The 111,353-nt window shown below is 67.5% G+C and carries 110 protein-coding genes and 3 pseudogenes (2 of these 113 running past the window's edge); 49 read left to right on the forward strand and 64 right to left on the reverse strand.

Features of this window, described 5'->3' with window-relative positions:
• On the reverse strand, window positions 1–165 hold the 5' end (the start) of the coding sequence (locus ACW18A_RS11715; protein ID WP_492021891.1) for a M3 family oligoendopeptidase. Its footprint begins 1,632 nt before the window's first position; 165 of the gene's 1,797 nt are visible here — the first part of the coding sequence; its start codon is at window positions 163–165; its stop codon lies beyond the left edge, outside the window.
• 106 nt (window positions 166–271) lie between these two features.
• Here ACW18A_RS11715 and ACW18A_RS11720 point away from each other — a divergent pair, with 106 nt between their 5' ends.
• From ACW18A_RS11720 to ACW18A_RS11745, 6 genes are all read left to right on the forward strand, one after another.
• Complete coding sequence (locus tag ACW18A_RS11720) at window positions 272–745, forward strand: DUF1203 domain-containing protein (RefSeq protein ID WP_492021893.1); 474 nt, start codon at window positions 272–274, stop codon at window positions 743–745.
• Window positions 746–797: 52 nt separating this feature from the next.
• Entirely contained in the window at window positions 798–2,606 is a 1,809-nt protein-coding gene (locus ACW18A_RS11725; protein ID WP_492021894.1) for a DUF4153 domain-containing protein, read from the forward strand.
• Window positions 2,607–2,728: 122 nt separating this feature from the next.
• On the forward strand, window positions 2,729–4,177 hold the full coding sequence (locus ACW18A_RS11730) for a sigma-54-dependent transcriptional regulator (protein ID WP_492021895.1): 1,449 nt from the start codon (window positions 2,729–2,731) through the stop codon (window positions 4,175–4,177).
• Between the two features lie 348 nt (window positions 4,178–4,525).
• Entirely contained in the window at window positions 4,526–7,201 is a 2,676-nt protein-coding gene (locus ACW18A_RS11735) for a TonB-dependent receptor (RefSeq protein WP_492021896.1), read from the forward strand.
• Between the two features lie 217 nt (window positions 7,202–7,418).
• Window positions 7,419–8,711, forward strand: a complete 1,293-nt coding sequence (locus ACW18A_RS11740; RefSeq protein WP_492021897.1) for a S41 family peptidase — start codon at window positions 7,419–7,421, stop codon at window positions 8,709–8,711.
• 15 nt (window positions 8,712–8,726) lie between these two features.
• On the forward strand, window positions 8,727–9,182 hold the full coding sequence (locus ACW18A_RS11745; protein WP_492021898.1) for a MarR family transcriptional regulator: 456 nt from the start codon (window positions 8,727–8,729) through the stop codon (window positions 9,180–9,182).
• Between the two features lie 284 nt (window positions 9,183–9,466).
• Here ACW18A_RS11745 and ACW18A_RS11750 read toward each other — a convergent pair whose 3' ends face one another.
• The 8 genes from ACW18A_RS11750 to ACW18A_RS11785 all read right to left on the reverse strand — a co-directional run bounded on the left by ACW18A_RS11750 (window position 9,467) and on the right by ACW18A_RS11785 (window position 15,224).
• The gene (locus tag ACW18A_RS11750) at window positions 9,467–9,727 is read right to left on the reverse strand and encodes a hypothetical protein (protein ID WP_492024388.1); all 261 of its coding nucleotides are present in this window, start codon (window positions 9,725–9,727) and stop codon (window positions 9,467–9,469) included.
• 170 nt (window positions 9,728–9,897) lie between these two features.
• Window positions 9,898–10,173 carry a nucleoid-associated protein GapR gene (gene gapR / locus ACW18A_RS11755; RefSeq protein WP_309628268.1) on the reverse strand — a complete coding sequence of 92 codons (276 nt, stop codon included), beginning with the start codon at window positions 10,171–10,173 and terminating at the stop codon, window positions 9,898–9,900.
• A gap of 213 nt (window positions 10,174–10,386) precedes the next feature.
• Window positions 10,387–10,512 (reverse strand): type B 50S ribosomal protein L36, encoded by a 126-nt coding sequence (gene ykgO, locus ACW18A_RS11760; RefSeq protein WP_008263184.1) that lies wholly within the window; start codon window positions 10,510–10,512, stop codon window positions 10,387–10,389.
• A gap of 160 nt (window positions 10,513–10,672) precedes the next feature.
• Window positions 10,673–11,329: an SMC-Scp complex subunit ScpB gene (gene scpB, locus ACW18A_RS11765; RefSeq protein WP_492021899.1), complete on the reverse strand. Its 657-nt coding sequence runs from the start codon at window positions 11,327–11,329 to the stop codon at window positions 10,673–10,675.
• The gene (locus ACW18A_RS11770) at window positions 11,326–12,144 is read right to left on the reverse strand and encodes a segregation and condensation protein A (protein ID WP_492021900.1); all 819 of its coding nucleotides are present in this window, start codon (window positions 12,142–12,144) and stop codon (window positions 11,326–11,328) included. Before ACW18A_RS11770 ends, scpB begins: the two co-directional genes overlap by 4 nt.
• A 9-nt stretch (window positions 12,145–12,153) precedes the next feature.
• Complete coding sequence (nagZ, locus tag ACW18A_RS11775) at window positions 12,154–13,227, reverse strand: beta-N-acetylhexosaminidase (protein WP_492021901.1); 1,074 nt, start codon at window positions 13,225–13,227, stop codon at window positions 12,154–12,156.
• Window positions 13,228–13,231: 4 nt separating this feature from the next.
• Window positions 13,232–13,963 carry an SPOR domain-containing protein gene (locus ACW18A_RS11780; protein ID WP_492021902.1) on the reverse strand — a complete coding sequence of 244 codons (732 nt, stop codon included), beginning with the start codon at window positions 13,961–13,963 and terminating at the stop codon, window positions 13,232–13,234.
• A 79-nt stretch (window positions 13,964–14,042) separates the two neighbouring features.
• Window positions 14,043–15,224: a deoxyguanosinetriphosphate triphosphohydrolase gene (locus tag ACW18A_RS11785; protein ID WP_492021903.1), complete on the reverse strand. Its 1,182-nt coding sequence runs from the start codon at window positions 15,222–15,224 to the stop codon at window positions 14,043–14,045.
• Between the two features lie 60 nt (window positions 15,225–15,284).
• Here ACW18A_RS11785 and erpA point away from each other — a divergent pair, with 60 nt between their 5' ends.
• Window positions 15,285–15,665 carry an iron-sulfur cluster insertion protein ErpA gene (gene erpA / locus ACW18A_RS11790; RefSeq protein WP_492021904.1) on the forward strand — a complete coding sequence of 127 codons (381 nt, stop codon included), beginning with the start codon at window positions 15,285–15,287 and terminating at the stop codon, window positions 15,663–15,665.
• Window positions 15,666–15,702: 37 nt separating this feature from the next.
• Here the strand turns inward: erpA and ACW18A_RS11795 are convergent, their stop codons facing one another.
• The gene (locus ACW18A_RS11795; RefSeq protein WP_492021905.1) at window positions 15,703–16,692 is read right to left on the reverse strand and encodes a glycosyltransferase family 9 protein; all 990 of its coding nucleotides are present in this window, start codon (window positions 16,690–16,692) and stop codon (window positions 15,703–15,705) included.
• A gap of 83 nt (window positions 16,693–16,775) precedes the next feature.
• On the opposite strand from ACW18A_RS11795, the gene ygfZ reads away from it, so the two are divergent.
• From ygfZ to ACW18A_RS11820, 5 genes and pseudogenes are all read left to right on the forward strand, one after another.
• On the forward strand, window positions 16,776–17,558 hold the full coding sequence (ygfZ, locus tag ACW18A_RS11800) for a CAF17-like 4Fe-4S cluster assembly/insertion protein YgfZ (protein WP_492021906.1): 783 nt from the start codon (window positions 16,776–16,778) through the stop codon (window positions 17,556–17,558).
• Between the two features lie 61 nt (window positions 17,559–17,619).
• Entirely contained in the window at window positions 17,620–18,270 is a 651-nt protein-coding gene (locus tag ACW18A_RS11805; RefSeq protein WP_492021907.1) for a cyclase family protein, read from the forward strand.
• On the forward strand, window positions 18,267–18,854 hold the full coding sequence (locus ACW18A_RS11810) for a DNA-3-methyladenine glycosylase I (RefSeq protein WP_492021909.1): 588 nt from the start codon (window positions 18,267–18,269) through the stop codon (window positions 18,852–18,854). The genes ACW18A_RS11805 and ACW18A_RS11810 overlap by 4 nt, the downstream gene beginning before the upstream one ends.
• A gap of 41 nt (window positions 18,855–18,895) precedes the next feature.
• Window positions 18,896–19,489 (forward strand): annotated as a pseudogene (gene rnhB / locus ACW18A_RS11815) (ribonuclease HII); the annotation flags it as partial.
• Window positions 19,462–19,652: pseudogene (locus ACW18A_RS11820) on the forward strand (hypothetical protein). The pseudogenes rnhB and ACW18A_RS11820, both read left to right, overlap by 28 nt.
• Window positions 19,653–19,716: 64 nt before the next feature.
• Here the strand turns inward: ACW18A_RS11820 and ACW18A_RS11825 are convergent.
• The 4 genes from ACW18A_RS11825 to ACW18A_RS11840 form a co-directional block, all read right to left on the reverse strand.
• The gene (locus ACW18A_RS11825; protein ID WP_492021910.1) at window positions 19,717–19,986 is read right to left on the reverse strand and encodes a hypothetical protein; all 270 of its coding nucleotides are present in this window, start codon (window positions 19,984–19,986) and stop codon (window positions 19,717–19,719) included.
• Window positions 19,987–20,042: 56 nt separating this feature from the next.
• The gene (locus tag ACW18A_RS11830) at window positions 20,043–21,083 is read right to left on the reverse strand and encodes a DNA adenine methylase (protein ID WP_492021911.1); all 1,041 of its coding nucleotides are present in this window, start codon (window positions 21,081–21,083) and stop codon (window positions 20,043–20,045) included.
• 186 nt (window positions 21,084–21,269) lie between these two features.
• A complete protein-coding gene (gene pyk / locus ACW18A_RS11835; protein ID WP_492021912.1) occupies window positions 21,270–22,703 on the reverse strand; it encodes a pyruvate kinase in 1,434 nt (477 codons plus the stop codon).
• Window positions 22,704–22,805: 102 nt separating this feature from the next.
• Entirely contained in the window at window positions 22,806–24,482 is a 1,677-nt protein-coding gene (locus ACW18A_RS11840; protein WP_492021913.1) for an alkaline phosphatase family protein, read from the reverse strand.
• A 127-nt stretch (window positions 24,483–24,609) separates the two neighbouring features.
• Between ACW18A_RS11840 and ACW18A_RS11845 the strand changes: the two genes are divergently transcribed.
• Window positions 24,610–25,041: a c-type cytochrome gene (locus ACW18A_RS11845; RefSeq protein ID WP_492021914.1), complete on the forward strand. Its 432-nt coding sequence runs from the start codon at window positions 24,610–24,612 to the stop codon at window positions 25,039–25,041.
• 150 nt (window positions 25,042–25,191) lie between these two features.
• Here ACW18A_RS11845 and ACW18A_RS11850 read toward each other — a convergent pair whose 3' ends face one another.
• From ACW18A_RS11850 to ACW18A_RS11860, 3 genes are all read right to left on the reverse strand, one after another.
• Window positions 25,192–26,382: a TMEM43 family protein gene (locus tag ACW18A_RS11850; RefSeq protein ID WP_492021915.1), complete on the reverse strand. Its 1,191-nt coding sequence runs from the start codon at window positions 26,380–26,382 to the stop codon at window positions 25,192–25,194.
• Window positions 26,383–26,515: 133 nt separating this feature from the next.
• Window positions 26,516–27,484: an NAD-dependent epimerase/dehydratase family protein gene (locus tag ACW18A_RS11855; RefSeq protein ID WP_492021916.1), complete on the reverse strand. Its 969-nt coding sequence runs from the start codon at window positions 27,482–27,484 to the stop codon at window positions 26,516–26,518.
• A gap of 5 nt (window positions 27,485–27,489) precedes the next feature.
• On the reverse strand, window positions 27,490–28,794 hold the full coding sequence (locus ACW18A_RS11860) for a UDP-glucose dehydrogenase family protein (protein ID WP_492021917.1): 1,305 nt from the start codon (window positions 28,792–28,794) through the stop codon (window positions 27,490–27,492).
• Window positions 28,795–28,922: 128 nt separating this feature from the next.
• Between ACW18A_RS11860 and ACW18A_RS11865 the strand changes: the two genes are divergently transcribed.
• Entirely contained in the window at window positions 28,923–29,795 is an 873-nt protein-coding gene (locus tag ACW18A_RS11865; RefSeq protein ID WP_492021918.1) for a WecB/TagA/CpsF family glycosyltransferase, read from the forward strand.
• Here the strand turns inward: ACW18A_RS11865 and ACW18A_RS11870 are convergent.
• The 4 genes from ACW18A_RS11870 to ACW18A_RS11885 all read right to left on the reverse strand — a co-directional run bounded on the left by ACW18A_RS11870 (window position 29,792) and on the right by ACW18A_RS11885 (window position 33,418).
• Window positions 29,792–30,598 (reverse strand): metallophosphoesterase family protein, encoded by an 807-nt coding sequence (locus ACW18A_RS11870; protein WP_492021919.1) that lies wholly within the window; start codon window positions 30,596–30,598, stop codon window positions 29,792–29,794. The two genes, ACW18A_RS11865 and ACW18A_RS11870, sit on opposite strands and share 4 nt — an antisense overlap.
• 46 nt (window positions 30,599–30,644) lie before the next feature.
• Window positions 30,645–31,805: a glutathionylspermidine synthase family protein gene (locus ACW18A_RS11875; RefSeq protein WP_492021920.1), complete on the reverse strand. Its 1,161-nt coding sequence runs from the start codon at window positions 31,803–31,805 to the stop codon at window positions 30,645–30,647.
• Between the two features lie 148 nt (window positions 31,806–31,953).
• Complete coding sequence (locus ACW18A_RS11880; protein ID WP_492021921.1) at window positions 31,954–32,700, reverse strand: PspA/IM30 family protein; 747 nt, start codon at window positions 32,698–32,700, stop codon at window positions 31,954–31,956.
• 19 nt (window positions 32,701–32,719) lie between these two features.
• A complete protein-coding gene (locus ACW18A_RS11885) occupies window positions 32,720–33,418 on the reverse strand; it encodes a YjfI family protein (RefSeq protein ID WP_492021922.1) in 699 nt (232 codons plus the stop codon).
• A gap of 74 nt (window positions 33,419–33,492) precedes the next feature.
• Here ACW18A_RS11885 and ACW18A_RS11890 point away from each other — a divergent pair, with 74 nt between their 5' ends.
• From ACW18A_RS11890 to ACW18A_RS11900, 3 genes are read left to right on the forward strand one after another with little or no spacing between them, the layout of a single operon-like run.
• Window positions 33,493–34,155 carry a YjfK family protein gene (locus ACW18A_RS11890; protein ID WP_492021923.1) on the forward strand — a complete coding sequence of 221 codons (663 nt, stop codon included), beginning with the start codon at window positions 33,493–33,495 and terminating at the stop codon, window positions 34,153–34,155.
• 30 nt (window positions 34,156–34,185) lie between these two features.
• On the forward strand, window positions 34,186–34,596 hold the full coding sequence (locus ACW18A_RS11895) for a DUF350 domain-containing protein (RefSeq protein ID WP_492021924.1): 411 nt from the start codon (window positions 34,186–34,188) through the stop codon (window positions 34,594–34,596).
• A 7-nt stretch (window positions 34,597–34,603) separates the two neighbouring features.
• On the forward strand, window positions 34,604–35,218 hold the full coding sequence (locus ACW18A_RS11900; protein ID WP_492021925.1) for a DUF1190 domain-containing protein: 615 nt from the start codon (window positions 34,604–34,606) through the stop codon (window positions 35,216–35,218).
• A 175-nt stretch (window positions 35,219–35,393) separates the two neighbouring features.
• Here ACW18A_RS11900 and ACW18A_RS11905 read toward each other — a convergent pair whose 3' ends face one another.
• Window positions 35,394–36,680 carry a sugar MFS transporter gene (locus ACW18A_RS11905; protein ID WP_492021926.1) on the reverse strand — a complete coding sequence of 429 codons (1,287 nt, stop codon included), beginning with the start codon at window positions 36,678–36,680 and terminating at the stop codon, window positions 35,394–35,396.
• Between the two features lie 165 nt (window positions 36,681–36,845).
• On the opposite strand from ACW18A_RS11905, the gene ACW18A_RS11910 reads away from it, so the two are divergent.
• Window positions 36,846–38,483 (forward strand): alpha-amylase family glycosyl hydrolase, encoded by a 1,638-nt coding sequence (locus ACW18A_RS11910; protein WP_492021927.1) that lies wholly within the window; start codon window positions 36,846–36,848, stop codon window positions 38,481–38,483.
• 60 nt (window positions 38,484–38,543) lie between these two features.
• On the opposite strand, the gene ACW18A_RS11915 is transcribed toward ACW18A_RS11910, so the two are convergent.
• The 14 genes from ACW18A_RS11915 to ACW18A_RS11980 all read right to left on the reverse strand — a co-directional run bounded on the left by ACW18A_RS11915 (window position 38,544) and on the right by ACW18A_RS11980 (window position 54,218).
• Window positions 38,544–39,230 (reverse strand): TorF family putative porin, encoded by a 687-nt coding sequence (locus ACW18A_RS11915; RefSeq protein WP_492021928.1) that lies wholly within the window; start codon window positions 39,228–39,230, stop codon window positions 38,544–38,546.
• A gap of 89 nt (window positions 39,231–39,319) precedes the next feature.
• Window positions 39,320–40,792 carry an ammonium transporter gene (locus ACW18A_RS11920; RefSeq protein WP_492021929.1) on the reverse strand — a complete coding sequence of 491 codons (1,473 nt, stop codon included), beginning with the start codon at window positions 40,790–40,792 and terminating at the stop codon, window positions 39,320–39,322.
• Window positions 40,793–40,985: 193 nt separating this feature from the next.
• Window positions 40,986–42,086 carry a 3-isopropylmalate dehydrogenase gene (leuB, locus tag ACW18A_RS11925; protein WP_492021930.1) on the reverse strand — a complete coding sequence of 367 codons (1,101 nt, stop codon included), beginning with the start codon at window positions 42,084–42,086 and terminating at the stop codon, window positions 40,986–40,988.
• Window positions 42,086–42,691, reverse strand: a complete 606-nt coding sequence (gene leuD, locus ACW18A_RS11930; RefSeq protein WP_492021931.1) for a 3-isopropylmalate dehydratase small subunit — start codon at window positions 42,689–42,691, stop codon at window positions 42,086–42,088. The genes leuB and leuD overlap by 1 nt, the downstream gene beginning before the upstream one ends.
• Complete coding sequence (leuC, locus tag ACW18A_RS11935; RefSeq protein WP_492021932.1) at window positions 42,684–44,099, reverse strand: 3-isopropylmalate dehydratase large subunit; 1,416 nt, start codon at window positions 44,097–44,099, stop codon at window positions 42,684–42,686. Before leuC ends, leuD begins: the two co-directional genes overlap by 8 nt.
• A 174-nt stretch (window positions 44,100–44,273) precedes the next feature.
• Window positions 44,274–45,494 carry a 2-isopropylmalate synthase gene (locus tag ACW18A_RS11940; RefSeq protein WP_492021933.1) on the reverse strand — a complete coding sequence of 407 codons (1,221 nt, stop codon included), beginning with the start codon at window positions 45,492–45,494 and terminating at the stop codon, window positions 44,274–44,276.
• Complete coding sequence (locus ACW18A_RS11945; RefSeq protein ID WP_492021934.1) at window positions 45,491–45,757, reverse strand: ACT domain-containing protein; 267 nt, start codon at window positions 45,755–45,757, stop codon at window positions 45,491–45,493. Before ACW18A_RS11945 ends, ACW18A_RS11940 begins: the two co-directional genes overlap by 4 nt.
• Entirely contained in the window at window positions 45,757–47,481 is a 1,725-nt protein-coding gene (gene ilvG / locus ACW18A_RS11950; RefSeq protein WP_492021935.1) for an acetolactate synthase 2 catalytic subunit, read from the reverse strand. Before ilvG ends, ACW18A_RS11945 begins: the two co-directional genes overlap by 1 nt.
• 33 nt (window positions 47,482–47,514) lie before the next feature.
• Window positions 47,515–48,525 carry a ketol-acid reductoisomerase gene (gene ilvC / locus ACW18A_RS11955; protein WP_492021936.1) on the reverse strand — a complete coding sequence of 337 codons (1,011 nt, stop codon included), beginning with the start codon at window positions 48,523–48,525 and terminating at the stop codon, window positions 47,515–47,517.
• A gap of 3 nt (window positions 48,526–48,528) precedes the next feature.
• Window positions 48,529–50,208, reverse strand: coding sequence for a dihydroxy-acid dehydratase (gene ilvD, locus ACW18A_RS11960; protein WP_492021937.1), 1,680 nt, complete (start codon window positions 50,206–50,208; stop codon window positions 48,529–48,531).
• 160 nt (window positions 50,209–50,368) lie between these two features.
• Entirely contained in the window at window positions 50,369–50,521 is a 153-nt protein-coding gene (locus ACW18A_RS11965) for a hypothetical protein (protein WP_492021938.1), read from the reverse strand.
• 130 nt (window positions 50,522–50,651) lie between these two features.
• A complete protein-coding gene (locus tag ACW18A_RS11970) occupies window positions 50,652–51,152 on the reverse strand; it encodes a DUF6702 family protein (protein ID WP_492021939.1) in 501 nt (166 codons plus the stop codon).
• Window positions 51,149–53,545: a M1 family metallopeptidase gene (locus ACW18A_RS11975; protein WP_492021940.1), complete on the reverse strand. Its 2,397-nt coding sequence runs from the start codon at window positions 53,543–53,545 to the stop codon at window positions 51,149–51,151. Before ACW18A_RS11975 ends, ACW18A_RS11970 begins: the two co-directional genes overlap by 4 nt.
• A gap of 103 nt (window positions 53,546–53,648) precedes the next feature.
• Complete coding sequence (locus tag ACW18A_RS11980; protein ID WP_492021941.1) at window positions 53,649–54,218, reverse strand: TetR/AcrR family transcriptional regulator; 570 nt, start codon at window positions 54,216–54,218, stop codon at window positions 53,649–53,651.
• Window positions 54,219–54,489: 271 nt separating this feature from the next.
• On the opposite strand from ACW18A_RS11980, the gene ACW18A_RS11985 reads away from it, so the two are divergent.
• The 3 genes from ACW18A_RS11985 to ACW18A_RS11995 are packed head-to-tail and all read left to right on the forward strand — an operon-like array spanning window position 54,490 to window position 61,678.
• The gene (locus ACW18A_RS11985) at window positions 54,490–55,920 is read left to right on the forward strand and encodes an NAD(P)-dependent oxidoreductase (RefSeq protein WP_492021942.1); all 1,431 of its coding nucleotides are present in this window, start codon (window positions 54,490–54,492) and stop codon (window positions 55,918–55,920) included.
• Complete coding sequence (gltB, locus tag ACW18A_RS11990) at window positions 55,917–60,428, forward strand: glutamate synthase large subunit (RefSeq protein ID WP_492021943.1); 4,512 nt, start codon at window positions 55,917–55,919, stop codon at window positions 60,426–60,428. The genes ACW18A_RS11985 and gltB overlap by 4 nt, the downstream gene beginning before the upstream one ends.
• Entirely contained in the window at window positions 60,425–61,678 is a 1,254-nt protein-coding gene (locus ACW18A_RS11995) for an ammonium transporter (protein WP_492021944.1), read from the forward strand. Before gltB ends, ACW18A_RS11995 begins: the two co-directional genes overlap by 4 nt.
• Window positions 61,679–61,717: 39 nt before the next feature.
• Here the strand turns inward: ACW18A_RS11995 and ACW18A_RS12000 are convergent, their stop codons facing one another.
• From ACW18A_RS12000 to ACW18A_RS12015, 4 genes are all read right to left on the reverse strand, one after another.
• Window positions 61,718–65,293, reverse strand: a complete 3,576-nt coding sequence (locus ACW18A_RS12000; protein WP_492021945.1) for an ABC transporter permease/M1 family aminopeptidase — start codon at window positions 65,291–65,293, stop codon at window positions 61,718–61,720.
• 4 nt (window positions 65,294–65,297) lie between these two features.
• Complete coding sequence (locus ACW18A_RS12005; protein WP_492021946.1) at window positions 65,298–66,179, reverse strand: ABC transporter ATP-binding protein; 882 nt, start codon at window positions 66,177–66,179, stop codon at window positions 65,298–65,300.
• A gap of 66 nt (window positions 66,180–66,245) precedes the next feature.
• Window positions 66,246–66,629 carry an AprI/Inh family metalloprotease inhibitor gene (locus ACW18A_RS12010; protein WP_492021947.1) on the reverse strand — a complete coding sequence of 128 codons (384 nt, stop codon included), beginning with the start codon at window positions 66,627–66,629 and terminating at the stop codon, window positions 66,246–66,248.
• Between the two features lie 263 nt (window positions 66,630–66,892).
• Window positions 66,893–69,040 carry a malate synthase G gene (locus ACW18A_RS12015; RefSeq protein WP_492021948.1) on the reverse strand — a complete coding sequence of 716 codons (2,148 nt, stop codon included), beginning with the start codon at window positions 69,038–69,040 and terminating at the stop codon, window positions 66,893–66,895.
• A 360-nt stretch (window positions 69,041–69,400) separates the two neighbouring features.
• Between ACW18A_RS12015 and ACW18A_RS12020 the strand changes: the two genes are divergently transcribed.
• Window positions 69,401–70,075: a DUF1345 domain-containing protein gene (locus ACW18A_RS12020; protein WP_492021949.1), complete on the forward strand. Its 675-nt coding sequence runs from the start codon at window positions 69,401–69,403 to the stop codon at window positions 70,073–70,075.
• Between the two features lie 9 nt (window positions 70,076–70,084).
• Here ACW18A_RS12020 and ACW18A_RS12025 read toward each other — a convergent pair whose 3' ends face one another.
• Entirely contained in the window at window positions 70,085–71,473 is a 1,389-nt protein-coding gene (locus tag ACW18A_RS12025; protein ID WP_492021950.1) for a M28 family metallopeptidase, read from the reverse strand.
• A 98-nt stretch (window positions 71,474–71,571) separates the two neighbouring features.
• On the opposite strand from ACW18A_RS12025, the gene ACW18A_RS12030 reads away from it, so the two are divergent.
• The 3 genes from ACW18A_RS12030 to ACW18A_RS12040 all read left to right on the forward strand — a co-directional run bounded on the left by ACW18A_RS12030 (window position 71,572) and on the right by ACW18A_RS12040 (window position 74,291).
• On the forward strand, window positions 71,572–72,246 hold the full coding sequence (locus ACW18A_RS12030) for a nitroreductase family protein (protein ID WP_492021951.1): 675 nt from the start codon (window positions 71,572–71,574) through the stop codon (window positions 72,244–72,246).
• A 39-nt stretch (window positions 72,247–72,285) separates the two neighbouring features.
• Window positions 72,286–73,332 carry a phospholipase C/P1 nuclease family protein gene (locus ACW18A_RS12035; RefSeq protein WP_492021952.1) on the forward strand — a complete coding sequence of 349 codons (1,047 nt, stop codon included), beginning with the start codon at window positions 72,286–72,288 and terminating at the stop codon, window positions 73,330–73,332.
• A gap of 191 nt (window positions 73,333–73,523) precedes the next feature.
• A complete protein-coding gene (locus ACW18A_RS12040) occupies window positions 73,524–74,291 on the forward strand; it encodes an RNA methyltransferase (protein WP_492021953.1) in 768 nt (255 codons plus the stop codon).
• On the opposite strand, the gene ACW18A_RS12045 is transcribed toward ACW18A_RS12040, so the two are convergent.
• Genes ACW18A_RS12045 through ACW18A_RS12055 form a run of 3 tightly spaced genes read right to left on the reverse strand, consistent with a single transcriptional unit; the run spans window position 74,218 to window position 76,008 of the window.
• Window positions 74,218–75,348, reverse strand: a complete 1,131-nt coding sequence (locus tag ACW18A_RS12045; RefSeq protein WP_492021954.1) for an alpha/beta fold hydrolase — start codon at window positions 75,346–75,348, stop codon at window positions 74,218–74,220. The two genes, ACW18A_RS12040 and ACW18A_RS12045, sit on opposite strands and share 74 nt — an antisense overlap.
• Window positions 75,349–75,365: 17 nt before the next feature.
• Window positions 75,366–75,575, reverse strand: coding sequence for a helix-turn-helix transcriptional regulator (locus ACW18A_RS12050; protein WP_492021955.1), 210 nt, complete (start codon window positions 75,573–75,575; stop codon window positions 75,366–75,368).
• A complete protein-coding gene (locus ACW18A_RS12055) occupies window positions 75,568–76,008 on the reverse strand; it encodes a hypothetical protein (protein ID WP_492024418.1) in 441 nt (146 codons plus the stop codon). Before ACW18A_RS12055 ends, ACW18A_RS12050 begins: the two co-directional genes overlap by 8 nt.
• A gap of 111 nt (window positions 76,009–76,119) precedes the next feature.
• Between ACW18A_RS12055 and ACW18A_RS12060 the strand changes: the two are divergent.
• Window positions 76,120–76,314, forward strand: a pseudogene (locus ACW18A_RS12060) (RNA methyltransferase); the annotation flags it as partial.
• Here the strand turns inward: ACW18A_RS12060 and ACW18A_RS12065 are convergent.
• Window positions 76,311–76,967, reverse strand: a complete 657-nt coding sequence (locus ACW18A_RS12065) for a DUF6498-containing protein (RefSeq protein WP_492021956.1) — start codon at window positions 76,965–76,967, stop codon at window positions 76,311–76,313. The pseudogene ACW18A_RS12060 and the gene ACW18A_RS12065 overlap by 4 nt on opposite strands.
• A 231-nt stretch (window positions 76,968–77,198) precedes the next feature.
• On the opposite strand from ACW18A_RS12065, the gene ACW18A_RS12070 reads away from it, so the two are divergent.
• The 6 genes from ACW18A_RS12070 to ACW18A_RS12095 all read left to right on the forward strand — a co-directional run bounded on the left by ACW18A_RS12070 (window position 77,199) and on the right by ACW18A_RS12095 (window position 81,772).
• Window positions 77,199–78,305, forward strand: a complete 1,107-nt coding sequence (locus ACW18A_RS12070) for an S-(hydroxymethyl)glutathione dehydrogenase/class III alcohol dehydrogenase (protein ID WP_492021957.1) — start codon at window positions 77,199–77,201, stop codon at window positions 78,303–78,305.
• Window positions 78,306–78,397: 92 nt separating this feature from the next.
• Window positions 78,398–78,781, forward strand: coding sequence for a VOC family protein (locus tag ACW18A_RS12075; RefSeq protein ID WP_492021958.1), 384 nt, complete (start codon window positions 78,398–78,400; stop codon window positions 78,779–78,781).
• 146 nt (window positions 78,782–78,927) lie between these two features.
• Entirely contained in the window at window positions 78,928–79,761 is an 834-nt protein-coding gene (gene fghA / locus ACW18A_RS12080) for an S-formylglutathione hydrolase (RefSeq protein WP_492021959.1), read from the forward strand.
• On the forward strand, window positions 79,758–79,994 hold the full coding sequence (locus ACW18A_RS12085) for a hypothetical protein (RefSeq protein ID WP_492021960.1): 237 nt from the start codon (window positions 79,758–79,760) through the stop codon (window positions 79,992–79,994). The genes fghA and ACW18A_RS12085 overlap by 4 nt, the downstream gene beginning before the upstream one ends.
• A gap of 122 nt (window positions 79,995–80,116) precedes the next feature.
• Complete coding sequence (locus ACW18A_RS12090) at window positions 80,117–80,731, forward strand: superoxide dismutase (RefSeq protein ID WP_492021961.1); 615 nt, start codon at window positions 80,117–80,119, stop codon at window positions 80,729–80,731.
• Between the two features lie 114 nt (window positions 80,732–80,845).
• A complete protein-coding gene (locus ACW18A_RS12095; RefSeq protein ID WP_492021962.1) occupies window positions 80,846–81,772 on the forward strand; it encodes an MBL fold metallo-hydrolase in 927 nt (308 codons plus the stop codon).
• Here ACW18A_RS12095 and ACW18A_RS12100 read toward each other — a convergent pair.
• Window positions 81,769–82,920 carry a serine hydrolase domain-containing protein gene (locus ACW18A_RS12100; protein ID WP_492021963.1) on the reverse strand — a complete coding sequence of 384 codons (1,152 nt, stop codon included), beginning with the start codon at window positions 82,918–82,920 and terminating at the stop codon, window positions 81,769–81,771. The two genes, ACW18A_RS12095 and ACW18A_RS12100, sit on opposite strands and share 4 nt — an antisense overlap.
• Before the next feature lie 204 nt (window positions 82,921–83,124).
• Between ACW18A_RS12100 and rpsD the strand changes: the two genes are divergently transcribed.
• Window positions 83,125–83,742: a 30S ribosomal protein S4 gene (rpsD, locus tag ACW18A_RS12105; RefSeq protein WP_425988427.1), complete on the forward strand. Its 618-nt coding sequence runs from the start codon at window positions 83,125–83,127 to the stop codon at window positions 83,740–83,742.
• A 176-nt stretch (window positions 83,743–83,918) separates the two neighbouring features.
• Window positions 83,919–84,308: a hypothetical protein gene (locus tag ACW18A_RS12110; RefSeq protein ID WP_492021964.1), complete on the forward strand. Its 390-nt coding sequence runs from the start codon at window positions 83,919–83,921 to the stop codon at window positions 84,306–84,308.
• Window positions 84,309–84,491: 183 nt separating this feature from the next.
• On the opposite strand, the gene ACW18A_RS12115 is transcribed toward ACW18A_RS12110, so the two are convergent.
• From ACW18A_RS12115 to ACW18A_RS12155, 9 genes are all read right to left on the reverse strand, one after another.
• Window positions 84,492–84,917, reverse strand: coding sequence for an acyl-CoA thioesterase (locus ACW18A_RS12115; protein ID WP_492021965.1), 426 nt, complete (start codon window positions 84,915–84,917; stop codon window positions 84,492–84,494).
• Window positions 84,918–84,934: 17 nt separating this feature from the next.
• Window positions 84,935–85,294 (reverse strand): Grx4 family monothiol glutaredoxin, encoded by a 360-nt coding sequence (gene grxD, locus ACW18A_RS12120; RefSeq protein WP_492021966.1) that lies wholly within the window; start codon window positions 85,292–85,294, stop codon window positions 84,935–84,937.
• A 105-nt stretch (window positions 85,295–85,399) separates the two neighbouring features.
• Window positions 85,400–86,305, reverse strand: a complete 906-nt coding sequence (locus ACW18A_RS12125; protein ID WP_492021968.1) for an aldo-keto reductase family protein — start codon at window positions 86,303–86,305, stop codon at window positions 85,400–85,402.
• A 6-nt stretch (window positions 86,306–86,311) separates the two neighbouring features.
• On the reverse strand, window positions 86,312–86,554 hold the full coding sequence (locus ACW18A_RS12130) for a BolA family protein (protein ID WP_492021970.1): 243 nt from the start codon (window positions 86,552–86,554) through the stop codon (window positions 86,312–86,314).
• Between the two features lie 67 nt (window positions 86,555–86,621).
• Window positions 86,622–87,155, reverse strand: a complete 534-nt coding sequence (locus ACW18A_RS12135; RefSeq protein ID WP_492021971.1) for a GNAT family N-acetyltransferase — start codon at window positions 87,153–87,155, stop codon at window positions 86,622–86,624.
• Window positions 87,152–87,892 (reverse strand): RadC family protein, encoded by a 741-nt coding sequence (gene radC / locus ACW18A_RS12140; RefSeq protein WP_492021972.1) that lies wholly within the window; start codon window positions 87,890–87,892, stop codon window positions 87,152–87,154. The genes ACW18A_RS12135 and radC overlap by 4 nt, the downstream gene beginning before the upstream one ends.
• Before the next feature lie 64 nt (window positions 87,893–87,956).
• A complete protein-coding gene (gene map / locus ACW18A_RS12145; protein ID WP_492021973.1) occupies window positions 87,957–88,775 on the reverse strand; it encodes a type I methionyl aminopeptidase in 819 nt (272 codons plus the stop codon).
• Between the two features lie 149 nt (window positions 88,776–88,924).
• Entirely contained in the window at window positions 88,925–90,466 is a 1,542-nt protein-coding gene (locus ACW18A_RS12150; RefSeq protein WP_492021975.1) for a DEAD/DEAH box helicase, read from the reverse strand.
• A gap of 454 nt (window positions 90,467–90,920) precedes the next feature.
• A complete protein-coding gene (locus tag ACW18A_RS12155; protein ID WP_492021976.1) occupies window positions 90,921–91,469 on the reverse strand; it encodes a glutathione S-transferase family protein in 549 nt (182 codons plus the stop codon).
• A gap of 261 nt (window positions 91,470–91,730) precedes the next feature.
• Here ACW18A_RS12155 and ACW18A_RS12160 point away from each other — a divergent pair, with 261 nt between their 5' ends.
• From ACW18A_RS12160 to ACW18A_RS12175, 4 genes are read left to right on the forward strand one after another with little or no spacing between them, the layout of a single operon-like run.
• The gene (locus ACW18A_RS12160) at window positions 91,731–92,342 is read left to right on the forward strand and encodes a 3D domain-containing protein (RefSeq protein WP_492021977.1); all 612 of its coding nucleotides are present in this window, start codon (window positions 91,731–91,733) and stop codon (window positions 92,340–92,342) included.
• 40 nt (window positions 92,343–92,382) lie between these two features.
• Entirely contained in the window at window positions 92,383–93,555 is a 1,173-nt protein-coding gene (locus tag ACW18A_RS12165; RefSeq protein ID WP_492021978.1) for an AraC family transcriptional regulator, read from the forward strand.
• 41 nt (window positions 93,556–93,596) lie between these two features.
• The gene (locus ACW18A_RS12170; protein ID WP_492021979.1) at window positions 93,597–95,063 is read left to right on the forward strand and encodes a S41 family peptidase; all 1,467 of its coding nucleotides are present in this window, start codon (window positions 93,597–93,599) and stop codon (window positions 95,061–95,063) included.
• 14 nt (window positions 95,064–95,077) lie between these two features.
• Window positions 95,078–95,638, forward strand: coding sequence for a hypothetical protein (locus tag ACW18A_RS12175; RefSeq protein ID WP_492021980.1), 561 nt, complete (start codon window positions 95,078–95,080; stop codon window positions 95,636–95,638).
• On the opposite strand, the gene ACW18A_RS12180 is transcribed toward ACW18A_RS12175, so the two are convergent.
• The 4 genes from ACW18A_RS12180 to ACW18A_RS12195 all read right to left on the reverse strand — a co-directional run bounded on the left by ACW18A_RS12180 (window position 95,635) and on the right by ACW18A_RS12195 (window position 98,711).
• On the reverse strand, window positions 95,635–96,159 hold the full coding sequence (locus ACW18A_RS12180; RefSeq protein ID WP_492021981.1) for a hypothetical protein: 525 nt from the start codon (window positions 96,157–96,159) through the stop codon (window positions 95,635–95,637). The genes ACW18A_RS12175 and ACW18A_RS12180 overlap by 4 nt on opposite strands.
• A gap of 82 nt (window positions 96,160–96,241) precedes the next feature.
• Entirely contained in the window at window positions 96,242–96,562 is a 321-nt protein-coding gene (locus ACW18A_RS12185; RefSeq protein WP_492021982.1) for an Mpo1-like protein, read from the reverse strand.
• A gap of 51 nt (window positions 96,563–96,613) precedes the next feature.
• Window positions 96,614–97,423, reverse strand: coding sequence for an undecaprenyl-diphosphate phosphatase (locus ACW18A_RS12190; RefSeq protein WP_492021983.1), 810 nt, complete (start codon window positions 97,421–97,423; stop codon window positions 96,614–96,616).
• 103 nt (window positions 97,424–97,526) lie between these two features.
• Window positions 97,527–98,711 (reverse strand): citrate/2-methylcitrate synthase, encoded by a 1,185-nt coding sequence (locus tag ACW18A_RS12195; protein WP_492021984.1) that lies wholly within the window; start codon window positions 98,709–98,711, stop codon window positions 97,527–97,529.
• A 130-nt stretch (window positions 98,712–98,841) separates the two neighbouring features.
• On the opposite strand from ACW18A_RS12195, the gene ACW18A_RS12200 reads away from it, so the two are divergent.
• The 3 genes from ACW18A_RS12200 to queG all read left to right on the forward strand — a co-directional run bounded on the left by ACW18A_RS12200 (window position 98,842) and on the right by queG (window position 101,965).
• Window positions 98,842–99,798: a cation diffusion facilitator family transporter gene (locus tag ACW18A_RS12200; RefSeq protein WP_492021986.1), complete on the forward strand. Its 957-nt coding sequence runs from the start codon at window positions 98,842–98,844 to the stop codon at window positions 99,796–99,798.
• Between the two features lie 158 nt (window positions 99,799–99,956).
• Window positions 99,957–100,628 (forward strand): FtsZ-binding protein FzlA, encoded by a 672-nt coding sequence (gene fzlA, locus ACW18A_RS12205; RefSeq protein WP_492021987.1) that lies wholly within the window; start codon window positions 99,957–99,959, stop codon window positions 100,626–100,628.
• A 185-nt stretch (window positions 100,629–100,813) separates the two neighbouring features.
• Window positions 100,814–101,965: a tRNA epoxyqueuosine(34) reductase QueG gene (queG, locus tag ACW18A_RS12210; RefSeq protein WP_492021988.1), complete on the forward strand. Its 1,152-nt coding sequence runs from the start codon at window positions 100,814–100,816 to the stop codon at window positions 101,963–101,965.
• A gap of 128 nt (window positions 101,966–102,093) precedes the next feature.
• On the opposite strand, the gene bamJ is transcribed toward queG, so the two are convergent.
• Together bamJ and ACW18A_RS12220 are read right to left on the reverse strand one after the other, a co-directional pair.
• A complete protein-coding gene (gene bamJ, locus ACW18A_RS12215; RefSeq protein WP_492021990.1) occupies window positions 102,094–102,618 on the reverse strand; it encodes a BamJ family beta-barrel-assembly machinery protein in 525 nt (174 codons plus the stop codon).
• The gene (locus ACW18A_RS12220) at window positions 102,599–103,801 is read right to left on the reverse strand and encodes a threonine ammonia-lyase (RefSeq protein ID WP_492021991.1); all 1,203 of its coding nucleotides are present in this window, start codon (window positions 103,799–103,801) and stop codon (window positions 102,599–102,601) included. Before ACW18A_RS12220 ends, bamJ begins: the two co-directional genes overlap by 20 nt.
• Window positions 103,802–103,971: 170 nt before the next feature.
• Here ACW18A_RS12220 and ACW18A_RS12225 point away from each other — a divergent pair, with 170 nt between their 5' ends.
• The 4 genes from ACW18A_RS12225 to ACW18A_RS12240 all read left to right on the forward strand — a co-directional run bounded on the left by ACW18A_RS12225 (window position 103,972) and on the right by ACW18A_RS12240 (window position 105,604).
• Window positions 103,972–104,487, forward strand: a complete 516-nt coding sequence (locus ACW18A_RS12225) for a hypothetical protein (protein WP_492021992.1) — start codon at window positions 103,972–103,974, stop codon at window positions 104,485–104,487.
• Between the two features lie 6 nt (window positions 104,488–104,493).
• The gene (locus ACW18A_RS12230; RefSeq protein WP_492021993.1) at window positions 104,494–104,694 is read left to right on the forward strand and encodes a hypothetical protein; all 201 of its coding nucleotides are present in this window, start codon (window positions 104,494–104,496) and stop codon (window positions 104,692–104,694) included.
• 54 nt (window positions 104,695–104,748) lie between these two features.
• Window positions 104,749–105,306 (forward strand): BA14K family protein, encoded by a 558-nt coding sequence (locus tag ACW18A_RS12235; protein WP_492021994.1) that lies wholly within the window; start codon window positions 104,749–104,751, stop codon window positions 105,304–105,306.
• 103 nt (window positions 105,307–105,409) lie between these two features.
• Window positions 105,410–105,604, forward strand: a complete 195-nt coding sequence (locus ACW18A_RS12240; protein ID WP_492021995.1) for a hypothetical protein — start codon at window positions 105,410–105,412, stop codon at window positions 105,602–105,604.
• 134 nt (window positions 105,605–105,738) lie between these two features.
• On the opposite strand, the gene ACW18A_RS12245 is transcribed toward ACW18A_RS12240, so the two are convergent.
• The 3 genes from ACW18A_RS12245 to rplU all read right to left on the reverse strand — a co-directional run bounded on the left by ACW18A_RS12245 (window position 105,739) and on the right by rplU (window position 107,259).
• Window positions 105,739–106,272, reverse strand: coding sequence for a GNAT family N-acetyltransferase (locus ACW18A_RS12245; RefSeq protein ID WP_492021996.1), 534 nt, complete (start codon window positions 106,270–106,272; stop codon window positions 105,739–105,741).
• A gap of 165 nt (window positions 106,273–106,437) precedes the next feature.
• Window positions 106,438–106,722 carry a 50S ribosomal protein L27 gene (gene rpmA, locus ACW18A_RS12250; RefSeq protein WP_298160619.1) on the reverse strand — a complete coding sequence of 95 codons (285 nt, stop codon included), beginning with the start codon at window positions 106,720–106,722 and terminating at the stop codon, window positions 106,438–106,440.
• Window positions 106,723–106,746: 24 nt separating this feature from the next.
• Window positions 106,747–107,259, reverse strand: a complete 513-nt coding sequence (gene rplU, locus ACW18A_RS12255) for a 50S ribosomal protein L21 (protein WP_492021997.1) — start codon at window positions 107,257–107,259, stop codon at window positions 106,747–106,749.
• A 267-nt stretch (window positions 107,260–107,526) separates the two neighbouring features.
• Here rplU and ACW18A_RS12260 point away from each other — a divergent pair, with 267 nt between their 5' ends.
• The 4 genes from ACW18A_RS12260 to ACW18A_RS12275 form a co-directional block, all read left to right on the forward strand.
• Window positions 107,527–108,849: a class I SAM-dependent methyltransferase gene (locus tag ACW18A_RS12260; RefSeq protein WP_492021998.1), complete on the forward strand. Its 1,323-nt coding sequence runs from the start codon at window positions 107,527–107,529 to the stop codon at window positions 108,847–108,849.
• 87 nt (window positions 108,850–108,936) lie between these two features.
• Window positions 108,937–109,596 carry a hypothetical protein gene (locus ACW18A_RS12265; RefSeq protein WP_492021999.1) on the forward strand — a complete coding sequence of 220 codons (660 nt, stop codon included), beginning with the start codon at window positions 108,937–108,939 and terminating at the stop codon, window positions 109,594–109,596.
• Window positions 109,597–109,729: 133 nt separating this feature from the next.
• Entirely contained in the window at window positions 109,730–110,689 is a 960-nt protein-coding gene (locus tag ACW18A_RS12270; RefSeq protein ID WP_492022000.1) for a cation diffusion facilitator family transporter, read from the forward strand.
• Between the two features lie 206 nt (window positions 110,690–110,895).
• On the forward strand, window positions 110,896–111,353 hold the beginning of the coding sequence (locus ACW18A_RS12275) for a CobW family GTP-binding protein (RefSeq protein WP_492022001.1). 631 nt of this gene lie beyond the right edge of the window; the window shows 458 of its 1,089 coding nt (coding positions 1–458); its start codon is at window positions 110,896–110,898; the stop codon falls past the right edge of the window.

Below are 111,353 nucleotides of genomic sequence, written 5' to 3' on the forward strand. Positions count from 1 at the left end.
GGCCCGTTCGGCGACGAACCGGCCCTGCAGCCCGTTCAGTTCGGCAACGGCCGTCCGCGCCGTCTCCAGATCGGACGCGATCCGCGCGTCCTCCCGTGACGTATAGAGATCGGACAGGTCCCACAGAGGGGGTTCGGCGGAGGGGGTTTTGAAGGGCGCGTTCATGCCCTCCGTTGTGGGGTGGCGGGGGCCGTGGCGCAACGGCCGAAACCCGCCAGACGCGCCGCGCGGTTCGTCGCATCTCTCCCTGCGAACACGGAGAGACCCACCAATGACCTACCGCATCGAAGCCCTGCCGCTGGCCCCCTTCACCGCCTATTTCACCATGACCGACGCCGAGCTGGCCGCGGTCGGCGCCCGCCGCTGGGTCGCTGACGCGCCGGGTCGCGCCCCCTGCCGCGTCAGCCTGCAGGACGCCGATGCGGGCGAGGCACTGGTCCTCGTCAACCACGCCCACCTGACCGACGAAACCTCGCCCTATCGCGCCTCGGGTCCGATCTTCGTGCGCGAGGCCGCCGTCAGGGCCGAACCGGCGGCAGAGGCACCCGAGATGCTGCGCAAACGCCCCCTGTCGCTGCGCGTCTATGACCGGCGCAACATGATGATCGAGGGACAGGTCATCGACGGTGCCGAGCTCGACGACCGGCTGGCTGAGTGGTTCGAGAACCCGGCCGTCGAACAGGCCCACATCCATTTCGCCCCGCGCGGCTGCTACCTCGCCCGTGCCGTTCGTCAGGAAACATAGCTTTCCCGACGCCGCGCCCCGGTTCATGGTCACGCTTCGTGAGAGACGCGCCATGACCGAGACCACCGACACCGCCGGCCGCAGCGACCTGGGCCAGAACGACCGCCTCGTCGGCCTGGTCCGGCTGGCCATCGGTCTGGCGCAGGGGATCGCCCTCTATCTGCTGGTCCGCACCACGGAGGGCGAGGGCGCGACCTGGTCCTCGCGCTTCCCCGAGACCTTCGGCCCCCTCGTCCTGGTCGCCCTCTTCCTGCCGCCGCCCCTGCTGGCCGGCGTCGGGCGGTTGCGCTGGCCGACCCTGGCGATCTGGGGCGCCGTCGCGGCGGCGGCCCTGGCCCTCCTCGCCTGGCATGACGTGGCGCGTCAGGCGGGCGACGTCGGTCGTCAAATGACCTTCCCCCTGTTCGCCTTCTCGGCGGCGGCCCTGTTCATCGCCCACCATCTGATCCTCCCGGCCGATCGCGAGCGGAAGCCGATCGCCTCCTTCCCCGGCTATTTCGACGCCGCCTGGATGGCGGGGGTGCAGCTGGTCCTGTCGATCGCCTTCGCCGGTGCCTTCTGGCTGCTGCTGTTCCTCGGCGCCGCCCTGTTCAACATCATCGGCCTCAGCTTCCTCGGCGACCTGATCGAGGAAGGCTGGTTCTCCCTGCCCCTGACCGGCCTCGCCTTCGCCACCGCCGTCCATCTGACCGACGTGCGTGACGGCCTGATCCGGGGCGTGCGGACCGTCGCCCTGATGCTGCTGTCCTGGCTGCTGCTGGTCCTGACGGTCCTGGTCGGAGGCTTCCTCGCCGCCCTGCCCTTCACCGGTCTCGACGGCCTGTGGGAGACCGGCAGCGCCACCGCCCTTGTCCTGTCGGCGGCCGGCGGCCTGATCATCCTCATCAACGCCGCCTATCAGGACGGCCGCGCCGACAATCTGCCGCCCGCCGTGCTCAGGATCGCCGTCCGCGTCGCCTCGGTCCTGCTGACGCCCCTGGTCCTGATCGCCTTCTGGGGCCTGAGCCTGCGCATCGGCCAGCACGGCCTGACGCCCGACCGGATCATCGCCGTCGCCTGCGCCCTCGTCGGCGCGGCCTACGCCGTAGGCTATGGTCTGGGCGCGATCATTCCCCTCATCCGCAAGGGCTCGCCGTGGATGAAGGCGCTGGAGATGACCAATATCGTCACCGCCGTCCTCGTGGTCGCCGTCATCCTGGCCCTGTTCACCCCGCTGGCGGACCCGGCCCGCCTGTCGGTCGCCGATCAGGTCGCGCGCCTGAACAGCGGCAAGGTCGCGCCGGACAAATTCGACTACGCCTTCCTCGCCTTCGAAAGCGGCAAGACCGGTCGCGCGGCGCTCGCAACCCTGGCCGTCTCGACCGATCCCGAGATCGTCCGTCGCGCGACCGAGGCCCAGACCTCGACCGACCGTACCGAACTGACCGAGGACGCCCCCGCCCCGACGACGACGCCGGTCATCGCCGTCTGGCCCCGGGACGCGACCCTGCCGCAGGGATTTGTTGTCCCCGTGCCCGAGGGAGATCCGCGCGAGAGCTGCAAGGCGAGCGACGACTGCCTGGCCACGGCGATGGACCTGAACGGAGACGGCGCATCGGAGGTGCTGCTGGCCCGTCCGTGGGATATCACCCTGTTCGCCCGCACACCGGACGGCTGGGTCAACCAGGGGGCCTGGCGCACCAGCCAATGCGAAGGCGAGGACGCCGTCGATCCACGCGACGCCATCCGCAAGGGCCTGGTCCGCCCCAGCCCCTCGCCGTGGCCGGACCTGATGGCCGGAAGTCGCGCGGCCGGGCGGTTCCAGCCCAGCGACGACGCCTGCGTCCGCCATCCCGGCCAGGACGGCTGGTTCGGCGGTTAACCCACCGCACACCACGCCCTCTCACCCGATCTTCACCGCATCGGGCCTAAAACCGTCCCGAAACGGGTCAGTCGCGCGCCTCGAACGCGACACCCCTCGGTGATGACAAAGGGCACCCTCAAATGGCCAAGACCGTTCTCGTGGTCGATGACGATCCGACCCAGCGCCGCCTCGTCCAGGCGGTTCTGGATCGTGAGGGCTATATCGTCGCCCACGCCGGGTCCGGCGGCGAGGCCATCGACCGCCTGACCAAGGGCGGCGGTGCCGACGTGGTCCTGCTCGACCTCGTCATGCCAGGCATGAGCGGCATGGAGGCCCTGGCCGAGATCCGCACCGCCGGCGTCACCACCCCCGTCATCGTCCTGACCGCCAACGGCGGCATCGAGACCGTGGTCAAGGCCATGCAGGCCGGGGCCCAGGACTTCTTCATCAAGCCCGCCAGCCCGGAACGCATCCTCGTCGGCATCCGCAACGCCCTGCAGCTGACCCAGCTGACCGCCGAGGTCGGACGGCTCAAGAAACACGTCGCCGGCCGCGTCACCTTCGCCGATCTGGTCGGCGACAGCCGCCCGATGCAGATGGTCAAACAGCTCGGCGCCCGCGCGGCCAGATCCTCGATCCCCGTCCTGATCACCGGCGAGAGCGGCGTGGGCAAGGAGGTCATCGCCCGCGCCCTGCACGGTGCCTCGGACCGCGCCGGCAAGCCGTTCGTGGCCGTGAACTGCGGTGCCCTGCCCGCCAACCTGGTCGAGTCCATTCTGTTCGGCCACGAGAAGGGCTCCTTCACCGGCGCCTCCGACAAACACCTCGGCAAGTTCATGGAGGCCAACGGCGGCACCCTGTTCCTCGACGAGATCGGCGAACTGCCGCTCGACATGCAGGTCAAGCTGCTCCGGGCCCTGCAGGAGGGCGAGATCGACCCGGTGGGCTCAAAGCGGTCGGTCAAGGTCGACGTCCGCATCGTCTCGGCCACCAATCGCGACCTGACACAGGCGGCAGCGCAAGGGACGTTCCGAGAGGACCTGTTCTACCGCCTGAACGTCTTCCCGATCGAGGCCCCGTCCCTGCGCGAACGCCGCGAGGACGTCCCGGCCCTGATCGACCACTTCATCGGCCGCTTCAATGTCGAGGAGGGCAAGCGGATCGCCGGTGCCTCGCCCGAAACCCTGGCCCTGCTGACCGCCTTCGACTGGCCCGGAAACGTGCGCCAGCTGGAGAATACCATCTATCGCGCCATTGTCCTGGCCGACGCGCCCTTCCTCCAGCCGCACGACTTCCCGGCCATTTCGGGCGTCGCCATGCCGCTGGACGCCGAATCGACCCGGCCGTCAGCCGCGGTCATGAACTACGCCGACCTACCGCCCCTGCCGGACCAGCCGATCAGGATCCTCGACGAGCGCGGCCATCTGCGGACGCTCGAGGACATCGAGCGCGACCTGATCCAGCACGCGATCGAGGTCTATGCCGGCCACATGTCGGAGATCGCGCGCCGCCTCGGCATCGGTCGCTCGACCCTGTACCGCAAGGTCCGCGAACAGGGTCTGGAGGGCGCGCTGAAGGAGACGGGGTAGGCCTTTCCTCCAGTTCGCCATTCCGCGGAGACCGGGAACAAGGCGGCGCGCCAGAGCGCGAAACCGATACACAGGCGTTCGCTGAACTCTCGTCTTCGCTGCGCTTCGGCGCCGCCCGGTTCCGGGTCTGCGAGGCTTCGCCTCTTCGTCCGGAATGACGGGAGGGGGCCGGACCTTGCGGCCGAAAAACCACAGCCTTCTTGTCGATGTATGGTTGCAGCAAAGCGCCACATTGGCGCCGCGACGGATCGTGAAGAGAGTGCCGTATAACTACGCCGTCGGATCGAGCGCATCATTGCGTGTTCGGGTGCCGACGCTCGTCTCCCCACGCCTCGTTCGGATTATTGTATGACCATCGCCGCCGCTCTGCTCTTCGCCCTCGCCTCGGGCACCCTCCAGACGGCACCAGTAGCCCAGACGACGGTCCCCGCCGCCGAGGCAGCGCCACGGCCGACGGAGGATGACGATCAGGCGCTTCAGACGGGCGCCCCCGCCGGAGACGCAGACGTCGTCGACGACGTCCTGGTCGATGGAGCCCGTCTGCGCGGCGCCGTCCAGGGCGACATCCCGCCCGACCTGAGCCTCGACGCCGATCAGCTCCGCACCTACGGAGCCTCCAACATCGCCGAACTGCTGACGGCGCTGGAGCCCCTGACCCGCAGTTCGCGCAGCTCCAGCGGCCCCGTCATCCTTCTGAACGGCCGTCGCACCTCAGGCTTCCAGGAAATCCGTAACATCCCGTTCGAATCCATCGAGCGCACCGACATCCTGCCGGAACAGGTCGCCCTGACCTACGGTTACACCGCCGACCAGCGGGTCGTGAACATCGTCCTGAAGGCCCTGTTCCGCCAGGCGACGGCCGAGGTCTCCAACCGCGCTCCGACCCAGGGCGGCCGCAACTCGACCGAGGTCGAGACCGGCTATTTCAGCATCGTCGACGGCACCCGCATGAACGTCAGCCTGGAGCGGCTGCATGACACTGCCCTGTTCGAGAGCGAACGCGACATCACCCGCGATCCGGGTTCCCAGCCCTTCGACCTGATCGGCAACGTCGCCGGCATCCCCTACGGGATGCGGATCGACCCGGCCCTGGCGGCTGTGGTCGCGGCCAACCCCGGCGTCGCCAATCCGACGCTCGCCCAGTTCGCTGCCGGGGCCAACACGCCGCGCATTGGAAACCTCAGCGACTACCGTACCCTGCTGCCGCGCGGCGACACGACGACGCTGAACGCTTCCATCGCCCGTGACCTGAACTCGACGACCAAGGGCACGGTCAGCCTGAACCTCGTCGAGGGCTCGAGCTTCGCCTACGGCGGTCTGCCGGGCGTGATGCTGACGGCCCCGGCCGGCCGCAACGGTTCGCCCTTCAGCCGCGACGTCGCCGTCTATCGCTACCTCGACGATGTCGGCGCCCTGACCCGCGATACCGACACCTCGACCGCCAACCTCGGCCTCCTGCTCGACGGCTTCATCGGCGACAACTGGCGCTGGACCCTGCAGGGCACCTACGACCGGGTCGAGACGGACACCACGACCGGTCGCGGCCTCAGCGCCGTGGCGGCGCAAACCGCCGTCACCGCCGGGACCCTGAACCCCTTCGGTGCCCTCTCGTCCTCCAGCTTCACCCGCCTGACCGACACGGCCAACTCCGTCGCCAGCGGCGGTCTGCTGGAAGGCGTCTTCATGGGCAATCTGCTCCAGGCCCCCGCCGGCGGTCTCTATTCGACCTGGAAGGTCGGCTTCGACACCCGCGACCTGAACTCGCAAACCACCCGGGGCGGCGCCTTCTCGGAGCGCGCCATCGGTCGCGACCGCGTCTATGGAACGGTCAATTTCTCCCTGCCGATCGCCAGCCGCAGCAATGACGTGCTCGCCGGTCTCGGCGACCTCTCGGTCACCGCCAACGCCGGCTATGACGAGGCGTCCGACATCGGCGGCCTCGTCACCCTGGGCACCAGCATGAACTGGACCCCGATCACCCCCCTGTCCCTGAGCTTCAGCTACAAGGACGAGGAGGCCGCGCCGACGATCCAGCAGCTGAACGATCCGACCATCTCGACGCCCAACGCCTCGGTGTTCGACTTCCGCACCGGACAGACGGTCCAGATCACCCGCGTCAGCGGCGGCAATGCCAACCTCAACCCCGAGGACCGCCAGGTCCTGGCCCTGGGCGTGAACCTTCGGCCGTGGTCGGAACGGGACTTCTCCGTCAGCTCCAACTACACCCGCACCATCGTCAACGACGCGATCATCGCCTTCCCGACCATCACCGCCGACCTTGAGGCGGCCCTGCCGGAACGGTTCACGCGCGATGCGACCGGCAACCTGCTGGCCCTGGACGCCCGGCCGCTGAATTTCGCCCGCACCGAGCGGTCGGAGCTGCGCTCCGGGTTCAACTTCTCGCGCGCCTTCGGCACGCCCACCCCCGCAGCGGCCATGGGCGGCGCACGGGGCGGCATGGCGGGCGGCGGCATGATGATGATGATGGGCGGCGGCCGTCCCGGCGGCGGCGGCGGCCGGGGCGGCGGCATGCAGCCCGGCCAGGGCCGGTTCAGCCTGTCGATCTATCATACGGTCCGGTTCACCGACACGGTGAGCATCCGTGACAGCCTGCCCGAGCTGGACCTTCTGGACGGCGACGCTACCGGCGCTCGCGGCGGCACGCCCCGCAACGAGATCCAGGTCCAGGGCGGTGTCTTCCGCAACGGCTTCGGCTCCTTCCTGAACGCCAACTGGCGTCAGTCGACCCGCGTCGACGGCGGCACGGGCGGTTCGGACCTGGCCTTCAGCGACCAGACCACGGTCAACCTGACCGTCTTCGCCGACCTGACCCAGCAGACCAGCTGGGTCGAGAAATTCCCGATCCTGAAGGGCACCCGCGTCACCTTCGGGGTGGAGAACCTGTTCGACACCCGGACCGAAGTGACCTCGTCGACCGGCACGGTGCCGCTGAACTACCAGCCGGACTTCCTCGACCCCCAGGGCCGGGTCTTCCGCATCAGCCTGCGCAAGATCCTGTTCTAGAAGCCAAGACCACCGTGCACTCCGGCACAGGCCGGGGTGCACGATCTCGCGGGCTCGGTCGCGCGTGGCGATTCCGGCCGGTGCCGCCCCGGATCCAGTTTGCCCCGGGGAACGTCGACCTTCGTTCCAGCACAATGCTCGCATGCCGGGCCGGGAGATTGACGCGAGGTATTATTGCAATATATTGCGCAATACATTGTAATAATCAGGATCGAAGATGACACTCCGCGTTTTCCTCTCGCTGTTGGCGGCCGCTGTCCTCGCCCCCGCATCGGTCGCCGCGCAGACCCTCGATCAGGAGGCGCAGCGGGAAGTCGTCACCCACCTCGAGACGGCGCTGCGGGAGAACTATGTCTTCCCCGACCGGATCCCCGCGATTGCCGCCGAGCTGGACCGGCGGGTTCAATCCGAGCCGATCGAAGGCGAAGAGTTCGCGACCAGTCTCGCCCAGGGCCTGGTCAGGGCGAGCAACGATCTGCATTTCTCGGTGGCGTTCGATCCGGCCGAGGTCGTCGCCGATCGCCAGGCGAGGGCTGACGGGGAAGAAGCCACCCAGGCGCAGCGCGACAGCGAGCGGGCCGCCAGTTTCGGCTTTCGCGACGCTCGACGGCTCGACGGGGGCCTGGCCTACATCCGCTTCGACTTCTTCGCCGACCCGCAATACGCCCAGGAGACAGCGGCAGGGGCCATGCGGTTCGCCGAAGGTGCCAAGGGGTTGATTATCGACCTCCGCTACAACAACGGCGGCGTCCTCGAACTGGCGCAGTTCCTGATGAGCTACCTCTATCCGGCGAGCAAGGAGCAGAAATTCTTCGACTATTTCTACGGCGAGAATGGAGTCCGCGTCGAGCGGAGCCAGTGGAACCTGCCCGCCGTGCCCGGGCAACGGTCGGCGGATATCCCGGTGGTGGTGCTGACCGGATCGACCTCCTTCTCCGCCGCCGAATGGATGGCGTTTTCCCTGCAGAAGCTCGGCCGTGCGACCGTGATCGGAGAGCAGACCTCCGGGGGTGCGCATCCGGTGACCCGCGTCCCGATCGACGACCGGTTCATGCTGCAGGTGCCGTTCGGTCAGATCCGGGATCCGGTCGACGGCCAGGATTTCGAGGGCGTCGGCGTGACCCCCGATCTCGTCGTCCCGGCCTCGGACGCCTTGTTGGCGGCGCAACAGTTCCTGCTGCAGAGCCGGGCGGACGCGGGCGACACGGACGCGAAGTGGGCCCTGGTTCCTGTTGAATTCGCGATCCCGGATCAGACCACGACAGCCACGGATATGGATGACGCGGTTGGGGCTTACGAAGGTCGAACCCTCGTTCGGACTCCGACCGGTCTGGCCTACCATTGGCGCGATCGGTTCGTCCTCGCTCTCGATCCGATCGGCAAGGATCTGTTTGCGGTCCAGGGTACGGATGACTACCGGTTCCGTCTGGTGCGGGAAAATGGTCATGTGACCGGCTTGGAGCGCGTGTGGAAGTCTGGCGAGACAGCCACCTATCGCCGCCTGGATTGAGGAGTTTTAAGGCGAATGATCGAGTTGAACCGCACCTTCCTGGGTCGCCTCAGCGAGCAGCTGAGCGAACTGATCGAGCAACAGTCAACGGAGGTGTTCGAACGCGCCGGCATCGTCATTCCGGTCAAGTCCTCGTCCTTGCTGGTGGCCATCGCGACGCTTGGTCCAGTCTCCGTCGCCGGTCTGGTGCGGGCGTTGGACCGGTCGCACCAGCTCATTCAACAGAAGATGCCGAAGCTGCTGGCGCTGGGCCTGGTCAGTCGTCGGCCCGATCCCGACGATCAGCGCGTCATCCTGATCGAGCTTACGGACGGGGGACGCGAACAACTGGCGTTGCTCGATCGTCTGGATGGGGAGTTCGAGCGCGCCTACGCCGAAATGGAAGAGCAGACCGGTCCCGTGTTCGACGGAATTAGTCGCGCGATTACCTCCCTCAAGGCCCGCCCCCTGATCGACCGCATGGTCGTCTGAAGGTCCGTGACGGGTCCAAAGCAGTCACCGCCTGACGGCGGGTCGGGCTCCGCAACATAGAATTTATTCTTATCTTCCCCTTGCAGCCCGTTGCTCGCGTCCCCACCTGTTCGCCGGGTCTTTCACAATCAGCACGCCTCACGCGGGCGAGACGCCCGGCCCCCTGTCGAACGGACAAACAGGGGTCGCGCCAGAGAATTGAATCGAAACGTCTTTTTCGCGTTTCGTCCTTTTCGTCCGTTTCGTCACCCTGTTTTTCGTCCGGACGAGCCGGACGTCGGGGATCAGGATTCGTCGGCCGACGGCCCCTTGCGACCCCACCGCCGCTTCGGCGCCTCGCCGTTCGCCTTGGCGGTGATCTCCTTCAGCTTGCGACCCTGCATCGACGACAGGGCCTGACCGGGCGCGCCCTTCTCGGGGTCGCCGAAGGCGCGGCCATAGGTCTTGATGCGGTCCGAGACGCCGTCGATGAACTCCCCCTCCCAGTCGGACAGGGCGATCCCCGCCTTGTCGGCGGCCCGCTTCGCGCGTTTGAGGGCGTTCAGCGCCTTGCGACGCGCAGCCTCCCGCTCGGCCTCGAACGGGCCGGACGCGGGCTTGTCTTTGGTCTTGAAGCCCGCCCCGGGCTTGAGCCCGGTCGAGCGCTTGAGTGAGCCGGCCCCCTTGTTCCGGGGTGGGCTCTTCGGACCGCCCGCGATGGGCGTCCGCTTCAGGATCAGATCTCGCCGAGCGCCGACAGATACAGGTCCAGGATCGCGTCCTCTTCCTGGCGCTTGGCCTTGTCCTGCTTCCGGATGCGGATGACCTTGCGCAGGATCTTGACGTCGTAGCCCTCGCCCTTGGCTTCGAGGAAGACCTCTTTCATGTCCGCCATGATCGCGGCCTTGTCTTCTTCCAGCCGCTCGATCCGCTCGATGATGGTCCGCAAACGGCCCTGGGCCGTGGCGTTCAGGACGTCCGGCGAGGCGTCGAAAGTGGCGTCGTCGGCCATGGGAAGTCTCCGTGAATCAGACTGGCCGCCCTCAACCAGCCCAAGGGGCGGCAGGGCAACAAACAAGAGCGGGACGCTAACCATGCGGGGGCGGAACGCTCAACCGCAGGCACGAAAAAGGTCGCGGACTAAAGTCCGCGACCTGTGGGTAGTTCTTTCGGCGCTCAGGCAGCACGCGACCGCGTCGCGCGCGTTAGCGCACCAGAAAGAGCCTTAGCCCTGCTTCGCCTTGAAGCGCGGGTCCGTCTTGTTGATCACGAAGACGACGCCCTTGCGGCGCACGACCTTGCAGTCGCGGTGGCGGGTCTTGAGCGACTTGAGCGAGCTGCGGACCTTCATGGTCAGAAATCCTTGGTGGCGCTGACGCTTGCCGCTCGGCGGCTCGCTGCTCAGCGCAGGCTAGGGGCAAATAGAAATAGAAAAGCCGCGCGGAAGCCCGGCGGCGGAGGCGTGCGTATAGCCAGACACCCCCCGGACGTCAACCCGGGTCGGTCCCGGATCAGTCGCCCACGAAGTCCTGGGCGAACTCGGGCGTCTCGCCCTCCTCGATCGGGTCTTCGTCTTCCGGGCCGGACCGTGACGGGTCCGGAACCTCGAACCCGACCGGCAGCGACAGGTCCAGCAGCCCCGCCGCCTTCATCTCCGCCGCGCCCGGCAGATCATAGAGGCTGGCCAGGCCGAAATGCTCCAGGAACCGGTCCGCCGTCGCATAGGTGACCGGCCGCCCCGGTGTCCGCCGCCGGCCTCTCAGCCGCACGAACCCCATCTCCAGCAGCAGGTCGAGGGTGCCCCGGGAGATCGAAACCCCCCGCACGCTCTCGATCTCGGCCCGGGTGACGGGCTGGTGGTAGGCGATGATGGCCAGGGTCTCCAGCGCCGCCTTCGACAGCCGGCGCGGCTCCTCCCGCTCCTCGGTCATCAGGAAGCCGAGGTCGCCCGCCGTCCGGAAGCTCCAGCGGTCGGCCACGCAGACCAGCTCGACCCCCCGCCCCTCATAGCGCGCCCGCAGGCCCGCGATGGCCGGCCCGACCTCGGCACCCTCCGGTAGCCTCCGGGCTATATCGGCGGCCGACAGCGGACCCGCCGCCGCGAACAGCAGGGCCTCGACCCGCCGTTCGATCTCGCCTTCGTCGGGCGCGAACTGGACGCCGCTCATGGCGTCAGCTCCAGCGGCTGGCCCTGCCCACGCCGCTTCAGCCACAGCGCGTCAAAGGCCTTCTCCTGACGCACGTCCATCGCCCCTTCCTTGACCAGCTCGAGGCTGGCCGAGAGCGTGGAGGCAGTCAGGCTGGCCTGGCTCGGCCCCTCCCCGTCCCGTTGAGGCGCGACCTCCTCCAGAGGCGTCCAGTCGGCCATGCGCGGCAGGATCTCGCGCAGCCAGTCCCGCGCCGCTTCCAACGCATAGGCCTCAACCCTCTGGCCGGGATTGTAGTGCCGGGCCTGCTCCCGCCGCCGCTGGCCGACATAGGCGGCCATCAGCTCGTAGAGGCTGGCGTCGATCCGGTCGGACGGCACGATCACCGTCGCCTGAGGGTCGCCCCGGGTAAACACGTCCCGCTTCAGCTGCGGCCGGGCCAGCAGGGCCTCCGAAGCCTTCCGCATCGCCTCCAGCTTCTGCAGCCGGAAGGCCAGGGCCGCGGCCAACTCCTCCGCCGGCGGTTCGTCGCCCTTGCCCTTCTCGGTCCGGGGCAGAAGAAGCCGCGACTTCAGATAGGCCAGCCACGACGCCATCACGAGATAGTCGGCGGCCAGCGAGAAGTTCCGGCGCCGCGCCTCGTGCACGAAGGCCAGATACTGTTCCGCCAGCCTGGTGATCGACAGCTTCAGCAGATCGACCTTCTGGGTCCGGGCCAGGGCCAGCAACACATGCAGCGGGCCTTCGTAGCCGTCCAGATCGACCACGAGCACGTCGCGCGCATCGACCTCCTGCGCCGCCGTGAAGTCCAGATTGGGCTGGAAGGCGTCCGACATTCTCTGTGCCTACCGCGCGTTCGCGCGACTTGAGGCGGGGGCCTGAGCCTCGCCCACGTCCGGCCCCTTCGACGCGTCGAGCCGACCGGCCAGGAGGGCGTCGAATCGGTCCCGCGCCTCGCGGACGTCCAGCGGCTCCGGCGTGTGGACGATCCGGTCGAGCGCCGCCTGCGCCCGCCTCGCCGCCCCGCCCTTCAGCCGGTGAACACCCTCGGCCACCTGACGCATCCCGGCCATGTCGCCGGTCCAGTGGATGACCAGATCGCACCCGGCCTTAAGCGACGTCTCCGCCCGCTCGGTCAACGTCCCCGACAGGGCGTTCATGCAGAGGTCGTCGGACAGCAGCAGGCCGCCGAATCCCAGATGCTCGCGGATCACCCTGATCGCCTTCTTCGACTGGGTCGCGGGACGCTTCCGGTCGATGGCCGTGAAGACGATATGGGCCGTCATCCCGATCGGCATGTCGGACAGCGCCTTGAACGGCGCGAAGTCCCAGTTGTCCAGGGCGTCGAGGTCCGCATGGACCGTCGGCAGCTCCTTGTGGCTGTCGGCAAAAGCGCGGCCGTGGCCCGGCATGTGCTTGATCACAGGCAGGACGCCTCCGGCCAGCAGACCTTCCGCCACCGCCCGGCCCAGCTGGGCCACCGTCGCCGGATCCCTGGCGTAGGCGCGGTCGCCGATGATGTCGTGGGCACCCGGCGTCGGCACATCCAGCACCGGTGCGCAGTCGACATTGATGCCGACGGCCTTGAGGTCATGCGCCATCAGCCGACCGCCGAGCCGCGCAAGGGCGCGCGCCGTCAGCGGATCATTGGTCGCCTTCAGATAGGCATCGCCGGGCGGGTATCTGCACCAGTGGGGCGGACCCAGACGCTGGACACGCCCGCCCTCCTGATCGACCAGCACCGGCGCATCCCAGCCGACGCTGTCGCGCAGGTCAGAGGTCAGCTTGAGCACCTGTTCCGGGCTCTCCACGTTGCGGCGGAACAGGATGAACCCCCACGGCCGCACATCGGCGAAGAAGGCACGCTCTTCCACCGTCAGGACGGGCCCCGAGCAGCCGTAGATGGCGGCGCTGTTCAACTCCCTATCGCACCAGGCAGTCGCCGCCGCCGCTTTCGATGGCGGAGCAGAAGGCGCGGGCGTCCTCGCGGCTCAGGCCCGTGAAGGTGGTGCGGTAAACGGTGGAACCGTTCGACGCCGTCACTTCCTGCACTCGCTTGGTGGCGTTGCGGGCGAACTGCGGGAAGCGGGCGGCGACGGAGGCATACTCCCGGTCGGCGACGGCCGTCGATGAGAAGGCACCGATCTGGACCGCAGCGGCCCCGCCGGCACCGTTGGCTACGGGGGCAGGCGTCGTGGCGGCCGGGGCTGTCGGGCGTGTCGGCGCGGGCGTGGCGGCACGAACCGAAGGTGCGGCCTCGATGGGGCGCGGGGCGGGCCGGGGCAGCGGGGTCTCGGGCGGAGGCGTGAAGGCCGGGGCGGTCGCCGTGTCTTCAGCCTGATCGTAGAGGCCCACGCCGGCTTCCGGATCAACCGGCTGGGCATCCTCCGGCGCCTCGACCTTGATCTGGGCGATCGGCGTGCCGACGGCGGGCGGCGCATCCGTCGAAGAGCGCAGGCCCGAGCGGTAGAACAGGACGACGGCGATGATCAGTACCAGCAGGACGCCGGCGCTGACGATGAGGGTCACCGGCGGGGCCTTGGCAGGCGGGCCGCGCCGCGCGTCGAAGCCGCCGCGATTGAACGGCAGGTCGTCGTCGGTCGGCGGGGTATAGGCGCCGCGGTCGCGGGGGCGGTTGTCGTCGTCATAGGACATGGTCGTCGCCTTCTCGGGTACGGTTGAGCGAATCGACGCCCCGTCCTGACAGTCTAGCCCCTCAAACGCTTCTTTCGAATCACAGATCGCGGGCGAGGTCTGGGTTGAACAGCTTCCTGTGCTCCTCGATTGCAAAACGGTCGGTCATCCCGGCCATGTAGTCGCAGACGACGCGGGCACGCCTGTGTTGATCCGATGTCGCGGCGAGGACGCCCCACTCGGTCGGCATGACCTCCGGCTCGGCCATGAACAGCTGGAACATGTCGGCCAGAATACGCCGCGCCTGGCTGCGGGTGCGGTTGACGCGGTAGTGGCGATACATCCGCTCGAACAGGAAGCGTCGCAGCACGCCCAGTTCCGCAAGCATCGGGTCGGAGAATTGGACCAGGGTCCGGCGGGCGGTGCGGACATCCTCGACGGAACGGATGTTGTCGTCGGCCAGGCGGCGTCCGGTTTCGGCCAGCACGTCATCGACCATGGCGCCGATCATCCGACGCACGGCCTCCAGCCGGGTCATCCGCTCGTTCAGGTCGGGCCAGTCGCGCCGCGTCTGGTGCAGCACCGGGCCGATCAGGGGCACGTCGGCGAGGTCCGCCAGCGTGAAAAGGCCGGCCTGCACCCCGTCGTCCACGTCGTGATTGTTATAGGCGATATCGTCGGCGATGGCGGCGGCCTGGGCCTCCAGCGAGGCGAAGCTGTCCAGCCGCAGGTCCCAACCGGGCGCGAAGTCGGCGATGGCCTTCCATGCCGGTTCGTCCAGCTTGTGCGTGACCGGCCCGTTATGTTTGACCACCCCCTCGATGGTCTCCCAGCTCAGGTTCAGCCCGTCGAAGGCCGGGTAGCGGGTCTCCAGCCGGGTCACCACGCGGAAGGTCTGGACGTTGTGGTCGAAACCGCCCCAGGGCTCCATCCGGGCCTGCAGCTCGTCCTCGCCGGCGTGACCGAAGGGCGGATGGCCCAGGTCATGAGCCAGGGCGACGGTCTCGGCCAGTTCGCCGTCCAGTCGCAGCGCATGGGCCAGGGAGCGGGCGATCTGGCTGACCTCGAGCGAATGGGTCAGGCGGGTGCGGTAGTGATCGCCTTCGTGGGCCACGAAGACCTGGGTCTTCTCCTTCAGGCGGCGGAAGGCGGTCGAGTGGATGATCCGGTCGCGGTCGCGGGCGAAGGCGTTGCGCGTGCGACTGGGCGCCTCTGGAACCAGGCGTCCGCGCGAGCTGGCGGCCAGTTCGGCATAGGCGGCGCGGGCGTCGGTCTGGCTCAAGCGCAATGTTCTCCCGGTCAGCCTTTGCGAACGGGCCTGTCCAGCCTCATATAGGCAGGCATGACCACCATCCAACCGCCGACACTGGAACTCAAGATCGCCCGACGCGCGCCCGAGGGTATTGTGCTGGCCGAGAGCGCGGCCCGTCGGCTGGCCCGGCTGGCCGAGGCCGAAGGCCATCCTGTGCTGCTGCGGGTGGCGGTCGACGGCGGCGGCTGTTCCGGCTTCCAGTACCGGATGGACCTGGTTGAGGCCGGCGAGGCGGACGATCTGCGCATCGAGACCGACGGCCAGGCGGCCCTTGTGGACCCGATCTCCGTGCCGTTCCTGAAGGGCTCGGAGATCGCCTGGGTCGATGAACTGGCCGGCGCCCAGTTCGTGATCCGCAACCCGAACGCGGCGACCAGCTGCGGCTGCGGCGTCAGCTTCTCGATCCTCTAGACCTGCAGCCTGGTCCAAAGCCGACAGGCGTTCGGTATCATACCCCGGGAAAATCGGGTGCCTGGTCCGGAGCCGCAGTTTTTTTCGCGAGCAGGCCACGCGCGGCGCGCAGGACCCGGTCGGCGGGCAGGCCGAGCATGTGGTGGATGGCCTGGTTCAGGCGCGGATCGACGGCCCTGAACTCCTCCAGCGAACGCTCGCCACGGATGGACACGCCCTGCCACGGACCGACGACACTGTCATCCGATGGGCCGAAGACGCCGACCGAGGGAACCCCCGCCGCGACCGCCAGCTGGGTCCAGAGGGAGTCGTTGCCGACGTAGAGGGCGGCGCGCGACAGGGCGGCTGCGGTCTGGAGCCGGGTCAGCCTGCCCTGGAGTTCGATGACGCGGTTGCGAGGCACGGCCAGGCGGATGGTGTGGGCGGCGTCGCGATCGGCCTCCTCTCCCACGATCATCAGGCGACCGCCGGCGAGCGGCCCGCTTTCGGCCAGTAGCGGGCCCGCCAGCTTGGCGAACCGCTCGGCGGGCCAACGCTTGCCGATCCAGTCCGCGCCGGGACCAACCGCCAGCAGCGGGGCCGTGTCGGCACCGATCAGGGCGTCGGCGGCGGCCCGGGTCTCTTCGCCGAAGAACAGCCGGGGTGCGGGGACATCGTCGAGCTGGAGGACGCGAGCCGCCTGTTCGACGGCATGCAGGCCGGGCAGGTCCGCACCGCGCACGGCGCGCCTCTGGCGACGCAGGCGTTCGGAGAATTTCGTGCCCCGCATATCGACGACGAGGCCCCAGCGGGTGGCCCGGACCTGGTTCCACAAGGCGATCCAGTCCCAGCGGCCGGTCCTGTCGAGCACGATCAGGCGGCGCAGGCGCGGTGTGTCGGCGAACAGGGGGGCGGAGGCGGCCGAACCGACGATGGTGAAGTCGGCGTGCGGCACGGCGTCGACGAGATGTGCGAGCGCGCCGGAGGACAGGACGGCGGCTTCCGCGTCGGCCTCGGCGATGTAGAGAATGGGGAAACGCACGTTCATAGGCGCACCGTATACGGATTCTCTCGTGGCGGGCGTGAGGCGTCACCCTCCCCTTTTCGCCCGCCTCTCCCTATCTGATGCCCATGACCGATCGCATCGCCCGCCTCGACAGTCGCGCCCTCGTGAAGGTGAGCGGACCAGACGCGAAACCGTTCCTGCACAATCTGCTGACCCAGGACGTGGAGACGCTGGAGCCGGGTGCCCTGCGGTTCGGGGCGATGCTGTCGCCACCCGGGCGGCTGCTGTTCGACCTGTTCCTGTGGGGCGAGGGCGATGGAGCGGTGCTGGACGTGGCGGCGGACCGGCGCGACGCCCTGATCCAGCGGCTGTCGATGTACCGGTTGAGGGCCAGGGTCGAGGTCGCGGCCGATGAGCGGCCCGTGCTGGTCAGCTGGCCGGGCGTCGCCGAAGGCTTCACCGCCGATCCGCGCACGGCGGACCTCGGCGGGCGTGCCATCGGCGAGCATGGCGCGAACGCGGGCGAGGACGACTGGCAGGCGCACCGGCTGGCGGTCGGGGTGCCCGACCCGGCGCGGGACGTCGATGACGGGACCTATCCGATCGAGGCCAATTTCGACCTGCTGAACGGCATCGACTTCGCCAAGGGGTGTTTCGTGGGTCAGGAGACCACGTCGCGGATGAAGCGGCGCGGCGCGATCAAGAAGCGGATGCTGCCGATTGTGTTCGAGGGGCCTGCCCCGGCCCCGGGGACCGAGGTGCTGAACGGAGAACTGCGGGCAGGCGAGGTGATGACGGGGCGGGACGGCGCGGCCGTGGCGCTGCTGCGGCTGGACCGGATCGACGGCGAACTGACGGTGGAGGGGCGGGCGGTGACGGTGCGGCGGCCGGAGTGGATGGCGGAGTAGACTTGAGGGCTCGAACCTGAAAGGCAGGGCGTCTCAAGACAGAGAATTTCAGGACTGACCAATGCGCCTGGTGGACCTCAGCCATACGATCGAAGACGGGATGATCACCTATAAGGGTCTGCCCGCGCCCTTGATCTGCGATCACCTCAGCCGTGAAGCCTCGCGCGGCCTCTATGACGGCGATACGGAGTTTCAGATCGGGCGGATCGAGATGGTGGGAAACACCGGAACCTATCTCGACTCGCCATTCCACCGTTATGCCGACGGCGACGATCTCGGTGCCTTGAGCCTGGAACGTCTGGTCTGCCTGCCGGGCGTCGTCATACGTGCGAGCGGTATGCAGGCCGTGGCGCTGTCCGCGTTTCAAGGCCTCGACCTGGGCGGCAAGGCCGTCCTGATCCACACCGGCTGGGATCGGCACTGGCGGACGGACGCCTATTTCGAAGAGCATCCGTTCCTGTCCGAAGATGCGGCGCATCATCTGGTCAAGGCCGGAGCCGCCCTGGTGGGTATCGACTCGCACAATATCGACGACACCCGTGGAAAATCCCGGCCGATCCATACCGTTCTGCTCGGCGCCGGCATTCCGATCGTCGAGCATCTGCGCGGGCTGGAGGGTGTGCCGGACGAGGGTTTCCGCTTCAGCGCCGCCCCGCCCAGGATCATCGACTTCGGCACCTTTCCCGTGCGGGCCTTTGCGGAAATTCCATGACCGAATCTTCCGGACGCTGCGCCTGGTGCGGGACCGACCCGCTGTATGTGGCCTATCACGACACCGAATGGGGCGTGCCCGAGTATGACGCGCGGGCGCTGTGGGAGAAGCTGGTGCTGGACGGGTTCCAGGCCGGGCTGGCCTGGATCACCATCCTGCGGAAGCGCGAGACGCTGAGGGCAGCGTTCGCCGGGTTCGACCCGGATGTGGTGGCCAGGTTCGACGATGCGGACCGCGAAAGGCTGCTCAACGATCCCGGCATCATCCGCTCGCGCGCCAAGATCGAGGCGGCGATCCGGGGCGCGCAGATTTTCGTCGAGATGCGGGACAACGGCGAGGACTTCTCCGCCTGGCTCTGGTCGTTCGTGGACGGTCACCCGATCCAGACCCGCCCCGCCACCTTCGCCGATGTCCCGACCCAGACCGAGACCTCGGTCGCCATGGCCAGGGCGCTGAAGAAACGCGGCTTCAACTTCTGCGGCCCGGTGATCGTCTATGCCTTCATGCAGGCGACCGGGATGGTCAACGACCACGTCGCCGGCTGCTTACGCTACGAGGACGTCCGGGCCATGGGCGCGTCGTGACCGGAAAGGCCAAACCCAGAACGGCGAGGACATTCCCGACTCTGGCGCTGGAGACCCTGCTGTCGGAGCGGGTCGGCGGACTGGTCTGCGGCGTCGACGAGGCCGGGCGCGGGCCGTGGGCCGGGCCTGTGTCGGCGGGCGCGGTCATACTGAGCGCTGACGACATCCCCGAAGGCATCGACGACTCCAAGGCCCTGACAGCGTCAAGGCGCGAGGCCCTGGCGGTCGAGATCAAGACGCGGGCTATCGCCTGGGGCGTCGGTTTCGCCTCGCCGGAGGAGATCGATTCGCTGAACATCCTGCAGGCCACGGGCCTGGCCATGCGCCGGGCCATAGAGGCGATGAGCGTGCAGCCGAAAGCGGCCCTCGTGGACGGCAACTACCGGTTCAAACTGCCCTGCGAGGCGGAGACAGCGGTCGGCGGCGACGGTCTGTCATTGTCGATCGCGGCGGCCTCCATCCTCGCCAAGACGGCGCGGGACAGCGTCATGATCGAGATGGACGCCGAATACCCCGGCTACGGCTTCGCCTCGCACAAGGGCTACAATGCCCCGATCCATCAGGCGGCGCTGAAGGCGATGGGCCCCTGCGCCATCCACCGGCGCAGCTGGGCGCCGATCCGGGCGCTTCTTTCCCAGTCGCCCGCTGGCCTTGTCATCCCGGCCGAAGCGAAGCGGAGAGCCGGGACGTGAGTCGCTGATTCTCGGCGGTGGCCCGGAGAGCAAAGCTCATCCGGGGCGATGTGCGATCTGGCGACCTTGTCCCGGTTCAGCCCTGCGGGCCGCCCGGGACCGTTGAAAATACGACCTTCCCGTCCCGGCTCTCCGCTTCGCTTCGGCCGGGATGACAAGGTTGTCGGCGGCTATACCGCCATCATGGCACCGAGCAGGGCACCCATCAGCGCGGCGACAACCGCGCCGATAACGACGATGATCCACCGGGGCAGTTCCTCGACCTCGGGCTGAATCTCGAACGTCACAGACGCGATGGCGTCGGCGCGGGACAGGAAGTCGTTGGCCGGGCGGCTGTCGAATCGGGTGGCACCGGGCGCGCGCCAGGCGGCGGTCTGCCAGGCGGTCACGGCGTCGCGAACGGCACCCGGACGCGTGCGATAGTCTGGGCCCCGGTTCACGATCATCTCTTCCATGCCGACTTAACGACACAGTGAGACCCTCGTTCCACCAATGGTCAAGCGGCGAGCGCGACGGGCCGTTCGGTGACGACGAACAGGTATTCGACGTTGCGCAGACGCCCGACCGCCCCGACCTTCTCCCCCTTGGGATTATGAATGCCGATCCGGGCACCGACATAGCGGGGGCGCGGGATCTCCACGACCTGCACATGGCCGCGCGCCGACAGCATCTCGACCAGCTGATCGCGGCTCAGATAGCCCTCGTCGTTGAAGGACACGATCAGATTGGGGGCCCGGATCGCCTCGATCACCGCCTGGAGCGCCGGGCCGATGCCGGGGCGGGAGTTGAAAGCGCTCTTGCGTGTCTTCACATCGATCCGCTTGTTGGCGATGCCATAGGTCTCGGGCCGGTCCCACAGGATCAGGCTTTCCCAGACATGGTAGTTCCCGAGGTAGGAATGCTGGTTGTAGGGCGGGTCGAGATAGACGAGATCGCCGTCGAAGGCGGCGGCGGTCTCCAGCGCATCGGCCCGGGTGGCGCGGCAGGGACCGGCGGCGGCGGCGGCGGCGGGATGCAGCGCCGGCATCCGAAGCTCCAGCGGCTTCAACGCCCGCGCGGCCCAGGACTTCATATAGGCCATCTGCAGGCCGGCGGTGGAATCGACCCGGTCGGCGGCTTCCATCAGCGAGACCAGGACGATGGCCTTGAGTTCGGGCTCCAGCCCCATGGCGTCGATCCGGTCGCGCATGGCGTCGATGCGGGCACCGTTCTCCGGCCTGAAATAGCGGGCATCCTCGCAGAATGCCTTGGTGAACCAGCCGGGCGACGGCGGGGTGGCGGCGAGGTCGGCGAGGACAGCGGCGGCGCGGTCATGCCAGACGTCACGGTCGGCCTGGACATAGGCGGTGGCGAGGGCGTGGGCATAGGCGTTGTGGTCGTTGGACCAGACCCTGAACCCCTCCCCTTTCAGCGCATGGCCGACCCGGGCGGTGCCGGAAAACAGGTCGCAGACATGGCCGCCCTCCGGCAGCAGGGTGCGGACGGCGGCGACGATCGGATCCAGCAGGGCCCGCTTGGAGCCGAGGTATTTGATCATGGACAGGCCTCCCTCTCCCGGCGGGAGAGGGAGACCACGCACGACGGCAAAGCCGTCGTTCTGGCGTGGTCGGGTGAGGGGTCGATACGTCCAGTTCCCACGATCAGCCCCTCACCCTTTCGCGCGAAGACCGATCGCTGCGCTCCCGGGCGCTCAAGCCCTCTCCCGCCGGGAGAGGGATCAGGATCAGCGCTTCGCCTTCTTGGCCGGAGCATGCGCCAGTCGGAGGAGATTCGCAGCCCCCGGGGCGCCGAAGGGCGTGCCGGCGAGGATCAGGATGCGCTGGCCGGGTTGGGCGAGGCCGTATTCCATCGCCGAGTTCACCGCGTCCTCGGTGACGTCCTCGAGGCTGGTCGGCTCCTTGCCCAGACGCGGCTCCAGACCCCAGACGAGGGCGAGGCGGCGCGCTGTCTCGGGCTTGGGGGTCAGGGCAAGGACGGGCTGGAGCGGGCGTTCGCGCGACATGCGGCGCGCGGTGCCGCCGAGGGTGGTGAAGACGACGATGCAGGCGGTCGACTGGGCCTCGCCGGCCTTGCGGGCGGCGGCGACCAGGGCGTCGGCGTCGAAATCGTCCATGCCGGCGTGTTCGGCGTCCATCAGGCTGGGCCACAGGGGGTCGGCTTCGACCCGTTCCATGATCCGGTTCATGATGCCCACGGACTCCAGCGGATAGTCGCCGGACGCCGTCTCGGCCGACAGCATCAGGGCGTCGGCGCCCTCATAGACCGCATTGGCGACGTCGGAGGCCTCGGCCCGGGTCGGGGCGGGCGACGAGGTCATCGATTCCAGCATCTGGGTGGCGACGATGACCGGCACGCCGCGCTGGCGGGCGGCGCGGATGATGCGTTTCTGCGCGACCGGGACCTCTTCGGCCGGCATTTCGACGCCGAGGTCGCCCCGCGCGACCATGACGCCGTCGCAGTAGTCGAGGATGCTTTCGAGCGCGTCGAGCGCCTGGGGCTTCTCGATCTTGGCCAGACAGGCGGCCCGGCCGTTCACGATCTGCTTCAGCTCGGCCATGTCCTCCGCCTTCTGAACGAAAGACAGAGCGACCCAGTCGACGCCGATCCGCAGAGCGAAATTCAGGTCCTCGCGGTCCTTGGCGGTCAGGGCAGAGACCGGGATGATGGCCTCGGGCACGGCGACGCCCTTGCGATCCGACAGCTTCGAGCCGCTCTCGACCGTCACGTCGCACCATTCGTCGGTGCGCTTGCCCACCCGCAGCCGGACCCGGCCGTCGTCGAGCAGCAGCAGCATGCCTTCGCGCAGGGCCTTGAAGATTTCCGGATGCGGCATCTGTACCCGGGTCGCGTCGCCGGGCGTGGGGTCCAGGTCGAACCGCATCCTGTGCCCCGGCTTCACCGAAATCTCGACGTCAGCGAACCGGCCGAGGCGCAGCTTGGGCCCCTGCAGGTCGGCGAGCACGCCCAGCGGACGCTTCAGCGCCAGCTCGGCCCCGCGCACGGCCTTGAGGTTGGCGGCGTGGTCTTCATGCGAGCCGTGGCTGAAGTTCAGTCGGAAGACATCGACCCCGGCCTGGGCCAGGGCCTTGACCATGCCGGGAGCCCGGCTGGCCGGTCCCAGCGTCGCGACGATGCGCGCGCGGCGTGCTCTGTTCATGATGGTCCCGTTGGCCGGTCGCGTTTCCCTGACGCTGTTGTGCCACGAAACGCGCCCGGGGGAAGGACGGCTCCCCCCCGGGAAACCAGAAGTGAGTCTCTGTTACTTCGCCGGGCAGGCACCGCCGAGGCCCAGATCGAGGCAGCGCCCCTCGACCGTGGCGGGTGTCTCGACGCCGACGATGGCGGCCAGGGTCGGGGCGATATCGATGGTACGGATGGGGAAGAACCGCTCCTGGCCCTGCATGTTCGGCGACCAGAAGACGATCGGCACGCCGCGGTCATAGTCCCAGGCCGTGCCGTGGGTGGACAGGGTGCCGGTGGCGCTGCCGGGGATGGTGGTTGTGTTGGGCCACTGGGAGACGACGATGTCGGGCGAGCGACCCTCGACCGCGCCGAGGCGGTTGCGTTCCAGCAGGGTCAGTTCCTGGGGACTCTGACCGGGACGGGGCATGGGCGACTCCAGGACCGCCTCGATGGTCCATGCGCCGGCGACGTTCGGTTCAGCGCGCAGCAGTTCGACGGCGGCGGCGGCGATCTCGTCCCGGCGCGGATCGGCCAGTTCGATATTGCCCTCGCCCACCACCATCAGGCCGGAGCCGCCATAGGCGAGCGGCGGCGTGGTGAGGTCGAACCGATCCTTCAGCGCCGTATTGATCCGGCCGAGAAGAGCGGGATCACCCCGCACCGCGTCATGGTAGCCGCGCTCCTGCATCCGCTCGGGGAAGTCCGATCCGCCGTGATCGGCGGTCAGGACGACGACCACGCCGCCCGGAATCTGTGACAGACGGGCGAGGAAGACGCCCAGGGCGGCGTCGAGACGGTACATCTGCTCGCACATCTCCGGTCCCTGGGTGCCGAAGGCGTGGCCGATGCGATCGGTGCCCGAGAGGCTGACGCCGAGGACGTCGGTCACGCCACGACGACCCAGCGACTGGCTGTCCAGCAGATCGATCGCAGCTTCCAGTGTCAGTTCGTCCAGCACGGGAGAGGTATCGAGCTTGAAGCCGCGTACGGGCGGCAGGGTGGCGCGGAAGGTCTGGGTTCCGACAGTCCATTCACCTTCCAGCGCGCGGCACTCGGGCCGGGTATAGGTCCAGGTCGGCGGCGACGCGGCGAGGCGCGCATTGATGCGGGCGTTGACACCGGCGACGGCCGCCAGCCGCGCCTCGGCCGTCTGGCCCGGCTCGACCCAGGTGGTGAAGCCGAAGCCGTCGGTCATCCAGAAGACGCCGTCGCCGTGATGGCCGGCCAGGGCGATGGCACCCCGGTCCTTGCCCGAGAGGGTGAAGATGCGGGTCCGGGGCTCGCGCGCCTTGAGCCAGTCGCCGAGGGTGGTTGCGCGCATATTGCCGGGGCCGACAGGGCCGTTGTCGGTGTTGCGGCCGTGGGCGAGCGTGTTTTCGGGCGCGGCGAGGCAATAGACCTCCTGGCCGGTGGCCCGGTCGATCCAGTCGTTGGCCGGGATGCCGGAGCTGGCCGGGTTAACGCCGGTCAGGATGGTCGCGTGACCGGGACAGGTCTCGGTCATCGCATGCTGCTGGAAGCCGTTGGCGTAGACCAGGCCGCGGCTCGCCAGGGTGTGGAGGCCGCCGGTGAACCTGTCGCGATACTGGTTGAACAGGTTGGAGCCGAGCTGATCGACGACGATGGTCACCACCAGCGACGGGCGCTCGGGCGCGGCCGGAGCCGTCTGGGCCGACGCGGTCGGGACCGTGAGCGAAGTCGCCAGGGCGCAGGTCGCGAGGAGGGAGACAAGGCGGGCGAGCGGTCGGGACATCGGGACACCATGACGGTTGTGGTTGCCCCGCTTAGACCCGCTTCGTTACGGCTCCAAGACGGGCGTCTCGTCGCGTTGACAGGCCTGTGGACCACGGCCTAGGTCCGCTGCCAAACCGGGAGCGTCCATGAAGCTGTTCAAAGTCCTGATTCCGCTCGGCGCGAGCTTGCTGGCGGCCTGCTCAGGCGAACCCCCGCGGCCCGACAAGCCTGAGACCCCAGCCGTCCAGGTCGCCGACGTGACCCTGTTGACCGGCGACGTAGAGGCGGGGCGGATGGGCTTTGGCCAGTGCCGCAGCTGTCACACTGTCGAGGCCGGGGTGAACCGGGTCGGGCCGAGCCTTCATGCGATCGTCGGGCGACCGGTCGGGACGGTGCCGGACTATCGCTACAGCACCGCGATGGCGGCGGCGGGCGGGGCATGGGACGAGCAGCGGCTCTACGACTTCCTGGGGGAGCCGCGGGAGCACATCGTCGGCACCAAGATGACCTTCCCTGGAATCAAGGACGGCCAGCGCCGCGCGGACATCATCGCCTGGCTGAAGACCCAGGCGGACTGAGCCGGCGAGCGCCTGCATCTTCGCGTCGGGACGCCAGGCCAAGGACGGCGACGGCGAAATCATTATCGGGACGGAAGCGCAGAACGGGCGGGGAGGACATGGCCCTCCCCGCCCGTCATGCCCCTGAGCTAAGGTCAGGGGGCGGAAACGTCAGGCCGCAGGTGCGGCTGCGGCTTCCGCGGCCAGCTTCTTCTTCGAACGCCCCCGGCCGAACCGGTAGACGGCGAAGGCGATGGCACCGCCGATGGCGAGGATGATGATCGTGGTGATCGGGCGGAAGGCCAGCCAGGCCAGGGCGATGGTCACCGTCCCGACGATCAGACCCAGCACGAAGCCGATCAGGCCCGTGCCCATCCGGACGATCGTCCCGGCCAGCGGCAGGACGTCAGCCAGCACCCCGAACGGTGCCAGGATCAGACCGAACCCGACCATCAGCAGGACCATGCCGACGACGCGGATGATCCAGGCGATCATGTTGTTGGCGTCCTGGGCCGACTGGAACATGTCGCTGGCGGGCACGTCGCCGTCCGCGACCAGCAGGAACTCCGAGCCGTTGCGGGCCCGGTAGTCGAGGAAGTTGTCGCCGTTCTGACGGGCGACGACACTGATCTCCGACGCGGGTGTGACTTCATAGGAGATGCGGGTGTCGCCGACGACCGGTGTCTGCGCGTTCTCGCCGAAGAAGATCGTACCCTGCGACACCGAGTGGCTGGAGGCCTCGCCGGCGGCCGCATTGATGGCGTCGGTCTGCTCCGTCAGATCAAGGGCCTGGGCACCGCCCACCTGGCTAAGGACATTCTCCTCAAGCCGATAGTCGCCCAGCGTGGCGTCGGTCGCATAGATGTCGGCGCTTTCGATCGACATCTCCGGGTTTTCGTGACCGGCCGGCGTGTTGAAGGCGCTGGAATCGATCGCGGTCGAGGACCAGACCTTGCTGTAGGTATAGGTGGTGACCGTCTCCTCGCCGCCGCCCAGCTTGGTGCGGCTCTCGGATGTCGACTCCTCCTGCCACTGGTACATCTCGGACGTGCGCGACAGCCTCACGCCGGTGGCGGAGACGCCGAACTCATTGTCCTCCAGCGGTGCGGTCACCGCGACTACGCCGACGACGTGGACCAGTTTCTGGTCGTTGGCGGGGTCGATCGGCGAGACGGACGCCTCGACTACCGCACCGGCGCCTTCGGTCAGGCCGCGCGCGACCTTGACGGCGTTGCCCTCGTTCCAGGCCAGCCCCCAGACGCAGGCGAAGATCAGGACGATACCGACGAGAACGCCGGCAAAGGCCGAGCCGATGCGGCTGAACCAGCCCTGGTTGGTTGTGACTGTGACTTGATCCGGCATGTGCGCCCCCCACGAGCAATGCGGTCGAATCCCGACCGTATGGGGCGCAGATATAGCACCGCTTCACGAGCGCGATAGCGACGGTCGGCTTACGGAAGCTGACGGTCCCTGCCTTCGTGGGGAGGCGGAGGTATCATTGTCCGCGCCAGTCCCGCCACCAGGTCACGAACCGGCCCAGCCCCTCGGCCAGCGCGACGCTGGGCGCATAGCCGGTCAGGGCGTTGACCTTTGAGACATCGGCATAGGTGGCGGTGACGTCGCCGGCCTGCATCGGCCGCATGATCTTGACCGCCTCGCGACCGAGCGCCGCCTCAAGCGTGGAGATCATGTCCATCAGGCCGACCGGGCTGGAGTCGCCGATGTTGTAGACCTCGTGCCCGCCCCGGGCCGGCGGGTGGTCGAGCACCCCGACCACGCCGTCGACGATATCGTCCACGAAGGTGAAGTCGCGCGCCATCTTCCCTTCGCCGTAGACCTCGATGGGGTCGCCCCGCATGATCTTCTCGGTGAAACTGAAATAGGCCATGTCGGGCCGGCCCATCGGTCCATAGACGGTGAAGAACCGCAGGCCGGACTGGGGGAAGCCGTAGAGCGCGGCGTAGCTCTGGCTGATCAGTTCGCAGGCGCGTTTGGTGGCGGCATAGAGCGACACGGGCGAGACCGTCGGATCGTCCTCGCGGAAGCCCTGCCCTGCCAGTGGCCGGTCGCCGTAGACCGAGCTGGAGGACGCATAGACCAGATGCTCGACGCCGTTGTGGCGGCAGGCTTCGAGGATCGAGAGGTGGCCCTGCAGGTTCGAGCGCTGGTAGGCGAAGGGGTTCTCGATCGAGTAGCGAACCCCGGCCTGGGCGGCGAGGTGCACCACGCGTCTGGCACCCGACGACCGGACCAGTTCGGCCATCGCCTCCGCATCGGCGATGTCGGCGCGGACCATGCGGAAGCCCGGCCAGGCGGCCAGGCGGCGGGCCCGGAGTTCCTTCAGAGACACGTCGTAGTAGGCGTTGAAGTCATCGACGCCGATCACCGTCTCGCCACGCTGAAGCAGGCGTTCTGCGACGTGCATGCCGACAAAGCCGGCGGCCCCGGTGACCACGACGGTCATGGGCCTCACCCGCGCCCGATGCTGGTGTAGGCGAAGCCCCGAGCGCGCATCTCTGCCGGGCGATAGACGTTCCGCAGATCGACGACCACCGGAGCGCGGGCCAGCAACTTGACCCGGTCCAGATCCAGAGCACGGAACTGGTCCCACTCGGTGAGGATCAGGATGGCGTCGGCGTCCTCGATCGCGCTGTAGGCATCGTCGCGATAGTCGACGTCGGGCAAAAGCTTCCGTGCTTCGTGCATGCTCTCGGGATCATAGGCCTGGACCTTGACCCCGGTAGCGATCAGGGCGGGGACGATGTCGAGGCTCGGCGCATCGCGCATGTCGTCGGTGTTGGGCTTGAACGCCAGGCCGAGGATGCCGACGGTCTTGCCCGCGCCGGAGCCGCCCAAGGCCGCGATGACACGGTCGGCCATGGCCTTCTTGCGCGCGTCGTTGACCTCGACCGTCGTCTCCACCAGCCGGACCGGCGTGCCGTACTGCTGGGCCGTCCGGACCAGGGCGACGGTGTCCTTGGGGAAGCAGGAGCCGCCGTAGCCGGGGCCGGCGTTGAGGAATTTCGAGCCGATCCGCCCGTCCAGGCCGATGCCCTTTGCGACCTGCTGCACGTCGGCGCCGACCTGTTCGCACAGGTCCGCAATCTCGTTGATGAAGGTGATCTTGAGCGCCAGGAAAGCGTTGCCGGCGTATTTGATCAGCTCCGACGTCCGGCGCGATGTGTAGATGACGGGGAAGTCGTTGAGGCTGAGCGGGCGATAGACCTCGGCCATTACAGCCTTGGCGCGATCATCGTCCGTACCGACGACCACACGGTCCGGGCGTTTGAAGTCCTCGATCGCAGCGCCTTCGCGCAGGAACTCGGGGTTGGAGACCACGGCGAAGTCGGCGTCAGGATTGACCCGGCGGATGATCGCCTCGACCTCGTCGCCGGTACCGACCGGCACGGTCGACTTGTTGACCACGACAGTGAAGCCTTCGACCAGTCCGGCGATCTCCTCGGCGGCGGCGTAGACGTAGGACAGGTCCGCATGGCCGTCTCCGCGGCGCGTCGGTGTGCCCACCGCGATGAAGACGACATCGGCCGAACGGATCGCCTCGGCACCGTCCAGGGTGAATTCCAGCCGGCCGGCCCTGACGTTGTCCGCGACCAGCTGCTCCAGTCCCGGCTCGAAGATCGGGATCTCGCCCCGGTTCAGCCGCTCGATCTTGGACGGGTCCTTGTCGACGCAGACGACCGTGTGGCCGAAGTCGGCGAAACAGGCGCCGGACACAAGGCCGACATAGCCGGTACCAATCATGGTGACGCGCATCAAAACATTCCCAGCGAGAGCGCGGGCAGCCTTAGCCCAGTCGCCCCGGCGGCGCAAAAGGCGGGCGCTAACTCCTGTTAAGCGTGTCCACTTACGCGATCTTGAGCCGGAGAGATCAGTGTAGGCGCATGACCGACGCGTCTCGCATCACCCTGCCCGAAACCGTTGCGACCGAGCGCCGACAGCAGGCCAGGGTGCCCTTTCGCAAGGCCCGTCGTCAGCGTGAGCGCGTCCGCCTGCTGGGTCAGACCGTCGACCTGGTCCGGCCCGAGGAGGTTCTGCACCAGGTGGAGACCTGGGTCGATGCGCGCCGCAAGGTGCTCATCGCCAATCACAATCTGAACAGCCTCGCCCTGCTGCAGAAGGAGCCGCGGCTTCAGCAGTTCTACGAACGGGCCGATCTGGTCGAGGTCGATTCCACCCCCCTGATCCATTTCGCCAAGCTTCTCGGCCTGCACGGCAAGGCGTTCCACCGCTGCACCTATCTGGACTGGCGCGACCATTTCTGGAGCCTGGCCGACCGCAAGGGCTGGCGGATCATGTACGTAGGCGGCGCACGACATGTGGTCGAGCGGGCGCGCGGGAGACTGGCCGCCGAATATCCGAACGCCGACATCCGCGCGCGCGACGGCTATTTCATCGCCACCCCGGGCTCGCGGGACAATACGGTCGTCGTGAACGAGGTGAAGGCCTTCGATCCGCACATCCTGTTCGTCGGCATGGGCATGCCACGACAGGAGCTGTGGATCCTCGACAATCTGGACGCCCTCCCCAACTGCGCCGTCTTCTCGGTCGGCGCCGCCTTCGACTACGAGGCCGGAGAACAGAAGGCCGCGCCGCGCTGGATGGGCCGCATGGGCCTCGAATGGCTGTTCCGCCTGGTCCACGATCCGAAGCGGCTGGCGCGACGCTATCTGATCGAGCCGTGGAGCCTGAGCCACCTGATCATGGCCGATCTCTGCACGGCGTTTCGCACGAAACGGGCCGGCCCCTCGGCCTAGATCGCCAAGGCAGACGTCGTGATCGCGACCCGGCCCGCGCGGCCGGTCGCCTGCAGCAGGACCCGCGTCTCGCGTTCGAGCCGAACCGCCGACAGCACATTGGTCGCATAGGCACCCGTGTCGACGCCGATCCGGCGCGCGTCGGAATATACCGCCTCGATCGGCGTGTGGCCGTGGACGACCACCTGCTCGAACAGGCCGGCGTGATCCAGGAACGGCTGGCGGATCCGCATCAGATCTTCGGGTGACTGGACCGCCAGGGCGACGCCGGGGCGAGCGCCGGCGTGGGCGAAGAAATAGTCGCCGATGGAGACCGAATTTTCCAGTGCGGCCAGCAGCTCGCGGTGGGACTCCGGCAAGGCTTCTGCGAGCGCACCCGAGGCGTCGGCCCAGGCCTGGGCGTCGCCCCGCATGGGAGGCGGTTTGACGCCGTAGGATACCAGGGTGTCGCGGCCGCCGTAGTCACACCAGGACGGGCCGACCTGCGGATCGTGCAGAAAGGCCTCCATCCGCTCCTCGTGGTTGCCGCGGATGAGATGGACCTCCAGCGCCGGATCGGCCGCGAGGTTGCACAGCTGGTTCAGCACGCCTCTGGAATCCAGCCCGCGATCAACATAGTCGCCGAGGAAGACCACCACCTTGCGCGAAGCCCCGGCGGCGTGGAGGTCGGCGCGGATGGCCTGGATCAGGCGGTCAGCCAGATCCGAACGGCCGTGGATATCGCCCACCGCCCAGATCACGCAGCCTGGCGGCGTGCACGACGCCGGCCGGGCGGGCCGATTGGGAAACAGGCGGGAGAGCATCGGATTCACATGCCCCCTCGCCTCACCGCGTTCAAGCGGCGCGGGTTCAGTCGCGGATGAAGTGAGGCACGAAACGCGAGACGTTGCGCGTGATCCGCCCCTCGTCCTCACGGATCGACATACCCGCCGGTTCCTCGCCCACGACCCAGGAGCCGATGATGGCGTGTCGGCCGTCGAAGACGGGCGGCGCGTGAACGGCCTGAAGGATGGCGCGGCCGTCGTAGCCACCGTCGATACCTTCCTCCGTACCACCCGGCTCCACGATCGAAATGTTGTCGCCCTCGCGCGAGAAGAGGGGCTTACGGACGTGGGCCGACGACAGTGCCGAGGCCCCGGGATCGTCCTCGAACCAGCTCTCCAGCAGGTTAGGGTGGCCGGCATGACGTTCCCACAGCAGCGGCAGGATGCCCTTGTTGGACAGGATCGACTTCCATGCCGGCTCCAGCACCGTGACCCCGGCCATCGGCAGGGGCTCGGCATAGTCGTCGCGCAGCATCTGTTCCCACGGATAGAGTTTGAACATCGCCTGGATCAGCCAGTTCTCCTCGTCGACGAACCGCCCGTCGGCGTTCAGCCCGATGTCCCCGATCGCCACGAACTTCGGGTCGAGACCCGCCTGTTTGGCGATGTCCTCAAGGAAGCGAACCGTCTGGCGATCCTCGACAAAGTCGGGGTCCGACGAGAAATGCACGAAGCCGCCGTCCGGGAAGATGGTGCGGAAGCGGGCGACCAGTTTTTCGTGCAGGCTGTTGAACTGGTCGGCGTCGGCCGGGATCGACCCGTCGGCGATCCGGTCCTCCAGCCAAAGCCACTGGAACACGGCGCTCTCGTAAATCGAGGTCGGGGTGTCGGCATTGTATTCGTACAATTTGGCCGGGCCGGAGCCGTCATAGGCGAAATCGAAGCGGCCATAGAGCGACGGATCGCCTCGTTTCCAGCTGTCGGCGACGTAGTCCCGCAGCTTCTCCGGGATGTCGAGCTGAGCCATCAGCCGCTCGGACTTCACCGCCTCGTCGACGAGGTCGAGGCACATCTGGTGCAGTTCGGCGGTCGGCGCCTCGATCCCCTCCTCCACCTCCTGAAGGGTCAGGGCGTAAGCGACATCGTCGGACCAGTAGGGATCGCCCGAGGTGTGGTGCCAGGTGAAGCCGAGGCTGTCAGCCTTCGCCTGCCAGTCGGGACGGTTGGGGAGGATGAGGCGTTGCATGTGATCTCCAGTCCTCCCCCATTGGGGGGAGGTGGCGCGGCGCTTCTTCAGCGCCGTGACGGAGGGGGCGAACCGCGCGCAGCGGAGTGTGGGGTTCACCCCCTCCACCGCGAAGACGCGGTCCCCCTCCCCCGATGGGGGAGGACTTTTAGCCCGGCTCTTTATCCGCGGCCGGGGTCGCCTGGCCGATGCGCGGCGTAACCACCGTCACGTCCTGTTGCGTCAGGCGCGCCAGCACGTCATCGGCCGACGAATGACCGGGCAGAATCCCCGCTTCCTTCAGCTTGGCGTCGAGGTCGGCGCCGGTGCGCTTGTCCTCGAACTCCTGGCCGACACGCAGGCGTTCTTCCTGTACAGCCTGGCGCTGCTTGATGCGTTGCAGGCTGTCGGCGGCCGAGCCGATCCGCGAGTGGGCGCCGGCCGATTGCAGGGCGACCGAGGTCTGGGCGCGCTGGACGCTTTCGTTGACCTTCACGATGTCGATCTCGCGACGCAGGGTCTCGATCTTCTGGTCGGTCGAGGCGATGGCGGTGCGCAGGCGAGCCTCTGCAGCCTTCATGTTCTCGATCAGCGGGCCGTGCGTGCCGATCTCGGATTCCAGCTCGGCGATACGGCCTGCGACTTCGCGGGCGAGGTCGGTCTTGCCCTGACCGAGGGCGGCGCGGGTCGAACTTTCGTATTTGGCGATCTGGTCCCTGAAGGATGCAAGTTCGTTTTCGGCCATGCGGCGGCGGGCGACGAGGCCGGCGAGGTCGTCGCGAGCCTTGCCCTGAGCCGTGTCGGCGTCGCGGATTTCCTGGTCGAGGATCTTCAGGGCGTTCTGATCGACGACGCCTTGCGCCGCGTCATGAGCGGTGCCGCGGAACAGGGCGGAGAGTTTGGCGAGCATGGACATGTCTATAGTCTCCGAAGGGTCAGGCGGCGCCGAAGGTGTCGCGAAGGCTGGTCGCGTCGATGGCGTTCTCCGCCAACGTCCGCAGTTCGATCAGGATAGTCTGAAGCGTCGTCTTCGACGACAGCTCGCCCATCAGTTCATAGACGTCCTGATCCCCGACCGTGGTGATGGCGAAGTTGGACAGGGGCACGACGCGCTGGGCCTTCAGCAGGAACTCGTTGAAGCGGGCGGTGTCGGCCTGTTCCGACACGGGCCACAGCAGGACCGAGACCACGATCTGGGCCCCGCCGACCGACAGATAGATCGGCAGGTCGCCGTATTCATGCATGGTCGCCAGCAGCACGGGGTCGGCCCCTTCCAGAACGCGCAGGGTCATTTCCCCCTCGCGAACCAGCGGCGAGTCTTCCAGCGCAGCCTTTACGGCGGGAACGGTCCAGGCGGTTTCGATGACGGCGTCCATGTGAGGATCGGCTCCGGTTGATGGTAGGGAGGTGGGGCGTGGGCGGCGGGGCGCAAGCGCGGGACCCCGGGTCGAGTCGGTGACGATGGCGTGCACGGCGGCCCGGACATCGTCGCGGCAGTCACGGGGGACCCAGAACTCCAGCTTGACCTGACCGGCGTCGCGACGCGCCTTCCGCCAGGCGCGGATACGATCCGTGCCGGGGGCAGACAAGGGAATGTCGGCGGCGTCCATCATGTTGCATGTAACGCGTAACATGAACACTTGACGTTCGACAAGCAGGATGCGAATTTCATTCGTGGCTGCGAGCGATGCGGCGTAAAGACCGGACCATGTTCAAGCGTCTCTTCGGCGGACAACCTGCTGCGGAACCCGTCAATCGACTGGCTGTGGTGCGCAATATCACCCTGGGCCGGACGGTGGCGCTGGACCCGCTGGCCTGGCGACGGCTGCAGCCCGAGACGGTGTTCAACCTGGATCGCGACGCGCTGGAGATCACGGCCCAGGGCACGATCGCCCTCGACAGCGGCCAGCATGTGCATCGCTTCTACACCGACGATCATGTGATGCTTCAGGCCATGAGCGACGACGCTACGGGTGCCGAGGCCTATGATTTCTCCCTCTTCATCCCCTGGACCAGCGCCTATCCGCCCGGTCCGCGCGAGCGCCGCCTCTGGACCGATCGGCTCAGCGAGCCCGTGTTCGACGGGGCAGCCGAGGAGTTGCCGTCCTATCCCCGCTACTGGTTCGCCGAGAGCGATGCGCGCCAGCCGCCGGTGACCCTGTGGGAATCGATCTGGGACGACCGCACGGCGACCGTCCCCTACGGCCGGATCTTCCAGACCTGCATGCTCTATGCGCGGGACCTGGCAGGCGGGCGCGAACTGATGCTGGCGCTTGAGATGGAGCCCGAGAAGGCCCCCGGAAAATCCGCCGACATCAGCCACGAGATCATGGTCGGCATCCCCCTGGAAGTCGGCGAGTTCACGGCGTGAGCCGTTTCGCAACGAAGGAATAGAGACACGATGGACTGGTTCGCATTCCAGACGGGGGCCACAGCCTTCGTCATCGCCTTCGCCGCGGCGGGGGTCTTCACCGTGGCGTTCAAGCTGATCTACCAGTGGGTCACGCCCTATCACGAACGGACCCTGATCCGGGACGGCAACCCGGCGGCGGCCATTGCCCTGGGCGGCGCCCTGATCGGCTATGTCCTGCCCCTGGCCTCGGCCCTGTCGCACACCGTCAGCCTGATGGAGTTCGCGGCCTGGGCGACCCTGGCCGGCGTGATCCAGATTGGCGTCTTCGTCGCCATCAGCCGCCTGGCGTTCAGGAACCTGGCGGCCCGCATCGAAGCCGGCGAGATCGCCGCAGCCATCTATCTGGCGTCCATTTCAATCTGCGTCGGCTTGCTGAACGCCGCCTGCATGACGACCTGAGGGCCAGATGAGCGACACTCCCTCCCCCGCCGAGACCAAGACCATGCGCCGCCTGAAGCGGTCGCGGACGCTGCAGGTCACCAGTTTGATGGCCACGGCCTCGTTCTCGCTGGCCGCCTGCGGCGCACCGCAGGTCGCGGTCCCGCCTCCCGAACCGGCCCTGGCCTATACCTCGCTGGACGAGTGCAAGGCCGCCAACGACATCACCGACACGGAGTGCGACGCAGCCGAAGCCAATGCCCGCACCCAGGCCGAGGCGACCGCGCCGCGCTATGCGACCCAGTCGGAATGCGAGGGTCAGTGGGGGCCGGATCAGTGCAGGCCCAACAGTTCGGGCGGATCGTTCTTCACCCCCTTGCTGACCGGCTTCGTCATCGGCCAGATGCTGAACGGTGGCGGCTATCGCGGCGGCGGCGGCCTGTATCGCGACCGTAACGGCAGCTACCAGAACGGTTACGGCGGCGGCTATCTGAGCCGCGACTACCGCACGGGTCGTCAGGTCGCCAACGGTCGCGACTATGGGACCGACGTCGCGCGTCAGGCTCCGTCGCGGGTGCAGAGCCGCACGACGGTCGTCTCGCGCGGCGGCTTCGGCGGCGGCGGACGGGGCTACGGGGGCTAAAACCCTCTCCCGGCGGGAGAAGGATTGAGGTTCGCAGAGCGTAGCGATGCGCTAGGCCGAAAGGGTGAGGGGCATGCCCTCACCGGCTAGCACCCACCCCTCACCCTTTCGCGTTTCCAATCGCTGACGCTCCTGGACGCTCGATCCCTCTCCCGCCGTGAGAGGGTGAGTCCCGTCAATGCCCGCCGCTCAACGTCACCGCGACCTCACCGCGCACTTTCGTCCGGGCCGCCGCGATCGCGAACACCGTCAGCGCCGCATAGCCCAGTAGCGGCACCCAGAAGGCCGGGTTCAGCACCCCGCCCGCGCCGTCCGCGATCCGGCCGGCCAGCAGCGGAAGGATCGCTCCGCCGATGATGCCGAAGACCAGCAGGCCCGAGGTCGCAGAGGTCGGGGCGCTCGACCGCTCCAGCGTCAGGGTGAAGATGGTCGGGAACATGATCGAGTTGAACAGGCCGATCGACAGGGCCGCATAGGCTGCGGTGGTCCCGCCGGTCTGGATGACGACGAAGCAAAGCACACCGGCCGCGACTGTGCAGATCGCCAGCAGCCATCCCGCCGGAATGAAGCGGAGCAGACCCGTGCCGACGAAGCGTCCGACCATGGCCCCGCCCCAATAGAGGGCGACGAGCTTGCCGGCCTCTTCCAGCGGGCGGTTCAGTATGCTTTCCGAGGCGAGGAAATTGGTCATCAGCGAGCCTATGGTCACCTCTGATCCGACGTAGATGAAAATGGCCGCAGCACCGAAGACCGCCCAGGGCGAGCGGAAGGCAGTCAGGAAGTTGGTGCCGGCCGCGTCGGTCGCGGGTGCCGCCGCATTGATCTGTTTCCGGGCCGAGAAGATGAAGGCCGCGACCAGGGCGAAGAAGCCGCCCAGCGCCAGGAAGGCGAAGTCGATGCTGCGCATGGACTCGCCGCGCGTGGCCGCGGTGACGACGGCACCGGCCGCGAACACGCCGCCGGTCAACAGCAGGTGCGATCCCAACCACGGCCCGATCGTCGTGCCCAGCGAGTTGAACGCTTGGGACAGTGTCAGCCGCAGGTGGGAGCTCTTCTTCGCGCCCAACTCGGCGACCAGGGGATTGGCGGCGACCTGCAGCAGGGTGACGCCAGAGGCGATGACGAACAGGGCGATCAGGATGCCGGGATACCAGTCCGCCATGGTCGAGACCGGCACGATCAGACAGCCCGCGACCATCGTCGCCAGGGCCGCGATGATGGCCCGGCTGTAGCCTAGACGCGCAAGGATGGCGGCGGCCGGAAGCGACGCCACCCCATAGGCGATAAACCAGGCAAAGGTGGTCAGGAAGGCTTCCGTGAACGACAGGTCGAACACCCGCCGCACCGCCGCGATCAAGGGATCGATCAACGAGGTCGCGAAGCCCCAGGCGAAGAACAGGGTCGTCACATAGGCGAAGGCCAGGCCCGTGCCCTTGGCGGGAGTCTTGATGGTCTCGGTCATCCTGGCCTCGTTTCCTGTCAGGCGTTGCCCGCCCTTAGCCGCTTGAGCCCCATGCCTCACGCGGATCGGCCCCGACGTCCAGCCTGATACTCGCATCCGTAACGAAAAGTGGCTTCATTCTGGCAGGCAGTGGACGCGGGCCCGTCAGGGTGTTCTGGTCGCGCCATGAACCTTCCCGGCGCTGCTTCCGATCCTCAATTCAACGCTCCATCCGGTCGCGAATGGTGGCGCGGGGCAGTCATCTATCAGGTCTATCCGCGCAGCTACGCCGACACCAACGGCGACGGCGTCGGCGATCTGCCGGGGATCACGGCGCATCTGGACCACATCGCCTCTCTGGGGGTGGATGCGATCTGGCTGTCGCCCTTCTTCACCTCGCCGATGAGGGATTTCGGCTACGATGTTGCGGACTATGTCGGGGTCGATCCGATCTTCGGTACGATGGAGGACTTCGACCGGCTGATCGCGCGGGCGCACGCACTGGGCCTGAAGATCATCATCGACCAGGTCTACGCCCACACGTCCGACGAACACGCCTGGTTCCAGGAGAGTCGGCAGGACCGGACCAACCCCAGGGCCGACTGGTACGTCTGGGCCGAGCCCAGACCAGAGGGGTCGCCGCCGTCGAACTGGCAGTCGGTGTTCGGCGGCCCGGCCTGGACCTGGGACGCGCGGCGCGGCCAGTACTACATGCACAACTTCCTGAGTTCGCAGCCGCAGCTGAATGCGGGCAAGCCCGAGGTTCAGAACGCCCTGCTGGACGCGGCGCGGTTCTGGCTCGACCGCGGCGTCGACGGCTTCCGCTGCGACGCCCTGAACTTCTCGATGCACGACCCGGCCCTGACCGACAATCCGCCGGTCACCGCGCCCGGAAAGCGGACGCGACCGTTCGATTTCCAGCAGCACATCCACAACCAGTCCCAGCCGGAGATTCTCGACTTCCTGACCCGGCTTCGGGCCCTGACCGACAGCTATGACGGCGACCGGTTCATGGTGGCGGAGGTCGTGGGCGACCGGTCCGACGAGGAGATGAAATCCTATACCGAAGGCTCAACCCGGCTACAGTCGGCCTATGGCTTCCTCTATCTCTACGCTGGCCGGCTGACGCCGGACCTGGTTCGGCAGGGGCCGGCGCAATGGCCGGGCGCGCCGGGCGAGGGCTGGCCGTCCTGGGCCTTCTCCAACCACGACGCACCACGCGCGGTGTCGCGCTGGGCCGAAGGACGTGACCCCAGGGCCTTCGCCGAAATGGCCCTGCTGCTGCTGATCTGCCTGCGCGGCAACGTCTTCATCTATCAGGGCGAGGAGCTGGGACTGCCCCAGGCGGAGGTGCCGTTCGAGCGGCTGGTCGACCCGGAGGCCATCGCCAACTGGCCCGAGACCCTCGGTCGCGACGGCGCCCGCACCCCCATGCCATGGACGGCGGACATGCCCTTCGCGGGATTCTCGTTGGTCGATCCCTGGCTGCCGGTCGATCCTCGCCACACGGCTCTGGCCGTCTCGGCCCAGGACGCCGATCCGGCTTCCACCCTGCATCTGGCGCGCCGGCTGATCGGACTGCGCCATAGCCATCAGGCCCTCCGCACCGGTTCGATGACCCTGCTCGAGAGCTCGGGCGACCTGCTGCTGTTCGAGCGTGAGGATCAGGGAGAGACCCTGCTCTGCGCCTTCAACCTGGGCCACGAAGCGGTCGCCTGGACGCCGCCTGCGGGCTGGTCCGTGGTCGAGGCGGTCAACCAGCCGGACGCTCGATTCGGGCAGTTGGCGTCGATGGCGGGCCTGATCCTCACACCGGAAGCCTGACAGGGAAACGCCGCCCCGGATCGCTCCGGGGCGGCGTCTGTCTCAAGACTTCGGAGAGGACTAGAAGGCCAGTTTCAGCGCAACGGCCACGCGACCGTCATAGAGCGGCGCATTGTCGACGTCGGTGTCGTGATAGCGCACGTCCAGCGCCAGGCTGTCGGTGATGGCATAGGCCGCGCCGACGTTCCAGGTGACATAGTCGCCGGTGACGTCGAGCCACTGCTTGCCGACGGCGCCCGACACGGTGACCTTGTCGACCGGGGTGAAGGCGAGGTTGCCTTCCAGATAGGTCGCGGTCTCATCGGCGCCGAAGAAGTCTGGCGAATAGAACAAGGCGACGCCGGCGGTCACTGGTCCAAGGGCGCGCGAGGCGGCGGCCTTGTACTCCACGTAGTCGTAGTCAACGCCCGACGGCGCATCGAGGTAGAAGTAGCCGACCACGCCGAAGTCGAGGGCGACGCCGCCCGCTTCGGTGCGATACCCGCCGTACACGTCGACTTCCCCATCGGTCGTGTCGCCGAAGTCGACGCTGGAGGCCCAGCCGCCGGCATAGAAGCCGCCCATGGTCGCGTCGACCCCGCCCGACAGCGCGAATTCTTCGTTCGACTGGCTGGCACCGCGGAAGACGTAGTCATTGGTCGCCGCCGCGTTGAAGGCGAACTCCACGTCCTGGGCGGAGGCGGTGCCCGCCGTTACCAGGGTGGCGAAGGTGGCGGCCAGGGCCGCACAGGTTGCTTGCAGTCTCATTCTCAATATCTCCGTTTATCTTTTTGGCTACACAGATTCGGCGGCCGGGCGCTAGGGCGCTACGCGCCCTAGCGCCCGGCATCGTTTTTTCAGCGTTCCAGGGCTTCGCCGTGGAGGGTGGTGTCGAGGCCTTCGGCTTCCTGGGCGTCGGTGACGCGCAGGCCCGTAGTGAACTTGCAGATCAGCAGGATGACGAAGGTCACGACGGCGCTCCAGGCGATCGTCCAGGCCAGGCCCAGGGCCTGGGTCGGGATATTGGCGCCGTCCGAAAGGCTGTTGATCGCCGTGGTCGCGAACACGCCGGTCAAGAGAGCCCCCAGCACGCCGCCCGCGCCGTGGATGCCGAAGGCGTCCAGCGAGTCGTCGTAGCGGAGCAGCTTCTTCAGCCATACCGAGGAAGCGTAGCAGACCGGACCGGCGATCAGGCCGATGATGACCGCCCCCTTTGGATCCACGAAGCCCGCGGCCGGAGTGATGGCGACCAGGCCGGCAACCAGGCCGGACAGAATGCCGATCAGAGATGGCTTACGCTTCTCGATCACCTCGACGATCTTCCAGGTCAGGGCGGCGGCGAAGGCGGCGACGATCGTGTTCAGCAGAGCGACCGCAGCAATGCCGTCCGCTGCCCAGGCCGAGCCGGCGTTGAAACCGATCCAGCCGACCAGCAGAAGCGATGCGCCGATCATGGTCAGGACCGGGTTGTGGGCGTTCATGGCGTCGACGCCGTAGCCCTTGCGCGGTCCGAGGAACAACGCGCAAACAAGGCCGGCAACGCCGGAGTTGACGTGAACCACCGCGCCGCCGGCGAAGTCCAGCACGCCGGCCGAACCCAGAAAACCGCCGCCCCAGACCCAGTGAGCGACCGGCGCGTAGACGAATATCGACCACAGTACCGTGAACAGTAGCAGGCCTGAGTATTTCAGACGCTCGGCGAAGGCGCCCGTGACCAGGGCGGGTGTGATGATGGCGAAGGTCAGCTGGTAGGCGATCCACAGGTATTCGGGCAGGCCCGGAGCCAGGCTGTGGGCCGTGGTCATGGTGACCCCGTTCAGGAAGACCGCCTGGGTCGACCCGATCACCGACTGCACAGCGTCGCCGTCGAAACCAAGCATCGGCTGGCCGACGCCAAAGGCGAGGCTGTAGCCGATGGCAAACCAGCACAGGGTTGAGACGGCGGCGACGCCGACTGACTGGGTGATGGTGGCAATGACGTTTTTCCGGCGCACCATGCCGCCGTAAAACAGCGCCAGGCCCGGCATGGTCATCAACAGCACCAGAGCCGTAGAGGTCAGGATCCAGGAGGTGGAGGCCTCATTGATCTCGAGCGGCACCTGGTGCGCCAGGAGCGGGACTACGGGAGCGGCCGTTTCTTCTGCAGGAGCGACCGCTTCAGCCCCCTCGGCCGCGGCGGCGTCCGCGACCGGCTTGGCCGGAGCCGCGGCTTCGGTGGTCGGTGCCGGCGCGGCGGCGTCCTGGGCGAAGGCTCCTCCAGCGTAGAAGAGTCCGATGGTCAGAAGGCAGAGGGCAAGGATGCCCGGTAGCCGATTAAAAAACTGCGACATGGATGCGTCCCCCTGTGTGATCTCGCAGTTGCGAACTGTTTACTGCAACGCAACGAGACGCAAGGGGCTTAGCCGTATCCGGTGCAATTTTCGTGCGCGTGTCGCAAGCTACACAGCATGTCATGGCAAGAAATAACCAGCATGACCGCTGCATCGCACAATCATTTTACGTGACGCCGCTATGACGAAAAGGTTAACCCCAGTGCATCTGCACCCGGTGCGCGGCGGCCCAGTGGATGGCGCGGATGGCGTCGATGATCGCCTCGCCTGCCGCCCTCGTGCCCAGCTCGCCGCCGAGATCAGCGGTCGTCGCCCCCGCCGCCAGCACGGCCGCCACGGCCGCCTCGATCGATGACGCCTCGTCTTCGAGATGCAGGCTGTGACGCAACATCATGGCCGCCGACAGGATGGTGCCGACGGGGTTGGCCAGGTCCTGTCCGGCGATATCGGGCGCAGAGCCGTGGATGGGCTCGAACAGGCCGGGTCCCGATTCTCCCAGCGACGCCGACGGCAACAGGCCGATCGATCCGCCCAGCACCGAGATCTCGTCGGACAGGATGTCGCCGAACATGTTCTCGGTCAGGATGACGTCGTATTCGCGCGGCTTGCGGATCAGGTGCATGGCCATGGAGTCGACCAGGGCGTGCTCCAGCTGGACCTGCGGGAACTCCTCGGCGTGGATACGGGTCACGACCTCGCGCCACAGCCTCGACGTCTCCATGACGTTGGCCTTGTCGACCGAGGTCACCTTGCCGCGCCGTTGCAGGGCGGTCTTGAACGCCGCGCGCGTGACCCTCTCGATCTCGGGCACGGTATAGACGCACAGGTCCGACGCCATGGTGTCGGTGCGGGTCTTCTCGCCGAAATAGACGCCGCCGGTCAGCTCCCGGAAGACGATCAGATCGACGCCCTCGACGATCTCCTTCTTCAATGGCGAGCGGTGCGCCATGACCGGCGAGACCTGCAACGGCCTCAGGTTTGCGAACAACCCCATGGCCTTGCGGATGCCCAGCAGCCCCTCTTCGGGTCGACGTTTGCCGCCGTCCCACTTCGGCCCGCCGACCGCGCCCAGCAGAACGCCATCAGCCGCCAGACAGGCCGCTGTGGTCTCGGGCGGCAGGGGATCGCCGGTCCCGTCAATGGCGGCACCGCCGATCAGATGCTCCTGGAATTCGAACTTGTGGCCGTAGAAGTCGGCAATGACGCGCAGCACGTCCCTGGCCGACGAGATCACCTCCGGCCCGACCCCGTCACCGGGCAACAGGACGATGTTGAAGGTCTGGGTATTCGGCATCACGCGGGCTCCGGGGCCAAGGCTTGTTCAGACTGGGTAAGTTCGTAGGCTTCGATGTCAGGCATGTGTTTCTGGAGCCAGCCGAGGGTGTCGACGCCGTCCAGCAGACACTGGCGCGCAAACGGCTCCACCGCAAAAGCGACCGGCGCATGATTGCCGCGACGAACCTCTCCGGCCTCCAGGTCGACGGTCACGACCTGCTCGGGATTGGCGACCAGATCCTCCCAGGTCGCCTGATCGACGACGACGGGCAGGAAGCCGTTCTTCAGGGCGTTGGAGGTAAAGATGTCGGCGATCGAGGTCGAGATCACGGCGCGGAAGCCGTAGTCGTAGAGCGCCCAGGGCGCATGCTCACGCGATGAGCCGCAGCCGAAATTGTCGCCGGCCACCAGGATGCGATGCTCCGACGGATCGATCCGGTTCAGCACGGCTTCCGGCCGCGCCGATCCGTCCGCCTCATAGCGCCAGTCGTAGAAGGCCTTCTGGCCCAGACCGGTCGTCTCGGTCGTGGTCAGGAACCGTGCCGGGATGATCTGGTCGGTGTCGATATTGGCCTGGGTCAGAACCAGCGTCCGCGATGTCAGGACTTTCAGGGGTTCAGGCATCAACCGCCTCAGACAGATACACTCGCGGGTCAGTCAGCACGCCGGCGATGGCCGAGGCAGCCGCCGTCGCCGGGCTGGCCAGGATGGTTCGGGCACCCTTGCCTTGCCGGCCCTCGAAATTGCGGTTGGACGTCGAAACGGCCAGTTGCCCCGGCGCGACGAAGTCCCCGTTCATGGCGATGCACATAGAACAGCCCGGGATGCGCCACTCGGCCCCGGCCTCGGTGAAGACCTGGTGCAGGCCTTCGGCTTCCGCGTCGCGACGCACGGCCTCGGACCCCGGCACGACCAGCATTCGCACGCCGGCCTTGACCTTGCGGCCGCGCAGCACCTCGGCGGCGGCCCGAAGGTCGGGCAACCGCCCATTGGTGCAGGAGCCGATGAAGACCACGTCGACCGCCTGGGTCGTCGTCGTCTCTCCGGCCTCGAAGCCCATATAGGCCAGGGCCTTTCGGTCGCTGTCGGACTTCGGCTCAGGCACGCGCGACCCGATCGGCGAACCGGCGTCCGGCGTCGTGCCCCAGGTCGCCATCGGTCGGATGGCGGCCCCGTCGATGGTCACCTCGGCGTCAAACACCGCGCCGGGATCGGTCGCAAGGCCCAGCCACTCGGCCGCCCTGGCCTCATAGGCCTCGCCCTGCGGCACATGTTTGCGCCCGCGTAGCCAGTCGATGGCCGTCTGATCCGGCGCGATCATTCCCGCCCGCGCCCCGGCCTCGATCGACATGTTGCAAAGGGTCATCCGCCCTTCCATGTCGAGTCCGCGCACAGCCTCTCCCGCGTATTCGATCACGAAGCCGGTCCCGCCGCCGAAGCCCAGTTCGGCGATGACGGCCAGGGCCACATCCTTGCCCGACACACCCGGCGTCAGGGCCCCGTTGACCGTCACCCGCATGGCCTTCGACTTGCGCTGCAACAGGCACTGGGTCGCCAGCACATGGCCGACTTCCGAGGTGCCGATGCCGAAGGCCAGGGCCCCGAAGGCCCCGTGTGTCGCCGTGTGGCTGTCGCCGCAGACGACCGTCATCCCCGGCTGGGTCAGGCCCAGCTCCGGCCCCATGACATGGACGACGCCGCGATCGGGCGAGCCCCAGCCGGCCAGATCGATGCCGTGCCGTTCGCAATTCTCTTCCAGCCGCGTGACCTGCGACTTCGCCTCCGCCGTCACATAGGGCCGCTCGCCGTCCACGGCGGGCAGGGTCGGGGTCGAGTGGTCCAGCGTCGCGAACGTCCGGTCCGGGCGACGGACCTTCAGTCCGCGCGCCTCGATCTCGGTAAAGGCCTGGGGGCTGGTGACCTCGTGGACGAGGTGCAGGTCGATATAGAGCACGCCCGGCGTGGCCTCCGTCTCGGGGGTGACGACGTGGGCGTCCCAGACCTTGTCGAACAGGGTGCGAGGCACGGTCATGCGAAATCCTCCCCCATCGGGGGAGGTGGCGCGAAGCGCAGCGCAGCGACGGAGGGGGCTCGCAGCGAAATCGGTGTCTGGGGCTGGCCCCCTCCACCGCGGAGCCTGTCCTCCGGCCGAGCGAAGCTCGGACCGGGGGGCGATCCCCCTCCCCCGACGGGGGAGGAATTAGAACTATGCCGCGACATGTGCGTCCCTTTGTGTCGCCGTGCATATGGCGATCAGCTCGGCGTCGTCGATCTCGCCGATCTCGTCCGCGCGCCTCTTGAAAGCGGCGAAGGCGGCGTTCAGGTGATCGCCGATCAACGGATAGCCCAGCACCTCGGCGCGCTTCTGAACCGCTGTCCGGCCCGAATGCTTGCCCAGCACGAAGAAGCTGCCCGAGAAGCCGACGTCCTCGGGACGCATGATCTCATAGGTGCGGGCATCGGCGTACATGCCGTGCTGGTGGATGCCGGCCTCGTGAGCGAAGGCGTTGATGCCGACGATGGCCTTGTTACGCACGATCGGAGAGTGGGTGACCTCGCTCAGCATCCGGCTGGTCTCCAGCAGCCTGGTCGTGTCCACGCCCGTCGTGACGCCATAGCGCTCGGCCCGGACCCGCAGGGCCATGACCACCTCTTCCAGGGCCGCGTTGCCGGCCCGCTCGCCGATGCCGTTGATGGTCGATTCGACCTGACGCACGCCCGCCTCGATCGCCGACAGGCTGTTGGCCACGGCCAGTCCGAGGTCGTTGTGGCAGTGGGTGGAGAAAATCACGTTCGGGAAGTTCGGGCGCATCCTGGCGATCAGGAACCGGTACAGGTTGGCGATCTCGTCCGGCGTCGCATACCCCACGGTGTCCGGTACGTTCAGGGTCGAGGCCCCGGCGCCCGCTGCGGCTTCGAGAACTTCGGCCAGGAATTCCGGCTCGGTGCGGATGGCGTCCTCAGCCGAGAACTCGACGTCATGGAAATGGGTGCGGGCGTATTCGACCGAGCGCACGGCCTGGGCCAGCACCTGATCCGGAGTCATCTTCAGCTTGGCTGCGCGGTGGATGGGGCTGGTGCCGATGAAGACGTGGCAGCGACGGCGCTTCGTCCCACGCAGGGCGCGATAGGAGGCGTCGATGTCGCCCTCGTTCGACCGCGACAGGGAGCAGAAAACGGGCCCCGAGTCGTCCTCGGCCAGCTCGCCGACAACCGCCCGGATACAGTCCTCGTCGCCCGGCGAGGCGGCGGCGAAACCGGCCTCCATGACGTCGACGCCGAGGGCCTTCAGCGCCCGGCCCATGCGGACCTTGTCGTCGGGCGACATGGAGAAGCCCGGCGCCTGTTCGCCGTCGCGCATGGTCGTGTCGAAGACGATGACCCGGTTCGGGTCGGTGCCTACTCGATCGATGATGGAGCCGGTCATGCTGCGGCGACGCTCTGATAGCCGTAGGTCGAGCCGGCGAAACCGACCCGGGTGGCACCGATCAGCTTGTCGATCTGGCGACCCAGGTTCTCGGTGCAGCGTGCCTCGTCCCGGCCACGGACCTGCAGATGGACGCGGCGCATCGCGCCCTCGTCCGACAGGCTCATGCCGTCGATATGGAAGCCGCGACGCTCCACGAGACCGATGAGCCGCTGGAGCGAGCCGTCGGCCCGGTCGATCTGGATCTGGATGGTGTCGGTCATCACATGTCTCCTTCGAAGCGCGTGTCGTGCATCATCTCGCCGTTGGACTTGCCCGGAGGGACAAGCGGCCAGACGTTTTCCTTGGGGTCGATCAGGACGTGCATCAGGCACGGTCCGGGCGCGGCGAGCAGACGGGCGATGCCGTCCGTGACCTGGTCGCGCCGGTCGATCATGAAGGCCTCGATACCGAAGGCCTGGGCCACGGCGACGAAGTCGGGATTGTCCGACAGGTCGACCTCGGAATAGTTCTCGGCAAAGAACAGCTCCTGCCACTGACGCACCAGGCCCAGGGACGAGTTGTCGAGCAGGACGATCTTCAGGGCGACGCCGTAGCGGCGCAGGGTCGCCAGCTCCTGGATATTCATCATGAAGCTGCCGTCGCCCGAGATGGTGACGACCTGGGCCTCAGGGTTCGCCATCTTGGCCCCCAGGCCGGCGGGCAGGCCGTAGCCCATCGCGCCCAGACCGCCCGAGGTCAGGTGGGCTTCGGGCCGCGAGAACTCGCAGTGCTGGGCAACCCACATCTGGTGCTGGCCGACATCGCAGGCCGCGACGAAACTGTCGCCCGCCGTCTTCGACAGTTCGTTCAACAGGGCCGGCGCATAGACCCCCTCGCCCGGCGCGTCGTAGCGGAAGGCGTTGCGCCTGGCGTTCGAGGTCGAGCGGATAATCCAGGGATCGATGGCCAGCGAGGCTGTGGCGACGCGCGCCGTCAGGGCCTCGATGCCCGCCTTCAGGTCGCCGATGACCGGGACGTGGACGGCGCGCAGTTTGCCGATCTCGGCCGGGTCGATGTCGAAATGGACGACCTTCGCATGGGGGGCGAACGCGTTCAGCTTGCCGGTCGCGCGGTCGTCGAACCGTGCGCCGAAGACGATCAGCAGGTCGCTGTCCTGCACCGCCTCGTTGGCGGCGCGCGTGCCGTGCATCCCCAGCATGCCCAGGAAGCCGGGCGCATCTGTGCGAATGGAGCCAAGGGCGTTCAGGGTCGAGACCGAGGGGATGCCAGTGCGCTCGGCGAAGTCGCGCAGGGCCTCGACGGCACCGGCGATCTTCACCCCGCCGCCGATGTAGATCAGCGGACGTTCGGCGGCGCGGATCAGGGTCTCCGCCTCGGCGATTGCGGCGTGATCCAGCGGCGTGACGTCGTTCGGATAATGGAAGCCGAAATCATCAGAGGTCATGCCGACCTGGACGTCCTTGGGCAGGTCGACCAGGACCGGACCGGGGCGGCCCGAGCGGGCGACGTGGAAGGCTTCCTCGATGACGGCGGGGACATCGGCCGGGTCGCGGACAACCCAGGAATGCTTCACCAGCGGCAGGGTGACACCCAGGATGTCGATCTCCTGGAAGGCATCGGTCCCCATCAGGTGGGTCGCGACGTTGCCGGTGATGCAGACCATCGGCACCGAATCCATCATCGCATTGGCGATACCGGTGATCAGGTTGGTCGCGCCCGGACCCGAGGTCGCCATACAGACGCCGACCTTCCCCGTCGCCCGGGCATAGGCGTCGGCGGCGAAGGCCGCGCCCTGCTCGTGGCGCACCAGGATGTGCTTCAGACCCGAACCGGTCAGGGCGTCATAGACCGGCATGATCGCGCCGCCCGGATAGCCGAACACCACATCCACGCCCAGCCGCTCCAGGGTGGAGACGAGCAGCCGCGCACCGCTCCGGGGCGGGTTTGCGGCTTTGGCGCTGATGGCGGTGGCGACGGCTGACATTGCGGTTCCGGGACTGAGTTTTTTGCGGTTCGACTATGCGGCTTCGGCGGTCTTGGGCGCGTGCAGCCAGGCCATCCGTTCGCGCAGTCCCTTGCCGACCGACTCGATCAGGTGCTCGCCGTCGGCCTTGACCAGGGCGTCGTAGGCGCCCTTGCCGGCTTCGTTCTCAGCGATCCATTCGCGGGCGAACTGGCCCGACTGGATCTCGTCCAGCACGTCCTTCATCCGGGCGCGGGTCTCGGAGTTGATGACGCGCGGGCCGCTGACGACCGAGCCCCACTTGGCCGTCTCCGAGATGAACTCGTTCATCTTGGTGATGCCGCCCTCGTAGAACAGGTCCACGATCAGCTTCAGCTCATGCATGCATTCGAAATAGGCGATTTCGGGCTGGTAGCCGGCCTCGACCAGGGTGGTGAAACCGCCCATGACCAGCTCCTTGGCCCCGCCGCACAGGACCGCCTGTTCGCCGAACAGATCGGTCTCGGTCTCTTCCTTGAAGGAGGTTTCCAGCAGGCCGCCGGTCGCACCGCCGATGCCCTTGGCATAGCCCATGGCCCGGTCGCGGGCCTTGCCGGTCGCGTCCTGCTCGACGGCGAACAGGGCGGGGACGCCGCGTCCGCGCGCATACTCACGGCGGACCAGATCGCCCGGCCCCTTGGGAGCCACCAGAATGACGTCCATGTCCTTCCGCGGCGTAACGCGGCCGTACAGGATCGAGAAGCCGTGAGCGAACAGGATGGCCGCGCCCTTCCTGGCGTTAGGCTCGATGATGTCCTTGTAGATCTGGGCCTGGGCCATGTCGGGCGTCAGGATGGCGATGATGTCCGCCCCCTTCACCGCTTCGCCCGGCTCGGCGGTCGGAACGCCGTCGGCCTGGGCGTTCTTCCAGCCCTTGCCGCCGTGACGGACGCCGACGACCACGTCGTGGCCCGAGTCCTTCAGGTTCTGGGCGTGGGCGCGACCCTGCGAGCCATAGCCGATGACAGCGATGCGCTGGCCGGCGATGACGCCGGGACGGATGTCGTCGTTGGTGTAGATTTGCATGGCTCAGGCTTCCTGCGTCTGACGGGTTTCCGCACGGACTTGGGCCGGCGGCGGGTTGGGAATGGTGACGGCACCTTGGGCGGCGGAGGCCACCGAGGCGCGATATTTGGCGAAGACGCCCGTCGCCGCGTTCAGCGGCGGCGCAGTGTGAGCGGTCCGGCGCGCGGCCAGGTCCGCAGCGACGTCGATGCGGCGCGCGGTGACGTCGATGGTGATGCGGTCGCCGTCGCGGATCAGGGCGATCGGGCCGCCCGCCGCCGCTTCCGGTGACACGTGGCCGGCGACGAAGCCGTAGCTGGCACCCGAGAACCGGCCGTCGGTGATCAGGGCGACGTTGTGGATGCCCCGGCCCTTCAAGGCGGCTGTGACCTGCAGCATCTCGCGCATGCCGGGGCCACCCCTGGGGCCTTCGTAGCGGATGACGATGACGTCGCCCTCGCCCACTGCCCCGTCCTGGACGGCGCGGAAGGCGGCTTCCTCGGAGTCGAACACACAGGCCGGACCCTCGAACCGGTCGACCTTGTGGCCGGTCAGCTTGATGACGGCACCGTCCGGGGCGATGTCGCCATAGATGACGGCATAGGAGCCGCGCGGGCTGAAAGGCTCGGCGACGGTCGAGACAACCTGCTGGCCCGGCGTCTCCTCGGCCTCGGACGCTTCGGCGAACAGGCTGCGGCCGGAAACGGTCGGAGCGTTGACGATCTTGCCCGCTTCGGCCAGACGCTGGGTCACGAGACGGGTGCCGCCCGAAGCGAACAGGTGCGAGGCCAGGAACCGGCCGCCCGGCTTCAGGTCACAGATGACCGGCGTCTCTTCGCAGGCCGTGTTGCAGTCCTCGACACCGAACTCGATCCCCGCCTCGATGGCGATGGCGGTCAGGTGCAGCACCGCATTGGTCGAACCACCCGAGGCGGAAACGGCGGCGGCGGCGTTCTTCAGGCTGGCGCGCGTGATGTATTTGCGCGCCGTGTCGCCGGCGAAGACCCGCTCGACGATCAGCTCGCCACAGCGGTGACCCTGGGCGCCCTTCATCGGATCGACGGCGGGGACGTCGTTCGCTCCCATGGGAGACAACCCCATGACCGACAGGGCCATGGCCATGGTGTTGGCCGTGAACTGGCCGCCACAGGCGCCCGCGCCCGGGCAGGCCGCGCTCTCGACCGCCTTCAGCTGGTCGTCGTCGATGGTCCCGGCACCGCGCGCGCCGATGGCCTCGAACACGTCCTGGATGGAGATCTCCTTGCCGCCGATGACACCCGGCATGATCGTGCCGCCGTAATAGACCAGGCCAGGGATATCCATCCGGGCCAGGGCCATGGCCGCCGCCGGGATGGTCTTGTCGCAACCGACGATACAGACGACGCCGTCCAGCTGGTGGCCCTGAACCGCCAGTTCGATCGAGTCGGCGACGACCTCCCGGGAAATCAGCGAGGCCTTCATACCCGGCGTGCCCATCGAGATGCCGTCGGTGACGACGATGGTATTGAAGTCGATCGGGAAGCCGCCAGCTGCGATGATTCCGGCGCGAACGTCTCGGGCCAGCCGTTCCAGATGCATGTTGCAGGGCGTCACCGACGACCAGGTGTTGACCACCGCGATCATCGGCTTGTCGAAGTCGGCGTCGTCCATGCCCGCGGCCCGCAGATAGCTGCGGGCCGCCGCGCGGTTGGCTCCAGCGGTCACGACGGCACTGCGTCGCTGAGGCGAAGGAGCCGTGTCTTCCGGGGTGAAATCTTGCGTCATGGTCTTGAGGCGTTCCGAGAGAGGTCCCGGATCGGCGCAACAAAAAACCCGCTTCCTTTCGGGAGCGGGTGGCTGCGTTCGATCCTGATTTTGCTTGGGTTCAGGTCAGTTGCATCCACGCCGCTCCGGAGAGCATGCCAAGGAGTACGCTGAGAATAATGGTGGTCAGGGCGGCGGCCATGTTGACCGGACGCGTCACGGCGACGGCGCGAGCCGTGCGGCGGATCGGGGTGTGACGGGTCTCGTGGCTCACGGCCAACTCCTGTTTACAAGGCCATAAGGCCAGACATCGCTGCGTCGCACAACCGAATTCAGGTAAAAACTTCCATAAAAAACCGCCGGAAGCTCTCCTGTGGCAATTTCAACCCGGGAGACGAAACGGATCAGTCGCCGAAGCGGATCGTCTGGGCCCGTGTGCCGGGTCGAAACACCACCGTTCGCGTGACCCCGGCCCACCGGACGTTGACCTGCTGCTCCTGATCGTCATGGACGCCGGGAAAGAAATCGAGGTCCACACGGACCGATCGGACGCCGGGGGCCGGCGTGCAATTGCCGCTGTAGTCAACCTCGATGTTGTCGCCCGCCAGATCCGTCGCGGCATGATTCAGGTCGATCCGCTCGCCGTCGATCTCCAGCCGGAAGCGTCGATCCAGATGCTCTTCCAGGGCCGCGACCGCCGCCGGATCGTCCAGCGTCGGCTGAGCCTCGGGCGCGACCGTAACAAGCGCCGGCTCCACGTCATGCGCAGCAAACCGGTGGGTGACCCTGACGGCACCGCCCGCGTCGATCACCACCACCGTCAGGCCGGAGTGACCCCGATGCGCCAGCACCGGCGTGGCCAGAACCACCGCCGCCGCCACCACGCCGAGCGCCAGTCGTCTCATTGGCTCGCCGCCGCCCGCGGACGCAGGCTGTCGGGCGTCACCCGACGGTCGTCGTCGCGCATCCGGTTGGGTGCGGACGGTCCGGCCGGGGCCAGCGGCACCAGGCTCGGCGTGATCGACTGCGGGAAGGCATTGTTGGCCCGGTTCGCATCGGCTGTCTCCCACAGCGGATCGACCTCGGCCGAGACCAGCGTCCTGGACGAGACATGCTGCCACGTCACCCTCTGGCTGTTCCGACGCCAGACCTCGGCCGGGATGCGCACGATCTCGTCGGAGCCGTCCGACCAGTTCAGCTTCAGGATGACCGGCATGACCAGCCCGCCCAGGTTGGAGAAGGTGAAGCGATAGACGTTGTCGTCGAACGTCTGGGCCTGACGCCGGTCAGCATCGGCTGCGGTCTGGGCCGTAGCGGCGGCGCGACGCTGGCTGGCGGTGACCGTGAACTGGTCGGTCTCGTCGTAGTAGTCACGCACGTTCGGATCGGCCTCGGCCACCGTCTCGATGCCGCGATTGTTGACCACAGTGCGCGAGGCCGGCTCATCCTCGAACCGCTGACGGGCGAGGCGGGCGCGCGCCTCCGGGTCGGTCGGTTCCAGGGCCACGGCGATGACGGTGTCCAGCGAGATGTCGACGTGGTCGGTCGAATAGAACCAGCCCCGCCAGAACCAGTCGAGATCCATGCCCGACGACTCCTCCATCGTGCGGAAGAAGTCATAGGGCGTCGGCCGCTTGAAGGCCCACCGCTCGGCGTACTCCCGGAACGCCCGGTCGAACAGTTCGCGGCCCATGATGGTCTCGCGCAGGATGTTCAACGCCGTCGACGGCTTGGCATAGGCGTTGTTGCCGAACTGCAGGATGCTGTCTGACTGGGTCATGACCGGTACCTGGTTCTCGGAGATCATGTATTCCACGATCTGGCGCGGCTCGCCCCGGGCGGGGAAGTCGGCGTCCCACAGCTTCTCTGCCTGATACTGCAGGAAGCTGTTCAGGCCCTCGTCCATCCAGGTCCACTGGCGCTCGTCGGAGTTGATGATCATCGGGAAATAGGTGTGGCCGACCTCGTGGATGATCACCCCGATCAGCCCGGCCTTGGTCCGCTCCGTGTAGGTCAGGGAGCCGTCGTCCCCCCGCAGCGGGCGCGGCCCGTTGAAGGTGATCATCGGATACTCCATCCCGCCGACCGGGCCGTTCACAGACTGGGCCGTGGGATAGGGGTAGGTGATCGAGAACTGGTTGTAGACGTCCAGCGTGTGCGCCACCGCCTTGGTCGACCAGGCATCCCAGAGCGGCCGGGCCTCCTTGGGATAGAAGGACATGGCCATGACCACCGGATGCTCGACGCTGTCCTGCTCGACCCCCATGGCGTCCCAGATGAATTTGCGGCTGGAGGCGAAGGCGAAGTCGCGCACATTCTCGGCGGCGAAGGTCCAGGTGCGGGTACCCGATCGGGCCGGACTGGCCTCGGCTGCGGCGGCCTCGGCGGGCGTGACGATATAGACGGGCTCGTCGGCGGTGCGCGACCGATCCAGCCGCTCGCGCTGCTCAGCCGTCAGGATGTCCGGATTCCGCAGCGCGCCGGTGGCCGAGACCTGGTGGTCGGCCGGCACGGTGATCGACACGTCATAGTCGCCGAACTCAAGGGTGAACTCGCCCGAACCCAGGAACTGGGCGTTATGCCAGCCTTCATAGTCCGAATAGACCGCCAGGCGCGGGAACCACTGTGCCGCCAGGAAGATGCAGTTGCCGTCCTGCCATTCCTTGGTGAAACACTCGTAGCCGCTGCGCCCGCCCACGACGTTTGTCTCGGGCAGCGGCAGGGTGAAGGCGATCGTGAAGGTAAAGGTCTCGCCCGTCCCCAGGCCCTGCGGCAGGTCGATCCGCAGAAGCGAATCCGTCACCGAATACGTCAGGTCGCGCCCGTCCTGTCCGGTGATCTTCAGGTCGTTGAACCCGCCCTCCCAGTCCTCGAATCGCTGCACCCTCAGCACCTCCGAGACCGAAAGCGTGGTGTTGTCGCCGACCGTGCGGCTGCGCTCGGCCAGCGAGGCCCGGCGATAGTTTTGCTGATCCAGAAGCAGCCACAGATAGCCCAGCCGGTCAGGCGAGTTGTTGGTGTAGACGATCGTCTCGACACCCGTCAGCGAGCGGCCCGCCTCGTCCAGCGACACGTCGATGTCGTAGTCGACCTGTTGCTGCCAGTAGCGATGGCCAGGCGCGCCCGAGGCGTTGCGATAGTCGGTGGGCGTAGGCCAGTCCTCGCCCTCGAACTGGCGGAACCTGTCCTCGAATGTGCCGGTCGTCTGCTGGACCGGTCCGATGCTGACCTGGGCCGAGGCGACGCCTGCCGTCATCGCCGCGACCAGGCTCATCGCCGCCAGAAACAATCCACGCATTCGCAACCCCGTCAGTATCGAAAACAACCGACATCGACCTTAAGGATCGGAGATGAGGCTGCAAGCGCAGACGACATTACATCCGGCAATGTCTGCAGACGGATCAGCCGTCGACAAGCGCCTGGAGTATCCTGGCGATCCGGTCTTTCAGCCGTTCGCATTCCAGCGGCGTCAGGTTCAGACCCCCCGAAAGATCCCGCCCGACCGTCATTCCCATCATCAGACCCGCAGCGAGCCGAACGCGGATGGCCGCGTCCTCGCCACCCATCCAGTCGGTGAACGGTTCGTAGAACCCCTCTGTGGAGGCTTTCTGGATCACCTCGGCCGCCTTGGGCGACGAGGCTGAGCGCAGCATTACCAGCAACCATGCCAGTTTGCTTTCCTTGCGGGTCCCATAGACGATGTCGTCGGCGATACGTTCACCGAAGGTCGAGCGATCACCGTCCATCAGCTCGCGCCCATTTCCGCAATCGTCGATGACCGCCCGGAATAACTCCTCCTTGGAGCCGAAATAGCGCGAGATCAGAGCGGGATCGACGGCGACCTCACCTGCAATGTCGCGCAGGCCGACCTGATCATAGCTTTCGGCCGAGAACCGTCGCGTGGCGGCTTCCAGAATGGCGTGGCGTGTCGCCGCCGCGTTTCTGGGTCGACTGGAGACCTCGAAACTCAATGTGAACTCCTGAAAACCTCTCCCCGTCTATGGCCATGTCATCGCGCGTCGACAAGACAGACCTCCGCACGGGCCCGGCCCCAGGCCCTGAACGCCGCCTGACGGATCGCCCTTTCAAGGCGCTGGCGGGCGGTTGAGACCAGGGCTGAGCCCAAACGATCTTGCGGAGAAACTCAAGATTGCGGGTTATTTCATGCGCTCTGCGTCTGAAAAAACCGAATTGCGGGGAAATCATTTGCGCTGACGGCCTCGTTTGTCGTTACATGTTGCTATGCAACAGAAAGGCCCATCCGGACCCCAGGGGTTCGTCGTTCAACCGCGCCGCCTGCCCAAGGCGGAAGCGTCCGTGCGCGTGCAGGATTTCGGCGAGATCATCGTCAAACCGACCACGGAGACCGTCGAGGTGCAGGCCGGACGCTGCACCGACTGCGGCGTGCCCTTCTGCCAGACCGCCTGCCCGCTCCAGAACAACATCCCTGACTGGCTGGGCCTGTCGGCAGAGGATGAGATGCGCGAGGCCTGGAAGATCGCCTCGGCGACCTCGACCATGCCCGAGATCTGCGGCCGCATCTGTCCGCAGGACCGGCTGTGCGAGGGCTCCTGCACCCTGAACCAGTCCGGCTGGGAAGCCGTAACCATCGGCTCGGTCGAGGCCTTCATCGGCGACACAGCTTTCGACAACGGCTGGGTGGAGCCGATCCGCCCGCTGCATGAACGGCCTGAGAGTGTCGGCATCGTGGGCGCCGGTCCCGCCGGCATGGCCGCCGCCGACCGGTTGCGCGAGCAGGGCTATCAGGTCACCGTCTACGACCGCCACGACCGCCCGGGTGGCCTGCTCATCTATGGCATCCCCGGCTTCAAGCTGGAGAAGCGGGTCGTCCAGCGTCGCGTGGATCGCCTGATCGACGGCGGCGTGACCTTCGTCACTGACTGCGATGTCGGGACCGACGTGACCCTGGCCGAGCTGCGCGAGCGGCACGACGCCGTCCTGCTGGCCATGGGCGTCTATCAGGCCCGCGCGCTGCAGGTTCCCGGCGCGGGTCCGGGCGACACCCTCCCGGCGCTCGACTTTCTGATCCACCAGAACCGTCGCGACCTCGGCGAGGCGGACGACGACACCGGCCATCACGCCCGGGGTCGCAACGTCGTCGTCATCGGCGGCGGCGACACGGCCATGGACTGCGTCCGTACCGCGATCCGCCAAGGGGCCGAGAGCGTCACCTGCCTATACCGTCGCGACCGCGAGAACATGCCCGGGTCGGCCCGCGAGGTTCTCAACGCCGAGGAAGAGGGCATCCGCTTCGAGTGGCTGGGCGCGCCCAAGGCCCTGATGTCGCGTGACGGCTCGGTGTCCGCCGTCCGCGCCGCCCGCATGGCCCTGTCGGAACCCGAGTTCGGCAAACGCCGCGAGATCGTGCCGGTCCCGGGTGCCGATTTCGACCTGAAGGCCGACCTCGTCATCGAGGCGCTGGGATTCGAGCCGGAAGCGTTCGCCGCCCACCACGACGAGCTCAGCCTGACGGAGTGGAACACCGTGGCCACCGCCCGGTCCGGCTTCGCCACCAGCCTGCCCGGCGTCTATGCGGCGGGGGACGCCGTCCGTGGCGCCTCGCTCGTTGTCTGGGCCGTTCGCGACGGTCAGGACGCCGCCGCCGAAATCGACCGTTACCTGCGTACCCAGACTGAAGAAGCCGCCGCATGACCTGGCTGACCAAATACCAGCAAGACCGACAGCGCCTGATCGACGCCCACGCCTACGAACCCTCGTCGGAGAAGGACGCCTGCGGCGTGGGCCTCGTCGCCGCCATCGACGGCAAGCCGCGTCGGGAGGTGGTCGAGCTGGCCATCAAGTCGCTGAAGAACGTCGCCCACCGGGGCGCGGTCGATGCGGACGGGCTTTCCGGAGATGGGGCGGGTCTGATGGTCGAGGCGCCCCAGGCCTTCTTCGCCGAACAGGTCCGCGTCATCGGACAGACCCTGCGTCCCGGCCCCATCGCCATCGGCCAGATCTTCCTTCCGCGCACAGACCTGGGTGCCCAGGACCGCGCCCGCGCCATCGTCGAGACCGAGGTGCTGCGCGCCGGTTTCACCATCTACGGCTGGCGCCAGACCCCGATTGATCTCAGCGTGGTGGGCTCCAAGGCCGACGCCACCCGGCCCGAGATCGAACAGATCATGCTCGCCGTTCCGGCCGATCTGACGGACGACGGGGAGGCGCTGGAGCGCGAACTCTATCTGGTCCGCCGCCGCATCGAGAGCGCGGTGATCGCCGAAAGCGTGCCCGGTTTCTACATCTGCTCCCTGTCGGCCCGGTCGCTGATCTACAAGGGGATGGTCCGCGCCGAGCTGCTGGACCAGCTCTATCCCGACCTTCTGGATCCGACTTTCCAGGCCGCCTACGCCATCTTCCACCAGCGGTATTCGACCAACACCTTCCCCGAGTGGCGGCTGGCCCAGCCGTTCCGGATGCTGGCCCACAACGGCGAGATCAACACGCTGAAGGGCAACCTGAACTGGATGCGATCGCACCAGATCCGCATGACGGCCCAGGCCTTCGGCGACAGCGACGGCGACGTAAAGCCGGTCGTCCAGCCGGGGGGCTCGGACTCGGCCGCTCTCGACAACGTGTTCGAGGTCCTGGTCCGCGCCGGCCGTCCCGCCCCCATGGCCAAGGCCCTCCTGATCCCCGAGGCCTGGGCCCGCGACGAGGGCCTGATGAAGGCCGAACACCGCGCCCTCTATGCCTACTGCAACGCGGTGATGGAGCCGTGGGACGGTCCTGCCGCCATCTGCGCCACCGATGGCCGCTGGATCGTCTGCGGCAAGGACCGCAACGGCCTGCGCCCCCTGCGCGCCATGGAGACCCACGACGGGCTGCTGCTGGCGGGTTCCGAGGCGGGCCTCGCCGGTCTTCCGGAAAGCCGCATCAAGCGTCGCCTGCCGATCGGCCCCGGCCGGATGATCGTCGCCGATCTGCAGAACGGTGTCCTGCTCGACGAGATCGAGACCATCGATTCTCTCGCCGCCGATCATCCCTATACAGAGTGGCTGGAAAACATGGTCGATCTGGAGCCGATCATCGGCCCCGGACCCGAGCCCCGCGCCGCCACCGGCGAAGCCCTCACCCGTCGCCAGATCGCCGCCGGCTTCTCCAGAGAAGACCTCGACCTGCTACTCGATCCGATGATCAGGGACGGCAAGGAGGCCGTCGGCTCGATGGGCGACGACACCCCCCCGGCGGTCCTGTCCGCCCTGCCTCGTCCCCTGGCCCACTATTTCCGCCAGAACTTCTCCCAGGTCACCAATCCGCCCATCGACCCCCTGCGCGAAGCCGGGGCGATGAGCCTCAAGACCCGGTTCAAGAACCTCGGCAACATCCTCGCCGAGGACGAGGCCCAGACGAACGTCTTTGTCCTCGACAGCCCCGTCCTGACGACCGGTATGTACGAGCGGATGCTCGATGTCGTCGGAGCCGGTTCGACGGTCGTGATCGACTGCTCGTATCCCCTGCCCGAGGCCGATGCGCGGCCGGGCGCCGGCCTGCGTACCGCGCTGGATCGCATCAAGGACGAGGCGGAACACGCCGTGCGCGGCGGCTCCAGCCTGGTCGTCCTGACCGACGACCGCGCCTCCGGGACACGCCTCGCCGTGCCGATGATCCTGGCCACAGCGGGGACCCATGGCCGCCTGACTGACGAAGGCCTGCGCAGCTTCGTCTCTATCGTCGTCCGCTCGTCCGAGGTGCTGGACCCGCACGGGTTCGCCGTCCTCGTCGGCGTCGGCGCCACCGCCGTGAACCCATGGCTGGCGCAGGAATTGTTCCAGGAGCGTCTGGATCGCGGCGCCTGGCCGGGCCTCGCCCTTCGCGACGCCTGTCTGAACTACAAGGGCGCGCTCGAGGCCGGCCTGATGAAGACGCTCGCCCGCAAGGGCATCAGCGTCATCTCCGCCTATCGCGGCGGCTGCGAGTTCGAGGTCCTGGGCCTGTCGCGGGCCGTCACGGCCGAGTTCTTCCCGGGCGCCCCCTCGCGCATCTCCGGCATCGGTCTGGCGGGTCTGGAACGGGCCGCGTTGCAACGCCATGCCCAGGCCTGGACAGAGGCCACCCCCTCCCCCGCTGTCGGCGGCTTCTTCCGCATCCGCGCGGGCCAGGAAGCTCACGCCCACGATGCGAAGACGATCCACCTGCTGCAGGACGCCTGCAACCGCGGCGACTACAAGCGCTTCAAGCAATATTCCGAGGCCGTCCGCGACCAGCCGGACCTCGCCCCCCGCGACCTGCTTGACTGGCGCGAAGGCCTGAAGCCCGTCCCGGTCTATGAGGTCGAATCCGTCTCCGACATCAGGAAGCGTTTCCTGACCCCCGGCATGTCGCTCGGCGCCCTGTCGCCCGAGGCGCATGGAGTGCTGAACGTCGCCATGAACCGCATCGGCGCCCGCTCGGTCTCCGGCGAGGGCGGCGAGGACCCGGACCGCTACGCCACCCGCCCGGACGGCGACAACATGAACTCGGCCGTCAAACAGGTCGCGTCAGGCCGGTTCGGCGTCACCGCCGAATATCTGAACCAGTGCCGCGAGATCGAGATCAAGATCGCCCAGGGCGCCAAGCCCGGCGAGGGCGGTCAGCTGCCGGGCTTCAAGGTCACCGAGTTCATCGCCCGAATGCGTCACTCGACGCCCGGCACGACCCTGATCTCGCCGCCGCCGCACCACGACATCTATTCGATCGAGGACCTGGCCCAGCTCATCTATGACCTGAAGTCGATCAACCCCGACGCCCGGGTGACGGTCAAACTGGTCAGCGCCTCGGGCATCGGCGCGATCGCTTCAGGGGTCGCCAAGGCCAAGGCCGACGTGATCCTGATCGCCGGCCACAACGGCGGGACAGGTGCCTCGCCCCAGTCGTCGATCAAACATGCCGGCCTGCCGTGGGAGATCGGCCTGGCCGAAACCCATCAGGTGCTGAGCCTCAACAATCTGCGCAGCCACGTCGTGGTCCGCGCCGACGGCGGGATGCGGACCGGCCGTGACATCGTCATCGCCGCCATCCTCGGCGCCGAGGAGTTTAACATCGGCACGGCGTCGCTGATCGCCATGGGCTGTCTGATGGTGCGCCAGTGCCATTCCAACACCTGCCCGGTCGGCGTCTGCTCCCAGGACCCGCGCCTGCGCGAGAAATTCACCGGCACGGCGGACAAGGTCGTGAACCTGTTCTCCTTCATCGCCGAGGATGTCCGCGAATATCTGGCCATGCTGGGTGCCCGGACCCTGGACGAGATCGTCGGCCGCACCGATCTGCTGCGTCAGGTCCGTCGCGGCGGATCGCATCTGGACGACCTCGACCTCAACCCGCTGCTGGTGCGCGTGGAGGCGGCCGAGAAGAAGCTGTGGGCCGAAAAGGGTCGCGCCGAGGTTCCTCCGACCCTGGACGCCCGCGTCCTCAACGACGCCTGGGCCTTCCTCGATCGCGGCCAGACGTCGGAGCTGACCTATCCGATCTCCAATGTCATGCGCACCATCGGCGCAGGCGTGTCCTCGGCCATCGTGCGTCGATGGGGTCCGACCGGACCGACCGGCGTCCTGACCCTGAAGCTGCAAGGTTCAGCCGGGCAATCCTTCGGCGCCTTCGCGGCCAGGGGTCTGAAACTCGAGCTGACCGGTGAGGCCAACGACTATGTCGGCAAGGGCCTGTCCGGCGCCGACATCGTGGTCAGGCCGATCGAATGGCGCGAGCACCAGCCCGCCATCGGCAACACAACCCTCTACGGCGCCACCTCCGGCCGCCTGTTCGTCGCCGGTTCGGCGGGCGAGCGGTTCGCGGTGCGCAACTCCGGTGCCGAGGCCGTGGTCGAGGGCGCCGGCGCCCACGCCTGCGAATACATGACCGGCGGCCGCGTCGCGATCCTGGGCCCGGTCGGCTGGAACCTGGCCGCAGGCATGTCGGGCGGCGAGCTGTTCGTCCTGGACGAGGCGGGCCGAACGGGTCTTGCCCTGAACGGCGACCTCGCCGGCTTCTGTCCCGTCACCGAGGCGGCCGGTCAGCGTCTGAAGGCACTCATCGAAGCCCATCTGTCCGCCACCGGATCGCCGCTCGCGCGTCGGCTGCTGGGCGGCTGGTCCGAGAGCCTGAAGCGGTTCGTCCGCATCGTCCCGATCCCCGTCGCCGAGGCCGAACGCAAGATCGACGCCGGACAGGCCGTGCCCGCGTGACGCTTGCCGCGCCGACCCTCCTCGCCCACCAGGTGCCGCTCGTCATCGACGGCGCGGCGACGGCGTGGATCCTGGTCTCGACGGCCTTCGTCCTGATGATGACCCTGCCCGGGCTGGCGCTGTTCTACGGCGGCATGGTGCGCAAGAAGAACATCATCGCCACCATCGCCGCCTCGACGGCCGCCCTGATGGTGGTGACCGTCCTGTGGTTCATCGCCGGCTACAGCCTGTCGTTCGGAACGTCGGGTCCCGCGACCAACGGCTTCATCGGCGGGCTTCAGGCGGTCTTCCTCGACGGCGTGCGGATCAACACGGCCCACAGTCTGGCCCCCGCCCTGCCCGAGTATCTCTGGATCGCCTATCAGCTGACCTTCGCCATCATCACGCCCGCCCTGATCGCCGGGGCCTTTGCCGAGCGGATGAAATTCTCGGCCAGCCTGCTGTTCTTCGGCCTGTGGCACCTGATCGTCTATGCGCCGATCTGCCACCAGGTCTGGGGCGGCGGTTACCTCGGGTCGTGGGGCGTGCTCGACTTCGCGGGCGGTGCCGTGGTCCATGTCAATGCGGGTGTCGCCGGCCTCGTCTGCGCCCTCGTGCTCGGCCCCCGCCACGGCTTCGGACGAGACAATATGGCGCCCGCCAACCTCGCCTATACCGCCATCGGCACTGGCCTGCTGTTCGTCGGCTGGCTGGGGTTCAATGCGGGCTCAGCCTGGGCCGCTGACGGCATCGCCGCGGTCGCCGCCCTCAACACCCTTATCGCCCCGGCCGCCGCCGCGCTCGGCTGGATGGTCATTGAATGGATCGAGAAGAAGCGACCGACGCTTCTGGGACTTCTCTCGGGTATCGTCGGCGGTCTGGTCGCCATCACGCCTGCTGCCGGCTTCGTCGATCCCAAAGGCGCCTTCCTGATCGGCCTGATCAGCGGCCCGGCCTGCTACGCCGGCGCAGTCTGGCTGAAACATGCCCTGAAGTATGACGACAGCCTCGACGCCTTCGGCATCCACGGCGTCGGCGGCATCGTCGGTGCCATCCTGACCGGCGTCTTCGCCACCACGGCCATCAACGGCGTGGCCGAGGGCGCAGACGTGGTGAAACAGATCGTCGGACTGGCCGCCGTCATCGCCTGGAGCGCCGTCGGGACGTTCGCAGTACTGATGGTCTGCAAATACACCACCGGCCTGCGCGCCACGAAGGACGGCGAGGTCGAGGGCCTCGACTACTCCGAACACGGCGAGAGCATCCACTGACCCCGCTTCCCCTCTCCCGCCGGGAGAGGGAACCGCGCCCTAATCCACCTTGCGCACGTTGTCGTCGGAGTTCCGGTCGATCCACTTGTTGTAGGGATCGGCCCCCGCGAACGTCGGCTTCGTCGCCGTCGTGAACCGGAACGTCTGCACCCCCGACCGCAGCGGCCGCCGTTCGAACAGCAGCACATTGCTGGCGTCGAACGCGCCCTTGCCCGGCTCGGCCGAGAACAGGCCGATGTCGAAGGTCTCGTTCAGCGGCGATTCCGCCTCCACGCCCTTGCCGTCGGCATAGAGTTTGCGCGCCTCGACCGTGAGCGTGACGTCCCAGCGGCCGTCGCGGCGTTGGGTCGCCGTCGCCGCCGTGGTCTTGACGTCATAGAGGGTGATCTTCTCGAACAGGTCGGTGATCAGGGCCTGTTTGTCGGCCGGGGCGTTGGCCCGGAACAGGTCGATCAGATCGGTCGAGCGCGGATAGGGTGCGCTCTTGAAGGCATGCGCCTGAAGGAACTGCGCCAGCGCCCGGTTCACGTTCGCCTCGCCGATCTGGTCGGCCAACAGGTACATGACCACCGCGCCCTTGCGGTAGTGGATGTACTGCTGGTTCTCCACACGGTTCAGCGGCAGCTCCTCGATCAGCTCCGACCCGCGCGAACGCAGGTAGTTGTCCAGTTCAAACTTCAGGAACCGGCGGATCTTGTCCGGCCCGTACATCTCCCGCATCACCATCAGGGCCGAATACTGGGCCAGGGTTTCGGACAGCAGGGTCATCCCCTGCATGTTCGCCCCGACCACCTGGTGCGCCCACCACTGGTGAGCGAACTCGTGCGCCCCGATGTAGGTGACATAGTCGATCTTGGTGTCGTCACTCAGGTCGGCGATGAAGCCGAGATTTTCAGACCAGGCGAAGGTGTTCGGCATCGACTGGGCGTACGACCCGTAAGGGAACTCGCTGATCCGCGCCTGACGGAATTGGTAGGGCGAGAAATTCGCCTGGAAATAGTCCAGCGAGTTCTCCAGTGCCGTCATCATCCGCGGCACGTTCCGACCGTGCCCGGCGTCATGGAAGACGACCATCTCCACGCCATTGTGCATCTGCCGCGCGATCTCGTAGCGGGCCGACTGGACCGACAGGAAGTAGAGCACCGGGCTCTCGGTCACGAACCGCATCGTGCGGCGGCCGTTGGCGGTCGTGTCGCTGCGGACCTGGCCTGGAGCCAGCGGCGTCTGGTCGGCGTCCGTGGTGACGGTGACGTCGGCCGTGACCCAGTCGGCGCCGATATAGTTGCGGCCCGTCGCCGTCAGGTCTTCCAGCTTCGCCGGACGCAGCTCGGCCGGCAGGCCGTGCTTCTTGCGTTTGGTTCGGTCCTGCAGCAGGCCGGAGCGATCCATGCCGATCTCCGGCGCGAACTCGGCGTTGGAGACGAAGGTCCCGTTGTCGACGATCCGGGTGGTGTTGCCGCTGTTCTTGAAGCCGCGCTGTTCCAGCACCGTGTCGAATGTCACCGTGCGGCGCTCGCCTGCCGCCATCGGTGTGTCAAAGCGATAGATGCGATAGCCGAACTCGGGCCATTCGCGCACCATCCGCGCGCCCTGGACGGTCAGGGTCTTCATCTCCAGCTCGTCGTTCCAGCGCATGTGCATTTGCAACAGCGGCGCACCGGTGCGGTTCTCGATCGTATAGGTCCCGCGCGTCTCCAGGCGGGGCGTTCGTGGATGCAGGTCGAGGTCCAGTTTCACATCGACGATCGACGGTTGCGGCGCGGTCTCGAACCGCAGCAGGGTCTTCTCGTACTCGGCCTGCAGGTTCTCCTGCTGGCCCTGGCTCAGATACTCGTTCCAGACATTGGTGTTGACATAGATGAACACACCCAGGCCGACGAAGGCGACCAGCGCCAGCCCGAGGACCACACCCGCAGGCCCCTTCAGACGGTGCGGCAGACGCTTCAGCCGGGGCATGAACCGGGTCTCGGTCCCCCGACGCCACAGGGCGTATCCGAGGGTCAGCAGGACGATGGCGGCCATCGTCCAGTAGGCGTCCAGCCAGACGGCGAAGCCGGCGAAATCACCCCTGCCGTTGATGTCCGACAGGGGAACCCCGATGCCGGAACCATAGCGGTACAGGACGTGGTCGAAGCCCAGGTTTGACGCCACGATCGTCGAGATCATGTAGACGACCATAATGGCCCACCCGACGAATTTGTTCGGCGACAGCGACTGCACGAAGATCGCCAGGACCGCGATCAGGGCGAAATTCAGCGTCCCCGGGATGACGTACCAGACCAGGTATTTGCCGAACTCGAAGTCGGTGTAGCCCTTGAAGATCTGGGTCCCGACGCCGGCCACCACGCCCGCGATCAGGATCGACGCCAGCACCAGGATCAGGGCCAGGGTCTTGGGCAGCAGGAAGGTCCAGTCCGGGGTCGAGGAGGCGTCGATGATCTCGTGGACCTTGCGCTCCCGGTCACGCCAGACCAGCTCGCCCGAATAGTAGATGGACACGATGATGGCGATCAGGCCGAACGCGCCCTGCAGGCCGTCGATCACCATCCGGGTGACCAGCAGGACGGGCGCGCCGTAGATCTCGCCCATGAACAGCAGGGTGGTGATGGCGAAGGCGAAGCCGAGCAGGATCAGGATGACATAGGCCGGGCTCTTGAACACCAGCGACATCTCGAACGCGGTGCGCGACGCCAGGCGGGCCCAGCCGGCGGCGAAGCCTTCGGTCGGCGAGGCCAGCGGACGGTTCGCGGCCGAGACGGGGGCGGCGGCCTCGGCCATCTTGCGCAGCGTATCGGTCTTGCCCGCCTTGGCCCCGCGCACGGCCGGACGATACAGGGCATAGGCGGCCCCGAGGATGGCGACGCTGATGGCCAGCCACAGGATCCGGTTCCACAGGAAGATCCCCTCCAGCGGCACGTTCAGCGTGTTCCGCTCTGCGGACGTCCAGTATTTGGTCGCCAGGCCGAAGGCGGCTGCACCGAAGGGCTCGCCCCAGGCCATGCCGGTCTCGAACTCGGGCCGACTGCCCAGGGTGCCGGACGCGGCGAGATAGGCGATGAAGACAGCGACCACCCCGACATAGGTCGCCATCATCGACCGGGTCACGGTCGCCAGGGCGAAGAACAGGGCCGAGGTCAGCAGGACGCCCGGCAGACCAAGAACCAGGTAGTTGTACAGATAGTCCCAGGGCCGGAAGACGCCGATCGTCTCCTTGTCCACCCAGGGCGCGATCGTGCCGGCGATGACGCCCAGGGAGATGACGAGGAAGCACAGGGCCGTGGCGAGGAATGCACCTGTGAACCGGCCGTAGAGGTAGTCGAACTTGGTGATCCGGGTGGACTGGATCATCGGCCCGAAGCCCGTCTGGACGTCACGCACCACCACGTTGGCGACGATCGCCGTGGTCGCCAGCATGAAGAACATCGACATGATCGCGTTGATGCTGGCCAGGGCAAAAGGCGCGTTCTTGTGAACGTTCCCGCCCGAACCGATCGAGATGTTGTCGGAGGCTGCGACCGACCCGAAGGCGATCAGGCCAAAGACGATGGCGATGACCCAGAAGGCCGGTTGGCGCAGCTGGTATCGGAACTCAAAGGCGGCGATTTTCCCGAACATGATCTTACGCCGCGACCTTGCGCGAGGCGCTGAGCGTAGAGAAATAGACGTCCTCCAGCCCGCCCGGCACGGGCTCGAAGCCCTCACCCGGACGGCTGTCCGCCAGGACGTGGATCACCGTCTTGCCGGCGAACAGGCGCGTCGAGATGACTTCATGTCTGGCGCGGTGATCGTCCAGCGCCTCCTTGTCGATGGTCTTCTTCCACACCCGGCCGTTGAGCTGGTCCATCAGATGGGCGGGCGCGCCTTCCAGCTGGATCTTGCCGCCGGCCAGCACGGCCATGCGCGGGCACAGGTCAGCCACGTCCTCGACGATGTGGGTCGACAGGATGATGACCACATTGTCCGCAATCTCGGCCAGAAGGTTCAGGAAGCGGTTGCGCTCCTCGGGGTCCAGTCCGGCCGTGGGCTCGTCGACGATGATCAGTTTCGGATTGCCGATCAGGGCCTGGGCGATGCCGAACCGCTGGCGCATGCCGCCGGAGAAGCCGGCCAGGGCCTTCTTGCGCACCGACCACAGATTGGTCTGCTGCAGCAGGGTCTCGACCGTCTGTTTGCGGTCCTTGCCGGACGCGATGCCCTTCAGCACGGCCATGTGATCCAGCATGTCCCAGGCCGAGACGCGCGGATAGACGCCGAAGTCCTGGGGCAGATAGCCGAGGGTCCGCCGCAGCTTCTCCGGATCCTTGATCACGTCGATGCCGTCAAAGTCGATCGTGCCCGAGGTCGGGGTCTGGAGCGTCGCGATCGACCGCATCAGGGTCGACTTGCCCGCGCCGTTGGGGCCCAACAGGCCGAACATCCCGTTCGGCACGCTCAGGGACACATCATCCAGCGCCCGCGTCCCGTTGCCGTAGACGTGGACGAGATTCTTGATCGTAAGCATGAGCAGCCCCCTGACAGTCAAGCGACCTTGTCACGTCGGGTCGGGGCTCGGCAAGTTACGATTGAGTCAGGAAAGCGGCGCGCGGCTCAGGGTGAAGCCGCCCGAGGTCGCCTCGAAGGCATCCTCGCCCGTGCGGCGGAAGGCCATGACCACCGCCCCGTCGGCGCCCAGGATCTGGAACCCGCCCGCAGTCGCACGCCAGCTCTTGGCCTTGGTCGCTTCAGGAATGGCGCAGTTCTCGGCCAGCACCGGCCGGACGCCGTCGATGACCAGATTGGCCAGCGACAGGCTGCATCGTGCTCCACCGGGACCGCGCAGGGACCAGAAGCCCGCGACCTGATCGACGGCCAGCACAGGGCCCTGCGGCTCCGACGAGGCCGCCGGCGCAGCGCACCCCGTCACAAGGATCGCTCCGATGACGGCGCAGATGATGGATCGGTCACGGGTCATGCGTTCCTCTTCTGGCGTGGAGCTTCCGCCTGGACGGTGGCGAGGAAAAGGCGCCTATCTCACCTCCAGTGACGACCCTTGTCTTCCCGGACGAAGCGCAGCGGAGATCCGGGACGGACGCCATGACCACGCCTTCAGGTCCGGGCGCGTCAGCGACCCGGACCCGTCTCCCGGTTCAGCCCTCCGGACTGACCGGGCGGAAACATCTGAGTCCCCTCCGTCCCCGATCTCCGCTGCGCTTCGTCGGGGATGACAAGGACGGGCTACTCCCCCTTCACCCTCAACCGGAAGGCATGCAGCAAGGGCTCCGTATAGCCGTTCGGCTGATCGACGCCTTCGAACACCAGGGCCCGCGCCGCCTGCCAGGCCAGCGACCCGTCCGGATCGGGTGCCATCGGCCGGTACAGGGGATCGCCCGCGTTCTGGCCGTCCACCCTGGCCGCCATGCGCAGGAAGGCGGCGTCGACCTGGGCCGCCGTGCAGACCCCGTGCAACAGCCAGTTGGCGATATGCTGGGACGAGATCCGCAGCGTCGCCCGGTCCTCCATCAGCCCGACGTCGTGGATGTCCGGCACCTTGGAACAGCCCACCCCCTGATCGATCCAGCGCACGACATAGCCGAGGATGCCCTGGGCGTTGTTGTCGAGCTCGTCCCTGACCTCCTGCTCCGACCAGTTGGCCCCGTTGGCCATGGGCGGCGTCAGCAGATCCTCCAGCCCCGGCGTCGGCCGCCCCGCCACATCCTTCTGGACCGCGAAGACATCGACCGCGTGATAATGGAGCGCATGCAGGGTCGCGGCCGTCGGTGAGGGCGTCCAGGCCGTGTTCGCGCCGGTCCGCGGGTGGCCGATCTTCTGCTCCAGCATGTCCGCCATCCGGTCGGGCGCGGCCCACATCCCCTTGCCGATCTGGGCCCGACCCGACAGGCCGCACGACAGGCCGATGGCGACGTTTCGCGCCTCATAGGCGGCGATCCATTTCGAGGACTTGATGTCGGCCTTCCGCACCACCGGCCCGGCCTGCATCGCCGTGTGGATCTCGTCGCCGGTGCGGTCGAGGAAGCCGGTGTTGATGAAGACGATCCGGTCCTTCACCGCATGGATGCAGGCGGCGAGGTTGGCCGAGGTCCGCCGCTCCTCGTCCATCACCCCGACCTTGATCGTGTGGCGCGCCAGGCCCAGCAGGTCCTCGACCGCATCGAACAGTTTGTTGGTGAAGGCGGCCTCTTCCGGCCCGTGCATCTTCGGCTTGACGATATAGACAGACCCGGCCACCGAGTTGGTGAACCCGCCCAGCCGCTTGAGGTCGTAGATGGCGATCAGCGAGGTGACGATGGCGTCGAGGATCCCCTCCGGCGCCTCGGTCCCGTCCGGCAGGTGGATCGCCGGATTGGTCATCAGGTGGCCGACGTTGCGGACGAACAGCAGGGAACGACCCTTCAGAGTCACGGCCCCGCCGCCCCCCTCTGGAGTATTGGGCGCGGTGAAGGTCCGGTCCGGCTCCAGCGTCCGGTTCAGGGTCTGGCCGCCCTTCTGGAAGCTGGCCGAGAGATCGCCCTTCATCAGCCCGAGCCAGTTGCGATAGGCCGCAACCTTGTCCGCCGCATCCACCGCCGCGACCGAGTCCTCCAGGTCGCAGATGGTCGACAGGGCGCTCTCCAGCACCACGTCCGACAGGCCCGCCGGATCGCTGGAGCCGATGGCACTCGACCGGTCGATGACCAGTTCAATATGCAGTCCGTTGTTGACCAGCAGGATCGAGGCGGGTGCCGAAGGGTCGCCCAGATAGCCGACGAATTGTGCCGGATCCTGCAGCCCGGGAACGAGCTTCCCGGCCTCGACCGACCAGCCGGTCACCTGGGAATAGGACCCTGTTTCCAGCGGAACCGCCTCGTCGAGGAAGGCTCTGGCCCGCGACACCACCCGGGCTCCACGCGCGGCATCGTACGGCCCGCCCGGCGGCAGGTCGCCGAGCGCGTCGGTGCCGTAGAGCGCGTCATACAAACTGCCCCAGCGCGCATTGGCCGCGTTCAGCAGGAACCGTGCATTGAGGATCGGCACCACCAGTTGCGGCCCCGCCAGCCGCGCCAGTTCGTCGTCGACATGCTCCGTCGTCACCGAAAACGGAGCCGGCGCGTCGACCAGATAACCGATGTCGCGCAGGAACCTCTCGGTCCCGGCCGGATCGTGCGGCTGGCCCTTGCGGTCGCGATACCAGGCGTCGATCCGCGCCTGCAGATCATCGCGCCGCGTCAGAAGTTTGCGGTTCTCCGGCGCGAAGCGGGCGAATATCCCGGCGACCCCGGTCCAGAATCCCTCCGCCCCCATGCCGAGCCCGGGCAGGACTTCGTCCTCGATGAAGCTCGCCAGTTCGGCGGCCACGGACAGGCCGGCGCGGTCTTGATGGGTCATACGGATCTCCAGCGCAGACCGGCTGGGGAGGCGGCCTGTAACAATGCGTGATCGCACTAGAGCCGACCGCCAGCGGAGCCGCAAGAGGCGATCCGGCTGATACCGCTGACAGCCGCTCCAGTGCAGGCCTGGTCTGACGAGAACAAAGAGGGCTCGACTGGCCAGGGGCAACGATAGGGTCCCGGTCGCCCCGGCCCGCGACGGCGATCCGAACCAGGCCGGCCTGCCGACCTGGACGCCCTATGATCTCAGGCGCCGCCAGACGATGATCATGGACGAGCCGGCCCGGATGGAGGACGATCCACTCGGTGCCGAACGCCGCCTGTTCGCCGCCATCCCCTACGTCCAGCCCGGAACCTGATGGCCAGACCGCCCGCCGCCAAGACCCGCCCGCCGCTCCGCGTCCTTCACCTGCACGGCGCTCTGCTGGCCAGCGTGGCGGTCGTGATCCTGATCGCCCTCGCCGCCCCGGTCGAATGGCGGTGGGCCGTGCGTCTGGCGGCGGGATGGGATGCCGGCGTCGCCCTGTTCCTGATCCTGACCTTCATCAAGCTGGCCCGCACGCAGTCGGTCGACGCCATCCGCGCCCGTGCCGCCGATCTGGACGAGGCGGGAATCGCTGTCCTGCCGCTCAGCCTGCTCGCCGCCGCAGCCAGCGTGGCGGTCGTGATCTCGGAAGCCGCCTCGGGATCCGCCACCATCAGCAAGGGCGTCGAGGCCCTGCTGGCTCTCGGCACGGTCGCCGTCTCCTGGCTGTTCGTTCACGTTGTCTTCGGCCTGCACTACGCCCACCGCTTCTATGCGCCCGACGGCAAGGGCGACCGGGGCGGCCTGTTGTTTCCGGGCGAGACCGAGCCGGACTACTGGGATTTCCTGCATTTCTCCCTGATCATCGGCGTGGCCTCCCAGACCGCCGACGTGCAGATCGCCGATCGTCGCATCAGGCGTCTCGCGACGGTCCACAGCGTCATGGCCTTCGTGTTCAACACGGTGCTGGTGGCGCTCGCGGTGAACCAGGCGGTCAGTCTGATCTGAGCGGGCTGCCTAGTTCGCTGCAGGCCGTCCGCCCTCGGCCCACTCCGGCGTGAAGTCGCCGTCGGCCATGGCCTTCAGCGGTTCGACCAGAGACTGGATGGCGTTGGTCATGAACGGGATGTCGAGGTTCTCGATGGTGTCCTCGGCCGTGTGATAGGTCGGGATGGTGGCCCAGCCGGAGATGGTGTGGGCGACGATGCCCTGGAGGGCGAGGGCGTAGTTGTCCGAACGCTGGAAGAAATTCTGTTCCGGATAGGGGTCGGGACCGAGGAGGGCGCCGCGCGCCTTCAGGGCCGCGCCGAAGTTCGAACGCTCGAAGCCGGTCATCATCATCACCCCGGCCGGAAGCTGCGGATCCTGGTCGCCGATCATCTCGATCTCCAGATTGGCGGCGATGTCGGTCAGGGGGATCGGGGGGTTGGCGACGAAGTAGCGTGAGCCGAGCAGGCCGGCTTCCTCCGACCCATAGGCGACGAACATGATGCTGCGTTCGTGCGGGCCATTGGCGGCCAGGGCACTGGCCAGCTCGATCACCGCCACCGTGCCCGACGCGTCGTCATTGGCGCCGTGCATGACCACGCCGTCCGAGCGGACGCCGATGTGGTCGAGGTGGGCCGAGATCATCAGGACGCCGGCCGAGGGATCGGTCCCCTGCAGCCAGCCGATGGCGTTGGAGGTGAAGCCCTGTTCCACCTCGGACTGGCCGGGATCGTAGGCCGCCGTTCCGCCGGTGGCCGCGAGACGGTCGTAAGCCTCGGGCGCGACGACCAGGGCGACCGGCCCGATGCGCGGCGCGCCGTCGGCCAGACGAATGACCGGGTCGCGCGAGCCGCTGTCGCCGGTGGCGGCGGCGAGAGCCTCGGTCCGGCGCAACAGGATCAGTTTCGCGCCGCTGCGCATGGCGGAGCCGACCTGGGCGCGCACGCCGGGGCCTTCGGCGGGGGCGATCATCAGGGTCTCGCTGCCGGCCGGCAGGGCAGCCGGATCGGCCGCCACGGTCACGACGCCCGAGGCCGCGTTCAGCCCGCCCGTCAGAATGGCGAAATCGGTGCCCTGGGTCAGGCTGGTCGCGCCGAGGGTCACGGTCGCGGCACCCGAGGGCGTGGTCTTCACCACCGGGGCGCGCTGCACGTAGCCGGTCATGCCCGGAGCCGGGGTCAGGCCGGCGAGGCGGAACTGGGCGGTGACATAGGCGGCGGCGATGGCCTCGTCGCGCGTGGCGCTGCCCCGGCCCTGCAGTTCCTCCCCCGCCAGGAAGCCGATATGGGCGGCGACGGAGTTCTGGTCGATGACCGGTGCCTGCTGCGCCATGTGAGCAAGAGTGGGCGCGGGCGCGGCGAGGAGCGCGATCAGGGAGACGGCGGCGAGGGACATTCCCTTGAAGGGTAGGCGCTTCATGATGGGCTCCGGCAGAACAGGCGGCAAGGCGTAGGAGGCGAAGGGCGTTGTCGTCAATGATGTGGAGTGGATCGAAGCTCTGCCCTATGATCGTAGCCATGAAGGATCATCCCGCGACGCCGCTGACCGGCTACAGTCCCATCGGCGACGACGATAGTCTGTCGGGCGTGACAGCCTTTGCGGCCCGGATGGCCGGGCGACGTACGGTCAGGGAGTTCTCCGACCGACCGGTGGCGAGGGCTGTCGTCGAACAGGCGCTGCTGGCCGCCGGCTCGGCGCCGTCCGGAGCCAATCACCAGCCCTGGTTCTTTTCGGTGATCGAAAGCCCCGAGGCCCGCGCGCGCATCCGCCAGGCGGCAGAAGCCGAGGAGCGGGAGTTCTATGCGACCAAGGCGCCGCAGGAATGGCTGGACGCCCTGGCCCCCCTCGGCACCGATCCGGACAAGGGCTTTCTGGAAGTCGCGCCGGTCCTGATCGCCGTGTTCGGTCAGAAGCGCGGCGGCCCCCGGCCCGGCGAGCAGAAGAAAAACTACTATGTCCCGGAGAGCGTCGGCATCGCCACCGGCCTGTTGATCGCGGCCCTGCACCACGCGGGCCTGGCGACCCTGACCCACACCCCGGCGCCGATGAGTTTCCTGGGCGAGGTCTGCGGTCGACCGGGCGAAGAGAAGCCCTTCCTTCTGCTCGTGGCCGGCCATCCGGCGATGAACGCGACAGTGCCGCTCGCGGCGCTGGACAAGAAGCCGCTGGACGCCATCGCGGCGTGGATCTAACGCCCGGCCATCCCTCCGAGCCCGAAAGCAAAAGACGTCATGAAGCGCAACGCCCTTGTCGCCGTCGCCGCCCTGATCGTCGGCCTCGGCGGTGCGATCACCGCCGGCCAGGTCGACGCCTGGGGCGCGACCGGCCACCGCACCATCGGCGTCGCCGCCATGCGCGGCCTGTCCGACGAACTGCCGGCCTTCCTGCGCGAGCCCGGTGCCGTGGCCGAGATCGGCGAACTGTCGCGCGAGCCTGACCGGACCAAGGGTGCCGGCCAGCCGCACGATCGTGAGCGTGACACGGCCCACTTTGTCGACCTGGACGACAACGGCCATGTCATGAATGAGCGCGGCCCGACCCTGTCGGAACTGCCCCAGCTGAAGAGTGAATACGACGCCCGGCTTCTCGCCGCGGGCATCGAGGTCAACGACGCCGGCTACCTGCCCTACGCCATCATGGACGGCTATCAGCAACTGGCCCGCGACTTCGCCACCTGGCGCGTGCTGAACGCGGCCGAGGCCCGCGAACCCGATCCCGGCAAACGCGCCTGGTACCGCGAGGACCGTCTGCGTCGCGAGGCGCTGATCCTGCGCGACATCGGCTATCTGTCGCACTACGTCGGCGACGGCTCCCAGCCGCACCATATGTCGATCCACTACAATGGCTGGGGCGACTACCCGAACCCGGAGGGCTTCACCAACGCGCGCAGCACCCACAGCGCGTTCGAAGGCGGTTTCATCCGTCGCAATACGCGGCTCGACGCGGTCGAGGCCGTCATGCCGGCGCCGAACCTGGACGGCTTCGAACTGCGCGCCCGGACGGCGACCTATCTGAATGCGACCCTGGCCCAGGTCATTCCCTTCTACCGTCTGGAAAAGACCGGCGCTTTCGCCGCCGGCGCCGAGGGCGCTGTCCTGACGCCGGGCACCGAGTTCGCTACAACGCGTCTGGCGGCGGGCGCAGCCGAGCTGCGCGACCTGATCACCCTGGCCTGGCGCGAAGCGGGGACCCAGTCGATCGGCTGGCCTGCCGTCAAGGTGGCCGAGGTCGAGGCCGGCACGGCGGACCCGTGGCTGGCCATGATCGGCGAGGACTAGGAGTCCTTCTCCCCTTGCGGGAGAAGGTGGCCGAGCGGAGCGAGGTCGGATGAGGGGTCACTCTGCCCTCAACGGGCTGCCTTGCAGCCGCTCACGCCAGCCGCCGGCGCGACCCCTCATCCGTCAGCCCCCCGATCAAGTCGGAGGGCTGCCACCTTCTCCCGCAAGGGGAGAAGGGATAGAGAGCGCCGATGATTCCTCCCGTCGTCATCCTCGACCGGTCGCAGATGGCCGAGAACATCGGCGCGGTGGCGCGGGTGATGGCCAATTTCGGTCTGGATCGACTGCGTCTGGTCAGCCCGCGCGACGGCTGGCCCCAGGACCGGGCCTGGCCCCTGGCCTCCGGGGCCGACTGGGTTCTGGACGGGGTCCAGGTGTTCGACAGCGTGGCCGCCGCCGTCGCCGACCTGACCACTGTCTTCGCCACCACCGCCCGCCCGCGCGAGACCCGTCAGCCGGTCCGCACGCCGCGCGAGGCCTCGCGTGTCCTGTATGATGACGCCGCCTCCGGCCTGGGCGTCGGCCTGTTGTTCGGCAGCGAACGGGCCGGGCTGGAGACCACCGACATCGCCCTGTGCCAGGGCATAGTCACCATCCCGATCGACCCCCGCCACCAGAGCCTGAACCTTGCCCAGGCCGTGGCCATCACCGCCTATGAGTGGCGCACCCTGGTGCTCGACGCCCCGCCGCCCAACTTCCGCGAGGGCGAGCCGCCGGCCTCCGGAGAGCTCCAGCTCGGCATGTATGAGCATCTCGAGCGCGAACTCGACGCCGCCGGCTTCTTCCACCCGCCCGAGAAGTTCCGCTCCATGAGCCAGAACCTGCGCGTCATGCTGGGCCGGGCCGCATTCACGGCGCAGGAGGTGGCGACCTTCCGCGGGGTGATCACGGCCCTGTCGAGGGGGCGGGGCCGGGTACTGGAGCGGTTGGCGGCGAAGTCCGGCTCCGATCCGGGCTGAGCGGGCTTTCGCCGTTCAGGAAGGCCTGGATGGCGGCGCGATATCGCTCAGGCTGATCCCACCAGATGATGTGGCCCGCGCCCGGTACGAACTGGTAGCCGGCGTTCGGAAAGGTCGCGGCGTATTCGTAGACTTCGTCATAGGCCAGAAAATCGCACTGGCCCTGGAGCACGAGCACCGGGGCATTCATTCGGCGCATCGCCGGACGTCGGTCGACGAAACCATCGGGATAATGGTTGGTGCCGACGCGCGAATAGGCCCCCGCCCCACCTTCTTCCGGCTTCACCTTCGCAGGATCACAGACCATGGTTCGGGTGAAGTTTGTGGCCATGCTGTTGATCGCCGCATCCATCTCGCGGTCGGAAATCAGTTTCACATCGAACAGCGCGGCCGCGAGAAAGGCCGCCTGGGCACGCAGGGGCATGTTCCCGGCATCGGTCGCCTCTACGTACCCCTCGGGCTCTTCAAACATCAGGTTGGCGGGTGCCGGGTAGAGGCGCGCGGTCGTCGGCGTGCCGTCCGGGTCGAAGAGCGCGGGCTCCAGCCCACCTGGGGCGCTGAGCACCAGCCGTTCGATATGGTCGGGATGCTCGGCGGCGTAGAGGGCGGCGAGCAGCCCGCCGAAGCTGTGGCCGATCAGGGCCACGCGGTCGGCACCGATCCGGGCGCGGATGGCCTCAAGATCGTGCAGATGGGTGGCGATCGTGGTGTCCTTGGGCCGGTCACGGCGATCCGACAGACCGGTCCCGGACTGGTCGTACAGATAGATGTCGCGCCCACTGGCGGCGAGTGGAGCCAGGGTCCGGATGATCTCGGAATGGATATAGCCGCCCGGTCCGCCGTGGAGGAAGATCACGGGCGGGCGGGTGGCCCCGCCCGGGGCCGCGATGCGGGTGTAGGCGATGCGATACCCGCCGGACATCAGCCAGTATCGGGTATCCCCTCGCGGCTGGATCGGATCGACACTGATCGGGACGGGCTTGAGCAGCAGAAAGGCTGCGAGGCCGAGGGCGCAGAGCAGCGCCACGCCGACGGCGCGTGATATCAGTTTGAACATTCGCGGGATCCGTTTCTCTATTCGGGTTCGATGCGGAAGAGGGCCTCGACCGGTCTTCCCAGAACCAGCGCAAGGCGCAGGGCCAGGAGCGTCGAAGGCACAAAGATGCTGTTTTCGATGGTGTTGATGGTCTTGCGGGTGACACCGACCCGTTCAGCGAGTTCAGCCTGGGTGAGGCCCAGATCGGCGCGCGCCGCCTTCAGGCGGTTGGCGAGGCGCTCACCCATCGCGCAGCGCCCGCATCTCGAGCCATCCGAACCGGAAAAGGGCCGGGGCGGCGGCGAAGGTGATGATCAGCCGGCAGGCGTCACGCACCTCGATCGGTTCATAAAAACTGGCCCAGAAGGCCATGAAGGCGGCGGCCACTGCACCCCAGAACCCGGTCCCGAGCGACCGGCGGCGATGCTCGATCGTGCCCTCGTCATTAATCAGGCCCATCATTGTCGGTCCCTGAAACAGGCCCGCGCTCCAGCCCAGGAAGACGGCGAAGGCGGCAACCCAGAGAAACCCGGCGGCCAGATGGGTCGCCTCCGACCTGCCCAGCGGCGGGTCGCCCAGGCTGAGGGCTTGCGACAGCACGAAGAGACCGCCCAGAAGAATGGCGGCCCAGGCCCGGCGCCGAACCATACGTTCGGCCAGGTCGATGTCGGACTGGCCCATGAGGATACTGCCTCTCGTGTCACCTATAGGTTATATTATGTAACGCTGACGTTACTTTTCGTCAAGAGGGTCGGGCACTCGGTCCTGCAGGCCGTCGAAATCCCGGGCCACCAGTTGAAGGTCGCCGGCTTCTTCCATCCGCCGGAGAAGCTGCGGTCGATGAGCCAGAACCTGCGCGTCATGCTGGGCCGGGCCGCATTCACGGCGCAGGAGGTGGCGACTTTTCGCGGGGTGATCACCGCCCTGTCGAAGGGGCGCGGCCGGGTGCTGGAGCGGCTGGCGGCGGAGCGGAAGGACAAGTCCTAGCCCGGCTTGGGCTTGGCCGACACCACGTCCTTGAGAGCGATCGTCACAATCTCAAGCACAGCCTTCATCAGGCACAGGATCAGAATCGTGCCTGCGGGCGCATTGAACATGACCATCAAGCCCGTGCCGATGAGCAAGGTCAGGTGCAGCACAACGATGCGCCCATAGGGTGCCACCATCTCCCGTCCCGGGTCCGCGGTGAGCCAACGCTCGGGAACCCACCAGTCCCACCACTGGCTGAGCCCGTTGATGACCAGGAGGCCCAGCACCGCCCAGCCGAAGCCGGCCTGGGACAGGGCCCCGTCCAGCCCGCCGCCGCTCCCGCCATGCTGCTGGGCAAGGCTGTCGGCCAGAACCAGCACGAACACCAGGTGCGCGGCACAGAAGATCCCGTAGTGCAGCACGAACAGGGCCGGGAGACCGGCGGTTGCTTTCTCGCCACGGCGCGACGCGCGAATCTTTGAAAGGGCAAACAGACCCAGGATCACGTTCTCCAGCCAATACAGGATCAGGATCTCTCCGGGGTCCCAACCCAGCTTCAACACGCCATAGACGGGGATCAGATTGCCCAGCACGGCGGCGATGACAGCGCCGGGCCGGCTCGCCACGGCGGCGAACAGTTTGGCGGGGTCCAGCGAAACCTGATCGGTCATTCAGGGATGTTGGACAATCAACGCCGATCCGCCAAGCCCGCTTCCACAGTCGCAGCCGACCGTCAGCGAAGAAATTCGGCCGAAATGACCAAGGTCGGCAATGAGAGTGCTAGCCTCTGATTTCCCTGGTGCCCATCCGGACGGCGTGGACGGCGTTGTGTCTCATGTCGGTCTGGACGAATGAGGCCCGGTGGACCCGGTAGACGTCCACTTTTCGATGAGAACCTTTGAATGAAGACCCGCGCCGCCGTCGCCTTCGAGGCCAAACGTCCGCTCGAGATCGTCGAGGTCGATCTCGAAGGCCCGCGCGCCGGCGAGGTGCTGATCGAGATCAAGGCGACCGGCATCTGCCACACCGACGCCTATACGCTGGACGGGCTGGACTCGGAGGGCATCTTCCCGAGCATTCTGGGTCATGAGGGCGCGGGCGTCGTCGTCGAGGTCGGCCCCGGCGTGACCAGCGTCGCCGTCGGCGACCACGTCATCCCGCTCTACACGCCCGAATGCCGCCAGTGTAAGTCGTGCCTGAGCCGCAAGACCAACCTGTGCACCGCGATCCGCGCGACCCAGGGCAAGGGCGTCATGCCCGACGGCACCTCGCGCTTCAGCTACAAGGGCCAGGCGATCACCCACTATATGGGCTGCTCCACCTTCTCGAACTACACCGTCCTGCCCGAGATCGCGGTCGCCAAGATCCGCAAGGACGCCCCCTTCGACAAGGCCTGCTACGTCGGCTGCGGCGTGACCACCGGCGTCGGCGCAGTGGTCAACACGGCCAAGGTCGAGCCGGGCGCCAATGCCGTGGTCTTCGGCCTGGGCGGCATCGGGCTGAATGTCATCCAGGGGCTGAAGATGGTCGGTGCCGACATGATCATCGGCGTGGACATCAATGACACCAAGGAAGAATGGGGCCGCCGCTTCGGCATGACCCATTTCGTGAACCCGAAAAACGTCTCCGAGGTCGTCGCCCATCTGGTCGAACTGACCGGCGGCGGGGCCGACTACACCTTCGACTGCACCGGCAACACCACGGTCATGCGCCAGGCGCTGGAGGCCTGCCATCGCGGCTGGGGCGAGAGCATCGTCATCGGCGTGGCCGAGGCGGGCAAGGAGATCTCGACCCGCCCCTTCCAGCTGGTCACCGGCCGCGTCTGGCGCGGTTCGGCCTTCGGCGGCGCGCGCGGCCGGACCGATACGCCGAAGATCGTCGAGTGGTATATGGACGGCAAGATCGAGATCGATCCGATGATCACCCACACCCTGCCGCTGGAGCGGATCAACGAGGCCTTCGACCTGATGCACGCGGGCGAGAGCATCCGCAGCGTCGTGGTGTTCTGATTGTCATCCCGGACACAGCGAAGCGAAGATCGGGGATGACAGGGCCGAAGTTAGTCCTTAAAAGAAACTCACAATAGCGAGGGAGGAAACCCATGTTCACTCACATGACCGTCGGGGCGAATGACGTCGAGGCGTCGCGCCAATTCTATGATGCGGCGCTCGGGGCGCTGGGGATCGCGCCGTCGACCGGACCGGACCCGAAGGGTCGCTACTGGTGGCGCACGGATCGCGGCGCGTTCGCGGTCGGCAAGCCGATCGACGGCGAACCGGCCTGCCACGCCAACGGCGGCACCATCGGTTTCGCCGCGCGCGACGCGGACGCGGTCAAGGCGTTCCACGACGCCGGCGTCGCCGCGGGCGGCACCTCGATCGAGGACCCGCCCGGCGAACGCAACGGCGCCTTCGGCACGCTGAACCTCGCCTATCTGCGCGACCCGTCCGGCAACAAGGTCTGCGCGATGCACCGCGTGGGGTGACCCCGGATTCCGCTCATCCCCGCGAAAGCGGGGACCCAGTGCTTTCGTGAGGCATGGTGCTCTGGATCGCTATAGTAGCCCAATCGGCGAAGGTGATCGCCCACAGAACTGGGTCCCCGCTTTCGCGGGGATGAGCGGAGTTTGAGATGGACATCACCAAACAGCATCAGGTCCACGGCGGCACCCTGCATTACCTGCGGCACGACAGCGTCTCGACCGGCACGCCGATGACCCTGTCGGTCTTCGTTCCTTCCGGCGAGGGCCCGTTCCCGGTGCTGATCTGGCTGTCGGGCCTGACCTGCACCGAGGATAATTTCACCATCAAGGCCGGGGCCTATGGGGCGGCGGCGGAGCACGGCGTCATCATCGTCGCCCCCGACACCTCGCCGCGCGGAGAAGGCGTCGCCGACGATCCCGCCTACGATCTGGGTCAGGGCGCGGGCTTCTATGTCGATGCGACGCGGACGCCCTGGGCCCCACATTTCCGCATGGAGACCTATGTCGTCGAGGAGTTGATCGACCTGATCGACAGCGAGTTTCCGACGACGAAGACCCGTTCGATCAGCGGCCATTCGATGGGCGGGCACGGGGCGCTGACCCTGGCCCTGCGTCACCCGGAGCGGTTCCGTTCGGTCTCCGCCTTCGCGCCGATCTCGTCGCCGACGCGGTGTGCGTGGGGCGAAAAGGCCTTCACCGCCTATCTCGGCGACGACCGCGCCGGGTGGGTGAAACACGACGCCGCCCTGCTGATCGAGGCCGGTGCGGCCCGCGGCCATTTCGATGACATCCTGATCGACCAGGGTGACGCCGATCCCTTCCTGTCCGAACAGCTCAAGCCCGAACTTCTGGTCGCGGCCGGTCAGACGGCGGGCCAGTCGATCACCCTGCGGATCCAGCCCGGCTACGACCACTCCTATTTCTTCATGGCCAGCTTCATCGCCGACCATGTCGCCTTCCATGCGGAAAGACTGACGCGATGACTGACGCAACCTACGACGACCTGTTCGCCGCCCTGTGCAACGAACTGGGTCACTGCCTGCACGACAAGGGGCAGAAGAAGGTGATCGCCGCCCTGCCGTCGGGCCTCGATGCGGCGGTGAAGGTGGTGCTGGAGGCGGACGGGGTCGACTTCCTCAATGCGCCGGGCAGCCTGAAGCGCGCGGTCCGGGACTGTCTGAAAGCCAACCTGCCCGGCGACACGGGTCAGGCCTGACCCGAACGCCCGGGGGCCGGCGCGACCGAATTGTAGCGAAATGCCGCGCCTGACGCCTTTGGCTCCCGCGCCCGGAGCCCTACATGCGCGTTACGCCTTCATCGACCACAAGGAGCCTCCCCATGGCCTTCACCCTGCCGCCCCTGCCCTACGCCTATGACGCGCTGGAGCCCGCCATCGACAAGGAGACGATGACCTTCCACCACGACAAGCATCACCAGGCCTATGTCGACAACCTGAACAAGGCCGTCGACGCCGATGCGAGCCTGCAGGGCAAGTCGCTGGAAGAGCTGTTCGCCTCGATCTCGACCGCACCCAGGGCCGTGCGCAACAACGGCGGCGGTCACTGGAACCACGCCCTGTTCTGGGAACTGCTGGCCGCCGCCGGTCAGGGCGGCGAACCGTCGGTCGAACTGGCCGCCGCGATCGACCGCGACCTGGGCGGGCTCGACAAGTTCAAGGAAGACTTCAACGCCGCCGGCGCCGGCCAGTTCGGCTCGGGCTGGGCCTGGCTGATCGTCCAGGATGGTAAACTCAAGGTCACGTCCACGCCGAACCAGGACAACCCCCTGATGGATGTCGCCGAACAGAAGGGTGCCGTCGTCCTGGGCGCCGACGTCTGGGAACACGCCTACTATCTGAAATACCAGAACCGCCGCCCGGATTACCTCAAGGCCTTCTGGACCGTGGTGAACTGGAACAAGGCCAACGCCCTGTTCGCGGCCGCCACGGCCTGATCGGGCACTTATGCAACAGACGGCGGGTCGTGAAAAAGCTTCACGGTTCGCCGTCTGGCGCTTCGATTGCGCCGACCTATCTCAGCTGAGCCGTTCGTTCTCCCGAGGGATTCCATGACCGCCCAGTTCAAGCTCGCCGCCGCCCTGATCCTGTCCGGCATGATTGTCGCCGGTTGCCAGAAGCCCGCCGAGAAAGCCGATGCGCCGGCCGCGCCGGCTGCGCAGCCGGTCACCAGTGTCGACGTCTATCCCTTCACCATCGGCACGCTGCAGGCGGTCGCACTGAAGGACGGCGAACTGGCGCTCGAGAACGTCACGGGCCAGAGCCCCTGGGCGGACAACGCCGGGGTCGCCGAGGTGCTGCGCCCGACCGGCGATGCGAAGATCCATCTGTCGATCCAGCCCCTGCTGGTCCGGGGCGACGACAGGGTCGTTCTGATCGACACCGGCGCCGGTGGCGGGATGGGCACGGCCAACAAGCTGCCGGCCTCGCTGGCGGCGGCCGGGGTCCAGCCGGCCCAGGTGACCGACATCCTGATCTCGCACGGCCACGGCGACCACGTCGGCGGCCTGGCACAGAACGGCACCCTGGCCTTCCCCAACGCCACAATCCGCATGAGCGCCGCCGAATGGACCGCGCTGCAGGCCGACGCCGAACAGGCCGCCCTGATCCCGGTCATCACGCCGAAGGTCGAGACCTTCGAGCCCGGCGCCCTGGTGACGCCGTCGATCACGGCCGTGGCCCTGCAGGGTCATACGCCCGGCCACACGGGCTACGAGATCGTCTCCGGCGAGGACCGGCTGCTGTATCTCGGCGACGCCCTGCACAGTTCGATCATCTCGGTCGAGCGGCCGGAGTTCGTCAACGCCTGGGACTTCAACTCCGACGCCGCCGTGGCGACCCGACTGGCGCTGCTCGGACGCGGGGCGACCCGGTCGCTTCGCACCTATGGCGTCCACTTCCCCTTCCCGGGCCTCGGCAGGTTCCGGCGTCAGGACGACGGCTTCATCTGGGTCCCGGACAGCGCCACCCGGCCCTAGTTGGTCCCATATTCCCAATCGTAAGGGACGCCGGTTTCACCCAGCACGAACCGAACGAGCTCGGCGAAACCGGGTTCGGATCGGACGTCGTTGGACAGGATGACGACGCAACGCTTGCCCTGCTCGATGCAGACCAGGGTGTTGCCGGTCGAACCATTGTGGCCGCCCTTGAAGAAGCCCGGTCCCTGAGGACCTGTAAAGGTAATGACGCCCAGCCCCGCCTGAAGGTCGGGACGGCGGCGGTCGGCAGGCAGTTCGTCCTGCATGCTGGGGAACTGGGTGGCGGTGGTGATCGGCAGCTGCGGCCGGAGCAGTTCGGCGCGCGATGCCGCACTCAGGCCTTCGCCGCGCATGATTCCGGCGGCGAACAGGGCCATGTCATGGATGGTGGTGTCCATCGACCCGGCCGCCCGCACCTTGCTCCGTTCGTCGTGCGGCTCGATCGTCCCGTCCGCCTGCCAGCCATCCGCCAGGTTGGCGGCGAAGTCCGGCCGCCAGATCAGGCTGGAGTTGGTCATACCCAAGGGTGTGAAGATGCCGGTCTGGATGTCCTCTCCCACGTCTCGGCCGAGGGCCTGTTCCAGCACGAACTGCAGCAGGATCAGACCGTCTCCGGAATAGGCGTAGCGCGAGCCGGGATCGAAATGCATGCGGATCTTCCGGTCGGGCTCGAGCCAACCAAAGTTCTCAAAGCCGGTGCTGTGAGTCAGGGCAATGCGCGGTGTCAGGGAGCGCCAGCGCGGATCTTCGCCCAGCCCGCGCCAGTCCGAATAGCGGTTGGCGAGACCTTCGTCATACATCGACGGCAGGCCGGGCAGGATCGCCGCGAACGGTCGATCCAGCTCGACTACGCCCGCATCGACCTGCTGCATCACGGACCAGGCGAAGACGGTTTTGGTCAGGGAGGCGCCGTACATGATGGTGTCGGTGGTCAGCGGATCGCCACGCTCGTTTCTCTGGCCATAGGCCTGCACATAAGCGACCTGTCCGCCGTCGATCACTGCCACGGCCAGGCCGCGCGAACCGGTCTGCTGCATCAGCCGGGCGACGGCGGCGTCGATCTCGGGCGCGGCGGGCGTCTGGGCGAGGGCGGGAGCGGCGCAGAGGCCGAGGGCGGCGGCGAGGACGGCGAGCGGTCGGTACAACATGTCGTGGCTCCCTGTTGGAGGCATTGGGCTAACACGCGACGCCGCCGACGTTGACTTAAGCTTTGTTCATGGGCATAAGCCCCGCCTTCACGTCACCGGCTCCTGTCGGCGACGCGAACACACTACGGACGATGCGTGGACCGCCGTTGAGATCGTCCCTCCATTCGCGGAGGGGCCGGGCCGCATCATTTAAAAGAGAACAGAATGTCGAAGCGCCATAGCGCCAAGTACAAGATCGATCGGGCCATGGGTGAGAACCTGTGGGGCCGAGCCAAGTCGCCGGTCAACAAGCGTTCCTACGGTCCCGGCCAGCACGGCCAGCGCCGCAAGTCCAAGGTTTCCGACTTCGGCCTGCAACTGAAGGCCAAGCAGAAGCTCAAGGGCTACTACGCCAACCTGACGGAAAAGCAGTTCCGCAAGACCTATGACGAGGCTGCTCGCCGCAAGGGCAACACCTCCGAAATCCTGATCGGCCTGCTGGAAGCCCGTCTGGACGCTACGGTCTATCGCGCCAAGTTCGTGCCGACCCCCTGGGCCGCCCGTCAGTTCGTCAACCACGGCCACGTCACCGTGAACGGCAAGAAGGTGAACATCGCCTCCTACCGCCTGCGCGTCGGCGACATCGTCGAGGTCAAGGAAAAGTCCCGCAACATGGCGCTGGTGCTCGAAGCCCAGCAGTCCGGCGAGCGCGACATCCCCGACTATCTGGAACTGGGCGACCGTGGGTTCTCGGTCCGCTTCGTCCGCTTCCCCGAACTGGCCGACGTGCCGTTCGCGGTGAAGATGGAGCCGAACCTGGTCGTGGAATACTATTCGTCCTGATCGTTTTCCGATCTGGACTGGAAAGGCCCCGGAGAAATCCGGGGCCTTTTTTGTTCCTGCTCTCTTTCGCCCGGAAGCCCGGAAGCACGACGTGATCGCCAGAGCGGCGAAAATCAGGTGCGAAACCGCCCGAATTGAGCAATCATGGATACCAGACTGAACAGGATCCCGGGGACATGTCTCCCAACCGCACGCTCGCTCTGATCGCGGCCACCGCGCTTACGACGTCCGGCTGCGCCCTGTTCAGGCAGGACACGCCGATGAGCACGGCTGCCATGCCGGGCCAGATCGAGCCGATCCACGCCGCCGCCATCACCCGCGACCTGGCGGTGTTCTGGGTCAGCTCGAACGGCTGCACCGACAAGTCGGACCTGAGGCCGATCGTAGGTCACATGGGCAACGACTCGACCATCACCCTGCGCCGGATCGAGCGGGATGACTGCAAGACCCCGATGGCCGACGGCGTCGAGGTCATCTGGTCGTTCGAGGAACTGGGCCTGATCCCCGGCTCGCGGGTGTCGGTCAACAACCCCTATCAGCTGCCCTCGTCGATCCCGACGACCTAGGCGGCGCTTGCTGGCGACGGCCGACGACCCGGTCGGACTCGACGTCGAAAGCGCGGCAGAACGAGTCACTGGCGGCGATCACCTTCAGCGACTGGCCCAGAAGCAGCAGAGGCGCCGCAGAGGACTCCACCACAGCAAGCGCGAGACTGAGCGGACCGTCGGGATGCAGGGGCGGGTGTGCCGTCAGCGGCGCTCGAAGGTCGGCAGCATGTCCGCAGGGATGCGCGTCGGCCGCATATTGACGGCGTCGACCAGGCACCACTCCGAAACCCCCTGCGCGCACAACCGGCCCTGCCCGTCCTCGATGCGGACATAGCGGGCGAAACGCGGTCCCTGCGGATCCCCGACCCAGGTCCGGATCACGGCCGTGTCGTCGGGCATCAGGGGGCGCAGATAGTCGATCTCGTGCCTCAGGGCGACCCACGACCATTTCGCGCGTGTCGCCTCATCAAAGCGGGCGTTCCAGTGGGCGGTGCCGGCCTCCTGCAGCCAGCCGACATAGACGACATTGTTGACGTGGCCGTTGTCGTCGATGTGCTCGGGCCGGATATCCAGCGGAACCTCAAAGACCTCACGGTCCTCGCGCGGGGTCAGGGTCTGGCGGGCCAAGACGTTACGCCCTCCGACTATTCTTGCCCGAGCGGCACGCCCTTTTCGACCATCAGGGCGGTCAGTTCGCCGGCCTGGAACATTTCCTTGACGATGTCGGAGCCGCCGACGAACTCGCCCTTCACATACAGCTGCGGGATGGTGGGCCAGTCGGTGAAGGTCTTGATGCCGTCGCGAAGGCCGTCGTCCTGCAGCACATCGACGCCGACGAAGGATGCGCCGACGTGGTCGAGGATCTGGACGGCGAGGGAGGAGAAGCCGCAGCGCGGGCTGTCCGGCGTACCCTTCATGAACAGGACGACGTCATTCTGGGCCACGGTCTGGGCGATGAAGGCGTGGACCGGATCGGCGGCGGTATCGATAGCTTGGTCGGACACGGGGGTACGCCTTTCGTTGCAGGCGTCAGCTAGGGATGGCGGGGACGCCGGTCAAGGGACGCGACCCTCAAGCCTGCGTGTCCGGGTCGCTGCTCACGCTGCGACTCACGCTGCGACTCTGGCCATCTCGATCTGGGCGGCGAGGCCGGGCGGCATGTCGCGCTCGGGCACACTGGCGAGGGCGTTCAGCCGCTCGGCGTCCCGCGCGGTGATCAGAACGCTGGAAATCGCCGGATCGGTCATGGCGTGGGCCAGGCAGATTTCCTCGGCCGTCCAGTAGGAGGTGCGGTGCAGGAAGGCGAAGGTGCCGGCGTGGGCCAGGGGCGCATTCTTCGGTTTTGAACCACCGAAGCCGAACAGTCCCTTCTTCGGCTGATGCAGGGTCGCGGCCTTCTTCTCGGTGTCGAGCTCCTCCGGGAAATAATCATAGGCCAGGATGGCCATGTCCTTTTCGCGCGCGGCGCGCAGGCGGGAGCGGATCTTCCAGTCGACATTGACGTGGAAGGGGGTGCCCAGGACGTCGAAGGCGCCGGTCGAGACATAGGCGTCCATCACCTCGCCGGAGCCCGAAACGCCCAGGTAGCGGACCCGTTCGGTCGCGCGCAGGGCCTTGAGGGCGTTGAGCGAGCTCTGGGGCAGTTCGTCCTCGCCGGGCTCTTGCAGCAGGGCGACGTCGATCCAGCCGAGGCCGGAGACATGCAGGCAGCGGTCGATGGAGCCGGTCATGCCCTCGGCGGAGAAGTCACGGGCCGAACCGCGGCGGCCGTCGCCGGCACCCAGTTCCAGGCTGACGTTCAGAAGCTTGCGATCGACGCTGGCCAGGGCCTGGCCGACGACCTCGGCGAGGACCGGATCGGCCGTCTCCAGCCGGTAGGAGTTGATGCCCGCCTCAAGCGCCGAAAAAATCAGGTCGTTGGCGGCGTTCACGCCGCGCGACAGGCTGTCGACTCCGAGATTGAGCGTCAGGGTCGAGATGGCGGCGCCCGATGCGCCAAAGGGGCGATAGCGCATGGCGGATCAGCCTGTCGTGGAAGGGGCGGAGGTTTCGAGAGCAAGCGCATGCAGTTTGCCGCCCATGTGGCCCTTGAGCGCGGCATAGACGAGCTGGTGCTGTTTCACGCGCGAGAGGCCCGCGAAGGCGGTCGAGACGATGCGGGCCCTGTAGTGATCGCCGTCGCCCGCGAGATCGTCGATCACGATCTCGGCGTCGGGAAACGCCTCGGTCAGATAGGCATTCAGGGTTTCGACGGGCATCGGCATGATGGCGACAATGGCCCGTAAACCTTAATGTGAGGCTACGGTCCTGCCGGGTTATCGCGCGGTCGCGCTACCTGGGCCCGGACGGGTTGATCCGTTCCAGCAGGATCGTCGGCTCGCCGCGATAGACGCCGTCGGCATGGCGGACGTAGCCGGCGCGGCCCGCGAGACGCAGGGACGACAGGTTGCCCGGGCCGATCATGCAGACCGTGCGTGGTGCCTTCAGCACCCCGTCCGCCCACGCGAGGGCCGCGGACACACCCTCGCCGGCCAGACCCTGACCCTGAAACGCCCCGCCGATGCCCCAGCCGAGCTCGGGCGACTCCATCGGCGGGACCAGATCGCGACGGTAGTCCAGCACCCCGACCGAACCGACGTAGGCGCCGGTCTCTGACAGCCGCATCGACCAGTTGCCCCGCCCCAGCGCCGACCAGTGGCCGAGATCGCGCAGCAGGCGGAACCAGACCTCCTCCGGCGACAGGTCCCGTCCGGTGATGTGCCGGGTAAAGGCCTCATCCCGCCACAGGGCGACGAGATCCTCGTAGTCGGTCAGGCCGACGGGGGTCAGGGTCAGGCGGGCGGTGGTCAGGACGGGTCCGGTCATATCAATCCCAGTTGCTTGAAGCTGGCCACGCCCTCGCGACCGACGATCAGGTGGTCGTGGACTTCAAGGCCCAACGACCTGGCCGCCTGAACGATCAGCCTCGTCATGTCGATGTCGGCGCGGCTGGGCGTCGGGTCGCCCGACGGGTGGTTGTGGACCAGGATCATGGCGGCGGCGCTGACCTCCAGACCCCGACGCACGACCTCGCGCGGATAGACCGGGGCATGATCGATCGTGCCCCGATTCTGGATCTCGTCGAGAATCAGCTGGTTCTTCCGGTCGAGATAGAGGACGCGAAACTGTTCGCGCGGCTCGTGCTGCAGGGCGACGCGGACATAGGCGAGCAGAGCGGTCCACGAGGAGATGACGGGGCGTTTGACCGTCGGTTCCCGGGCCACCCGCCGGGCGACCTCGTGCAGGGCGGCGAGGTCCAGGGCCGTCTCCATACCGACGCCCTTCATGCGGCCCCGGGTGTCCTCGGTACGCACGGTCATCAGGTCCTCGACCGAGGCGGCGAGGACGGCGGCGAGCGATCCGAACCGCGACAGCAGGGACTTGGCGATCGGCTTCACGTCGCCCTGCGGTTGGCTGCGGAACAGGAACAGCTCCAGCAGTTCATAGTCGGGCAGGTGGTGCAGGCCTGCGGTTCGGGCGCGCTCGCGCAGCCGCTCGCGGTGTCCCGCATGGTGCGGGGCGACCTTCGCTGGAGCCGCCGGTTGATCGCCCTGCTCCGCCACCCCGGTGCCTCCCGCACACACGGGATCAGGCTAGCGCCTGACAGGCAAGGTTCAAGACCTGTTTCTAGTTGGGATTGAACAGGCCGGCGGGGCTGGCGGTGAAGATCTCGACCCCGTCTTCGGTCACCCCGACGGTGTGCTCGCACTGGGCCGACAGGGACTTGTCCCGCGTGACGGCGGTCCAGCCGTCGGACAGGACCTTCACGTGCGGCTTGCCCAGGTTCACCATCGGCTCGATCGTGAAGAACATGCCGGGCTTCAGGACCGCGCCCTCGCCCTTGCGGCCATAGTGCAGGACGTTGGGGCTGTCGTGGAACAGGCGGCCGATGCCGTGACCGCAGAAGTCGCGCACGACGCTCATCCGGGCCGCCTCGACATGGCGCTGGATGACGAAGCCGATATCGCCGAACGTATTGCCGGGCTTTACCTGCTCCAGCCCCAGGGCCAGGGATTCATAGGTGACGTCGACCAGCTTCTTCACGCGGGGGGCCACATTGCCGACCGTGTACATGCGGCTGGAATCGCCGTGCCAGCCGTCGACGATGACGGTGTGGTCGATGTTGACGATGTCGCCGTCCTTCAGCACCCGGTCGCCCGGGATCCCGTGGCACACCACGTGATTGATCGAGGTGCAGACCGTCTTCATATAGCCCTTGTAGCCGAGGCAGGCAGGCAGGCCGCCGCGGTCCAGGGTGAACTGGCGGATGCGGTCGTCGATCTCCTGCGTCGTCACGCCGGGCACGACGAACGGCGTGATCATGTCGAGCGCCTCGGCGACCAGACGGCCGGCGACCCGCATGCCCTCGAAATCCTCAGACTCATACAGACGGATGGCGCTGGTCCGCGTGAAGGTCTCGTCAGCCAGCTCGGGCGTTTCGTACATCGTCAGGGTCTCGGTCGGTCCATCCGGACTTCGTCCGGTTGAAGATGGCGAAGGGTAGCACAGAGTTCAACGTCGTGCCGGTTCGAGAGTCGGAACCGGTCGGCAGAGAAACGGCGGGCCTTTCGCAAGGCCCGCCGTCTTCCGTTCAGTCAGCCCTTGGCCGCGTAGCCCTTGCCGCCGTTGGACGGGCGACGGCCGCGCGGGCGACGGCGGATTTCACCATCGGGCTTGGCCTCCGCCCCCTGATTGCTGGACGTGGGGCGGTTGGCGTTCGCGGCCGAACGGGCGCGGTCGGCAGCCAGCGGATCGAACGGCTGGGTCGAGGCCAGCGGACGATCGCCCCGGTCGGCGTGGTTGGTCCGGTCGCCCTGGCCGCCACGGGGAGCGCCCTTGCCGCGAACGCGGTGCGGCTGACCGCCATGCTCCTTCTTGACGCCGTCCCGACGGGGATTGCGCGGGCCGTTGCGCTCGCCGCGCGGACGATCCTCACGGTCGGGCATCGTGGCCTTGGTGCCGACGCCGGCGGCCATGATCGACTGGTCGAGCAGGCCCAGCGACTTGTCGTTCCGACGGTCGGTGGCCGGGATCTTCTGGCGCGTGACCTTTTCGATGTCCTTGAGCAGCTTCATCTCGTCGCCGGCGACGAAGCTGATGGCCGAGCCGTCGGCGCCGGCGCGGGCTGTCCGGCCGATGCGGTGGACATAGGCTTCGGGCACGAAGGGCAGTTCGAAATTCACGACGTGAGAGACGCCGTCGACGTCGATGCCGCGCGCGGCGATGTCGGTGGCGACCAGGACGCGAAGTTTGCCGGCCTTGAAGGCGGCCAGGGTCCGCTCACGCTGGGGCTGGGACTTGTTGCCGTGGATCGCCCCGGCCTGGACGCCGCCGGCTTCCAGATAGGCCGCGACCTTGTCGGCGCCGTGTTTGGTCTTGGTGAAGACCAGGCAGCGGGTGAAGTTGTCGTCCGCGAACATCTCGGTCAGCAGGGCGCGTTTCCTGCCCTGTTCGACGTGGATGACCGACTGGTTGATGCGCTCGACCGTGGTGGCAGAGGGCGTGACAGAGACCTTGATGGGCTCCTTCAGCAGCTCGCCGGCCAGTTTCCCGATCTCGGTCGGCATGGTGGCCGAGAAGAACAGGTTCTGGCGCTTGGCCGGGATGCGGGAGACGATCTGGCGGATCGGCTTGACGAAGCCGAGGTCCAGCATCTGGTCGGCCTCGTCGAGGACGAAGATCTCGGTCGACGACAGGTCCAGGGTCTTCTGCTGCATGTGGTCCAGCAGGCGGCCGGGCGTGGCGACCAGCACGTCGAGGCCGGCCTGGATGGCGCGTTCCTGCGGGCCGTATTTCACGCCGCCGAAGACGACGGCGACCTTGAAGCCGAGGTGACGACCATAGGCCTTGAAGCTGTCGGCGATCTGGCTGGCCAGTTCGCGCGTCGGCGACAGGATCAGGCAGCGGGTGGTGCGCGGCAGGGGGGCGACGCGGTTCTCGGCCAGACGATGCAGGATCGGCAGGGCGAAGGCGGCGGTCTTGCCGGTACCGGTCTGGGCGATGCCCAGCAGATCCTTGCCGAGCATGACTGACGGAATGGCCTGGGCCTGGATCGGGGTGGGGATGGTGTAGCCCTCGGTGGTGAGGGCCTGCAGCAGGGCCTTGTTCAGGCCGAAGGATTCAAACGTGGTGGTCACTGTATGTGTTTCTTTCGCGTGCGGCGACGCGCATCAGCCCGGGCATTGACGCCAAAAGGACCGCGCACCGCCAGTCCCGAACGAGCCTCTGGGTGAGGCCGGCGGGGTGGATCGGGCGCCGCCCCGCGTGTCCGGGCAGCGAATGAATCTTGAGGGCCGGCCGCTGCTACAGTCAGGTCTTCGCTGGGGAGGAAGACCCACACGCGCTGGAGCGCACCGGGGATCGCAATTGTGCGACGCAACGCAAATGGACGCTGAGTGCGGCGAAGTCAAGGCGGAGGCGGCTGCGGCGTCCTTCTCCCCTTGCGGGAGAAGGTGGCTGAGCGAAGCGAAGTCGGATGAGGGGTCACGCTGACGTCGAAGGTCAGCGCTGCAACAGCTCACTACCAGCCGTCGGCACGACCCCTCATCCGTCAGCCTTCGGCTGCCACCTTCTCCCGCAGGGGGAGAAGGATCATAAAATCCCGAATGCCGTCTCCACCCGCCCGATCCAGCGCCGGATGTTCGGACAGACAGACAGGTCGAAGCCGCCCTCGTCCGCCACCCGGGTGTAGGCGACCAGGGCCAGGTCAGCGAGCGTCGCCCCCTGCCCGCCGGCCAGCCAGTCAGCCCCGGCCAGCTCCGTCTCCATCCGCGACAGGGCGATGTTCCCCCGCTCGATCAGGCGCGGCTCGACCTCGTCGGCGCTCTTGCCGGCATAGACACGCTGGAACCGGGCCACGGCGACATAGGGCTCGTGGCTGTATTGCTCCCAGAACAGCCACTCCAGCATCTTCGCCCGCTCCCAGGTGTCTGCGGGGATCCACGGCGTCCCCTCGGCCAGATGCAGCAGAACCGCGTTCGACTGGGCCAGGGTTCGCCCATCCTCCAGAACCAGGGTGGGGACCTGACCGGACGGATTCAGCTGGAGAAATTCCGGCGTCCGGGTTCCGCCTGACATGATATCGACCTCGACCCATCGATAATCACGCCCGAGCACGTCGAGCATCCACTTGACCTTCAAGCAGTTTCCCGACCGAATATCTCCATGAACAGTAAGCATCGCGCCCCAGCAAAGGATTTCTGATCCGGCTATACTGCTATCGCGATTTCGGACGTTGCCCAACCCCGGTTCCGCTTATCTCAGGCAACGGTTGACTGATCCATCCGCGCATGGGGGCGAACGGTCGCAGCGGGGCCATTGGACACATTCTCGCCACAGGCCGCATCGAAACAGCCCCCGCCGGTTCGGTTCTGTGGACCGGCGTCACTATGAGTTTGATCTGTGTTCGACACCCTCGCGGCATTCGCCATGCTTTGGGCTGCGGCTTTTTCGGCCGGAGATCCTGTTCCCTACGAGACGGTCGTCGCGGCCGATCCCGTGGTAGCGGTAAGCCCTGAAGTCGCGGACGGTTCCAGCGAGGATGCGACCGGCGAGTTGGGCGATCTGACCCCCGAACAGGCCGAACTGATGGCCCGCAGCCCCGACTGGAACGCTCGGGCCAGCCTCTATCACGCAGGCGGCGGTGGAGCGACGGGCAACGATTCCCTGGGCTGCCGTCCGATCCCGATGCGCACCCTGGCCACTGACCCGCGCGTCATTCCGAGACGGACGAAGCTGTTCATCCGCGAGACGGTCGGCATGCGCTTGCCGGACGGCACGATCCACGACGGCTACTGGTATGCGTCGGACACCGGCGGTGCGATCCGGGGCCAGCGCGTCGATCTGTATACCGGCCATGGCCGGGGCTCGATGCAGCCGGTCATGCGCTTCAACCAGCAGCGGCTGACCATCACCAACGCCGGGCGTTTCGACGGCTGCCCTCCGTCGTGGAACAGCCAGCCCAGCCAGACGGCCCAGATGGCACCGGCCGGATCCAGCGCCGGATCGCGCTGACCCGGTTTCGTCCCTGGTGCTTCCGGTCTAGCCTCCGACCATGGAGGATGTTCAGTTCTATCTCGGCTGGCGGACCGCCCTGCTCGGTGCCGCGGCGCTGCAGATGCTGCTGCTCGCGGCAGTTCTATCGATGGAGCCCTCAAACCGGACAGCCGGCCGACTGCTGGCCGGGGCCCTGGTCGTTATCGCGGGCCTGCTCACCCCCTATGTGATCGGCTTTGCGGGCCTCTATGACGCCTTTCGCGGCCTGACCTTCGCGCCCTTCGCCATTCCCCTGGCCCTGGGCCCCCTGCTCTATGCCTATGGTCATTCACTGGCCGACGGCAGGGCGCCGCCGCGCTGGCGACTGCACCTCGCCGCACCCGCGCTTCAGTTCTTCTACTACTCAGCCTGTTTCCTGCTGCCGCTCGACGGCAAATGGGCCTGGTACACCGGCGGGCACAGGACCTGGATCGCACCCGTGTTCGACGTCCTGGCCCTCGTCAGCCTCGCCACCTATGCCTGGGCTCTGGGCGTCGTCCTCCGGCGGCTAAGGGCCCGACTGGCGGACCAGCGCAGCGACGACGACCGGTTCTCCGCCCTGTGGCTGGAGAGGGTCCGGGCGGCTATCCTGATCGGCCTGATGATCCAGATCGGCTTCTGGCTGTGGTCCATCATCACCGGCGGGATCGACTTCTTTCAGGAGACCGGACTCTATCTGGCCATGGGGGTGCTCGGCCTCTATCTCGGCATCGCAGGCTGGCGTCATGCCGCCCTTCCCGTGCCGATCCTCACCGCCCCGATCGACGCCGGGGCCGAGATGGAGCCCGAGCCGGCCCGGGCCGTTCCCGACTGGGCTGCTCTCGCCGCCGCCATGGAACAGCGCACGCGCGAGGCCGGCTGGTGGCGCGAAGCTGACCTTGCCCTGCCGGGTCTGGCCCGTCGTCTCGGCACCAATACCGGCCGCGTCTCCCGCGCGATCAACCTCGGTCTGGGCATGAATTTCTCCGCCTTCGTCAACGGGCTGAGGGCTGAGGGTGTGGCCGGTGTCCTCGAAGAGCGGCCGGACGCCGACCTGCTGGACCTGGCCTTCGACATGGGGTTCACGTCAAAGGCCAGCTTCAACCGCGCGTTCCGGGCCCGCTTCGGCATGGCCCCGTCCGACTACCGCCGACAGGTCTCAAATCCTGATTTTCGGCGTGAAGACACGAAATTGAGGCGCGCGGTTTCCTGAGCCGCGTCAGGGTCGGGGCGTCCCTGTTGTGGAGTGAACCCGTGAGCCCTCTCAGTCGTCGTCGTCTGTTCCAGCTGTCCGGAGGCCTGGCGCTGTCGACCGCGACCCCGGCATGGTCCGCCGCCCGCACCGACGACTGGAGCGGCGATGTCGAGGTGCTGCGTCAGGCCTGGACCACCCTCCATCCGGGCCTCTATCGCTACATCACCCCAGAGGCGCTGGAGACCCGGCTGCAGGCACTGGCGGCCGGCTGGCGCGCGCCGGGCGATTTCCGCGCCCGGTTCCTCGCCCTGACCCGCGTGACCGCAGCGGTGAAATGCGGCCACACCTATCCCGGCCCCTACAACGGCGGCGAACCGGTGCGCAGCCGTCTCTATCCCGACCGGACCCTGGTGCCCTTCGCCTTCCGCTGGCTCGAGCGGCGGATGGTGGTCACCCGCGACCATTCGGCCGAGGCCGCCTTTCCACCCGGCACTGTCATCACCGCCATCGACGGCAGGTCCACCGAGGCCCTGCTTGAGCAGTTGGTCCCCCTCGCCCGCGCCGACGGCGGCAATGACGCCAAACGCATCAGCCTGATGGAGATGCGCGGCGACGACCGGTTCGAGACCTTCGACATCCATCTGCCGCTGATCCTGCCGCTGCGGGACCGCGCCACCTTCGACCGGGCCGGGATGGAGCCGGTTCAGGCCGGGCTGCTGACCCTGGCCGAGCGACAGGCGGTCCTCGCTGCTGCAGCCGAAGCCGCACCGGACGCCAATCCCTGGAGGCTCGACAAGGGCACAGATGGCATCCACCGGCTGACCATGCCGGGCTGGGCCCTGTACAACTCATCGTTCGGCTGGGAGGCCTGGCTGGGCCGGGTCATGGACGATCTGACGGCCGAAAGGGCCCGGGGCCTGATCGTCGACCTGCGCGGCAATGAGGGCGGGCTGGACTGCGGCAATGTCATCCTCAGCCGACTGATCGAGCGGGACCTGCCCGTGTCGGCCACCCGACGCTTCACCCGCTATCGCCGCGTGCCGGATGCCCTGCGGCCCTACCTCGGCACCTGGGACAACAGTTTCTACGACTGGGGCAGCGCCGCCGCGGAGCCCGACGACCGCGGCCTCTATCGCCTGACCCGCTATGACGACGACGGCGAGACCCTGTTGATCCGGCGCGCGGGCCGCCGTTTCGCCGGCCCGGTCGTGGTGCTGTGCGATGCGTCCAACAGCTCGGCCACCTTCCAGTTCGCTGCGGTCGCGCAGGACCACGGCCTCGCCACCCTGCTGGGCCAGCCGACGGGCGGCAACCGCCGCGGCATCAACGGCGGGGCCTTCTTCTTCCTGAAACTGCCGGCCTCGCAGATCGTCATCGACCTGCCGATCATTGCCAGCTTCCCGGCCACGCCCCAACCCGACAGCGGCATCGACCCGGACGTCTTCGTCCCCACCACCGCCGCCGACATCGCCGCCGGTCGCGACCCCCAGATGGCGGTCGCGACCGCCCGCATCCTCAACGCCTGAACGAAAGCCGGACCATGACCCTGCGCCTCCTCGCCGCCGCCCTCGCCCTGATCCTGCTGAGCCCCGGGCCGGCGACCACCCAGACCCTCCCCACGGCCACCGAACTGCGGCTCGGCCTCGTCGGTGACTGGACGGGTGCGCTCGGCTATCGCGACTATCAGACCGACCAGCTGTTCGAGATTCCCGTCACCACCACCATCACCACCCCCGGTGACGGCGCCACCCAGGTGCGCCAGTCCCTGTTCGATGACGGGCCGGACAAGCCGGTCTGGATCACCACGGTCAGCCTCGACGACCCGGCGACCGGCACATCGACCTCGGCCAGTTTCCGGGCCGGTAACACGCCCGGCCTGTCGACCGGGACCGTGCACGTGGCGGCCTTCTCCGATCCGACCCACTGGACCGTGATCTATGCCGAGACGGGCGAGGACGACGACGCCCCCGCCGAGATCCGCATCTCCGAAACCCGGGACGGCGACCAGCTGCTGGCGGTCAAGGAGGTCCGCCCCGTCGGTGCCGACGACACGGCCTGGCGGTTCAGGAACCAGACCCGGCTGACGCGGACGGGCGACTAACCCGCTATTGCCGGCTCGGCCCCCAGCGCCCGGCGCAGCAGGGGCCAGATGTTGGACAGGGCCGAGATGAACCCGACCACGCTGGCCACACCCTGGAACAGCACCCAGACGCTGCCGAACACCGCACCCGAGCGCACCCATTCGTCGAGGGGGAACAACAGTTCGCTGACCCCGATCTGGAAACCGGCATAGACCTGAGAATACTCGATCGAGCGATCGGCGAAGAAGGCGATAGTCCCTGCCGCTGCGACCGGCGCCCACATCAGGGGCAGGACCAGCAGCAGCGCCAGCGCGACGACCAGCAGCTTGCTCCCGACGGCCTCTCTGGACACGAGGCTGAGAATGACCCCGACACCGAGCGCCAGGACCGTCGCCGCCAGCATGACCGGCAATACTATGTCCGCGACCACGATCAGGTCGTCGAACAGCCAACCGATCAGGATCGCCGCTCCCGTCGCCAGGAAGGTGCCGACCCAGGCCGCGCCATACTGCCCCAGTCGTCTCTTGATATGTCCGATCATCGCGATCTGTCCCGACGCCCCCGCCGGAACCATGCGCTCGCTTGCCGCGCGAGTCGATTGACGGAACAGTGATGGTTCGTCGTCAGAATTTCCGCTGGCCGCTGACGGTCTCGAAGAACATCCGCCAGTCGCCCATCAGGCTCCACAGGGGATACTGGAACGTCGCTGGCCGGTTCTTCTCGAAGAAGAAATGGCCGATCCAGGCAAAGCCGTAGCCAACGAACGGCATGGCGGCGAACCACCAGGCGTTCACGAACAGACCCAACAGCGCCGCCACGATCACCAGGGCCGAGCCGACGATATGGATCCGCCGGCAGACCTGATTGGAATGCTCGTGGATGTAGTACGGATAGAAGGCTTCGAACGAGGCGAAGCGTTCGCCGTCAGCGGGCAGGGTGCTCATGGCCCCAGCTTGCACCCGACGAACGCGGGCTGACAAGCCTCAGGCCCGGGGTCAGGCGATCACACCCGAATACAGCAGCCCCAGACCGATGACCCCCACTGCGATCCGCCACCAGGCGAACGGGGTGAAGCCGTGCTTCGCCACGAAATCGAGCATGGTCCGGACCACGAACAGGCCGCTGATGAAGGACACCACGAAGCCGATGGCGATCAGGATGACGGTGTCACCGACCAGCAGCTCGCGGCTCTCCCAGAAATCCAGGGCGAAGGCCCCGACCATGGTCGGGATGGCAAGAAAGAACGAGAACTCCGCCGCCGCCCGCTTGTCGACACCGAGCAACAGGCCGCCGACGATGGTGGCGCCGGAGCGGGATACGCCGGGGATGATCGACAGGCACTGGAACAGGCCGACGCCCAGCGCCGTCTTCAGCGAGAACCCCATGGCGTCATGCTCGCGAGGCTGCGGCGCCCACCGCTCCAGTGCGATCAGGGCGAAACCGCCGACGATCAGGCTGACGCAGACGATGGTCGGGTTGAACAGCACGGTCTTGATGAAGTCGTGAAAAAACAAGCCGAGGAGCGCCGACGGAAAGAAGGCGAGCAGGACCGAGTAGGCGAACCGGCGCGCGGCCGGATCCTTGCCGGGCAGGCCGATCAGCACCTTCCAAAGGCGGGAGAAATACAGGGCGACCACCGCGAGGATGGCGCCCAGCTGGATCATGACGATGAAGGTGTCCCACGGCTCGCTGGGCAGGCCGAGGAGGCTCTTGGTCAGCAACAGATGGCCGGTGGACGAGACCGGGATGAACTCGGTCAGCCCCTCGACCAGCCCCAGGATGATCGCCGCGATCCAGTCCGCCATAGTGTCCCCGCTTTACGCCGGGGTCACTCGCCGCCCGGGCCCCAGCCTGATCTCCGATCAGGCGGAGAATTGAAAGTGCGACCTTGATTCACGGCTTTGCCGATCAAGGTCGGGGACCCACATAGCGCAGGCGCGCCCGGATAGGCGAGCCGTCGATGATCTGATCCAGCGCATGGGCCATCAGGCCGGTCAACCGCCCGATCAGCAACACGTCCGAGGCACCGTTGCGCGGCAGGTCCAGACGCCGCGCCATGATCGCCAGGGCCCCGGCGAAGCCCGTCCGTTGGCCGCTCGCCGCCTCCGCCTCGCGGATCACCGACGTCAGGTCGTTCGGCAGGTCGACCAGGGCCAGCAGCGCCTCGACGCGCGGATCGCCGTGCGGGAAGCTCTCGCTGCCGAAACCGGGGATGGAGCCCTCGTTCGCCATCTGGCGCTGGGCCGCGCCCGCCGGGTCGCGGCGCGCCTCGGCGACATAGGCGGTGGCACGGGTCAGGGTCAGGCCCCGCGGCGACCCCGCCACCGTGGCCAGGCCTGCGAAGGCCGCGCCGGCCGGGGACGCCCCGCCCGAAGCCGCGGCCCGCGTCGCCAGCACCGCCGGATCCAGATCGAGGTCCGCCGCCAGCACGAGGGCGCGTCTCAGATGGACACTGTCGCGCTCCAGCATCTTCCAGCCGCGCGCGAGGCGTTGGTGGAAGAACAGTCGGGGTCCGGGCCCGGCCACGGCGTCAATGACCTCGTTCATCGCCACGGCCGCGTCGACCTTCAGCGCGTCAGGCGAACGACCGATCGAGGACGGCTCTTCCTCCGCCCGACGGGCGAGGGCCGCGAACAGCCGGGCGCGGTGCGAGGCGCCGCCGGCGCTGTCGACGCGTACGCCGAGGCCGGCGAACGGATTGATCTCCCCGGCGCCCCACAGCAGCCGGGACGTTTCTTCCAGCGTCGCGTTCTGGGCCCACTGAGCCACGTCGCGACCGCGATAATAGAGCCGCCCGTCCGAGATCAGGCTGACCTTCGACTGGATCAGGGCCTCGCCCTTCACCGCCGGCGGCTCGAACGGCACGATCACGCCGGGTGCCTCGCCCGAGCTGACCCCCTTCAGCCGCGCCACGTCGGCGGCGGCATAGAGACTGCGGCGGGGATCCTCCGGATCAGGCCGGGCGGTGATCCGCCCCCGGCTGACGTAGGCGTAGAGGGTCTGGGTCTTGACCCCCAGCAGCGACAGGACCTCGGCGCGGGGGATCCATCGATCCGCCGTCTCCGCTTCCCGCTCGCTAACGCCTGGCGTCATCGCTTCAAGTCCCGACCCGTCAAGCTTAATCGGCGCGCACCATGGGGCGCTTTCATGACCGCAAGCCTAACGACGGTTCCTGATGCGTCCTCCATTGGCAACTCACGGGCGATCAGCGAAAAGGGCGTCGATGACCTCCCCCGTCACGCCTTCGCCCGCGCCTGATCCGAAATCCGGACCCTGGGGCTCAGCCGCCACCCTTTCGACGCGTCAGATCACCGGTCTGTCGGTCACCGTCGCGGTCCTGCTGATCGCGATGAAGGCCTTCGCGCTCGGCGCCTCCGGGTCGGTGTCCATCCTGGCCTCGCTGGCCGATTCCTCGCTCGACCTGATCGCCTCCCTGGCCACCTTCTTCGCCGTGCGCTGGGCCGCCGCCCCCGCCGACGCCGACCACCGGTTCGGCCACGGCAAGGGCGAGGCCGTGGCCGCGCTGGTCCAGGCCGGTCTGGTGTTCGCCTCGGCCGTCTTCATCGGCTGGGAGGCGCTCCAGCGGATGTTCGACCCCCGTCCGGTCGTCGGCGGGTCCTGGGCGGTCGGCGTCGTGGTCGTCTCCATCCTGCTGACCGGCCTGCTGGTCTGGCTCCAGACCCGGTCGCTCAAGGCCTCGGGCTCCATGGCCGTCTCGGCCGACCGCGCCCACTACGCCGCCGATCTGGCCTCGAGCGTCGTCGTCCTGATCGGTGTCGTCTCCGGCGCCTGGCTGGCCGCGCCCGGGCTCGACGCCGCGGCCGGCCTTGTGGTCGCCGTCTGGCTGTTCTGGGGCGCGCTCGGCGTGCTCAAGGGCGCCGCCGACCAGCTTCTCGACAAGGAGGCGTCGGACGCCGACCGCATCGCCCTGACCGGCGCCGTCCTGTCCGATGGCCGGATCGGCGGCATTCACCAGCTGCGCACCCGGATGTCGGGCGACCGGCTGATGGTCCAGATGCACATCGACCTGGACCGCACCCTCTCCTTCGAGGCGGCCCACGACATCGTCGTCGCCGCCGAGGACCGTGTGACCGCCGCCTTCCCCGGTGCCGACGTCCTGATCCACGCCGACCCGCGCGGTCCGGCTGCCCCTGCGGTCCCCGTTTCGCCTCAGGCGTGATCCGGAAAAGGGTTCAGCGGTTTTCCGGTCGGATCACGCCCGAGAGAGGCTGCATCCTTGATTCACGGCCTCAGTGGGATCGCAGCGCCATCCCGCCTCAGCCGATCAGGGTCGTAACGTAAACGAGCCTTTAACGGCCCCCGGTGCAGGACGAGCCCATGTCGGCGAACGTCCTGTTCCATTTCCCCTTCGATCCAGGCAGCCGGACGGCGCGTCTGGCCCTGGGCGAAGCGCGCATCGAATGGACCGAGGTCCTGGTGCGCCCGTGGGAGAACGACTGCCCCGTCGGCGACCTGAACCCGTCGGGCATGCCGCCCGTGCTTCAGGTCGAGGGTCTGACCCTGTGCGAGGCGGGTGCCATCCTGGGCTGGATCGAGGACGCGCAGAAGACGCCCCTCCTGATGCCCGCCGACGCCGCCGAACGCGCCGAGACGCGTCGCCTGACCGCCTGGTTCGACCGCCGCTTCACCGACGAGGTCAATGCCGTCCTGCTGCACGAGCGGATGGAAAAACCCCTGCTTCGCCTCGGCCCGCCCGAGGCCCGGATGCTGCGCGAGGGCCGCGAGGCGCTGAAGCACCATCTCGCCGTCTTCGACGCCCTGCTGACCCGCCGCGACTGGCTCGCCGGCCGGCGTCTGTCCCAGGCCGACATCGTCGCGGCGGCCCATCTGTCGACCCTGGACTATTTCGGCGAGATCGCCTGGGCCAACTGGCCGGCGCTGAAGACCTGGTACATGAAGATCAAGTCCCGACCCTGCTTCCGGCCATTGCTCGCGGACCGGTTCCAGGGCCTGGCACCCGCGATCCACTATACGGATCTGGATTTTTAGCGATCCTTCCCTTCTCCCCTTGCGGGAGAAGGTGGCCGAGCGAAGCGAGGTCGGATGAGGGGTCACGCTGACCTCGAAAGTCAGCATTCGAACCCCTCACTTTACCCGCCGGCACAACCCCTCATCCGTCAGCCTTCGGCTGCCACCTTCTCCCGCAAGGGGAGAAGGGATGCCATAAGCGGCCCATGACCGACCTCCGCGACACCCTCCGCGCCACAGCCGCCGAACTGGGGTTCGACGTCTGCCGGTTCGCGTCGGCGTCCGAGCCCTGGTCCGCCGGAGAGCGACTCCAGCACTTCGTCGCGGCGGGCCGTCACGGCGAGATGGGGTGGATGGAGACCACCCTCGAACGCCGCGCCCATCCGACGGCCATGTGGGACGGCGCCCGCACCGCCGTCGTGCTCGGCATGAACTACGGCCCCGAACACGATCCCCTGCCGGAGATGGCCGACCGCAGCGCCGGCTATATCTCCGTCTACGCCCGCGGCGACGACTATCACGAGGTCATCAAGGGCCGGCTCAAGACCCTCGCCGGCCAGTTGGCCTCGCAGCTGAACGCCGAGGTCAAGGTGTTCGTCGACACCGCTCCCCTGATGGAAAAACCCCTGGCCCAGCGCGCCGGCCTGGGCTGGCAGGGCAAACACACCAACCTCCTCAGCCGTGACCACGGCAACTGGCTGTTCCTCGGCGTCATCCTGACCGCCGCCGAGCTGGAGCCGGACGCGGCCGAGACCGAGCACTGCGGCTCCTGCACCGCCTGTCTCGACGCCTGCCCGACCAAGGCCTTCCCCGCGCCGTTCCAGCTCGATGCGCGCCGTTGCCTGTCCTACCTGACCATCGAACATGCCGGGCCCTGGCCGGTGGAGTTCCGCGCCCTGACAGGCTCCCGCATCTACGGCTGCGACGACTGTCTGGCGGTCTGTCCGTGGAACAAGTTCGCCGTCGCGTCTCGGGAGACCCGGCTGGCCGCCCGCGAACTCTCCATCAGCCCCCGCCTCGCCGACCTCGCCGCGCTCGACGACCCGACCTTCCGCATCCTGTTCTCGAAGAGCCCGATCAAACGCATCGGCCGCGACCGCTTCGTGCGCAACGTCCTCTATGCGATCGGAAACAGCGGAGATGCGGGGCTGGTCGCGAGCGCGGAGCGCCTGCTCGACGACGGGTCACCGCTGGTCAGGGGAGCCGCTGTGTGGGCGCTGTCGCGGCTGATGGGGACGGAGGCGTTTGCGGGGATGCGGGCCATGCGTCTTCCCGCGGAGAGTGATGAAGGGGTTCAGCATGAGTGGACCCTTCTCCCCTTGCGGGAGAAGGTGGCCGAGCGAAGCGAGGTCGGATGAGGGGTCACGCCGACATCGAAAGTCAGCGCTCGGTCCCTCACTCCAACCGCCGGTGTGACCCCTCATCCGTCAGCCCCCCGATCAAGTCGGAAGGCTGCCACCTTCTCCCGCAAGGGGAGAAGGAAACTTCAACCCGTCGCCAATCCAACCCCGCGCCCACCGCCGGGCACCGGGGCCACGTCCAGCAGCTTGATGCGGAACACCAGCACCGAGTTCGGCGGGATGTCCGCGCCCTGGCCGCGCTCGCCATAGCCCAGTTCCGGCGGCACATAGAGCATCCACTCATCGCCGACCTTCATCCGCTGCAGGGCCTCGGTCCAGCCGGGCACGACCTGTTCGGCCGTGGTCACATAGGGCTGGCCGCGCGAGAAGGAGCTGTCGAACACCGACCCGTCGGTCAGGGCGCCTTCGTAGTCGACCCGCACCAGGTCGTTCCGGTCCGGCGTCGCCGCGCCGGACGGCCCCGACTGGACTACCTTGTACTGCAGGCCCGACGGCAGGGTCTCGATCCCGTCCGCCTTGGCGTTGGAGTCCATGAAGAAGGCCGCCGCCCGGGCGTTGGCTTCCAGGTCGGCGCCGGCCGCCGTGTCGCGGTTGCAGCCCGCCAGAGCGAGTATGCCGATGGCGGCGACGCTAGCCCATCCGAAGCGCATAACCCTTGTCCTTCAAAGCCTCTCCGATCGCGTCGGAATGGGCGCTATCGCGCGTTTCGACCATGATGTCGAACTCCGCCCCCTTGGCCGGGACATCGAGCGCCAGACGGTTGTGGACGACGTCGATGATGTTGCCGCCCAGGGCCCCGATCACCGCCGCCATGGCCGATAGCATGCCCGGCCGGTCGTCGCCGAGGATCCGGTAGACGATCAGCCTCCGTTCACGGACCATCTCGCGGTTCAGCACCACGGCCAGCATCCGGGCATCGATGTTGCCGCCGCACAGGACCAGCCCGACCTTCATCCCCCTGAATTTTTCCGGATACCGCAACAGGGCCGCCAGACCGCCGGCACCGGCGCCCTCGGCCACCGTCTTTTCCAGGGTCGCGAACAGGGCCACGGCTTTTTCGAAATCCTCCTCGTCGACGACCAGCACCTCCTCGACGAGCGGATCGGCGAGCGCGAACGGAATGTCGCCGACCGCCTTGATCGCAATGCCCTCGGCGATCGTCGCCCCGCCGCATTTCGGCGTCTCGCCCTTCCGCCGTGCGCTGAACGAGGGATACATCGCCGCCTCGACGCCGAAGATGCGGATGTCCGGCTTCATCGCCCTGGCCGCGATCGAACAGCCGGCGATCAGTCCACCGCCGCCGATGGGGATGATCAGGGCCTCGAGGTCCGGCGCGTCCTCGAGAAACTCGATGGCGCAGACGCCCTGGCCGGTGACGATCCCCTCGTCGTCGAAGGCGGAAATGAAGACGAACCCCTCCTCGTCCCTCAGCCGATGCGCCTCCTCGGTCGAGCCGGTGAAGTCGGCACCCTTGATGACGACGTCGGCCCCGTGTCTGCGCGTGCCGTCGACCTTGGTGAAGGGCGTCCCCTCGGGCATGACGATGGTCACGGGCACGCCGAGCCGTCCGCCGTGATAGGCCAGGGCCTGGGCATGATTGCCGGCCGAAGCCGCCACCACGCCGCGTTTCATCTCGTCAGGCGTCAGCGACAACAGCCGGTTCAGGGCACCGCGCTCCTTGAAGCTGCCGGTAAAGTGGAGATTGTCGTATTTGACCCAGACCTCGGCCCCCGTGAGTTCCGACAACCGCCGCGAATGACGCACGGGGGTTCGATCGACCTGGCCCTTGATGCGCGCCTGTGCCGCCTGGATGTCTGCCAATACGACTGTCATGGGGTCCCTGTAGCCTGGCCGGGCGGCAGGTCCGAACCGGCCTGTCGCTCTTTTGTCCCGGACTTGTGGCGCCCGCCGTCAGGTCCCGCAACCTTGACCTTACGCCTGCGTTAGGCGTCATGTATCCTCGCCCCTGAGGCGATCCCGCGTGCCTGTCCGAGAGAACTCCGATGTCGATTCGCCTCGCTTCCGCCCTCGCCGCCACGGCCGCGCTTGCTGCGACCCTGGTCGCCTGTGCGCCCGCGCCCGGCCCGTCCGGCTACACACCGGCGCCGCCCGCCGCCTTCAGTGCCGCCGACTTCGGCTGGTCGGTCCGCACGGGAACGGCGGGCATCGACGGCCGCGTCGCCTTCGCTCGCGACGGCCAGAGCTTCGCCTGCACCGGTTCGGTCGCCCTGACGCCCGACACCCCCTACACCCGCGCCCGGTTCCAGACCCTGTACGGTTCGACCGACCAGGCCGCGATCCCCGAGGCCGTGGTGCGCGCCCGCACCGTGCCGGATCCCAACGCCGACTACCGTTCCTATGTCCGCTCCGCGACCTGCCAGGACGGCCGCTTCCGCTTCGACGGCCTGCCCGACGGCGGCTGGTTCCTGATTGCCCCGGTCAGCGCTGGCGGCGACCGCATTGTCCTGATGCGCCAAGTCGTCACCCGTGCCGGCACGACGACCAGCGTGACGCTGTAGGACGAAATGGTGGCGCAGGCGGTTCAGATCCTTGTCGCCTCCGCCGCCCTCGCCGCGTTCGTCTGGGCCATCTGGTCGATCGCGGAGAGATTGAAGCGGAAGGGCATTATCGTTCGTCCGGTCTCCCTCATGGATGCGAAGATGACCGAGATCGAGCGACGCTACGCCGAGCAATCGGCACCGAAAGACGTTAAAGTCAAAGAGTAGGTGTGAGTGTCCTTCAACCGGCGGGTCGGTCCCGCTCAGCCTGAGGCGTTGACCATGAAGGCCCCCGTCGTTTCCAAATGGGCAGTCGCCGCCGCCCTTCTTGCCGCCTCGGGCACCCTTGCGGCCGCCGTCCCCGTCGCCGCCCAGAGCTGGAGCTATCCCGATCAGGCCCGGTCGTATTCGAGCTACGGCCGCTACGGCAACGACTACAACGGCCAGCAGGATCGGCCCGGCGACTATCGTTGCGACGCCTACTGGGATCGCGCCCGTGACGACTGCGACGCGCGCTCGCGCGACCAGCGGCCGTACAGGTCCTACAGCTCATACGGCTCGAACCCTCGCTATAGCCGCCATGGGCAAGAGCGTGACGGCGGCGGCTACGTCTACCAGCCCTACAATCAGGGGACCCGGTACTACGGCGCCTACGGTCGCCCGGACCAGGTCTATCCGGGCTCGGGCTATGGCGGTCAGGTGCAGAACGATTACGGTGCCGGATATTCGAACGGTCGCGATTCGGGGCGGCAGTCTTGGTGCGCCTCGCGCTACCGCTCCTACGATCCAGCCAGCGGCTACTATCGCGCGTATTCGGGCCAGCTGGTTTTCTGCGGATAACGCCGATCCTCCGATCACGGATTCGCGCCTGAACGCCGTTCGCCATCTTTCAGACGCACCCTGATCGCCTTCGTCTAACCCAACCAGTTCGGGGAGCGTCTCCATGTCCCAGCATAATATCTCCGGTTCCGAAGCCTTCGACCGGTCGCCGTTCGTCATCATCCGTTCAGTCCGCACCGGAGGCATGCGCCGCCGCCAGACCCGCACGGCCTTCGCCTTCGTAGCCGGAGCCTGCGCAGCGGTCCTCGGCGGGGTCGTGGCCGCTGTCATCGCCTTCGGTCCCAGCCTGGCGGGGTAATCCTCCCCCATCGGGGGAGGGGGACCGCGAAGCGGTGGAGGGGGCCAACCCCGGATATCGAGTCTCCGGTTAGCCCCCTCCGTCACGGCGCGAAGGCGCGCCGCGCCACCTCCCCCATCGGGGGAGGATTCAGATCAAGCCAGCCAGACCATCATCCGCGTATCGATGTCCGCCTTCCGGGCGCGGCTGAACGCCCGCCGCGTCTCGCCGGTGTAGAGGAAGCCCGCCTTCTCCAGCACCCGGCCCGACGCCGGGTTGTCGGCGAAATGGCCGGCCACCAGGGCCCGGCGCTTCCAGCGCTTCGACGCCCAGACCAGGGCCCCCTCCAGCGCCTCGGTCGCCAGACCCCGGCCCCAGAACTCGCGCCCGATCCAGTAACCGGTCTCCGGCACCCGATCCTCGTCCTCGAACAGGCCGAGGACGCCGACCAGACCATGATCCTCGTGCTCGATCAGGAAGGTCACGGCGCGGGCCGGGTTCTGGGCCGCAACGGCGATGACGAAGTCCTCCGCGTCGCCCTGTCCGAAGGGGTGCGGCATCCGCTTGGTCATGCGGGCGATGTCGGGATCGTTGGCCAGGCGGGCGATTGCGGGCACGTCCTGCGGCGACGGCGCGCGCAGCACGAGACGCCGGGTCTCAACAACCGGAGAGGTTTCGATGACGCACATGGTCCTGCCTCGTTCAGCGGTCCGCCGCCTTGGAGGGCTCGGGCGGACTTCGAGGCGGGGAACGCAAACGGGGAGCCTGGTGATCCAGACTCCCCGCGGAATATTTCCCTTGGTCCGGATCGGCTGCTTTTTGAGGAGCAACGCGATCCGAAATCCGGTGTCGCGTTACTCGGCGGCGAGGGCCATCTGGTCGTCATTCGCCGGAATGATCGACACGTAACAACGGCCGTTGGCCTTCTTGGTGAATTTCACCGCGCCGTGCTCGGTGGCGAACAGGGTGTGGTCGCGGCCCAGGCCGACATTGTCGCCCGGGTGGAAGGTGGTGCCGCGCTGGCGCACGAGGATGTTGCCGGCCAGAACGTTCTCGCCGCCGAACTTCTTCACGCCGAGGCGCTTGGAGTGAGAGTCGCGACCGTTACGCGACGAACCACCGGATTTCTTGTGAGCCATCTGGGCGCTCCCGTTCTTGCTGTCTTACGCGTCGTCGGACGAGGCGGAGGTTTCGGTTTTGGCGGCGGCCTTCTTGGCCGGAGCCTTCTTGGCGGGAGCCGAGGCTTCCACCACGCCGGCTTCGACCGGAGCAGCCTCCACACGGGGGGCCAGGCCACGGGCGCGCAGGTTGATCTCGGCCCGGGTCGTCAGGTCGATCTTGCCGTCCCACTTGGCGGTCTCGCCGGCACCGTCGATGCCGGTGATGCGCAGGACCGATTCCATCTGGCGATGGCCGTTGGTACGGCGATAGCCCTGACGGCGGGTCTTCTTGAAGATCTTGATCTTCTCACCCTTGCGGGTCTCGATCAGGGTCGCGCCGACGAAGGCGCCGTCGATCAGGGGAGCGCCCAGGGTCACGCCCTTGTCGCCGCCCAGCATCAGGACGCTGTCGAATTTCAGTTCCTGGCCGGCATCGCCATCGAGTTTCTCGACGACGATCGTGTCGCCCGGTTGAACCCGGTACTGCTTGCCGCCGGTCTTGATCACCGCGTACATGTTGGAGCCTCAGCGTAACGCAAAAAAGGATGCGCCCGCCGGGTAGACCCCGCGGGCGAAGAGCGGCGACATATACGGAGGGCGGGTCCCGAGTCAACGCGAAAGGCACCGTCCACCCCCCATTTCCGTCATTCCCGGGGCGCACAGCGAGCCCGGTAACCCGGCGGCGCAGGCCTGTGGAACGCCGCCTCCTTGATGTCGGGGTTGCCGGGTCCTCGGGTTCCGCTCTACGAGCGCCCCAGGGATGACGGAAGAGAAACAGGCATCATGACCCAGACGATCGACCGCCGGGTCACCGCCGCCCGCCGCATTGCCTCCCATATCGCAGAGCAGTTGCAGGCCGACCTGTCGCTTGAGCTCTGGACCGGCGAGGTCATCCCCCTCGGCCCGAATGCGCGCGACGACATCCGCATCGTGCTCGCCGACCCGTCGGCCGTCCGTCGTCTGGTGCTCAAGCCCGGCCTGATGACCCTGTTCGAGCTCTACGCCACCGGCGACGTGCGCATCGAGGGCGGTTCGCCGCTGGAGGCCGCCGACCGCTGGGATCACGGCCGTGCCGTCCACCTGCCGCGCCGGGTCAACAAGGGACTGATCGCGCGCGAACTGCTTCCCTTCCTGATGGCCGGGTCGAAACGCAGCGTCGGCGACGCCGCCTATGACCCCACCGGAGAGGCCGGCCAGCGCCAGGACAAGTCCGCGCGCCGGGACAAGGACTTCATCTCTTTCCACTACGACGTGGGCAACGACTTCTACGGCCTCTTCCTGGATCCGGAGATGGTCTATTCCAGCGCCTCCTACGCCGACCCCCACCAGTCGCTGGAGGACGCCCAGACCCGCAAGCTGGACCTCATCTGCCGCAAGCTGCGCCTCAAGCCAGGCCAGAAGCTGCTCGACGTCGGCTGCGGCTGGGGCGGGCTCTCCTGCTGGGCCGCCCGACACTATGGAGTCACCGTCCACGGCGTGACCCTGTCGGAGGAACAGCTCGCCTTCGCCGAGGCCAAGGTCGCCCGCCTCGGCCTGCAGGACAAAATCACCCTGGAGCTCAAGGACTACCGCGACCTGACCATGACCGAACAGTTCGACGCCGTCTCACAGGTGGAGATGTTCGAACACGTCGGCTTCGCCAACCACGACCGTCACTTCCTCGAGATGCATCGCCTGCTGAAGCCGGGCGGTCTCTATTTCCATCAGGCCTCAACCCGGCGCGGCGGCCGCGATCCCGGCAACATCACCCCCCAGACCACTGCGACCCGCACCATCGGCCGCTTCATCTTCCCGGGCGGAGAGCTGGACACCATCGGCATGACGGTCACCAACCTCGGCCGTCTCGGCTTCGAGGTTCTGGACGTCGAGGATCTGCGCGAGCATTTCCAGGCCACCACCGCCGAATGGTCCCGCCGCCTGATGGCCCGCCGCGACGAGGCCGTCGCCATGGTCGGCGAGGAACGCACCCGCCTGTGGCTCATCTTCTTCGCCATGTGCGCCAAGGGCTTCGAGCGCGGCTCAATCCTCGTCTACCAGACGGTCGCCCAGCGCCGCCGCGCGGGCCCCAGCGGCGTGCCGCTGGATCGGGGCAGTCTGTATCGGTGACGCCAGACATCTCCTCCCTGTCGCGCAGCGATGGGGAGGAGACAAAACCCCTCGACCGTTATAAAGTAACACGCTATATCGGGATCAATGTCGCCGCCCGATCTCGAACAGCCGGTCATCTGGTCCCTTCTGGGGGGCGGGTTCGTGGCGGCCTTCCTGCATGCGGCCCTGCCGACCCACTGGCTGCCGTTTGTTCTTGTCGGCCGCGCCCAGCGCTGGAGCCTGACGAAAAACCTGATGGCCGTCAGCGCCGCCGGTCTCGCCCATATCGCCTCGACCGCCCTCGTCGGCTCGCTGATCGTCGCCGCGGGCCTGGCGCTGGACGGGATCGTCGCCGGCCTGTTGCCCAACCTTTCGGCCGTCCTGCTGTTCGGCTTCGGCGGCTTTTATCTGATCAAGTCGGCCATCCGCCGCCCCGCCATGGCCGGCGGGCCTGCCCTCGATCTGGCCGAGCCCACGGTCGGCCATGCCACCGCCTTCTGGGGTCTGGTCGCCGTCATGGCGCTGTCGCCGGGCGAGGTGCTGCTGCCCATCTATATGTCCTCGGCCCAGGAGGGCGTCGGCGCCCTCGCCCTGCTGGCGCTCGTGTTCGCCGTGGGCACCATTCTCGGCATGGCCACCTTCACCACCCTGGCCCGCGCCGGTGCCTCGGTGCTCAGGCTGGAACGCTGGGCCCGCTACGAGGGGGCCATCCTCGGCCTCGCCCTGATCGCGATCGGCCTTCTCGTCGTGCTGCACCAGCACTAGACCTTGATCGGCTGAGGAGAGATCGCTTCGCGATCTCGCTGATGCCGTGAATCAAGGTCCAGCAGGATTCCGGGACCTGATCCGACCGGAAAACCGCTTCACACTTTTCCGGATCAGGTCCTAGGGTCGGGTCATGGCCCACTCCCACGCCGACCATGACCATGACCATGACCACCACGGTCACGACCATTCCCACGGGCATTCCCACGGGCATCACGGCCATGCCCACGGCCCGGTCGATACCGGCGACTGGCGCTACCTCGTCGGCCTGATCGTCAACCTCGCCTTCGTCGCCTGCGAGTTCGGGGCCGGCCTCTGGTCAGGCTCGACCGCCCTCCTCGCCGACGCCGGGCACAATCTGTCCGATGTCCTCGGGCTCGCCATGGCCGGGGGCGCGGCCGTCCTCGCCCGTCGCGCGGCGGGCAAACAGCTGACCTACGGCTTCGGCAAGGCGACCATCCTCGCCGCCCTCGCCAATGCGCTGCTGCTCATCTTCGCCTGCGGAGCCATCGCTTTCGAGGCCGTCCAGCGCCTGACCGACCCCGCGCCCGTCCAGTCCGGCGTCATCATGATCGTCGCCGGCATCGGCTTCGTCATCAATCTCGGCACCGCCCTGATGTTCATGCGCGACCAGCACTCGGACCTGAATGCCCGCGGCGCCTATCTGCACATGATGGCCGATGCGGGCGTCTCCATAGGCGTGGTCATCTCGGGCGCAGTGATCATGTTCACCGGCTGGTCGATCCTCGATCCGATCGTCTCGATCGTCATCGTCGCGGTCATCCTTCTCGGCACCTGGGGCCTGCTGAAGGATTCGGTCGGCCTCGCCATGGACGCCGCCCCCGGCTCGGTCGACGTCGCGGCGGTGCGCGAGGCCCTGACCGCCCTGCCCGGCGTCTCGGCCGTCCACGACCTGCACGTCTGGAACCTGTCGACCACGACGACCGCCCTGACCGCCCACCTCGTCCACGACCGCGGCGACCCTCGCGCCCTGCTGGCCGAGGCCCAGACCCTGGCCAAGACCCGTTTCAAGGTTGCCCACACGACACTCCAGCTCGAGACCGACGTCATGCCCGATTGCCCGGATTGTTGACCTCCCTCTCCCGGCGGGAGAGGGCTTGAGCGCCCGGGAGCCGTCAGGCGATCGGACTTGCGCGAAAGGGTGAGGGGCGTGCCCTCACCGGTTCACACCGAACCCCTCACCATTTCGGCTGCCGCATCGCTGCGCTCTGCGAGCCTCAAGCCCTCTCCCCCCGGGAGAGGGTTTCATTCTGACGAACCAGAGACCATCTAGCGCCCATGACCGACACCCGTATCCCCGTCACCGTCCTCACCGGCTATCTCGGCGCGGGCAAGACCACCCTGCTCAACCGCATCCTGACCGAGGACCACGGCAAGCGTTATGCCGTCATCGTCAACGAGTTCGGCGAGATCGGCATCGACAATGATCTCGTGGTGGGCGCCGACGAGGACGTGTTCGAGATGAACAACGGCTGCGTCTGCTGCACGGTGCGCGGCGACCTGATCCGCGTCGTCGCCGGGCTGATGAAGCGCCAGAAGCCGGGCGCCCCCGCCTTCGACGCCATCATCGTCGAGACCACGGGCCTGGCCGACCCCGGCCCGGTGGCCCAGACCTTCTTCGTCGACGAGGACGTGAAGGCCAAAACCACCCTCGACAGCGTCACCGCCCTGGTCGACGCCAAACACGTCATGGCCCGGCTGGACGACTCGAAGGAGGCCCGCGAACAGGTCGCCTT

This window comes from Brevundimonas sp. AVps5 (assembly GCF_058681515.1).

Coding starts and splice junctions, on each gene's coding strand:
- ACW18A_RS12055 (WP_492024418.1), bottom strand. CDS start 76,008: ATGGGCCAGTCCGACATCGACCTGGCCGAACGTATGGTTCGGCGCCGG.
- ACW18A_RS12065 (WP_492021956.1), bottom strand. CDS start 76,967: ATGACCGATCAGGTTTCGCTGGACCCCGCCAAACTGTTCGCCGCCGTG.
- scpB (WP_492021899.1), bottom strand. CDS start 11,329: ATGAGCGGCGTCCAGTTCGCGCCCGACGAAGGCGAGATCGAACGGCGG.
- ACW18A_RS12015 (WP_492021948.1), bottom strand. CDS start 69,040: ATGACCCATCAAGACCGCGCCGGCCTGTCCGTGGCCGCCGAACTGGCG.
- ACW18A_RS12050 (WP_492021955.1), bottom strand. CDS start 75,575: ATGGGTGAGCGCCTCGCCAACCGCCTGAAGGCGGCGCGCGCCGATCTG.
- ACW18A_RS12025 (WP_492021950.1), bottom strand. CDS start 71,473: ATGAAGCGCCTACCCTTCAAGGGAATGTCCCTCGCCGCCGTCTCCCTG.
- map (WP_492021973.1), bottom strand. CDS start 88,775: ATGTACGAAACGCCCGAGCTGGCTGACGAGACCTTCACGCGGACCAGC.
- ACW18A_RS11805 (WP_492021907.1), top strand. CDS start 17,620: ATGCGCCTGGTGGACCTCAGCCATACGATCGAAGACGGGATGATCACC.
- ACW18A_RS12045 (WP_492021954.1), bottom strand. CDS start 75,348: ATGTTCAAACTGATATCACGCGCCGTCGGCGTGGCGCTGCTCTGCGCC.
- ACW18A_RS11905 (WP_492021926.1), bottom strand. CDS start 36,680: ATGACCGAGACCATCAAGACTCCCGCCAAGGGCACGGGCCTGGCCTTC.
- pyk (WP_492021912.1), bottom strand. CDS start 22,703: ATGAACAGAGCACGCCGCGCGCGCATCGTCGCGACGCTGGGACCGGCC.
- ACW18A_RS11730 (WP_492021895.1), top strand. CDS start 2,729: ATGGCCAAGACCGTTCTCGTGGTCGATGACGATCCGACCCAGCGCCGC.
- ACW18A_RS12100 (WP_492021963.1), bottom strand. CDS start 82,920: ATGTTGTACCGACCGCTCGCCGTCCTCGCCGCCGCCCTCGGCCTCTGC.
- ACW18A_RS12175 (WP_492021980.1), top strand. CDS start 95,078: ATGACCCTGCGCCTCCTCGCCGCCGCCCTCGCCCTGATCCTGCTGAGC.
- ACW18A_RS11795 (WP_492021905.1), bottom strand. CDS start 16,692: ATGAACGTGCGTTTCCCCATTCTCTACATCGCCGAGGCCGACGCGGAA.
- ACW18A_RS12000 (WP_492021945.1), bottom strand. CDS start 65,293: ATGTTCGGGAAAATCGCCGCCTTTGAGTTCCGATACCAGCTGCGCCAA.
- ACW18A_RS11940 (WP_492021933.1), bottom strand. CDS start 45,494: ATGACCGGCTCCATCATCGATCGAGTAGGCACCGACCCGAACCGGGTC.
- leuC (WP_492021932.1), bottom strand. CDS start 44,099: ATGACCGTGCCTCGCACCCTGTTCGACAAGGTCTGGGACGCCCACGTC.
- ACW18A_RS11920 (WP_492021929.1), bottom strand. CDS start 40,792: ATGTCGCAGTTTTTTAATCGGCTACCGGGCATCCTTGCCCTCTGCCTT.
- ACW18A_RS12040 (WP_492021953.1), top strand. CDS start 73,524: ATGATTCCTCCCGTCGTCATCCTCGACCGGTCGCAGATGGCCGAGAAC.
- ACW18A_RS12185 (WP_492021982.1), bottom strand. CDS start 96,562: ATGAGCACCCTGCCCGCTGACGGCGAACGCTTCGCCTCGTTCGAAGCC.
- ACW18A_RS12230 (WP_492021993.1), top strand. CDS start 104,494: ATGGTGGCGCAGGCGGTTCAGATCCTTGTCGCCTCCGCCGCCCTCGCC.
- ACW18A_RS12075 (WP_492021958.1), top strand. CDS start 78,398: ATGTTCACTCACATGACCGTCGGGGCGAATGACGTCGAGGCGTCGCGC.
- ACW18A_RS11735 (WP_492021896.1), top strand. CDS start 4,526: ATGACCATCGCCGCCGCTCTGCTCTTCGCCCTCGCCTCGGGCACCCTC.
- ACW18A_RS12225 (WP_492021992.1), top strand. CDS start 103,972: ATGTCGATTCGCCTCGCTTCCGCCCTCGCCGCCACGGCCGCGCTTGCT.
- ACW18A_RS12085 (WP_492021960.1), top strand. CDS start 79,758: ATGACTGACGCAACCTACGACGACCTGTTCGCCGCCCTGTGCAACGAA.
- ACW18A_RS11830 (WP_492021911.1), bottom strand. CDS start 21,083: ATGATCAAATACCTCGGCTCCAAGCGGGCCCTGCTGGATCCGATCGTC.
- ACW18A_RS11900 (WP_492021925.1), top strand. CDS start 34,604: ATGAGCGACACTCCCTCCCCCGCCGAGACCAAGACCATGCGCCGCCTG.
- ACW18A_RS11895 (WP_492021924.1), top strand. CDS start 34,186: ATGGACTGGTTCGCATTCCAGACGGGGGCCACAGCCTTCGTCATCGCC.
- ACW18A_RS11910 (WP_492021927.1), top strand. CDS start 36,846: ATGAACCTTCCCGGCGCTGCTTCCGATCCTCAATTCAACGCTCCATCC.
- gltB (WP_492021943.1), top strand. CDS start 55,917: ATGACCTGGCTGACCAAATACCAGCAAGACCGACAGCGCCTGATCGAC.
- ACW18A_RS11865 (WP_492021918.1), top strand. CDS start 28,923: ATGACCGACGCGTCTCGCATCACCCTGCCCGAAACCGTTGCGACCGAG.
- ilvG (WP_492021935.1), bottom strand. CDS start 47,481: ATGTCAGCCGTCGCCACCGCCATCAGCGCCAAAGCCGCAAACCCGCCC.
- ACW18A_RS11855 (WP_492021916.1), bottom strand. CDS start 27,484: ATGACCGTCGTGGTCACCGGGGCCGCCGGCTTTGTCGGCATGCACGTC.
- ACW18A_RS11745 (WP_492021898.1), top strand. CDS start 8,727: ATGATCGAGTTGAACCGCACCTTCCTGGGTCGCCTCAGCGAGCAGCTG.
- bamJ (WP_492021990.1), bottom strand. CDS start 102,618: ATGCGCTTCGGATGGGCTAGCGTCGCCGCCATCGGCATACTCGCTCTG.
- ACW18A_RS12260 (WP_492021998.1), top strand. CDS start 107,527: ATGACCCAGACGATCGACCGCCGGGTCACCGCCGCCCGCCGCATTGCC.
- ACW18A_RS12070 (WP_492021957.1), top strand. CDS start 77,199: ATGAAGACCCGCGCCGCCGTCGCCTTCGAGGCCAAACGTCCGCTCGAG.
- ACW18A_RS11840 (WP_492021913.1), bottom strand. CDS start 24,482: ATGTCCCGACCGCTCGCCCGCCTTGTCTCCCTCCTCGCGACCTGCGCC.
- ACW18A_RS12195 (WP_492021984.1), bottom strand. CDS start 98,711: ATGACGCCAGGCGTTAGCGAGCGGGAAGCGGAGACGGCGGATCGATGG.
- ACW18A_RS11975 (WP_492021940.1), bottom strand. CDS start 53,545: ATGCGTGGATTGTTTCTGGCGGCGATGAGCCTGGTCGCGGCGATGACG.
- ACW18A_RS11850 (WP_492021915.1), bottom strand. CDS start 26,382: ATGCCGGATCAAGTCACAGTCACAACCAACCAGGGCTGGTTCAGCCGC.
- ACW18A_RS11780 (WP_492021902.1), bottom strand. CDS start 13,963: ATGTCCTATGACGACGACAACCGCCCCCGCGACCGCGGCGCCTATACC.
- gapR (WP_309628268.1), bottom strand. CDS start 10,173: ATGGCCGACGACGCCACTTTCGACGCCTCGCCGGACGTCCTGAACGCC.
- ACW18A_RS12005 (WP_492021946.1), bottom strand. CDS start 66,179: ATGCTTACGATCAAGAATCTCGTCCACGTCTACGGCAACGGGACGCGG.
- ACW18A_RS12010 (WP_492021947.1), bottom strand. CDS start 66,629: ATGACCCGTGACCGATCCATCATCTGCGCCGTCATCGGAGCGATCCTT.
- ACW18A_RS12130 (WP_492021970.1), bottom strand. CDS start 86,554: ATGCCGATGCCCGTCGAAACCCTGAATGCCTATCTGACCGAGGCGTTT.
- ACW18A_RS11720 (WP_492021893.1), top strand. CDS start 272: ATGACCTACCGCATCGAAGCCCTGCCGCTGGCCCCCTTCACCGCCTAT.
- ACW18A_RS12030 (WP_492021951.1), top strand. CDS start 71,572: ATGAAGGATCATCCCGCGACGCCGCTGACCGGCTACAGTCCCATCGGC.
- ACW18A_RS12165 (WP_492021978.1), top strand. CDS start 92,383: ATGGAGGATGTTCAGTTCTATCTCGGCTGGCGGACCGCCCTGCTCGGT.
- ACW18A_RS11845 (WP_492021914.1), top strand. CDS start 24,610: ATGAAGCTGTTCAAAGTCCTGATTCCGCTCGGCGCGAGCTTGCTGGCG.
- ACW18A_RS12135 (WP_492021971.1), bottom strand. CDS start 87,155: ATGACCGGACCCGTCCTGACCACCGCCCGCCTGACCCTGACCCCCGTC.
- ACW18A_RS12035 (WP_492021952.1), top strand. CDS start 72,286: ATGAAGCGCAACGCCCTTGTCGCCGTCGCCGCCCTGATCGTCGGCCTC.
- ACW18A_RS12240 (WP_492021995.1), top strand. CDS start 105,410: ATGTCCCAGCATAATATCTCCGGTTCCGAAGCCTTCGACCGGTCGCCG.
- ACW18A_RS11915 (WP_492021928.1), bottom strand. CDS start 39,230: ATGAGACTGCAAGCAACCTGTGCGGCCCTGGCCGCCACCTTCGCCACC.
- ACW18A_RS12090 (WP_492021961.1), top strand. CDS start 80,117: ATGGCCTTCACCCTGCCGCCCCTGCCCTACGCCTATGACGCGCTGGAG.
- ACW18A_RS12020 (WP_492021949.1), top strand. CDS start 69,401: ATGGCCAGACCGCCCGCCGCCAAGACCCGCCCGCCGCTCCGCGTCCTT.
- ACW18A_RS12245 (WP_492021996.1), bottom strand. CDS start 106,272: ATGTGCGTCATCGAAACCTCTCCGGTTGTTGAGACCCGGCGTCTCGTG.
- rplU (WP_492021997.1), bottom strand. CDS start 107,259: ATGTACGCGGTGATCAAGACCGGCGGCAAGCAGTACCGGGTTCAACCG.
- ACW18A_RS11945 (WP_492021934.1), bottom strand. CDS start 45,757: ATGACCGACACCATCCAGATCCAGATCGACCGGGCCGACGGCTCGCTC.
- erpA (WP_492021904.1), top strand. CDS start 15,285: ATGACCACCATCCAACCGCCGACACTGGAACTCAAGATCGCCCGACGC.
- ACW18A_RS11860 (WP_492021917.1), bottom strand. CDS start 28,794: ATGCGCGTCACCATGATTGGTACCGGCTATGTCGGCCTTGTGTCCGGC.
- ACW18A_RS11970 (WP_492021939.1), bottom strand. CDS start 51,152: ATGAGACGACTGGCGCTCGGCGTGGTGGCGGCGGCGGTGGTTCTGGCC.
- fghA (WP_492021959.1), top strand. CDS start 78,928: ATGGACATCACCAAACAGCATCAGGTCCACGGCGGCACCCTGCATTAC.
- ACW18A_RS11810 (WP_492021909.1), top strand. CDS start 18,267: ATGACCGAATCTTCCGGACGCTGCGCCTGGTGCGGGACCGACCCGCTG.
- ACW18A_RS11985 (WP_492021942.1), top strand. CDS start 54,490: ATGCAACAGAAAGGCCCATCCGGACCCCAGGGGTTCGTCGTTCAACCG.
- ACW18A_RS11880 (WP_492021921.1), bottom strand. CDS start 32,700: ATGTCCATGCTCGCCAAACTCTCCGCCCTGTTCCGCGGCACCGCTCAT.
- ACW18A_RS11890 (WP_492021923.1), top strand. CDS start 33,493: ATGTTCAAGCGTCTCTTCGGCGGACAACCTGCTGCGGAACCCGTCAAT.
- ACW18A_RS12190 (WP_492021983.1), bottom strand. CDS start 97,423: ATGGCGGACTGGATCGCGGCGATCATCCTGGGGCTGGTCGAGGGGCTG.
- ACW18A_RS12270 (WP_492022000.1), top strand. CDS start 109,730: ATGGCCCACTCCCACGCCGACCATGACCATGACCATGACCACCACGGT.
- ACW18A_RS11870 (WP_492021919.1), bottom strand. CDS start 30,598: ATGCTCTCCCGCCTGTTTCCCAATCGGCCCGCCCGGCCGGCGTCGTGC.
- leuB (WP_492021930.1), bottom strand. CDS start 42,086: ATGCCGAATACCCAGACCTTCAACATCGTCCTGTTGCCCGGTGACGGG.
- ACW18A_RS12265 (WP_492021999.1), top strand. CDS start 108,937: ATGTCGCCGCCCGATCTCGAACAGCCGGTCATCTGGTCCCTTCTGGGG.
- ilvC (WP_492021936.1), bottom strand. CDS start 48,525: ATGCAAATCTACACCAACGACGACATCCGTCCCGGCGTCATCGCCGGC.
- ACW18A_RS12220 (WP_492021991.1), bottom strand. CDS start 103,801: ATGACAGTCGTATTGGCAGACATCCAGGCGGCACAGGCGCGCATCAAG.
- ykgO (WP_008263184.1), bottom strand. CDS start 10,512: ATGAAGGTCCGCAGCTCGCTCAAGTCGCTCAAGACCCGCCACCGCGAC.
- ACW18A_RS12125 (WP_492021968.1), bottom strand. CDS start 86,305: ATGCGCTATCGCCCCTTTGGCGCATCGGGCGCCGCCATCTCGACCCTG.
- queG (WP_492021988.1), top strand. CDS start 100,814: ATGACCGACCTCCGCGACACCCTCCGCGCCACAGCCGCCGAACTGGGG.
- rpmA (WP_298160619.1), bottom strand. CDS start 106,722: ATGGCTCACAAGAAATCCGGTGGTTCGTCGCGTAACGGTCGCGACTCT.
- ACW18A_RS12235 (WP_492021994.1), top strand. CDS start 104,749: ATGAAGGCCCCCGTCGTTTCCAAATGGGCAGTCGCCGCCGCCCTTCTT.
- fzlA (WP_492021987.1), top strand. CDS start 99,957: ATGTCGGCGAACGTCCTGTTCCATTTCCCCTTCGATCCAGGCAGCCGG.
- ACW18A_RS12095 (WP_492021962.1), top strand. CDS start 80,846: ATGACCGCCCAGTTCAAGCTCGCCGCCGCCCTGATCCTGTCCGGCATG.
- leuD (WP_492021931.1), bottom strand. CDS start 42,691: ATGCCTGAACCCCTGAAAGTCCTGACATCGCGGACGCTGGTTCTGACC.
- ACW18A_RS12110 (WP_492021964.1), top strand. CDS start 83,919: ATGTCTCCCAACCGCACGCTCGCTCTGATCGCGGCCACCGCGCTTACG.
- ACW18A_RS12200 (WP_492021986.1), top strand. CDS start 98,842: ATGACCTCCCCCGTCACGCCTTCGCCCGCGCCTGATCCGAAATCCGGA.
- ygfZ (WP_492021906.1), top strand. CDS start 16,776: ATGACCGATCGCATCGCCCGCCTCGACAGTCGCGCCCTCGTGAAGGTG.
- ACW18A_RS11885 (WP_492021922.1), bottom strand. CDS start 33,418: ATGTTACGCGTTACATGCAACATGATGGACGCCGCCGACATTCCCTTG.
- ACW18A_RS11770 (WP_492021900.1), bottom strand. CDS start 12,144: ATGTCGGACGCCTTCCAGCCCAATCTGGACTTCACGGCGGCGCAGGAG.
- rpsD (WP_425988427.1), top strand. CDS start 83,125: ATGTCGAAGCGCCATAGCGCCAAGTACAAGATCGATCGGGCCATGGGT.
- ACW18A_RS11725 (WP_492021894.1), top strand. CDS start 798: ATGACCGAGACCACCGACACCGCCGGCCGCAGCGACCTGGGCCAGAAC.
- ACW18A_RS11740 (WP_492021897.1), top strand. CDS start 7,419: ATGACACTCCGCGTTTTCCTCTCGCTGTTGGCGGCCGCTGTCCTCGCC.
- ACW18A_RS11875 (WP_492021920.1), bottom strand. CDS start 31,805: ATGCAACGCCTCATCCTCCCCAACCGTCCCGACTGGCAGGCGAAGGCT.
- ACW18A_RS12180 (WP_492021981.1), bottom strand. CDS start 96,159: ATGATCGGACATATCAAGAGACGACTGGGGCAGTATGGCGCGGCCTGG.